Here is a 115,086-nt window from a genome sequence, read left to right as displayed (position 1 = left end):
CGCCCCAAGACGGAAGTCTTCCCGCCGCTGAAAATTCTGGCAACGGTGCTGAAACGCGAGGAAACGCCCTCCAAAAGCCCGTGGTGGCTGACCTTGCTGCGCATCGCGCTCGCCGCCGCCGTGATTTTCGCGCTGGCCGATCCGGTGGTGAACCCGCGCAATAACAGCATCGCCGGCAGCGGCCCGCTGGTGCTGGTGGTCGATAATGGCTGGGCCTCCGCACCCGACTGGGAAAAACGCGTGGCAACGGCGCAGGCCCTGATCGGCGATGCGGAACGGGCCGACCGCCCCGTCTCCATCAGCTTCACCGCCGATGCCGAACATGATGCCGTATCGGGAACGACAGCCGTGGCGCTGGACAAGCTCGCCGCCGCCAAGCCGAAACCGTTGGTGCCAGACCGCGTGCGCACGGCCGAAGCCATCACCGAGGCGCTGAATGGTGCTGCCCCGGGCACGCTCGCTTATATCGCCGACGGCGTTCAAACCGCGCAGGACGAAAACGCGATGAGAACGCTTGCCAGCCTCTCGCCCGCCGAATTCCGCATCGTGAAGGGCGACGGCAAGGCCATCGCCGCCATTACCGGTGCCACCAACAATGCCGATGCCATGAGCGTCACCCTCTCGCGGCTCGACACAGCGGAGGCAGCAAGCCTCACCGTCAATGCGCAGGACAGCCAGGGCCGCATTCTCGCCAGCGGAACCGCCGCTTTCGCCCCCGGCGAAGCGGAAACGACGGCGACGGTAGAAGCGCCCTTCGAACTGCGCAACGATTTCGCCCGCCTCTCCCTCGAAGGCGTGTCGACGGCGGGTGCGGTGCATCTTCTCGATGATGGCTTCCGCCGCCGCCGCGTGGCGTTGCTCGCCGGCGAAACCGGCAATGATTTCCAGCCGCTGCTGCAGCCGCTTTATTACATCAGCCGCGCGCTGCAGCCTTTCGCCGATCTCATCCCGCAGCGGCAGGCCGATCTGGCGCAGGCAATCCCGGAAATCCTGCAATCCAACCCATCCGTCATCGTCATGGCCGATATTGGCCGTCTGCCGCAGGAAACCTATGAGCCGATGCAGCGCTGGCTCGCTGGCGGCGGCACGCTGATCCGTTTCGCCGGACCACGCCTTGCCGCAGCCCCCGCTGATGATCCGCTGGTGCCGGTGACGCTGCGGCAGGGCGAACGCGCGCTCGGCGGCGCTCTCTCCTGGGCCGAGCCGCAACCGCTTGCCGATTTCCCGAATTTCGGCGCTTTCGCCGGCATGCCGAAGGCCGATGGCATCCTCGTCAAACGTCAGGTTCTGGCCGAGCCGACACCGGACCTTGCCGAGCGCACGTGGGCAAGCCTTGCCGATGGCACGCCGCTCGTCACTACCCGCAACGTTCAGGCGGGCCGCATCGTGCTGTTCCATGTCAGCGCCGAGGCAAGCTGGTCCGACCTGCCTATCTCAGGCCATTTCGTCGATATGCTGCGCCGTATCGTGCAATTGTCGAAAGCGGGCGGCGCTTCGGCCTCCGCCAATGCCCCAGCCGCAGCCCTGCCCCCGTTCCGCCTCTTGACGGCCGAAGGCGCTCTGTCCGCCGAAATCGGCACTGCCCGGCCGCTGGAAATGCCAGCCGGCCAGCCCCCCCGCACCGGTTTCGACAATCCCCCCGGCCTTTACGGCACAGAGGATGGTTTCGTGGCTCTCAATCTTTTAGCCGCAGGTGCGACGCTACGTCCACTCGATGCATCGGTCGCCGGCATCAACACGTCAAGCGAAGCGCTGATCGGCGAAACCGCGAAATCGCTGCGACCCGCCCTCTTTATCGCCGCCTTCCTGATGCTGATCGCCGACAGCCTGATCATATTGTTCATGAACGGCGCCTTCGCACGCCTGCCGAAAGCCCGCAGCGCCACAGTCGCCACCGTGCTTCTGGCGCTCGGCGCTTTTGCCGCGATGGCCCCGAGTGACGCCCGCGCCGACGATCCGAAACCCGGCGACGAGCAGATATTCGACCGGCTGGACACCACCCACCTCGCCTATGTCCGCACCGGGGAGGATGATGTCGACCGCATTTCCGAACAGGGTTTGCAGGGATTGAGCGAATTCCTGACCTGGCGCACGACGCTGGAACCCGGTCAACCGGTCGGCCTCGACATCTCCAAGGACGAATTGTCCTTCTACCCCATCATCTACTGGCCGGTTTCGGCCTCCGCGCCCATGCCGTCAAGCGCCGCCATCTCGCGCATCGACGCCTATATGCGCGCCGGCGGCACCGTGCTGTTCGATACGCGCGACCAATTCACCTCGCTCGATACCGGCGCGACCAGCCCCAATGGCGAACGTCTGCAGGCAATCCTCGCCAATATCGATATTCCGCCCTTGGAACCTGTGCCGGAAGACCACGTTCTGACGCGCTCCTTCTACCTGCTCACCAATTTCCCCGGCCGCTACAACGGTTCGCCACTCTGGGTCGAATCCCGGCAGGGAGCCGCCAAGACCACGTCGGGCCTCTCCTCCTCCGGCGATGGCGTGACGCCGATCATGATAACAGGCAATGATTTCGCCGGCGCATGGGCCGTCGATCCGCAGGGCGCACCGGTTCTGCCGACCGTCCCGCCGGACGAGATGCAGCGCGAACATGCCTTTCGCTCCGGCGTCAACATCATGATGTATATGCTGACCGGCAACTACAAGGCCGATCAGGTTCACGTTCCCGCACTTCTCGAACGATTGGGGCAGTGACATGACATTGACATTCGCCCCCTTCCTGCCGTGGATCGTGATTGCCGTTCTAGCCGTCGCCGCCCTTCTGCTTTCCTTCATTGGCCTGTGGCGCGGCGTGCGCGGCGCATGGCTGCGCGGGCTGGCGCTTGCCGCCCTGCTGGCTGCCATCGCCAATCCGCTTCTGACGCAGGAGGAGCGCGAGCCGCTGTCCACCATCGTCCCCGTCATCGTCGATCGCTCGCAAAGCCAGGACGTGCAGGACCGGCCGCAAATGACCGATACGGCCTTGAATACGCTGAAAGACCGGCTGTCGCGTTTCCCGCGCATCGAACCACGCATCGTGGAAGTGCGCGACGATGGCGAGAGTGATTCCCCCTCGACCCAGCTTTTCTCGGCGCTCTCCTCCGCCGTCTCGGATGTCTCGCCGTCGCGCGTCGGTGGCGCAATCTTCCTCAGCGACGGCCAAATTCACGATATCCCGAATGCGCTGCCCAATGCCGAACAGGCGCTCGGTTTCCGCGCCCCCGTTCACGGTCTGATCACCGGCAAGGCCGATGAATTCGACCGCCGTATCGAGATCGTCCGTGCGCCCCGCTTCGGCATCGTCAACGAGGAGCAGCAACTGACGCTGCGCGTCTTCGACGACGGCCGCCCCGCGAGCGGCGGTCCGGCGGAAGTGACGGTGAAGATGAACGGCGAAGAAATCGCCACGCTTCAGGCGACACCCGGCCAGCCGACGCCGTTCAGCTTCAAGGTTCCGCGTGGCGGCAACAATGTCATGGAATTTTCCGTCGCCGAGCTCCCCGGCGAAGTGACGGCAGCGAACAACCGCGCCGTTCACCTGATCGAAGGCATCCGCCAGAACCTGCGCGTGCTGCTGGTCTCCGGCGAGCCGCATGCCGGCGAGCGCGCCTGGCGTAACCTCCTGAAATCCGACGCCTCAGTTGATCTGGTGCACTTCACCATTCTGCGCCCACCGGAAAAACAGGACGGCACGCCGATCAACGAATTGTCGCTGATCGCCTTCCCGACGCGCGAATTGTTCGTGGAAAAGATCGAGGATTTCGACCTCATCATCTTCGACCGCTACCAGCATCGCGGTGTGCTACCGATCCTTTATTACGATTACATCGCCCAATATGTCGAAAAGGGCGGCGCGCTTTTGATCGCCGCCGGCCCGGAACATGCCGGCCAGGATTCGATCGCCATGACGCCGCTTGCCTCCGTGCTGCCGGCCCAGCCGACAGGTCAGGTGCATCAGGCTGCGTTCTATCCCCGCCTTTCGGAAGCGGGCAAGAAGCACCCTGTCACCCGCGGGCTGGAAGGCTCCGGCAACGAGCCGCCGCAATGGGGCCGCTGGTTCCGCACCATCAGTGTTGACCCGCCACAGGGCCAGACCGTGATGCTGGGCGATGGACAGGACCCTCTTCTGGTGCTGAACCGGCAGGGCGAAGGCCGCGTCGCCATGCTGCTGTCCGATCAGGGCTGGCTATGGGCGCGTGGTTTTGAAGGCGGCGGCCCGCATGTGGCGCTTTACCGCCGCATCGCCCACTGGCTGATGAAGGAGCCGGAGCTTGAGGAAGAGGCGCTGACGGCGCGGGCCAATGGCCGCACCTTGGAAATCACCCGCCAGACCATCGGCGACGATCCCGGTCAGGCAAGCGTGCGTTTCCCCTCCGGAAAAACCGAAAACATGGCCTTTACCACCACGGAACCCGGTCTTTACAAGATCGAGCGCCGCATGGATGAAACCGGCCTGTTCGAGATCAAGAACGGCGATTTTACCACCCTCGTGCATGTCGGCGCGGTGGATGCGCCGGAATTCAAGGCGATGATTTCGACGACCGAAACGCTGAAGCCGCTGGCCGACGCCACCAAAGGCAGCGTGCACCGCGTGGCCGATAATTCCGGCCGCATCGCGCTGCCCGATATATTGCCGGTGCGCGGTGACATCAGGGTTGCCGACGAGGATCGCATGCTGATACGCCTGACCGACGAGACGGTGCTGAAAGGCGTCAACACCCTGCCGCTGTTTGCCGGTTTTGCCGGGCTTGCCGCCCTGCTGCTTGCCTTCTCCGCGCTCTGGTGGCGTGAGGGACGATAGAACCTTAGCAGTAGTGGAAGACTTTCCGCGTCTTGAACTGGAAAACGACAAACGGCCGCCGCCCGGCGTCCGGGAAAGAAAATCATGAATTTCGTTTTGAGCGACGTCGCGGATGCAGACGCGGAAAAAGCCATCCGTGATCCGCTGGTGGCCTATAATATCGCCCGTTTCGGCGAAAGCGACAAACGCGAGCTCAATATCACCATCCGCAATGACGAAAACACTGTGACCGGTGGTCTGGTGGGATATACCGGCCGCGGCTGGCTTTATGTGCAGCTTCTTTTCGTACCGGAAACCATGCGCGGTCAGGGCACGGCTGCAAAGCTGCTTGCCATGGCGGAGGAAGAAGCCAGAAAGCGCGGCTGCACCGGTGCCTATATCGACACCATGAACCCGGATGCCCTGAGAACCTACGAACGCTACGGTTTCACCAGGATCGGCTCGCTCGCGCCTCTCTCCAGCGGCCAGTCGATCACATGGCTGGAGAAACGCTTCTAGGCCGCAATCCCCGATATCCCGCACTCAACGGTTCGGCCCATGACCTCGCGGATTTGCTGGCGAAGCCACATGGCGCCGAGATCCGCATCGGTCTGCAAGGTCCAGACCATGGCAACCGGCGGGAAATTCAGCGTCACCGGCACCGGGCTCACTTCAAGCCCGAGCATCGGCGCATAACGCAGCGCAATGCGTGAGGATACGGTGGCCAGCACCGCCGAAGATCGCGCCGTTGCCAGAACCGAGAGAAAATCCGGCGCGGCTGCAACGACATCGATTTCCACGCCGCTCAATTCCAGCGCGTCCTTGATGCAGCCCTGCAAACTGTCCGTCTGCGATATGACCGCATGTTTTGCCGCCATATAGGCATTGAGCCCCACGGGCGTGGCGAGATCGAGCAAATTCGGGTTGAAGCAGCAAAGAACGCTTGAAACATAAAGCGGCTCGCAATGGTGACGCTGCTCCTGCGAATAGGCGCATCCTACGGCCATATCGATCACGCCCGTATCCAGCATCGCGGTGATTTCCTGCTCCTGCCCGCTGCGGGCCAGGATGCGGATGCCCGGCGCGATCTCGCGCAGCCGCGCCGTCAGGTCCGGCAGCAGCAGCAGTTCCACCTCGCTCGACATGCCCAGCCGGAAGGTGCGGCGCTCCGTCGCCGGATCGAACACGTCCGCCGTCATCACCGCCGCCTGCGCCTGCCGGAGCGCCTGCCGCACCGGTCCGGCCAGATTGAGCGCCCGCGCCGTCGGCTTCATCTCCTGTCCCACGCGGATGAAAAGCTCATCCTGAAACAATGTCCGCAGGGTGGAGATGTTGTGGCTCATGGCCGGCTGCTGGATTTTCAGCCGGCGCGCAGCGCGCGTGACGTTCATTTCCTCCATCATCGCATCAAAAGCGATGAGAAGATTGAGGTCGAAGGAACGGAGATTGAAATGATCGATAGTTTGCATAAGTCACATCGATTTGATTGCTGGCCTCTCTACACTTAGCTGGAGTTCGGAAACTTTCAAGACGTTCCCCCAACTCAGGAGCCACCCATGCCCTCACGTCGTTCGCTTCTCAAAGGCGCCGCCAGCGCCATCTTCGCCGCCCCTTTCGTTGCGCCCACCATCGCATTTGCCAAGGCGCCCCTGGCCGCCACGCAGGCACCCGGCTTTTATCGGCTGATGGTCGGCAAGGTGGAAGTTACCGCCCTTTCGGACGGCGTCATTGCGCTGCCGCTCGCCAAAATCTACACCAACACGACGCCGGAACATGCCGCCAAGGTGTTGCGAGATGCCTTCCTGCCGGAAGAGACACCCACTTCGGTCAATGCGTTTCTGGTCAATACCGGAGACAGGCTGGTGCTGATCGATGCCGGCACCGGCACCTATCTCGGCCCGAGCCTCGGCAAGCTCGTCGCCAATATCGAGGCCTCCGGTTACAAGGCCGACGAGATAGACGACATTGTCCTCACCCATATCCACACGGACCATTCCGGCGGGCTATCGGCAGATGGCAAACGCGTCTTTGCCAATGCAACGCTGAGGGTCAATGCGCGCGAAGCCGCCTTCTGGCTTGACGGGGCAAAGGCCAAGGCAGCCCCTGAAGCACTGAAGAAGGGTTATGCTGAAGCGAAGGAAAGCATTCAGCCCTATATCGATGCCGGTAAATTCGAGACCTTCGGCGATAATGCCGCACCGGTCTCCGGTCTTGGCTCGATCCTTTACGCCGGCCACACACCGGGCCACAGCGCTGTTGTTTTGGAAAGCGACGGCCAGAAGATCGTCTTCTGGGGGGATATCACCCATGGCGATATCCTCCAGTTTGATGAGCCAGATGTGGCCATCGAGTTCGATGTCGACCAGAAGGCCGCCGTCGTGGCGCGCGATCTGGCATTCAAACAGGCGGTAGAGGGCAGATATCTGGTGGCCGGCGCCCATATCGCCTTCCCCGGCATCGGCCATGTGCGCACCGACAGCACCAATTACGACTGGCTGCCGGTCAATTACACGCCGCTGTAAGCGAAGAACAGAATGGCCTGATCATGGATCAGATCAGGCCATCACCCTTTGCGGCAACTAAGTCAGCGCCACCTGCCGCGTTTCCGCATTGATCATCGTGGCCGCAATGGCGGCGAGTACAAGTAGCCCGGCAAAGATGCCGATCGCGACCCCAAAGCCCTGCGCAATGGCATAACCCAGCAGAGACGGCGCCAGCAGGCCGCCGAGCCTTGCCATGGCGCCTGCGGCACCCATGCCGGTCGCCCGCGATTCCGTCGGGTAAAGTTCCGGCGTGAAGGCATAAAGCGCACCCCAGGTGCCGAGCAGCGCAAAGCTCATGATGAGAAGCGAGGCGGCAATCATCGCGCCGCCGGAAGCGAGCGTGAAAAGCAGGCAACCAAGTGCGGATAGCAGGCAAAAACCGATCAGCGTCGGCTTGCGGCCCCATTTTTCAACGCCATAGGCGGCAAGCGCATAACCGGGGATTTGTGCCAGCGCCACCAGCACGAGAAAGCCATAACCGCGCACGAAGCCGAAACCATCTCCCGCCAGTTTCGCCGGCATCCAGGTGAAGACACCGTAATAGGAAACCGAGACGAGGAACCAGATGGCGAGGATCATGATGCTGCGCTGCCGGAGCGCCGGGGAAAATATCCCCTGCCCTTTGCCGACGTCAGGCTGGAAAAGCGCGGTCCCGGCATCGAGAGGCGCGCGGCCATTCGTCACCAGCATACGGTTGACGACAGCCTTGGCTTCGTCCAATCGCCCGCTGCGCAGCAGGTAAAGCGGCGATTCCGGCACCAGAAAACGCAGGCCGAGACCGAGAACGGCCGGGAAAGCCGTCACGGCGAAAATATAACGCCAGGCATCGGCCACGCCGGCAAGGCTCGCACCCCAGGCGGCCAGCGCCACGATCAGCGTTCCGATGGCCCAGAAGCCTTCGAGAAAGACCAGCCAACGCCCGCGATTTTTGGCAGGCAGGAACTCGGCCATCATCGCATAATCCACCGGCAGCGTGCCGCCCACGGCCGCACCGGTCAGAAACCGCAGGACGAGCAGAATGGTGAAATCGGGTGAGAATATCGAAAGCACGCCGAACACGGCGTCACAGGCAACGGTGACGATCAGCACCCGGCGACGCCCGTAACGATCCGCCAGCCGCCCGAAACCGGCAGCGCCCAGCAACATGCCGAAGAAGAACGCCGTTCCGGTCTGCAGCGCCTGTGGCACCGTCAGGCCGAATGTCGCGGCAATCGAGGCGGCGGTGAAGCCGACGGCCAGAACCTGCATGGCATCCGCCGCCCAGACGAGGCCGAATATACCCATCAGCCGCCGCTGATAGGCACCTGCACCCGCGCGCTCCAGCGCATCGTTCATGGTAATCGCCGTCATGCCCCGCTCCCTAGCTGAAATCGCCTGTCGATTGCTATCGCATGGGGGAAGGAAACGGAATTGAATTTTCACGTTGTGAGGAGAACTTCATGTCACCTTGCGCCTCGCGAAGATTGGCGGCAGTCTCGATGTTTGTCGGAGTTCGCAAGGTTTCCCTTCCGTCATCCCCGCCTTGAACCGCTGCTGTCCGGTTTAAATGACCGGATACACTGCATTGCATCGAGGTTGGCGGCGAACGGCGCACCTTTTTCTCGGCGTCATCCTTGGGCTTGTCCCAAGGATCTAAGCACGTTGAAAAAATCAATACGTTGGCAGATCCTCGGGTCAAGCCCGAGGATGATGTCTGCGTGTCTGGCGAGGTTCGTCATTCATCTGACGATGCTATGTTTTGCTCGTGCCCAGAGCGGCGATGCAGGCATAAAACAAAGCAGAATCAATATCATAAAGCGCATCCGACCATTTAAATCGGACGGTGGCGGCCTTCAGCCGGGATAACGGGGCAGGTACTTTTGTAAAACATCAGGCCTCCTGAGAAGAAACGCTCTCAGCCATAGACCCGAAGAGGCTCCTCGCAACCATCGTCCTCAGCCGTGGCGGCCGGCATAGCAGCCTCGCATTTGCGCCAGCCGATCTTGCCCTTCAACCGCTGGTGAACGTCGGCGCCAATCGGCACCACCAGCACCCGGTTCGGGTCGACCGGCCCCGGAAAATCGAGCGCCGCATAAGCGACCTTCTCGAACCCAAGCGGCATGTAATAGGGCGGATCGCCGATCAGGATCACAGCCTCGGAACCCTTCCGCCTTGCCGCTGCAATCGCGATCCGGACGAGTTCCCGGCCGATGCCCTTGTTCTTGTGCGAGGGCCGAACCGCAAGCGGGCCAAGCATGTGGCCCTTCACCCCACCGGCCAGAACCGGCGTCATGCGCACCGAGGCAATCGTCTCGCCATCATCGGCGCAGACGAAGGACAGCGACCGGTCATGTGGCCCCTGCTCGCGAATGCGCGCTGCCGCACGGGTGTGCCGGCCGGGACCAAAAGCTTCTTCGTTGATGACTCCGATGATGGCGTCGTGCGACGCGTCCTCGGTGAGGTAGACAAGATCGTGCTTGGACATGAAGAGACCGAAACTTCCAGAATGCGGATGCGACAATAGATGACGGCTGCGCCGGTAAGGGCGTTCAGGAGCGTCAGCGTCGTCGGAGCATCCGTAGTTCGATCATAGTCAGCAATTTCCTCAGATTTGTGAAAATCGCAATTATCAGGAAAATTCAAACCCGTCCAGAACAAATCTCGAAGCCATCTCATTCAGCCTCTGCAAGAGCAGAAACGCATTGTTCAACGCCTTGCGGGTTCGCGAGACGACAGGGAACGGTTAGGATCGCCGTCAAGGAAACAATCAAGGAGATCGTCATGGGCATGTTGGTCGAAGGCGTATGGAAAGACGTCTGGTACGACACCAAGGAAACCAAGGGGCACTTCAAGCGCGGCGCCTCGCAATTCCGCAACTGGGTGACTGTCGATGGCGCCCCCGGCCCTTCCGGAGAGGGCGGTTTCAAGGCGGAGAAGGATCGCTACCACCTTTACGTTTCCTTCGCCTGCCCCTGGGCGCATCGGACCCTGATCTTCCGAAAGCTGAAAAAGCTCGAAGACGTGATTTCCGTCTCCGTTGTCGATCCGCTGATGCTGGAAAACGGCTGGGAATTCAAGCCTGAGGGCGAACGCACGCCGGGCGCGACGGAAGACCACCTGTTCGGCTCCTCTACGCTCTGGCAGGTCTACACCAAAGCGGACCCCAAATATTCCGGGCGTGTGACCGTGCCGGTGCTCTGGGACAAACAGCGCGGCACCATCGTTTCCAATGAATCGGCGGAAATCATCCGCATGTTCAACTCCGCCTTCAACGATCTCACTGGATCGGAAGCGGATTATTATCCCGAAGCGCTGCGCGCCGAGATCGATGCGCTGAACGACGTCATCTATGACACCGTCAATAACGGCGTCTACAAGGCCGGTTTCGCCACCACGCAGGATGCCTATCAGCAGAATGCCGTGAAGGTGTTCGAAACGCTGGACATGCTGGAAGATCGCCTGAAGGATCGGCGCTTCCTGTTCGGTGCGGAGCAGACGGAAGCGGACTGGCGCCTGTTCACGACGCTGGTGCGGTTCGACCCCGTCTATGTCGGCCATTTCAAGTGTAACATCCGCCGCATCCACGACTATCCGCACCTGACGGGTTACCTGCGCGATCTCTACCAGACGCCGGGCGTACCTGACACGGTGGATATACGCCACATCAAGGAGCACTATTACCGCAGCCACCACACCATCAACCCGACCGGCATCGTGCCCGTTGGCCCGGAACTGGACCTGACCATGGCCCATGGCCGCGAGGTGCTTGCCTGACGGAAAAGACGGCCGCTACCAGTAGTCGCCAATGGCCGTTGCTTCGCCGGACAATTCGGCAAGGCGGCGGCGGGTGGCGGGCGTCATGCCTTCCGGCAGGTTGGAGAGATCGAAAAAGCCGCTCTCGACAATTTCATGGTCGGGCTTTTTCGGCTCGGTCTGGGTGACAACCAGCCGGTAAAGCGCCACATGGTCGCGGTTGCTGCCTTCCAGATTGAGATAAACGTGGATCAGCTCAGGCGTCGAGGCGGCCACGAGATTACCCTCTTCGCGGATTTCCTTGTTGAGTGCCATCAGCAGGGTCTCGCCGCGCTCCACCCCGCCGCCGGGCAGGTACCAGCCGGGCAGATAGGTGTGCCGCACCAGAAAAATCCGACCCTGATCGTCGAAGCAGGCAGCCCGCACGCCAAGGGTTGCACCGCGCGTGAACAGAAATACGAAATGCATCAGCCCGATCAGCAGGCGCGTGTGGAACGGACGGCCCTCCCGCCGCATTGTTTCATCACTCACTCTGGTTTCTCCCCGTCGGCAGGCTTTTGTTGGACGTGCGGCGTATCATAGGTTATCTCTGCCGCCATGTTCAAACTTGCGCATATTTCAGACGTCCATTTAGGGCCATTGCCAAAACTCACTTTCCGGGAACTTGCATCCAAGCGCATCACCGGTTTCGTCAACTGGCACCGCAACCGTCGCAAGCACCTGTTCACCGATACGCTGGAAAAGCTGCTCGACGATCTGGAGACCAAATCCCCGGATCATCTGGCTATCACCGGCGATCTCGTCAATCTTGCGACCGGCATTGAAATTCGCGCCGCCGCCGACTGGCTGGAGGAAGTGGGCGAGCCTGAAAAGACCTCCGTCGTTCCCGGCAACCACGACGCCTATGTTTCCGGCGCGCACGACAAGGCCATGCAGGCCTGGTACCCCTATGTGCGCGGTGATGGCGATCCGCCGGAATGGGACGATGACCGCAAGATCTTCCCCTATATGCGCGTGCGCGGCCCCGTGGCGTTGATAGGCTGCTCCACCTCGATTGCGACACCACCCTTTTCGGCCACCGGTTATTTCGGCAACCGCCAGGCGCGCGCCACGGCGGAACTTTTGAAAAAAGCCGGCGAACAGGGGCTGTTCCGCGTGGTGATGATCCATCACCCGCCGATCCGGGGAGCCACTGCCGCCCACAAACGCATGTTCGGCGTTCGCCGTTTTGCCGCAGCACTTGGCGTCGGCGGTGCGGAACTTGTGCTGCATGGGCATACCCATTTGAACACGGTCTACTGGCTAAATACGCATCACGGGGAAGACCACATCCCGGTCGTCGGCATCGCCTCGGCCAGCCAGGGGCCGGGTGGGGAAAAACCGCGCGCGGCCTATAATCTCTTCCACATTTCCGGCGGTCCCGGCACATGGAACGTCACCTGCGAACGGCATAGTCTTGATGAGACGGGGACGGGCGTGGCGCTGGAGGATGTGCGGGTGTTTTATGACAACGGACGGCCGTTGGGGTTTTCGCGGTTGGGGGAATAGCGTTCGCGGAAGCGCGTGGGGCTCTACCCCCCTCTGCCCTGCCGGGCATCTCCCCCACAAGGGGGGGAGATCAGCCAGAAGTCAACGCCCGCTCACTCGCAACGTTGGTGATGGCCGAGAGGCTACCGCCTGCTGATCTCCCTCCTTGTGGGGGAGATGTCCGGCAGGACAGAGGGGGGTGCCTTGCCGCCCCCTCAAAGCCAACTTACTTCGCCCGCTCTTCCAGCACCCTGTTCGCCGCCGAAACAATCGCCTCCAGCGAAGCGCCAACAATATTCGTATTGACCCCCGCCCCGAACAGCTTCCCACCCGGATGCTCCATCTCGACATAAGCGATGGCCGAAGCATTCGAACCGTGCTGCAGCGAATGCTCCGAATAATCATTCACCGACAGATCAACCCCGAGATAAACCGACAGAGCATTGATGAACCCGTCGATTGGCCCGGTGCCCTTACCTTCGATGCGCTTCACCTCGCCATTATCGGTAATTTCGGCGGCAACGATGCGCACGCCCTTGAAATCGCCCGCCGGATAGGTGTGGTGATCGACGAACTTGATGCGCGCATTCGGCTGCGTCACGTAACGCTCCATAAAGCGCTCGTAAATCCGCTTGGCCGGCAGTTCGACACCTTCTTCATCGGTGATGCGCTGGATGTCCTCGCGGAACTCCACCTGCAGGTTACGCGGCAGGTTGATGCCGTAATCCTGCTGCAGAATATAGGCGATGCCGCCCTTGCCGGATTGCGAGTTGATGCGGATGATCGCCTCGTAGGAACGGCCGACATCCTTCGGATCGATCGGCAGATAGGGAACTTCCCAGACCGGATGGTTGGCGACCTTGATCGCCTTCATGCCCTTGTTGATCGCATCCTGATGCGAGCCGGAGAACGCCGTATAGACCAGTTCGCCAACATAAGGATGGCGCTCGGGGATCGTCATTTCGTTGGAATATTCATAGACCGCCTTGATGCGCTCGATATCGCGGCAATCCAGTTCCGGGTCCACGCCCTGCGTATACATGTTCAGCGCCAGCGTCACGACATCGACATTGCCGGTGCGCTCGCCATTGCCGAACAGCGTACCCTCGACGCGGTCAGCGCCGGCCATCAGAGCCAGTTCGGTTGCGGCGATGCCGGTGCCGCGGTCATTATGCGGATGCAGCGAGATGATGACGTTTTCACGGTTGTCGATATTGCGGCACATCCATTCGATCTGGTCGGCATAGATGTTGGGCGTCGCCATCTCCACTGTTGAAGGCAGGTTCAGGATGAGCTTGTTATCCGCCGTCGGCTTCACCACCTCGACCACGGCGTTGCAGATTTCCAGCGCCACTTCCAGCTCGGTGCCGGTAAAGCTCTCAGGCGAATATTCGAAGCGGAAACCACCACCGGCCTTCGCCGCCATGTCGGTGATCATCTTCGCGGCATCAACGGCAATCTGCTTGATACCATGCACATCCTTGCCGAACACCACGCGGCGCTGCAGTTCCGAAGTGGAATTGTAGAAGTGGATGATCGGCTTATTGGCGCCTTGCAGTGCCTCGAAGGTGCGAGTGATCAGCTCCGGACGGCACTGCACCAGCACCTGCAGGGACACGTCATCAGGCACATTGCCTTCTTCCACACACCAGCGGGCGAAATCGAAATCCGTCTGCGAGGCGGAAGGAAAACCGATCTCGATTTCCTTGAAGCCCATTTCGAGCAGCAGCTTGAACATGCGGGCCTTGCGGTCGTGGCCCATGGGATTGACCAGCGACTGGTTCCCGTCGCGCAGATCCACCGAACACCAGATCGGCGCCTTGTCGATGGTCTTGCCCGGCCATGTGCGGTCAGGAATATTGATGGTCGGATAAGGGCGATACTTGACGTTCGCGTCGTTCATGCCCTTGGAAATATTGGTGATCTTGCCGTCCATTTTCGCTTCCTCCTTGCGCAGTCCGCGGGCTTCTTCAAGCCATCGGCGGATGCGCGGCCCTTTGAGGGCCTAAATCCAGTATAAAATGAGATTTCGAGATGAGGAGCGTTTGCGCCAGCGGGCTTTCGGCCGCCGGGCGCTCCTCACTGGACCCGGCAACCGCGTGTAAGGTCGAGGCTAAGAAGCGAGAGTGCACCGCACGGCGAGGCCTTCGCAGAAATCTGCGCGCTCATGCCGAAAATGGTTGCGATGCTGTTGCTCATGGGCACGTGTATAAACAGCGGCTGGCGGTCTGACAAGTGATGTTGTCCATCTTCCGCGCCTATTTTGCTCGCTGATTGTTCTCAAGCTTTTCCGATATCCATTTGACGATAAGCGCCTCGCGCGTCGTTCCAAGACGAGCCGCTTCCGCATCCACCCGACGCAAAATGCCATTGGGAAGATCGAAATGAGTGTGTTCCGTGCCGGGGCGACTGGCTTGCGACCAGTCGACATAGTCGTCGATGTCTTCGCCATCGTCGAATTTCCTGTCGAGATCTTCAGCGCTGATCGTCTTCATAACGCTGCCTTTCCTTGTCTCTGGAACGTCTGACGGAAATAATCCGCAACCGGTCATTTCTGTAGGTATAGACTGTGCTCCAGCACTTTCCGCGCAATTGAGCAATCATAATATACCGCTCTTCCGACGTGGTTTCGAGAGGTGCGACAAGTCTTTTCTCGTCAAGCCAAAGCGCCTTTGCCTCACCGAAATCTATTCCGTGTTTGTCTTTGTTGCTCTGACTTTTGGCAGGATCGAATTCGAAATCCATAAATAGTATTTCTTTAAAACAATAAGCATCCTATCTAACCACGCTTCACCACCCGCTGCAACGCCATCATTAGCCCACCGCCGATCAGGCCCCAGAACGCCCCGGAAACACCGCCGAAGGAAAGTCCCGAGGCCGTGATGAGGAAGGTGATCGCCGCTGCCTCGCGGGTTTCCAGCTCCTTGAAGGCTGCGACGGCGGAGCCGGAAAAGGCGCCGACCAGCGCAAGACCCGCCACCGCCTGAATGAGGATGGGCGGCGCCAGCGCCACAAAGGCCGTGACCACGCCGGCCAACAGGCCGAAGATGATGTAGCCGACACCGCCGATGATCGCTGCCCAATAGCGCCGTTTGGGGTCGGCATGGGCGTCCTCGCCCGCGCACATCGCCGCGGTGATCGCCGCAAGATTGACCGCGTGGCCGCCGAAGGGGGCGGAAATCAGCGAGAAGAAGCCCGTCGCGGCGAAAAGCGGTCCGGGCTGCGGATCGTAATGATTGACCTTCAGCACCGCGATGCCGGGAATGTTCTGCGAGGCCATGGTGACGATGAAGAGCGGCAACGCGATGGAGACGATGGCGTGCAGGCTGAAAACCGGCGTCACCCATTCCATCGGCGGTGTCAGCGATTGCGCCACGCTATCAAGCGCGCCCGCCGGAATGTCGACGCCGAAGATCATGACAAGCACGAAGGCGGCAAGCGCGGCAGGCACGGCGAAAAGCCGCCGGAAAGCCCCCACCACGATCCAGGCGAGAATGATCGGCAAACCAAGCGCCGGGTTAAAGCCGATCGCCTTCACGGGCGCAAAGCACAGGCCGATGATGACACCTGACAGCATGGCATTGGCAAGCGGTGCGGGAATGGAGGCAACGGCACGCCCGAGCGGCTTGAACAGGCCGGCGATGATGATCAGGACGGCGCAGACGATGAACCCGCCGACAGCCGCCGGAAATCCGCCGTCGATCACCCCGGTGGTTGCCAGAAGGGCCGCACCCGGCGTCGACCAGGCAATGCTGATCGGCAGCCGGGTGGCGGCGGAAAGAACGATGGCGCAGAGCCCCATCGCCACCGAAAGCGCCATCAGCCCGGAAGCTGCCTCGAAATCCGTCGCGCCGACGGCTTTCAGGCCCTGCAACACAACGGCAAAGGAGCTGGCAAAACCGACAAAGGCGGTAAGGCACCCCATGAACAGGCTCTGGACGGAAAAATCTTTCAGCATGAAGCACTCTGCGGGCCTGCTGCCAGTCGCAAGAACCGCAGCGGACGGCGGGGCGACAGGCAGGAACAAAATTTGAAGCGTAGGGCGCGAATCCGGACAGCGCGACACGCTTTGGATGAAGCATGACTATATTCAGGATCAAAAAAGACAAGGCTTGGCAAGATGAGTGGCCGGACTTCAGGTACGGAGATCCGGAAAACGTCATCAAAGTTTAGCGGCAGGGCGCTAATCCTCGCGGCATCCATCACAACAAGGCATCCGCCGCAAAAAGGATCGTCTCCATGTTTCGCATCGCCACCGCCGCCGCTTTCTGCCTTGTGGCCCTTCCGGCCGCCGCCCAGACCCCGCCACCGCCGGCCTTTCTCGGCCAGATCGTCGTACCTTCGGGCCTCTCCATCAATGGCGTTGCTTTCGGCGGCATTTCCGATCTGAGCTTTGATAGCGAAGCCGGCCGTTATCTGGCTATTTCCGATGACCGTGTCGAAAAAGGCCCTGCCCGTTATTACGAACTGGAACTGGCCGTGACGGAAGGCGCCGTCACGCTGAACATCGCCGCCACACATGAATTGAAGGACGAGACCGGCGCGGCCTTCGCGTTGAAGGGCATCGACGCCGAAGGCATCGCGCTCGACGGCAAGGCCGGCAAGCTCTATTGGTCCTCGGAACGCGACCTGAAAAACCAGCCGGCGATCTATGTCTCTGACGTCGATGGCGGCAATGTGAAGCGGCTGGAACTGCCCGAGGCCTATCTCGTCAATGATGCAAAGACGAGAGGCGTGCAGAACAATCTCGGCTTTGAGGGGCTAACGCTGACATCCGGCAAGCTCATCGCCGCCACGGAAAACGCGCTGACCCAGGACGGCCAGAAGGCCACCCCGCAGGCCGGCAGCCCGTCCCGCATTCTCGTCATCGACACGGCGACACTGAAGCCGGTTGCCGAACATGTCTATGTCACCGAGGCGATCTCGAAGACCCCGACAGCCGCCGAGCCGAAATATAACGACAATGGCCTCTCCGCCATCGCCGCCATGCCGGATGGCCGCTTCGTCACTGTAGAGCGCAATTTCGCTTCCGGCGTCGGCAACCATATCCGCTTTTTCATTGCCGACCTGTCCGGCGCGGAAAACATCCTCGGCAAGGACAAGATCGAGGCGGCGAATGTGCGCGCCGTATCAAAAACCCCGTGGTTCGAGATCAACGAAGGCGATTTCGGTCTCGACATCGACAATATCGAAAGCTTCGCATTCGGACCGGTGGTGGATGGCAAGCAGCTTTTCTTCATCGCCTCGGACGACAATTTCAATCCCGGCAAGCAGTTCACCCAATTCGCGGCCTTCGCAATTCCGGCCAATCTGGGTCAGTGAAATCCATGACGACATGAGATACCGGCTCCGGACCATGTTCGGAGCCGGCAGAGATGCGCCTTTCACCAGCGCAGAAAACGGGAACCCGCAAAGGCGCCGATCATGCCCATCATGAGAATGCCGAGCGAATACCAGATCAACACGAATGCCATGCCGTTTTCGGTGCAGAACCAGGAATAGACCCAGGCTCCGGCCGCACCCGCCGCAAGGCCACCGACAAAACCGGCAAGCGTGGGATCAGCGGGGGCAGAACGCTTAAGAGCGGTGAAATTCGCCAGAAACACGGGAAGCGCAAAAGCGACGATCAGAAACGGGCAATGCAGCGCCGACGATCCCAGAATAAGGGCGGCGTAACTACTTGGCACGGCAAACCCCAGCTGGACGAGCGCAATCGCCGCCATCGCGATGAAAATCACCGCGAGCCAAACGAAAAAAAGGCCACTGTCGCCATCAGGCCGGGCAAGGCGTCGGACGGCGACAAATGCGGCCACGGCCAGCAGGGCATTATAGGCCGACTTGATCCAGAAACCCAGTTCGCTCAGAGCATCATCCATATCACCGCGCAGCCCGAGAATGACGAGCATCAACAACAGCGAAACGCCGAGCGCGGGCAAGGCCGCGAGCGCGAGCCTGCGTTCCGTTGCAAAAGCTGCGACAGGCTTGAGGTCGCCTGCCAGTTGTTCGATGATGTCTTCCGTCTTTCTCACGTTTCGCCTCGCAATTTTGCCGCCAGGGCTTTCAACGTCCTGTGGATGCCGACCCGCGCCGCAAGTTCGGTCTGGCCGGATTTTTCCGCCGCTTCGGCGATCGACTGACCTTCGAGTTTTACCCTGCGAATAAGGTCGCGTTGCCGCTCCGGCAAATCATTGAGCAACCGTTCCACATCCATGCGCGCCGTGACCGCGTCGACGGACGTTTCCGCCTCCAGCGTCTCATCGAGCTCGACTTCCGCCCGCATCCGCGCGCCCCTGCCGCGGTAGTGGTCGATGAGCTTGTAGCGCGCGATCGAAAAGAACCAGGCCGTGAACGGTCGCCCACGATCATAGGTCTCCCGTTTGGCGTGAAGCGACAACAGGGTTTCCTGCACAAGATCTTCCACATCGCCTCTGGAGGCGGAGGTCATGCGCCGGCCGTAATAGGCAAGCAGCAGCCGGCGCAAGGCATGGAGCAAATGCCTGTAGGCGCTTTCGTCCCCATCGAGGGAACGCAGCATCATTGTTTTTAATGTTTCTTCCGAAAGGCTGCCTGTCATCGTCACTATCGGGTTATACGCACTCCACGGAATATTGTTACATAATCGCTTTTAAAAAATCTCGCTCGAATATGACCTCACAAGCGCGTGAAGCTGTAACGATGAGGCGTTTCCGACCGAATGGACAATCGTGAGCCCCGGCAAGACGCCGGCCGACACTCGAAGACGTCCAGAGGAGACCTTCATGACCCGCATTTTTTCCGCCATCGCCGCCGCTTCCATGCTGTCCGCTCTTTCTTTCGCAGGCATCGCCCATGCTGACAGTATGAAAACCGACACGATGAAGAAGGACACCATGAAGAAGGACACCATGAAGCCTGAAACGATGAAAAAAGACGGCATGTCCATGGCCAGCAAAAAGGACTGCATGCACAAGGCCGGCATGGAAATGGACAAGATGAAAAAGGCCGACATGATGAAGGCCTGTGACACAATGAAATGACGCCAGAGCATTTCCGCTTTTCTCCGAAACGCGAAAACACTCTGTCTCTTTGTTTTTACGCATTGTCCTGACGTAAAAGCGATCCTGCTTTTACCGGAAATGCTCTAGCCTGAATGAAAAAGCCCGCGTTGGTTTGCACCGACGCGGGCTTTTTAAAACGGGAAGTCAGAAACTCAGAGTTCCGACTGGCTCTCGACGATCTTGCCGACGAGGCCGTAATCCTTGGCTTCATCCGCGCCGAGCCAGTAATCGCGATCGATATCCTTGGCGATCTTTTCTTCGCTCTGGCCGGTGGCCTTGGAGAAGATCTTGATCAGGCGCTGATTCATCTTGATGATTTCGCGAGCCTGGATTTCGATGTCGGACGCCATGCCACGCGTACCGCCGGAGGGTTGGTGCAGCAGGAAGCGGGTGTTCGGCAGGCAGAGGCGGCGTTCTTTCGGCACCGAAACATAAATCAGCGCGCCGGCGGAAGCGACCCAGCCCGTACCGATGATATAGACCTTCGGCTTGATGAACTTGATCATGTCATGGATGGAATCACCCGATTCCACATGACCGCCCGGCGAATTGACGTAAACGCGAATATCGTCGTCGCTGGCGGCGGCAAGGGCGACCAGCTGCGTGCAGACCTTCTGCGCCAATTCCTGTGTGATGCCACCATAGATGAAGATCGAACGCGACTTGAAAAGATTCGCTTCCGTTTCCTTGCCGATCGGCAGTTCCTTGCTCTTGTCGTCTTCGTCTTCGTTCATCAACGGCTCTCTCCAGCGTAATTCGTGCCCTTCGGACATAGTGCGACTTGTTACGTAAGGCAATGAGCAAAAAAGACAAGGTTCGCACCTGAACAATAAACAGCACCCCCGGCAGATGACGCATGGACAGCCTCTCGGCCTTCGCGATATCGTCAGCACCTCATTGCAGTGCCGACCGTTGCGGGGAACCCCAAGATACTCAGGCGGGCGGCGACAATCAAAAGAGGGAACCATGCTGAAAAGACTAAGCCTCGCCGCTGCCACGCTCGGCGTTACCACGCTGCCCGCCTTCGCCCATCTGAACCCGGAAGAACACGGCTCCTTCATGGCCGGCGTCTCCCACCCCTTCTTCGGCGCAGACCACATTCTGGCGATGGTGGCCGTCGGCATCTGGGCCTCACAGATCGCAATGGCGCAGAACGATCGCAAGGCGCTGTGGATCGTGCCTTCAGCCTTTGTCGGCACCATGGCCATCGGTTTTCTGATGGCGGTTTACCGTATCGAGCTTCCCTTCGTCGAACCCGCCATTCTCGCCTCCGTCATCGGCCTTGGCCTGCTGGTTGCCGCAGCGGCAAAGCTCCCCACGGCAGCGGCAGCGGCCGTTGTCGGCGCTTTCGCACTGTTCCACGGCCACGCGCATGGCGGCGAACTCGGCAGCGCCGGTGCGCGGCAATTCGGCCTCGGTTTCATGATCGCCACCGCGACCCTGCATCTGGCCGGCATCGCTCTGGGTCTCGGCATTGCCCGTTTTGGCTCAGCCGCCAGCCGCACCGTGGGTGCATTGACGGCGATTGCGGGCCTGTCACTTGCTTTCGGCGGCTGACGATCATTACCGAAATTTAAAATTCCGGCCGCTTTGAAAAGCCTGAATTTGCGCCTACCTCCTTATCGTGGATTTTCGCTTCACGGTAAGGAGGCAGCCTATGTCACCGGAAGAAAGCCAGCTTCTCAAGGGCCTGTTCGACAGGACCAAAACCGCATCCGCCACCCCACGCGACGGCGAGGCGGAAACATTGATCGCGGACGCCGTGCGCGATCAGCCAGCAGCCCCCTATTATCTCGCCCAGGCGGTGATCGTTCAGGAAAAGGGGTTGGAAGCAGCGGCAGCGCACATCAAACAGCTCGAAGACCGCATCCATGCACTGGAAAGCGGTAATGCCGCGCCACAGGCGGCAGCGCAGGGCGGTTTTCTGAGTTCCATCTTCGGCACCGGCCAGCCGCAGCCACCCGCGCCGACGCCTGCCCCTGCCCCACAGACATCCTGGCGCAACGATACCGCCGACCAGACGGCTGGCCCCTGGGGATCGCCGACCGGCCAGCAACAACCCGTTGGCCCGTGGAGCCAGCAGCCCACTGCCGTCGGGCGTTCAGGCGGTGGCTTTCTGCAAGGCGCGCTCGGCACCGCCGCCGGTGTCGCCGGCGGCATGCTGCTTGCCAATTCGTTGAGCGGCATTTTCGGCAGCCATATGTCGTCGCTCGGGCTGGGTTCACCCTTTGGCGGGAGCAGTCCTGCGGGCAACGCCCCCGTCGAGGAAACCGTCGTCAACAATTATTACGGCGACAGCGCCAACCCGCAAAATAACGACGATGACGATATCCAGCAGGCCGACTATGACGACAGCGCTGACGATACGGATTCCGATTCAGGCGACGACGGTTCGTTCGCCTGAGCCTTCAATCATGTAAACAGCCGGATCAGCCGCGACCACGATAGGTCGGGACACCCTGATCCGGCAGCCATACGCCCTCGGGCACCGCTCCGGTCTGCCAGAAGACGTCGATCGGGATGCCGCCGCGCGGATACCAGTAAGCGCCGATCCTCAGCCATTTCGGCTGCAACAGGTCCACCAGCCGCTTTGCGATATAGACCGAGCAATCCTCATGAAAGGCGCCGTGATTGCGGAAGGATTGCAGGAACAGCTTCAGCGACTTCGATTCCACCAGGAAATCGCCGGCGATATAATCGATGACGATATGGGCGAAGTCCGGCTGGCCGGTCATCGGGCAAAGCGAGGTGAATTCCGGCGCGGTGAAGCGCACAACATAATCGGTGCCGGCATTGCCGTTCGGCACCTTTTCGAGAATGGCCTTTTCCGGGCTTTCAGGCGTATCGACCTTCGTGCCCAGCTGCGACAGGCCGGAAACATCCGTCACGGACATGGAAAACTCCTGTTCATTCATAAAATGACTTTGACGCCATGCGCCTTCTCGCCTTCCGGCTCGACGTGAATGGCAAGGCTGGCACCCGGTATGACCTCCCTTATGGCATCTTCAAGGCGATCGCAAATATCATGCGCCTCCCGCACCGTCATCGTGGCGGGAACGACGACGTGGAAATCGATGAAGGCGGCCGAACCGGCGCGGCGGGTCCGGAGATCATGCACGCCGATGACGCCGCCGGAATGTTCGGCAATCGCCTTCTTGATCGCCTCGTCCTCCTCCGGCTCCACCGCCCGGTCCATCAGCCCGCCAAGCGAATGCAGGATGACCTTCGATCCCTGAAACAGGATGTTGATGGCAACCAGTATGGCGAGCAGCGGATCGAGAATGGCGTAACCCGTCAGAAGCGCCAGAATGAGACCGACGAGAACACCCGCCGAGGTCACGACATCGGACATGATGTGATGACCGTCGGCGGTCAGCGCCGGCGAGGCGTATTTTCTGCCGACGCGGATCAGGGTCGTCGCCCAGACGGCGTTTATGACGGCTGCAAAGGCGTTGATGGCAAGACCGAGAACCGGCGCTTCCGGCAGCCTCGGATTGAAGAGGCTGCCCCATGCCTCCTGCACGATCAGGAGCGCAGCAACGACGATCAGCACGCCTTCCACGACAGCCGAGAGATATTCCGCCTTGTGGTGGCCGAACTGATGGTCGTCATCGGCAGGTTTCTGCGCATACCGGATGACGAAATAGGCGATGAAGGCCGCGACAACGTTGACGGTCGATTCCAGACCATCAGACAGAAGTGCGACGGACCCCGTGACCCACCATGCCAGAAGCTTGAGGCCCAGCACGCCGAAAGAAAGTGGAATGCCCCAGAATGCGAGCTTCCTTACCAGTGCATTGCCTTCACTGTTCATTTTTGCCCCCGTGCGGATGCGAACGAATTGCATGACCGACTGCCAAAACGCACGAACCGCGCGCACGGGGTCTCCGTGCGCGCGGTTCGCTATTGGGGTTTCTATCGTTCAAACCGCAGGCAAGGTCAAGAGCCTCAAGGTCACAGCAAGGACCTCAATCCTCGCTTTTCTGTTCGCAGAAACGGATGCGGTTGCCGAAGGGATCAATGACTTCCATCACATCGCCCCAGGGCAGTTCTTCGACGCCCGGCTTCAGGAAGCGATAGTCTTTCGCCACCAGTTCCCGTTGATAGGCGTGAACGCCGTGCATGGTGACGAAGATGTTGGAGCCCGGCGTCGCATCGCCGTGATGGCCGCTGAGGTGCAGCCCCATTCCCGCTCGCGATACCTGCATGTAGAGGGGAAAATTTTCGCCGAAGCGATGCTCCCAGTCGATCTCGAAACCGAGAAAATCGACATAGAATTCCCGCGCCTTGGCTTCGTCGAAAATCCTGACGATCGGGAATGTTCGTTCGAAACCGATTTCTGAAAGGCTGTGCTTTCCGGCGTCGCCCATTCTCACCTGCCCCTTTTTCAGGCCACGAAAGAATACCGGCCGCAACGGGTGCGGCCGGTATCGTCAACTTATTCGGCGGCGACGATCTTGCCGTCCTGCCACTTGAAGAGCGAGAAGGTCTGCGACGTCAGGTCGCCATTCTCGCCATAGGTGACCTTGCCGATTGCTGTCGGGAAAGCATCACCGCTCTTCAGAGCCTTGGTAACCGCTTCAGCATCCTTGGCGCTTCCGGCCTTCTCGATGCCGGCCTTCAGCACTTCTACAGCGGCGTAAGCATTGAGGGTGAAGGCTTCCGCCGGAATGTTGGCGGCCTTCAGCGCTTCGGCTGCGGCCTTGGAGTCGTCGTTCTTCAGTGCGTCGGAAGCGTTGGTGAAGATCGTGCCTTCACCAGCCTGCGAGCCGATGTTCCAGAACTCGCTATTCGACAGGCCGTCACCGCCGATAACGGCAGCCTTGGAGCCGATGTCCTTCAGCTGGCGCACCAGAAGACCGGCTTCAGGGTGGTAACCGCCGAAATAGACGATATCGACATTTTCGGATTTCAGGCGGGCCGTCAGCGCGCCAAGATCTTTTTCACCGGGTGTCAGCGCGTCATAGAGAACTTCGGTAACACCGCCGGCATTCAGCGTCGTCTTGAAGGCATCTGCGAGACCCTTGCCGTAAGCACCCTTGTCATGGATGACGGCGATCTTCTTGTCCTTGAGGTTGGCGAGAACGTATTTCGCCGCAACCTCGGCCTGCTGGTCGTCACGACCGCAGGTGCGGAAGACGTTGGAAAGGCCACGGTTGGTAAGGCCCGGCGCGGTCGCCGTGGGAGTGACCATCAGCACGCCGTTTTCGGCAAATACATCCGACGCCGGAATGGCGACGCCAGACGTCACCGGACCGACGACGAAATGAATGCCTTCGGCAACGAGCTGGTTGGCCGCGGAAACGCCCTGCTTCGGCTCGCCGCCATCGTCGGCCAGCTTCAGCACGACCTGTTCGCCGAGGATGCCGCCCTTTTTGTTGATTTCATTGACTGCCGTCTGGGCGCCGTTCTTGACCTGATCGCCATAGGCGGCGACGGGACCGGTGAGCGGCGCAATCAGGCCGATGACGATTTCGGCATGGGCAAGGGGTGCGAATGCGAAGGACGCTGCAAGCGTCACGCTGGTCAATGTCTTCAGTTTCATCCTGGTGTCTCCTTAAAAGGGGTCGCGGACCCGGTGAGCGCCATGGGCGTTGACCGAATGAAACTTATCGGACGCCTCCCGGCGAAAACTCGTTCCATGTTTGAATTCCGAGCCTTCAATCTCAACTCATACGGAAGGTTTGATCATTTATGCAAGTCACCTTTGTTGGATAAGGTCTATTACCTGTAAATCAATCGCCCCGCCCGTCATGATTGCGCCATCAGAACCGATAATCGACCCGTCGTAAACCCTTGGCGTTTGGCCGCCAGAAGTGGATAATACCGGCATGATCGCAGCAGATGACGCATTTCTGACGGGCCTTCCCGTCTTCCGGCATTTTGAGGACGTGGCAGACCCGGCGCTTTACCGCGCCCTGCCGGCGGGATGGGGGCTGGCCATCGCCGATATCGTCGATTCGACGGCGGCGATCGGCGCCGGCAGATACAAGGCCGTCAACATGGCGGGCGCGGCCGTCATATCAGGCGTCTCGAACAGTCTTGGCCGTCACGACCTGCCCTTCGTCTTCGGCGGCGATGGTGCGGCCGTCGCCGTGCCGGCAAATGGACTGCCGCTTGCAGGCACCGCCCTTTCGAACGTGCAGCGCTGGGTGAAGGACGACCTCGACCTTTCGATGCGCGTTGCCCTGGTCCCCATAGAGGACATCCGCGCAAACGGGTTCGATATTCGCGTAGCCCGCTTTCAGGCAAGTGAGGATGTGTCCTACGCCATGTTTTCAGGCGGCGGCAACAGCTGGGCGGAAGCGCGGATGAAGGATGGGCAATATACCCTGCCAGCAGCCGCAGCGGGCGAGCGGCCGGATCTCACCGGCCTCTCATGCCGCTGGAACCCCATTCCGGCCACCCATGGCAAGGTGGTGTCGATCATCGCCGTGCCGGGACCGTCGCAGGATATGCCCGCCTTCCGGCAACTGGTCGTCGATCTCGTTGATCTTGCCGCGCAGGACGCAAGAAATGGCCACCCTGTGCCGGAGGACGGGCCGAAACTCGGTTTTGTTGGAGAAGGCCTCGGTCTGGAGGCAAAGGCTGGCGCGGCCTATCACGATGGCTGGGGGCAGAAGCGCCGTTCGCTGCGCATCCTCGGCGAAAGCCTGCTTGTCAATCTCCTCGGCCTGACCGGGCTGTCGCTCGGGCGGTTCAATGCGGAGCGTTACCGACGCTCGGTGGCCAGCAATACCGATTTCAGGAAATTCGATGACGGCCTGAAGATGACGGTGGACATAGACAGCGCGCGGCTCGAAAAAATCCAAACGCGGCTGGAACAGGCCCGCTTGTCCGGAACCTGTTATTTTGGCCTGCACGAACAGGAGGCCGCCTTGATGACCTGCATCGTGCCCTCGCCGCTTTCGCGGGATCACATGCATTTCGTGGACGGTGCGGACGGCGGATATGCGGCTGCGTCGAGCCGCCTAAAACGACAGATGCAGGCGGCGCAATCCTTCTGAAACCCGCCCTTGTGAGAGGCGTATCTCTTTAGCCTGAATGGCCCCTTCGATCCATACGCAGGACCTGAAAACGAAAAACCGGCGTCGTGCGCCGGTTTCAACGGATATATTGCCGCGAAGGCCTGAAAATGGCCGTGGGATCAAGCGGCGGTCTTGCTGCTGCTCTTCTGCACCTGGCAATAAATTTCCTCGAGGGAGGCGAGGATTTTTTTGACGGATTCGGAATTGCTGGAATAATAGATGGTCTGCGCATCCCGTCGTGTCTTGACCAGCCGTTGCGCACGCAATTTGGAAAGATGCTGCGAAAGAGCGGACTGGCTGAGACCAACCTGCGAAGCGAGAACACCGACCGGCACTTCCGTATCCACCAGCGTGCATAAGATCATCAGGCGCTTGGGATTCGCCATCGCTGAGAGCAAGTCTGCAGCGGCGATGCTATGTTCCGACAGAGATTGGTTATCCATACGCTCAAGTCTCCTGATGACAGTCGGAAAGACCGTCATGGTGGCTATAATAGGTGTTCCAAAAGAAGTTTTTATAATTCGGCGGATACGTTGTATATACCTAAATCTTGCTTATATCGTGTCCCTTTCAAAGACTATTCTTGATCATTTATTTACTTAAGACATCGCGACTAAATTATAATCTTTTTGCCTGATTTTTATCAATTTAGCAATAACCTTATGTATTAGCAGTAGTATTTATAAGCAGTAAACGATCAAAATTTGAGCGTATAAATCTTGACGACCAGTGCCCGGTTTTGAGGCTTCAATCTTATACCACCTTAAATTTAGCAACGGGCTACAGAATCTAGATTAACTTTGCGCAATTTTCTCGAAATTTGCAATATGATTTTTATTAGTAATTATTTTAATGCATAACTTATGATATCAAAAATATTCTTTGCTACCATGGGAAGGTATAACTTGCGTCACAGGGGTTCCTTTAAAAGCATAAAGGGCCATCCATTGCTGAAGGCCCTTTATGCTTTTCTCGCAGAAAAAAATATTATTTTTTTCGGTGCCGGGTCAGCCCGGTCACGATCTCATCTGCGGAAATCGTGCCTATGATGGCGCCATTGTCGACGACGCCGATCGCGCCCGAATGTTTCGCGAGCGCATCGAGAATATCGATCAACGGCGATGACGGACGGGCAGTAGCCGCCACGGTCAGCCGCCCGTTTCGTTCGTCGACACCCGGTTTCATCACGTCGGCGGCGGTCAGCATCGAGATCGGGTTCATGTTCTGCACAAAGTCAGCGACATATTGCGTCGCCGGCTGCTTGACGATCTGCTGCGGCGTACCGCACTGAATAATGCGCCCGCCTTCCATCATGGCGATGCGGTTGCCGATGCGGAACGCCTCGTCCAGATCGTGACTGACGAAGAGAATGGTCTTCTTCAGCCGGCTCTGGAATTCCAGAAGCTCGTCCTGCAAACGGCTTCTGATGAGGGGATCGAGCGCCGAAAACGGCTCGTCCATCAAGAGAATCGGCGCCCCGGTGGCGAAGGCCCGCGCCAGCCCCACGCGCTGCTGCATGCCGCCGGAAAGTTCCCCCACCTTGCGGTTGGCCCAGGCAGACAGGTTCACCAGCTCCAGCTGCTCGGCCACCATGCGTTTGCGTTCTGCCTCCGGGGTGCCGGAAAGCTCAAGCCCGAAGCCGACATTGTCGGCCACATTGCGCCAGGGCAGAAGACCGAATTGCTGGAACACCATCGAAACCGTATGCGTGCGCAGGTCGCGCAGCGCCTTCGCCGGGCAGCGATAGGGATCGACATAACCGGACTTGGCCTTCACCCCGACATTGCCGCGAACCACGGGCGCAAGCCCGTTGACGGCCCGAAGCAGGGTCGATTTACCGGAACCGGAAAGCCCCATGAGCACGAGGATCTCGCCTTCTTTCACCGAAAGCGAAGCATTGGCGACACCGAGCACCAGCCCGGTCTCGCTATTGATCTCGTCACGGGTACTGCCTTTGTCGATCATCGGCAGGGCGGCATCGGGCCGGTCACCAAAAACGATATCGACATTTCCAAAGATGATGGCGTCGCTCATAGGTCATCCTCCGCACCGGGAAGTCGGAAAAGCCGGTCGAGAACGATCGCCAGTATGACGATGCACAGTCCCGCCTCGAAGCCCATGGAGATGTTGACGGTGTTGAGCGCGCGCACCACCGGAACACCAAGCCCATTGGCGCCGACGAGAGCGGAGATGACCACCATCGACAGCGACAGCATGATCGTCTGGGTCAGACCCGCCATGATCTGCGGCGCGGCGAAGGGAAGCTCCACCTTGCGCAGAACCTGTGACGGCGTCGCACCGAAGGCAACCGCCGCCTCCACCAGCGCCGGCGGCGTCGAGACGATGCCGAGGCGGGTAAGTCGCACCGGAGCCGGAATGGCGAAGATGACGGTGGCGATGAGACCGGGAACCATGCCGAGGCCGAACAGCACCAGCGCCGGGATAAGATAGACGAAGGTCGGGATAGTCTGCATCAGGTCCAGCACCGGGCGCATGCCGGCATAGATCCATTTGCGCCGTGCCGCTAATATGCCGAGCGGTATGCCGATGATCATGCACACGGCGCTCGCGGCCATCACCAGCGCCAGCGTTTCCGTCGTGGCTTTCCAGTAACCGAGATTGATGATGAGCAACAGGCCGAGCGCCGTGAAGAGCGGCATACCAACCGAACGGCGCGTCCAGGCCGAAAGCGCCGTCAATATCGCGACGATGATCAGCGGATGCGGCGCCTGTAAAACATAAAGCAGGGCGTTGATGACGCTTTGGAAGATGAAAGAAAGCCAATCGAAGAAAAAGGCGAGATTGCCGGTCAGCCAATCGATGGCCTCCTTGGCATATCGGCCGACAGGCAGGCGGTTTTCAGGAGCGCTGAGCCATTCCACGGTAAGAAAATACCTTTCGTGAACAAATGCAGAAACGACGGCCGGCATCAAAACTGCCGGACGCGGTGCTGGCGCGCGACCCGCGATGCGACGAAACTCGCGAGCTGGGGTCACGCATGGGCATCGTTATTTCCCGCTGCAATCCAGCCTGTCGCACAGGCCGGATTGCAGTCATGCATAGTCTTGCGTTAGAGGCCCAGTGCCTTCTTGGCGGCGGGCAAGGCGTCGGCACTGCCGTCCTTGGTCTTGACGTTGGCGAGCCAGGGCTCGATCGCTGCCGGATTGGCCTTCAGCCAGGCGGTCGCTGCCGCTTCGCCCTCAAGGCCGTCATTCAGGATCTTGCCCATGATCTCGTTTTCCATGGGCAGGGAAAATTGCAGGTTCTTCAGAAAAGCGCCGACATTCGGGCATTCCTCGACATAACCCTTGCGCACATTGGTATGGATCGTCGCGCCGCCGAGATTGGGGCCGAAGACCTCGTCACCGCCGGTCAGATAGGTCAGCTTGAAATTCGCATTCATCGGATGCGGTTCCCAGCCGAGGAAAACGATCGGCTCGCCGGATTTTTCCGCACGGGCAACCTGCGACAGCATGCCTTGCTCGGAGGACTCCACCACCTCGAAAGATTTCAGGCCGAAACTGTCCTTGGCCACCATGTCGAGGATCAGACGATTACCGTCATTGCCCGGCTCGATGCCGTAGATCTTGCCGCCGAGGTCCTTGCTATGGGTGGCGATGTCCTTGAAGTCCTTGATGCCGAGTTCGGCGCCCTTGGCGTTGGTCGCCAGCGTGTATTTGGCGCCCGTCAGGTTTTCACGCAGCGTCTCAACAGATTTGTCTTCGCGGTAAGGCGCGATATCGCCTTCCATGGTTGGCATCCAGTTACCGAGGAAGACGTCGATGTCCTTGTTTTTTAGGGATGTATAGGTAACGGGTACGGAGAGAAGCTTGACGTCGGTTTCATAACCCAGGCTTTTCAGAAGTACGGTGGCGGTCGCCGTTGTGGCCGTGATGTCGGTCCAGCCAACATCTGAAAAACGCACCGTACCGCAACTTGCCGGCTCGGCGGCATTGGCCGCGCTGAACGTCATGGAGGAGATTGCTGCGGCCAGGGCCAGACAGCGGCTTCTATTTGCAAACATCGTTTGCTCCCTTTTTTTTCGTTCCCTTGCCATTATCAATATCTGCCGGCCACAATCAACTCGCGTGCATTTGCGTGCTTTGGCCCACCGTTTGCGACAAAACCGTGAAAATGTCGGTCTTTAGCCGTGTAATGTCGAGAATGGCAGGCCGCGGAAATCTGTGTTTTTTCCATCTCCGCACTTTTCAACCCGCTTCTTCGCCGTCAAAAGACGCAGATTGCAGCATCGGTTCAGGAATCAGAATCGGTTCCGCGAGGCGCAATGCGCCGATTCAACAAGTTGGAGCATGGTTGCGACGCGTCTGAAGGACGCAAAGGCGCTCCGGGAGTGGATAATGGCAAAACTCTATTTCAATTATGCGGCGATGAATGCCGGTAAATCGACCATGCTGCTGCAGGCGTCCTATAACTATCAGGAACGCGGCATGCGCACGCTGATCTTCACGGCCGCCTTTGACGATCGGGCGGGTGCCGGCCGGGTCGCATCGCGCATCGGCCTTTCTTCCGACGCCCGGACCTTCGACGAAGGCACTGATATCTTCGCCGAAGTGTCGGCCCTCAACGCCGAAGCCCCGGTCGCCTGCGTATTCATCGACGAAGCCAATTTCCTGTCGGAACACCATGTCTGGCAGCTTGCCGGCATTGCCGACCGGCTGAACATCCCGGTCATGACCTATGGTCTGCGCACGGATTTTCAGGGAAAGCTTTTCCCGGCCTCGAAAGAACTGCTCGCCATTGCCGACGAACTTCGCGAAATCCGCACCATCTGCCATTGCGGCCGCAAGGCGACGATGGTTGCCCGTTTCGACAATGAGGGCAATGTCGTCAAGGAAGGCGCGCAGATCGATGTCGGCGGCAACGAAAAATACGTTTCCTTCTGCCGCCGCCACTGGGTGGAAACGGTGAAGGGCGGCTAGAGCAAAATGCGTCTGAACGAAAAGTCAGAGCGTTTTCACGATTCAAAGAAAGCGGAAACGCTCTAACTCTGCGTCCGGTTGCCGCATTTGATTTTTCGCAAAGATGGCTGCCCTGCTCCTGCGCTAAGACGACGGGGACACATTCGCGTGGATGTGCTTTCTCTCAGGAGCAAAATTATGCAGAACAAAACTGCCAAATTCGCCAGCCTCGCCATCATCGCAGGCCTTTTCGCCTTTCCCGCCCTCTCGGCTGAAATCGAAGTGAAGATGCTCAACAAGGGCAGCGACGGCCAGGCGATGGTCTTCGAACCGGCAAGCGTCAAGGCCGCCGTCGGTGACGTCATCACCTTCGTCCCGGTCGACAAGGGCCATGATGCGGCAGCCGTCAAGGAAATGATCCCCGAAGGTGTCGCCGACTTCAAGGGCAAGATGAACGAGACGGTGAAGGTCACGGTCGACAAGGAAGGCGCCTATGTCGTCAAATGCACACCGCATCTCGGCATGGGCATGGTAGCGCTGGTCGTCGTGGGCGATGCGCCGCCGGCCAATCTGGATGCCGTCAAGAATGGCAAGCTGCCGAAAAAAGCCCGCGACCGTCTGAACGCCGAGATCGCCAAGCTCGGCCTGTAACCGCCTATCCCCGCGGCTCCGCGGCGGCTGGTATCCGGTCAGGCGATCTTAGCCTACCGGACAGCCGACGCGGACCGCAGGTTGAGAAAAGTTTCGCAATCATGTTGTATCCCGGTTGACCGGGACATATCTGGAAGACAGTAAATGACCGTGGTTTTTCCGAAGCGCCGAAGGGCGCCCGATTGAACCGCGGATTTTTCTTCCGGCGTCCAGCCCCACGGGCAGAGGAGACTATGACGACATGATCGACCGGATCACCGCATTGATTCAGGCAGCCTTCAACGCCATTGGCAAGGCCGCCGGCATGGTCGTCGCCTGGCTTTTGTGGCCCTTCATGGCCGCCCATGGCTGGTATCGCGACCGCAACTGGATCATCAAGGGACCGATCGCTCTGGTTCTCATCCTGCTTGCCGGCTTTTATGGATATTTCGTCTGGCAAACGCAGGTCTGGAGCAATTTCGACCCGGATTACGTGGCGCGCTACAAGCTGGCGGAGCGAACGGTTTCTCCCGGACTGGAACTACCGGTAGCGACCCCGGCTGCGTCCGCCGGCGCGACTGGCGCTGCCGCAAACACATCCGCACCGGTGTGCCAGCGTTCAGCCATCGTCGATGCCGCCATCGATCTCACCGACTTCAACGTCAATCAGAATGCGTGGATTTCCTCCATGCTGCTCTACCGTCTCGGCCTCTTCGGCATGGACTGGGACAGCACGCCGTTTCTGGACAACAAGGCGTCCTTCCAGCGCGGCGTGAACCAGGCGGTGCGCCGTACCTCGGTGGAACTGGTGGATACGCTTGGCCGCGTGCGCGGGACCTCTGGTATCAACAACAATCTCCAGGAAGCGCGTGGCAACATGCAGTTCAGCGAATATTCCTGGTATTTCGGCCTCGACCCCTTCGGCCCGAAGACGCCAACGCCCAGCTATTACCGCGCCGCCATCCGCAGCTTCCAGGCTTTCAACGGCGAACTGACCGCCTGCAAGGCCGTCTTCGATACCCGCGCCGACAACCTCATCCAGTTCATCGACCGCATTGCCGGCGATATCGGCTCCACATCGGCTATTCTGCGCGAGCGTTCGGAAAACTATAATGGCGGCTGGTTCGACACCCGTGCCGACGACCGTTTCTGGTTCGCCTATGGCCAGCTCTACGGTTATTACGGCATATTGTCTGCCGCCGGATCGGATTTCGCGCAGGTCATTCGCGAACGCAACCTGACCAACCTCTGGAACGACACGCTGACACAGACCCGCGCCGCCCTTCGCATTCAGCCGGCGATCATTTCCAATGGCGACGAAAGCGGCTGGATCATGCCGTCGCATCTTGCCACCATGGGATTTTACGTGCTGCGGGTTCGTTCCAACCTCGTCGAGCTTCGCTCCGTTCTCGACCGCTGACAATGGAGCCGGCTTTTGCGGCCGGCTCAGTCTATCAGGCGCCGACGTATGGTCTTTGCCACCAGCTGCGTGCGGTTGACGCAGTCGAGCTTGCGCATCGCGTTGTTCATATAGGTATTGACGGTGTGCTCCGAGATGGAGAGAAGCTCGGCGATCTCCACGGAAGTCTTGCCCTGCGCGGTCCAGCGCACCACGTCAAGTTCGCGTTTCGTCAAGGGCGACGGGCCTTTCGAGCCGATGCGGCAAAGGCGATCATAGACCTCCAGAGCATGCAGCACGATCATGCCCAGTTCATTCAGCGACGCCTGCGACAGGGCATCGCGATCACCCGCAAAATTCATCAGATGCCGGTTTCCGCTCATGCCGCTGACCGGCACCATGAGCCCGGAGGTGATGCCGATGCTGCCAAGCGATGCCCCCGCTTCCGCCAGCGTTCCGCAGGCAATATCCGCGTCGTCCAGCGACCAGTATTGCGGCATCATCGATGAGGCGCCACGCTTGATAACGGGACACTCGCCAAGTGCACCATTCGCGGTCATCGCATTCACAACCCAGACCGGCAGGCTGCTTTCCACAACCGTTGGCAAGGCATAGGCATTGCTGCCGCCGGGTAATTTCATCAGCGTCACATGCGCATAGCCGAACGCGCGCATTACCTCTAGCAGCGCCATCAGCCATTGCTGCCTGTCGGCGGCGGCCGACAGGTCACGGCAAAGTCTGGCCTGGCGCTCCGTTTTCGACATTCAGCCACCGCCACCCGATGGGCGCAAAATACCCCAATGTGAGAAACAGACAGCTGGGGCGAAGACGGTTGCGACCTTCATGACGGGCAGACCACCTGGATTAAAGCGCTGGGTTTTCGGACTTGTCCTTCGGCTTGGCCATCAGTTTTTCCAGAAAACCGAGCATAACCGCCGAGACGACAAAAGCCAGATGGATGATGGTGAACCACATCAGCTTGCTGTCCGAATATTGGTTGGCGTTAAGAAATATCTGCAACAGGTGGATGGACGAAATCGCCACGATCGACGACGCGACCTTGATCTTCAGACTGCCGGCGTCGAGCTTGCCCAGAAACGAAACCTCGGCATCCGCATTATCAAAGCGGCTGACGAAATTCTCGTAACCGGAAATCATCACCATGACGATCAGGCTGGCGACCAGCGCCGCATCGATCAAGCCGAGCATGGCGAGGATCATATCCGACTCGTCGTAAATAAAGACGTTTTTTGCAACCTTCAGGAACTTGAGCGCGAAGGAAAACGCATAAACCGCCAGCGCCGCGACAAGCCCGAGATAAAAAACGACGAGCAGCCAGCGGCTGGAGAGGATGATCCGCTCGACGAGCAGTTCAAGAGACTTCATTTCCGTATCCGATAAATAATTTGTTTACTGTTGGAGCATGCTTTCTTTCGCCATGTAAACTGGCTGCGAATATCCTAGCAAGCGGCAATGTCGGGACTTTGGCGGCATCGTGGCGTTTTTTGCCGCATTCGGCGTCTGGAAGACGCCACTACAGCCTGTAACATTTCTGCAACATACCGTTATGCTTTAAAACATGATGCAAAAAGTCATATATAATATGTTGACAGTTATCATCATGTTTTCTAGTCCTCGCTTATCGGCTCGCCCGTAACAATTCAGAACATTTTCAGCCGCGCACAAGTGCGGCGCGTTTTTGCGCGCCGTGTCTATTCGCGCGCCTACCGGGGGTAATTAATGTCCATCTCGCGCACGCATTCCGCGCTGCTTCTGTGCACCGCCATGTCTCTTCTGCCGCTTGCCGGCCCCGCACGGGCGCAGGATGCCGCTTCGCAGGCGAACGACACGACGACGCTTGAAAAGATCGTGGTCAAGGGCAAGCGCGTCAAAAGCGTAAACGCCGCCGCCGATACGCCGCTCGCAAGCCAGACGACGGCGGAAGAGATCAGGAAGAAAGACATCGGCAGCATCAAGGATCTCGGAAACTCGACCGAGCCGGGCGTCGATTACGTGGATTCCAAGCCCGGCCGACCCGGCGGATTGTTCATTCGCGGCCTCGGTGGCGCTCGCGTCGTAACGCTGATTGACAATATTCCCGTTCCCTACTTCAACAATTTCGCCCGCCAGGGGCAGGCCACCACCACGCTCAGCGATACGAATTCGAGTTTCGATTTTTCGTCACTCTCCACGGTTGACGTGGTGCGCGGTGCGGATTCCAGCCGTATCGGCTCCGGCGCTCTTGGCGGCGCGCTCGTGCTGCGCACACTCGAGCCGGAAGACCTGATCGGCGAAGGCAAAGATTGGGGCGGCGTTGCCAAAACCACCTATGACAGCGAGGACAGAAGCGTCGGCGGATCGCTCGCCGTGGCCAAGAAGATCGAGAACACCTCTGTTCTGTTCCAGGGCTCCTACAAGCGTGGCAACGAGACGGACAACAAGGGCACCGCCGATATCTACGGAACGCGCCGCACCAAGCCCAACCCGGCCGACACCTATGAAAGCAACCTGATGTTCAAGATCCGTCAGGATCTTGAAGGCGGCCATCGCATCGGCCTGACAGCCGAGCGTTATTCGCTGAGAAACCGCAGCGACATGAAGACCCTGCAGGGTGTCAGCGTTTCGGGATCGACCTACCGCATCGGCGACTATAGGGGCTACGAGGACACCGAGCGCGACCGCGTATCGCTGGATTACGAATACGACGCGCCTTCGACCGACGGCCTGATCGATGCCGCCAATCTGTCGCTTTACTGGACGCGTCTTTCCAAGGAATCCGGCGCTGGCGACCGACTGACCAATAATTCGCTCTATATCCGCGAAGACAGCATGCGCAACAGCGCATTTGGCATCGTCGGCGGCCTTGAATCCGGTTTCGAACTCGGCGGTGTGCAGCACACGGTCCGTTTCGGCGGCAACGCCATGACGACCGATTTCAGCCAGGAGCTTTTCGCCAACACGGCCGGTTCGACCTCCTCGTCGCAGTCCGACATGCCTGACGTGAGCGGCAAGAGCCTCGGTCTTTATCTCGATGACGAAATCGCGTTTGGCAACGGCTTCCGCCTTACCCCCGGTTTGCGCTTCGATTCCTATGATTACGATCCGGATGGTTCAGTATCCAGCAACAGCGGTTACAACACGTTCGGCCTGCCAAGCGGCAACAGCGGCTCGCGCTTCTCGCCAAAACTGCTTGCCACCTATGACGTGACGCCGGAACTGCAGCTCTTCGCACAATGGTCGATGGCCTATCGTGCGCCGACAATCAATGAATTGTACCTGAACTTCTCGAATATCAGTTCCGGTTACGCGGTGGTGGGTAACTCCGCCCTCAACCCTGAAACCAGCAATGGCTTTGAGATCGGCGCAAACTATGCCTCCGGCGACCTGACAGGCGGCCTGACGCTGTTCCACAACAAATACAAGAACTTCATCGAGCAATACACGACATCGACCACCCTCTTCCCCGGTTTCGGCGGCAGGGGCAACGGCTCGCTCTTCACCTATCGCAACCGTAACAATGTCGAAATCTCCGGCGTGGAAGCCAAGGTCCGCAAGGAACTGGCAAACGGCTTCTTCGCCCATGCCTCGCTCGCTTATGCCTATGGCAAGGACACCGACACGAATGAGTTCATTCGCACGGTCGCGCCGTTCAAATCCGTCGTCGGCGTCGGCTACGCGCAGGAAACCTGGGGCACGGAATTCACCGGCATCTTCTCCTCCGGAATGCGTGACGACAAGGTGGCGACCACCTTTGACGCACCCGGTTACGGTATCTTCAACCTGACCGGATGGTGGGAGCCTGAACAGACGAAGGGCCTGCGCATTCAGGCCGGCGTCTACAACCTGTTCGACAGGCAATACTGGAATGCGGTCGGCGTTCGCGACGTTAATCCCAACGCCGTCAGCTCCGTGAACCAGCCGGTCGACTTCTATACGGAAGCCGGACGCACCTTCAAAATCTCCCTGACCCAGAAATTCTAAAACCGGGCAGAAACATCATCTCCAGAACATCATCTCCAGTCGGGGCGGCCTACGGGTCGCCCCTTTTTTGTCAGCGGCAATAGAGATAACCACCCTTTCGCTCCAGTACGTCGAGATGCAGGTGGTCCTGATGGGTGGCATCGCTGCCGGGGGAAAGAACGGTGCGGAAGAACAGGCAGGCGGCGGCCGTAATCGTGCGCTGGAAGGCGCCTTCCGGCGTTCCATCCTCGCCGCGCGGTTTCATCACCAGCGGCTTGCCCTTATCGAAAGCGATGGTGGAAATATCCACCGCATTGCCCTTGGCATGTTCGGAAATTTTGCCCGTTTCGGCACTGTTGCGGTTGCGGCAGATATAGGTGGAGGCATTGGCGATCGCCGTGACCTTTCTCTCCGGCAGAGCGAGCGCCGCCGCCGGCAGCATCATTTCCTCTGTCCAGCGCGATAGAGCAAGCGCGGTTTCGCAGCGCATGGTGCCTGAAGGTTCGAGCTTGATGCCGGGCAGAACCACGGAAAGCTCAATCGGCGCTTCAATACCACAGCCCTGTTCCTCGTCCCGGATCGGTTCAAGCTTCTTGAATTCCGCGCCGATTTCCTTCAGCGCGCCAAGGCAGGCCTCAAGTGCCGCCGGGTCTTCCGGCTTTACCGGCTCCGGCGGTTTTTCCTCCGGTTTTGCCGCTTCGTCAGCCGGTTTCTGTTGTTCTCCGCCGTTCTTGCCCTCACTTTTCCCCTTTGCATCATCGGAACCCTTATCAGCGGGTGTCTTTTCACCATCCGGTTTCTGCTCTTCCGGAACCTGCGGCTTCGGGACCGGTTTCGGCGCTTCCACCGGATCTTTCGCCTTTTCGTCGGCGGGTTTTTCCGAGGGGGTGGAGGATTGCGCCTCACCCGGTTTAGGCTGTGGCACCGGCACCTGCGCCGGGGGTTCCGAGGCGGAAATCAATGCGAAGCTGGTTACCAGAAGACACAGGCGATGAAGCATTTTATGGGGCACTCCTGACCGTTTCGGCAGGAGAGCAACGCAGCAGCGGCCGGTAAGGTTCAGTGCCTCACCGAAATCCGCTTGCCAAGGCGGATTGCGCAGGCTAACAATTTTGCCATGAACATCGTGTCTATGAACATTGCTAACTGGTGGTGGAGCAGCTTTACGCGGCCTTGACCAGTCATGTCTTCAGACAAAGTCCAAGCCGCCCGAATTTTCAGGCGGCTTTTTTGTTATTTTGCCGCCTGTCATCGGGCCTGAACAACAGGAAGTACGAAAGAAATGGTAACGATCATTCAGGATGACGGGGCGGAAACCTACGAGACGAAAGGCGACATAAAAGTCAGCCGCAAGCGTCGGCCCGCCGATTACGCCAGCGCCATCGATAATTACATCGAAAGGCTCGATTCCCATCGCGGCGCGGTTTTTTCGTCCAACTATGAATATCCGGGCCGTTATACCCGCTGGGACACGGCCATTATCGACCCACCGCTCGGCATTTCCTGTTTTGGCCGCAAGATGTGGATCGAGGCCTATAATGGCCGCGGCGAAGTGCTGCTCGGCTTCATCACCGAAAAGCTGAAGGCGACGCCCGATCTTACCCTCGGTGCATCCTCCACCCGCCGTCTCGACCTGACCGTCAACGAACCGGACCGCGTCTTCACGGAAGAAGAACGCTCGAAAATCCCGACCGTCTTCACCGCGCTCAGAGCTATCGTCGATCTCTTCTATTCGAATGCGGATTCTGCCATCGGCCTGTTCGGCGCTTTCGGTTACGATCTCGCTTTCCAGTTCGATGCCATCAAGCTGTCGCTTTCACGCCCGGAAGACCAGCGCGACATGGTGCTCTACCTGCCCGACGAAATCCTCGTCGTTGACCACTATTCCGCCAAGGCCTGGATCGACCGTTACGATTTCGAAAAGGCCGGCGTGACGACTGACGGCAAGTCCTCCGACATCACACCCGATCCCTTCAAGACCACCGATACGATCCCGCCCAAGGGCGATCACCGCCCCGGCGAATATTCCGAGCTGGTGGTGAAGGCCAAGGAAAGCTTCCGCCGCGGCGACCTGTTCGAAGTCGTTCCCGGCCAGAAATTCATGGAGCGTTGCGAAAGCAATCCGTCGGCGATTTCGCGCCGCCTGAAGGCGATCAACCCTTCGCCCTATTCCTTCTTCATCAATCTCGGCCATCAGGAATATCTGGTCGGTGCCTCGCCGGAAATGTTCGTGCGCGTCTCCGGCCGCCGCATCGAGACCTGCCCTATCTCAGGCACCATCAAGCGCGGCGACGACCCGATTGCCGATAGCGAGCAGATCCTCAAGCTGCTCAACTCGAAGAAGGATGAGTCCGAACTCACCATGTGTTCGGATGTGGACCGCAACGACAAAAGCCGCGTCTGCGAGCCGGGCTCGGTGAAGGTCATCGGCCGCCGCCAGATCGAGATGTATTCGCGCCTCATCCACACGGTTGACCACATCGAAGGCCGCCTGCGCGACGACATGGATGCCTTTGACGGTTTCCTCAGCCACGCCTGGGCCGTCACCGTCACCGGTGCGCCGAAACTCTGGGCCATGCGTTTCATCGAAGGTCATGAAAAGAGCCCGCGCGCCTGGTATGGCGGCGCCATCGGCATGGTCGGTTTCAATGGCGACATGAACACCGGGCTGACGCTGCGCACCATCCGCATCAAGGACGGCATTGCCGAGGTTCGCGCCGGTGCGACGCTGCTTAACGATTCCAATCCGCAGGAAGAAGAAGCAGAAACCGAACTGAAGGCTTCCGCTATGATATCAGCCATTCGTGATGCCAAGGGCACCAACTCTGCCGCCACCAAACGCGATGCCGCCAAGGTGGGCACCGGCGTCAAAATCCTGCTCGTCGACCACGAGGACAGCTTCGTGCACACGCTGGCGAATTATTTCCGCCAGACGGGTGCAACGGTCTCCACCGTCAGATCGCCGGTTGCGGCAGACGTGTTCGATCGCTTCCAGCCCGATCTCGTCGTGCTTTCGCCCGGACCCGGCAGCCCGACAGATTTCGACTGCAAGGCGACGATCAAGGCCGCCCGCGCCCGTGATCTGCCGATCTTCGGCGTCTGCCTCGGTCTTCAGGCCCTGGCGGAAGCCTATGGCGGAGAGTTGCGTCAGCTTGCGGTGCCGATGCACGGCAAACCTTCGCGCATCCGTGTACTGGAGCCCGGCCTCGTCTTCTCCGGCCTCGGCAAGGAAGTGACCGTTGGCCGTTACCATTCGATCTTCGCCGACCCCGCCACCCTGCCGCGTGATTTCATCATCACCGCGGAAAGCGAGGACGGCACGATCATGGGTATCGAACACGCCAAGGAACCGGTGGCCGCCGTGCAGTTCCACCCGGAATCGATCATGACGCTCGGCCAGGACGCCGGCATGCGGATGATCGAAAACGTGGTGGTGCATCTGACCCGCAAGGCGAAGACGAAAGCCGCTTGATGACGCTTGACGACACCGTATCCATCGAGCCGATCCGGGCGGAGCACGTTGAAAGCTTTCATCGTGCTCTTGATGCGGTGTCGCGCGAGCAGAAATATCTGAGCTTTCTGGAGGCGCCGCCGCTCGAAGCGGTGCGCGCCTTCGTTCTCGACATGATCGAAAACGACCATCCGCAATTCGTGGCGATTATGGACGATGAAGTTATTGGCTGGTGCGATATTCGCCGCGTGAGCAGAGAAACCCGCGCCCATTGCGGCACGCTCGGCATGGGCATCCTGCCAGCCTATCGTGACAAGGGACTGGGTGCGCGGCTGATGCAGCGGACGCTCGATGCCGCCCGTCAATGCGGGCTGCATCGTATTGAATTAAGCGTGCATGGGGACAATGCCAGAGCCATCGCGCTCTATGAAAAGATCGGCTTCGTACATGAAGGCCGGGCACGCGACGCTGTTCTGATCGACGGACGTTACATTGACAGCCTGAACATGGCGATCATCTTCGGCAACTAAGCCCTCGGCAGCGAGGCGGAGATGCACAGCGCGAACTTCTTCAGCAGCTGCATGTCGAAATGGCCTTCCCGGCGCAGCATCCATGTCAGTGCTTCATTCGCCGTCCACGGCTTCTTGTAGGGCCTGACCGAGGTGACGGCATCATAGACGTCGCAGATCGCCGCAATGCGGGCGTAAAGGCTGATCTCGGCACCTGAGCGGCCGCTCGGATAACCGCCTCCATCCATCCGCTCGTGGTGGTTGAAGCAGACATCGAGAACCATCTCCGGCATCTGCGCGTTGCGCGACAGGATATCGCGTCCGAAGGCGGGATGGAGATTGATGATCTCCCGCTCACTGGAGTTCAGCCCATCCGCCTTGTTGAGGATCGACGAGGGAATTTCCACCTTGCCGATATCATGCAGCAGGCCGCTGATGCCGAGCAGATCAACCGTTGCCTTATCCAGCCCGAGATAGCAGCCGAAATGCATCATCAAACCGCTGACGGATACCGAATGCACGAAAGTTGTTTCGTCTTTCGATTTCAGGCGGGTAACGCCGATGAAGATCGCCGGGTTTGACTGCACCGCTTCGGAAATCTTGCCCGTTGCGACCGCCATGCCTTTCAGCGAAACACCACCACCGGCTTCTGCGACCGCAAAGGTCTCCGCAACCGCATCAGCTGCCGAACGAACGGCATGGCTGACGGCTACCGTGATTTCAGAGCAACTGCCCGGTTGTACGAGGGCAGGTACGCCGGCCCCCGACCTGCCTTCGATATCATTTCCCCTCGCCGTATTGATGACGATGCTTTCCGCGCCGCTCGATTTCAGCTGGCGCACCACATCCTCATGCCGCAGGAGAAACCGATGTCGTTGCATAATCTGCCGGTTCGACAGCGTTCCCTCGACCGCCTCGATAAACATGCCAACAGTTAATTGCCGGGTGGAAATTCGCTTAAGCATCAGACGCTTTTATTTTCCTTCCCGGGAATGATAACGTGACCCGCTATTGATAAAAACTAACGTAAAACCAGCCTTCAGACGGATAAATATAAGCCCGCCGAACTATTTAACTCTGCAACACAGAACATAAGATAGCACGAATATGAAAATTATTTACTCAGGATATATTTAAAAAACGAAGAATCAATCTGAATACAGCAAGAAACAACCTGAGAATGTAAATATTGATAATTCTCGCATACGACGTAAACCAGGAACCGAAGAAGAACCGCATGAATTCGAAACTTGAAACGCGCATCGATCAGGGTACGGGCCGTGAACCGGCAGATATGGTTCTTAAAGGCGGACGCTTCTTCGACCTCGTGACCGGGGAACTTGTTGCTTCGGATATTGCCGTCTGCGGCGATACCATCATCGGCACCTGCGAGAACTATCGCGGCCGCCGGGAAATCGATATTACCGGCAAGATTGTCGTTCCGGGTTTCATCGATACGCATCTTCATATCGAATCATCGCTCGTCACCCCGCATGAGTTCGACCGCTGCGTTTTGCCCTATGGCGTCACAACGGCCATTTGCGACCCGCATGAGATTGCCAATGTTCTGGGAGTGGAAGGACTTCAATTCTTCCTCGACAGCGCCATGGAAACCATCATGGACGTCCGCGTGCAGCTCTCCTCCTGCGTGCCCGCAACCCATCTGGAAACCTCGGGCGCCGATCTGCCGATCGAGAAGCTTTTGCCGTTCCGCAATCACCCGAAGGTCATCGGGCTTGCCGAATTCATGAATTTTCCGGGCGTCATCCACAAGGACCCGGTATGCATGGCAAAACTGGAGGCCTTTCAGGGCCAGCATATCGACGGGCACGCGCCGCTTCTCTCCGGAACGGCACTGAACGGTTATCTCGCAGCCGGCATCCGCACCGAACATGAATGCACGAGTGCACCGGAAGCATTGGAAAAAATCCGCAAGGGCATGCATATTCTCGTACGCGAAGGCTCTGTGTCAAAAGACCTGCATGCCCTGATGCCGATCATCACCGAACGACTGTCGCCCTATCTGGCGCTGTGCACGGATGATCGCAATCCGCTCGATATCGCCGAACAGGGCCATCTCGACTATATGATCCGCACCGCCATCGCCAGCGGCGTTGAACCGCTCGCCATCTACCGCGCCGCCTCGATTTCCGCCGCGAAAGCCTTCGGCCTGCGCGACCGCGGCCTCATCGCACCCGGCTGGCGCGCCGATCTCGTGGTCATCGATAGTCTGCAGAACTGCAAGGCCAGCATGGTGCTTTCCGGCGGACGGATCGTCGATGATGCCCTGTTTGCCACCCGCAAGCCGGTCGCCCCTGTCGGTCTCGACAGCGTCAAGGCAAGGCCGGTGCTCGCTTCCCATTTTGGCGTGCCCGTCACCGAAGGCGAAAGCCCTGTCATGGGCGTGCTTCCCGGCAAGATCATTACCGAACATCGCCGCTATAAACTACCGACGGACGGTAACCAGACGACGGTCGATCTCGAGAACGATATCATCAAGGTCGCCGTCATCGAACGCCATGGCAAGAACGGCAACCACGCCAACGGTTTCGTGCAGGGCTTCGGCCTGACGAAAGGCGCCATCGCCTCCACCGTCGGCCATGACAGCCACAATATCTGCGTCGTCGGCGTCAGTGAGGACGACATGGCGCTCGCCGCCAATCGCCTTGGTGAAATCAAGGGCGGTTTCGTGGTGGTCGAAGACGGCAAGGTGACCGGCGAAATCCCGCTCCCCGTTGCCGGGCTGATGAGCCTCGAACCCTATGAGACGGTGCGCGATACGCTGCATACGTTGAGAAAAGCCGCCTATGCGCTCGGCACGACGCTGGAGGAACCCTTCCTGCAGGTGGCCTTCCTGCCGCTGCCCGTCATTCCGCATTTGAAGATTTCGGATATGGGCATGGTGGATGTGGACCGGTTTGCGCTGATCTGATTGACGGGAAAGGCCGTTCAGACGCGATCATCTAGTCTCTTATTCCTGCTTTTGTTGCGGGGATAAGGGAATGAAGACGGCGCCCTAAGCGCTTACGAAACGCAACTCAAAGATAGATTCGGACAAGTTTACGATTCTACTTATGATCGCGTTTGTAGATGTCTCACGCACCTGATCGCCGAGACATAATATTTAGGGGACCACCATGCAGATTCCCGGAAGCAATTACTCATTTTATACCACGTCAACTAGAAACGTAACCTCCGCAACTACGGGTGCCGCAACGGCCAAACCCGACTATACAAAGCTGGCTGATTATAACAGTCGCGACAATATCATCTTTCAGAACTTACTGAAAAATCCCACCGTTCAGGACAACGTCGTCCTCAATGAAGACGGCACATATTCCTTTATTCCCGGCAAGGGTGCGCAGAGCGAAGAGGAAGGCGTCATGCGTGCACTGATAGAAGAGCAGAACGGCGATTTCTTCCAGCCGGGACAGCAGGCACCTTATTCCAAAACTGAAGTTTCAATGTTCAGGCAGACAACCGGTTATAACCTCCTGCAAGCCGGGGGCGGATACATGATCGTTGACGACTTTGGGTATCCAGCTCCATCAGATGACCGTAAAATTGCGGAAGCCGGATGGAAGATGTTCGACCTTGCGAAAGGCATACAGGAGACTGAGATGCCAGGCGGCGAGATCTCCAGTGAGGGCCTGAAAGCTGTCGGCGTGATGCTTCGGGATCGTCTCGGGGCCGACGCCGAACTCTATCAGCACCTCATCGATATGCTGACAAAGATGGACAAAACAGAAGCGTGGACACAAACGGATCAACCTATCTCGCAGTCCAAACTAGGTTGATCATAACTCGTTCACCGGGCTCGAAATTGGCAGAGCACTGAATTTGCCAATCTCGCAGTCTCAACAGCTTCAAGGCTCCGGGGACAACAACTTCCGAAAATAAACCACCCGCTCCGTTTCCTCAAACCCCAGCGCCGCATGCATGCGGTGGGAATCCACGTTGGAAATATCGGCATCGGAAGCAAGCTCGCTCACGCCTTGGCGAACTGCCCAGCGGGTCACCTCAGCCACCAGCGCGGCGGCAATGCCTTGGCCGCGAAACGCCTCCTCGACATAAATCCCCTCCAGAAACGCCACGGGCGACGTGTCGCAGCCGTTGACGTAATCATGCCGCAGGCTGACATCGGCAAAACCGACGGCCATTCCGGCTGGATCATAGGCAATAAATCCGGCCTCGTTGTCGGAAAGGTCCTGCAATTCCGCTTTATGTTCGGCAGGCGTCGCATCGGGCCATAAACGGTGGCGCAGAAGCGCCCAATCATCCAGAGACGCGGCGGCATCCCTGATGATAAATTGCCCCGTCACGCCACGACCCCGCAAAACGCATCCAGCCCGTCGAGCTTCACGATGTCAGCGTCGAACAGCGGCGCAAAGCCCGGCATCGGCAGGATATCCGTCACATGCATGGCCTTCGACAGCGGAAACTCCACCGCCTCGCGGGTGAGATTGAAAATGAACAGCAGTTTTTCGTCACCCTTCTGGCGGGTGAACGCCAGCACATCGAGATTGGTCTTGAGAAAGTGCATGTCGCCATCACGCAACGCGCCATGGCCTTTGCGGAACGACAAAACGGCACGGTAATGGTTCAGCACCGAATCCGGCTTGCGCTCCTGCCCATCCACGGCCTGCATGGCATGGACATAGGGCACCGGCAGCCACGGCTTTTCAGCGTCAGAGAAGCCGGAATTCGGCTTGCCCGTTTCCCACACCATCGGCGTGCGGCATCCGTCACGGCCCTTGAAGGCGGGCCAGAAACGAATGCCATAGGGGTCGCGCAGATCCTCGAAGGCGAGTTCCGCCTCGGTCAGCCCCAGTTCCTCGCCCTGATAAAGACATATCGAGCCGCGCAGGCTGGCGAGAACACAGATGGCGAGCTTCGCCACCCGTGTCTGCTCCTCCACGCTTTCGGAAAAGCGGGTGAGATGGCGCACCACATCATGGTTGGAAAAGGCCCAGCACACCCAGCCATCCGTGACCACCTTTCCGAAGGTTTCCACCGAGCCGCGCAGATGTTTCGCGCTGAAATCCGGCCCCAGCAGGTCGAACGTGTAGCACATGTTGAGCTTGTCATTACCGGATGTATAGGATGCCACCGTCTTCAGTGAACGCGCCCCGTCCCCTACTTCGCCAACGGTGGCACGTCCCTCATATTCGTTGAGAAGCGCACGGAAGCGCTTGAGGAAGGCAACGTTTTCCGGCCGCGTCTTGTCGTAGAGATGGTCCTGCATACCGTAGGGATTGACGTCGGAGGCATCGAGACCAAAACTTTCGTCATCGAAAAGCGGCGGGTTGTCGCGCAACAGCTTGTCGTGGAAATAGTGATTGACGGTATCGAGCCGGAAACCATCCACGCCGCGATCGAGCCAGAACCGCACGGTTTCCAGGAGCGCATCCTGAACCTCGGCATTGTGGAAATTGAGATCCGGCTGCGAGGCGAGGAAGCTGTGCATGTAATATTGCTTGCGCACGCCGTCCCATTCCCATGCCGGCCCGCCGAACACGGAAAGCCAGTTGGTGGGCGCAGTGCCATCCGGCTTGGGATTGGCCCAGACATACCAGTCGGCCTTGCTGTTGATGCGGCTGGCACGGCTGTCCACGAACCAGGGATGTTTGTCGGATGTGTGCGAAATCACCTGATCGATAATGACCTTCAGCCCCAGCCGGTGCGCCTCGGCCATCAGAACATCGAAATCGGCAAGCGTGCCGAACATCGGATCGACATTGCAATAATCGGAAACATCGTAGCCCATATCGGCCATGGGCGAGGTGAAAAACGGCGAAAGCCAGATGGCGTCGACGCCCAGCGACGCGATATAGGGCAGCCGTTTCGTCACCCCGGCAAGATCGCCATATCCGTCGCCGGTCGTATCCTGAAACGAGCGCGGATAGACCTGATAGATCACCGCTCCCTTCCACCAGTCCGATTGCGCTTGAGATTTATGGACCGGGGCATGGGGTAGCGTCATCGGCGATCTCCTAATGGTGTCTGGCCGGGAGAATATAAAGCTGTCGCGGCCACGTAAACCGGAACTTCGCACACGCACAATCGACCAGAACCGCACTTGTCAGCGGCGTTCGCCCGTCGTAAGCCGCATGGCTGGAAAAAACGGGAGGATGACGGCGTGGGTGGACGGTTTCTGTCGATTGGCGAATGCATGGTGGAACTGTCGCAGGCCGGCAACGGGCTGCTGCGCAAGGGTTTCGCCGGGGATACGTTCAACACCGCCTGGTATGCACGTGCCTGCCTGCCGGAGGACTGGTCCGTCGATTATTTCACCGCACTCGGCGATGATCCGCTTTCGGAAGATATGCTCACCTTCATCGCGGAAGCCGGCATCGGCACGGAAAAAATCCGTCGCATCAAGGGCGGCACACCCGGCCTTTACCTCATCAACCTGAAAGACGGCGAGCGCACCTTCAGCTACTGGCGCAACGCCGCCGCCGCAAGACAGCTGGCGGCCGATGCGGACCACCTGCGCCAGACGGTGGAAAGCGCCGACGTCATCTATTTCTCCGGCATCACCCTCGCCATTCTCGCCTCCGCGCATGATGTCGATACGTTTCTGGCGGAACTTCGCCGCGCGAAAGCGGCAGGCAAGCCCGTGATTTTCGATCCAAACATCCGCCCGCGTCTCTGGGCGGACAAGGACACGATGCTGGAAACGATCACCAATGGCGCACGCGCCGCAACGCTTGTCATGCCGAGTTTCGATGACGAAACCAGCCATTTCGGCGATAGTTCCGTGGAAGCGACCATCGACCGTTATCGTTCGCTGGGCGTCGAAAACATCGTCGTGAAAGACGGCGTAAAGGGTGCCACGCTCGATTTCGGCGGCAACCGCAGCCACGCGCCAGCGGTGGAAGCCGTGGACGTGGTGGACACGACGAGCGCGGGCGATAGTTTCAACGGCGCGTTCCTCGCCCGTTACGTGACCGGCAGTTCACCCGAAGAAGCCGCCACTTTCGCCGCAAGGGCAGCGGCAACCGTCATCGGCCATCACGGCGCGCTGATCAGCCCCGAGCTTCTGCCGCTGGTCGGATAGGCGGTGAGGCTGCCCTGAACAGGGACGATATTGACCGTCATACGGCCTGACATGATCCTGTAACACGCACGCCGCATATACGGGCGGAAGCCGGGCAATGGGGAATCGCCTGCGCGCAGATGAGCAGGATCAGTGTTTCATGACGAGAATCACGATTGTCACAGATGCCTGGCACCCGCAGGTCAACGGCGTGGTTCGCTCGATCGAAAACACCAATACCGAGCTGGCGCGGCTTGGTGTGGATGTGAACATGGTCACGCCACAGAGTTTCTACAGCATCCCCTGCCCCACCTATCCGGAAATCCGCCTCTCGGTCGCCGGTTATCGCCGTGTGGCGGCGGAGATCGAAAAAAGCCAGCCCTCCTTCGTACACATCGCCACCGAAGGTCCGCTGGGTTTCATGGCACGGCGCTGGTGCGTGAAAAACCACATACGTTTTTCCACCAGCTATCACACCCGCTTCCCCGAATATGTCGCGGCGCGTTTTCCAATCCCGGAAAGCTGGCTTTATGCGTTCGTGCGCTGGTTCCACAATGGCGGTAACACCTGCATGGTGGCGACGCCAAGCCTTGAGACCGAGCTGGAAGCGCGCGGCGTCAAGAACCTGAAGCGCTGGAGCCGCGGCATCGATGCCGAACTGTTCCACCCGCGCCCGAAAACGACGCTGCCTTTCGATCTGCCGAGACCGATCTTCATGACCGTCGGTCGTGTGGCGGTGGAAAAGAACCTGCCGGAATTCCTCGACCTCGACCTGCCCGGATCGAAGGTCGTCATCGGCGACGGCCCGGCCCGCCACGAATTGCAGGAAAAATATCCCGGCGTGCTGTTTACCGGCGTCAAGACCGGCGAAGAGCTTGCCGACGCCTATGCGCAGGCCGATGTCTTTGTTTTCCCTTCCAAGACCGACACTTTCGGCAACACCATTCTGGAAGCGCTGGCAAGCGGCGTGCCCGTGGCCGCCTTCCCCGTTACCGGGCCGATCGATATTCTCGGTGGCAATCCCGGTGCGGGGGCACTGGACGACAATCTTCGCAATGCCTGTCTGGCGGCGCTTCATTGTTCGCCGCAGGAGGCGCTGGCGCTTTCCAGAAGCTACAGCTGGGAAAAGGCCTCGCGGCAATTCCTCGACAATGTCATCCACGCGGCGGGAAAATCCCTGCCGCTCCTGTCGCGTTCACAGCTTGCCTGAAGGCAGGCACATCCCCGGTTTTTTTTGCGCGGGGACAGTGGACGAAACATGGCGGGAATGTCACAAGGCAATCAGGACGCGACCGCCGTTATCTTTAGAACGGGGTCGGGCTGCTGATTGACGTCAGGCGGTTGCCGCGAGATTACGCTGGCCGTCCTATTTCCCGATGATACGCCGCCAGCCCCCTTGAGATGCCGCTTCAGGATAAGGCAAGCAGCTCTTTTTGCTGGGCTGCTGACCATTGATTGATCTTCTCGATAATCTCCATTGGCGCCATCGGCAGGGCGCTGTTGGGGATGACAGCCACCGTCCCGTGAAAAACCAGCACCAGACTATCCTGCGGCGTGAGTGCGAGATGGTAGCGCGCCCAGCTCAGCTGCACGGTGTCCAGTCTTGTGACCTGCTTGTAACCCTCGGGTCCTATCTCCACCTGTGTGTGAGGCGAATACATCCGATCATTGGCAATATTCCAATGTGCCAGGACCTCGTAATAGGATTTCATCTCCCTTCTCGAGCCCCGCGAGACAATGAACCATATGGCGAGGGCCACAAACGGTGCGGGTGCAAACACCCAATAACCGACCACCGGCCAGACGCCGGGAAACCACGGCAGACTTATGGAATAGATGGCAGCGGCAGCCAGTCCCGCAAACGAGGATAGATGCGCTCTTGCCGAGGCAAAATGGCGCTTCCAGGACTTGTCACAAATCATACTGTAATTTTCATAGGCCTGATTTTGATAGCCGTAGACATAATAAGGCACATGTTTCGGGTCGGGCGTGAAGCTGATTGAAATGGTGTCATCGGCCATAGGAGCACATCAATCCCGTCCCTGATGCAGTTTAATCTGCGTAACAGGGTTGCCCTTATAAATCAAAAGACCTTTCGCTGCCGAAACCTTTAGGGATCAGCGCCGTGCGGCAAAACCCGCCTTCACCATGCTCCGGAAAGCATTTGCCCGGAGAGCGGCACAGTCTGTGCCTTGCCATCCCGATCCGTCACCGACAATGATGCCGACATCTGTTTCGGCGACTTGCGGAACCAGTTGGCGGCGACGCTTGCCATATCGCCGAGCATCGCGTGGCGGTGCCAGTCGGCAAAGCGTTTTGCCGTCGCTTCAGGTTCTGAACGGTAGAAGAAATCGCCGGATTGCCCGAGATCGTTGATGGACGCTGCCATCGCCGACAGCGGGCGCTGAAACATCTTCGGCGGCACTGACAGGCCCCGCGCACTATCCGAAAAAGCCGGCGTCATGAAATCGATCGCCCATCCATCCGCCTCGACCCAGCAATGGAAATTGTCGCCCGCGCCCGTCACGTAACCATCCTCGCGATGATCCGCGAACAACAGAACCTTGCCTCCGAGATTATAGGCGGCAAGCCCGCCCTTCGGCACAGCTTTCACCTTGTAGTGCTGCTGGAGAATGAACGCACCGAATGTGCTGAAATACATGGAAGCCGAAGCGGGATCGGCATTCTGGCTGAGAAGCAGGCTGTTGATGACCCGGTAAATCCGGTGATAGTCGGTCTGCTTGATCAACATGGTTTTTTACTCTTCTAAGGCAGGACGTTGGACGAGCGTCCGCCGCTTGTTTCTTCTCCCCGAGGGGGAGAAGGTCGCGGCAGCGGGATGAAGGGGCGAGGCCGTCGATATGCGGAGAGGTTGCCCCTCATCCGACCCTTCGGGCCACCTTCTCCCCGGCGAGGAGAAGAAATACGCAGCAACCCCTCACGTCAAAATCAACGCCGCTTCTTCGCCTTGCTCTCAAACGGATTATCGGACCCGCGATAATGCACGCGGATCGGCACGCCCGGCATGTCGAAATCCTTGCGCAGGCCGTTCACCAGATAACGCGTATAGCTCTCCGGAATAGCTTCCGGGCGCGTGCAGGAAATCATGAAGGCCGGCGGGCGGGCTTTTACCTGCGTCATATATTTCAGCTTCAGGCGACGGCCGGAAACGGCCGGCGGCGGATGCTGCGTGGTCTGTCCATCCAGCCAGCGGTTCAGCTTGGCGGTCGAGATACGGCGGTTCCAGACCTTGTCCGTATCGATGATGCTTTGCATCAGCCGGTCGAGACCATAACCCGTCTGGCCGGACATCGGCACGGCGCGAATGCCGCGCGCCTGCGGCAGAAGCCGCTCGGTCTTCTCACGCAGATCGGCAAGATAGGCCTGCGGGTCTTCAACCAGATCCCATTTGTTGAAAGCGAGCACGGCGGCTCGGCCTTCACGGATGACGAGATCGACCAGCTGCAGATCCTGCTTTTCGAACGGGATGGTGCTGTCGAACACGATCACCACCGTTTCGGCAAAACGGATGGAGCGCAGCGAATCCGCAACCGAGAGCTTCTCCAGCTTCTCCGTCACCTTGGCCTTGCGGCGCATGCCGGCCGTATCGAACATCTTGATGGTACGGCCGCGCCAGTCCCATTCAACGGAAATGCTGTCGCGGGTAATGCCGGCCTCCGGGCCGGTCAGCAAGCGGTCTTCACCGAGGAACCGGTTGATGAGCGTCGACTTGCCCGCATTCGGCCGGCCGATGATGGCGACGCGCAGCGGCTTGGTCTCGTCATAGACGGGCTCTTCGTCTTCTTCTTCCTCGCTGCCCGGCTCAGTGCGCGGAAGCACGATGTCGGTCTCCGCCTCGTCCACTTCAGGCGGGAAAGCGACGTCTTCGCCAATCGCCTCGACAATGGCGTCGCGCAGGTCGATCATGCCCTGGCCATGTTCGGCCGAGACAGGGCAAGGCTCGCCAAGACCGAGGGTGAAGGCGTCATAGAAGCCGGCATCGGAACCGCGCGCTTCGGACTTGTTGGCCACCAGCACCACCGGCTTGCCGCGACGGCGCAGCATTTCGCCCAGCGTCTCGTCGGCGGGCGTCAGGCCCGCCTTGGCGTCGATGACGAACAGCGTCACATCGGCCTCATCGATCGCCGCTTCGGTCTGCGCCCACATGCGGCCCTGAAGCGTTTCCGGCCCGGATTGCTCCAGACCGGCGGTATCGATGATGGTGAAGCGCAGGTCGATGAGCTTCGCATCGCCGGGACGGCGGTCGCGGGTCACACCCGGCGTGTCGTCCACCAGCGCCAGCTTCTTTCCGACCAGACGGTTGAAAAGGGTGGACTTGCCGACATTGGGGCGCCCGACTATGGCGACGGTGAAGCTCATTGTTGTCTGTTCCTTAGAGCAAGTCTGCCCAAAACGTTACCTGTTTTGGGCAAAAGACATGCGTAAAATAAAGAGTTGGATCGCTTTGGCAATGCGAAGATATGCCGGGGCGATCTGGCTCGGAGAAGCGGCTTTAAGCAGCTTTGCCCGAAGCGGTGATATTGTCGAGCATGATCTGCGCGCGGTTCGTCACATTGCGCGGCGCCTGCGTGTCGCTGATGATCTGCTCGAACCATTGTTTGGCCTTGGCAAAATCGCCAGCCTTGTAGGCGGCAAGACCCAGCGCCTCGCGGGCGGAGGCGCGCATGGTCTGGCCTTCGGCGCTCAAAGGCTCGGCCAGCGCAACCACCTGATCATAGGTGCCGTTATCGACCAAAAGCCATGCAGCGCGCACCTTGGCCGTGTCACGAAACACCTGCGGTGCCGAAGTATCGTTGCCAATGGCGGTGAAGGCGGCGATGGCGCCAGCCGCATCACCCTTCTGCGACAGCAGCGTGGCCGAGCGGAACTTCGCCAGAACCGGATAATTGCCGTGGCCGGAGGTTTCGAGATCGGAGAAAGCCTTCAGCGCTTCATCCGTCTTGTTTTCAGAAGCAAGCGTCAGCGCCGCCAGAAACTGGTCGCCGGAATTGGAAGCGCGGCTGGTGTTCCAGTATTCGTAGATACCGGCGCCAGCGGCACCGACAACCACGAGAATGGCGGCGCCGACGACCACGATACCGTAACGGCCCCAGAAGCGCGACAGCTGCTCGGAGCGGATCTGCTCGTTCACTTCGCGGATAAAGGTATCATTTTCGTTTGCCATCAAATTCTCCGTTACCCGCGCGGAGATCGTTCCCGATCCATCCGTCTGCGGACATACCAAGCCGCTTACCCGGACAGGCACAAGCATGGCCGACCGGGTCATGGTCGGCCTTCTAGCCTATTTTGCCTGATATGTAAGGGGGAAACGTCGATTTCCTACATCGCGATGGGCTGAACGCCGATCAACCATTCGTGCAGTTTCAGGATGAAAGCCCCCCAGAGAACGATGCCGCCGACAATGGCCACCAGATCGTAGCGGCCCGAGACGAACGAACGAACCACTTTTTCGCCCGCTCTCTCGCGACGCTTCAGCGAAATCCGCATCACCACACCCCAGGCGAGGAACGAGGCAAAGAGCAGGATCGAAGAGGTTTCGCCATTCGCCAGAAGATGGGCGAGCGCCCAGATCTTGACGGCGAGGATGAGCGGATGTTTCGTCTTCGTCGCAATGTAGCCAGCCGGTATGAGGCTGGCGATAAGACAGATCATCGCCGGCAGCATCAGGGTCACGGCGAGATGGCTCGTCCAGACCGGCGGATACCACAACATGCCCGTCTCCTGCCGGGCTTCCCCGAAGGCGTAGATGACGAGACCGAGCGTGATGAGGCTGGCGAGGGAATAGACGCCCTTGAAAGGACCTTCACCCATTTTCGCGATCAGCCGCGCGCGAAACTGCGGCGCAAACACTTTTAAAAGATGCGTCAGGAAAAACAAGGCAAGACAGAGTACGAGAAAAAGCATGAAACACAGTCCCCGGTGGATCGGAACGCGGCCAAAATAACCGCGAGGCAGAACAGGAATTAGGCTTAAAGACGTTTAAAAGCCAGACTATTCAAAGCTTCGCCTTATTCCACCCGCAAAAGGCCACGATGTTTCATATGACGGATGACTGATGTTTCGCGAATTTGCCGCTTTTTCCCTGTCGCTTCTCACCGCCCTGCCCGCTTTTGCCGAAAATACGGAAAAGCCGAAGCAGCTCGTCATCGTGTCTTTTGATGGCGCAGGCGACAATACGCTATGGGAAAGAAGTCGGGCGACAGCGAAGGAAGTCGGCGCGCATTTCACCTATTTTCTCGCCTGCACACTGGTGCTGGATCGCAAGACCAGCGCCAAGACCTATCAGGGACCCGGCCAGAAGGCCGGTCGCTCCAATGTCGGTTTCGGCCAGTCGCCGGAAGAGGTGGAGGCAAGGCTCAGAAACATCTGGGCCGCCTATCGCGAAGGTAACGAGATCGGCAACCACACCTGCGGCCATTTCGATGGCGGGCAGTGGACAGCGGAACAATGGGACGGCGAATTCACCACCTTCACCAGCATGCTGGAAAACGCCTGGCAGATGATCGGCAAGAAGGGCGAGGAACCGGAAGGCTGGCGCGACATGGTGAAGAACATCAACGGTTTCCGCGCCCCTTATCTGTCGCAGGGACCGGCTTTGACCGCCGCGCAGAAGAAGCACGGCTTCGTTTATGACGCCACCAGCGTCACCAAGGGCCCGGAATGGCCGGTGGAGCGTGACGGTATTCAACATTTCGGCCTGCCGCTCATTCCCGAAGGACCAGGCAACCGCCCCATCATCGCCATGGACTACAATCTCTTCATCCGCCATTCCATCGGCGTCGAGACACCGGATCGTTCGAAGGAATTCGAGGAACGCGCCTACACGGCCTTCCGCAACGCTTTCGACAGGCAATATAATGGCGAGCGCATTCCGCTACAGATGGGCTTTCATTTCGTGAAGATGAATGGCGGCGCCTATTGGAACGCCTATGAGCGGCTGCTGCGCGAAGTCTGCCGGAAAGACGATGTCGCCTGTGTGAGTTATGCGCAGGCTATGCCGATGATCGAGGCCCGCAAGAAGCAGAAGACCGAGGGCTGAAATTATCAGTTCGCGCAAAAAAGGCGGCCGGTTGGCCGCCTTTTTTGTTTTCGTCAGGGCTTGTTAGCCGCCAGTTCTCCGGCTTCCGCTTCCCGCTGAAGATAACGCTCGTCGATGTCAGGCAGGGGTTTGTCGTCGATCGCGGCTTCGAAGGCCACGAGACGTTTATGGATGGAAAGCAGTTCGATGATCGTCGTCCAGGAATTGACCAGATACTGGAACGAATTGCTGACCTGACCGAAGGCCGTGGCGATCTGCTGGTAGATACCATAGGTAATCTTGCCGGCGACGATGGTGGGAACAAGCATCAGGAGCAGGAACACCGCATCTGCCTGAATGTAGAAATACCGCGCCACGTTGAAATAGAGATAGTGCCAGTACATGCGGAAATAATTCTTCCGCACATTGGAATAGAGCTCCTTGACTGTCGGCGGCTGGGCGCGGTCGGCGTGATCCTCGCCATAGACCAGTTCCTTACGATAGGCAGCTTCCACACGCTGGTTGCGGAAGTTCAAGCCGGGCAGCTTGATGCCGACCGTCGCCAGGAGCACCGTGCCGAATATGGACCAGACGATAGCCAGCCAGAACAGCGCATGCGGCACTTCGCCGATGATCGGCAATTCAGAGACATAGGACGACAGCGCAAACAGGATCGGCAGGAAGACGACGAGCGTCATCACCGAGTTGATCAGGGTGATGCCCAATGCCTCCAGCGTCGAGGAGAACCGCATCGTATCTTCCTGAACACGCTGGGACGCACCTTCGATGTGGCGCAGCTTTTCCCACTTGGACATGTAGAAGTCGTTCATCGCGGTTCGCCAGCGGAAGATGTAATGGCTGGTGAAGAAATCCGTCAGGATCGAAACCGCCATGCTGAGAAAGGCGATCTTGGCGAAGACGATCTGGAGGCTGTAGAAATCCCAGACTTCGATACCCGGTTGTTTGGAAAGGGCATTCTGCAGCAGATCGCCGAAAGGCCGGCGGAAATTGTTGATGACGACGGAAATCTGAACGCCGAAATAGGTCACCGCGATAATCAGCAGCGATCCCCATATGGACCAGAGCTTCCAGGGGTGATCCTTGGCGATGACGGTCCAGACAACGCCGAATAACGCCAGGCACGATGCGAGATAGCCGTAAAAGAACAGATTTGCGGGAACCAGAAAATAGCTGAGATCGTAGGGTTCCTGCTCGGGCATCACATAACCCCAAGACCTGCCTACGCTATCAACGATGAAGTACCAGGCAAGGATGGCGACGAAGGCCCAGACAATCGCGGAGATGAAGAACAATTTGGGCTTGGGAAAGAAAGAATGAAACACGTTTAGAACTCACGCGCGTTTGAAATCAGCCATTATTGGCGAAGCACTAGATGGCCCGAACCTAGGGCAGAAATTTGTGCACAGCAACGGCGAAGCGCGGACCTTAACAAGATGTAAGGCGCGAACGGCGGATCGATCCCGGCGAAAAGCCTCGCAAAAGGTCTGGATTGGTGCCGGGGACCCCGTGCAGGCTCAACGCAGCCGCTCGGCGGCAAGAACCGGCAGCATCAGCACGATACTGACGACCAGCACGGCGGAGGCGAGAATGCTGGGCGCGGTAAAACTTCCCGTCACCTCGGCGATCCACCCGGCGGCCAGCGGCCCGACGATCTGCCCCGTTCCGAAGGCCGCCGTCATCAGTGCGAAGGCGCGGCGCGGGCTTGGCCCGGCAAATTCCCGGCCGAGCTGCAGGCCATAGGCGGTGATGACCATGAAGGTCAGCCCCAGAAGCAGACCGCCCGCCAGGACGCCAGGCACCGGCGGCAGCATCACGGAGGCGAAGACGCCGATGGCTTCGACGGCAAGAACGATCACGAAGGCCCGTTTCAGCCCCTTCGCCTTCAGCAGCGGTTTCCACAGGAACAACGAAACGGCGGCGGCGCAGCCGGTGATGAACCAGGCCAGAAACTCCACGAAGGCACCGGCAGCAGCCATGCGCGCAATCGCCACGATGAAGGTGGCGGTGATGACATAACCGAAACCGAACAGCCCATAGGCGAGCGTCGTCAGAAACAGCGGTCGCGTCCATTCAAGCGGCGGCTCGGCCATTGAGGACGCATGCCGCGGCGGGCCGGCGGGCAGCACCCGCCAGACAAGAAGGAACGTCAGGAAGGAAAAGACGGCACCGGCGATCCACTCCTCCCGCCAGGAGGCGCCGCCACCATCAAAAACAACACCGATCAGATAGACCGCAAGCGAGGAGATCGCGATACCCGCGCCAACCCCGCCATAATGCAGCGCCTGAATATGATCTTTGCCGGCCTTCATGGCGTGGCCGATGACGATTTGCGACGTGAAGATCATGGTCAGCGCGCTGGCGACACCGGCGAGAAAGCGGATGACGGTGAAGGCCGCGACTGAATTGAACGCGGCCATGGCAAGCAGCAGCGCAGCTGTGGAAAACAGCCCGCCAAGCGCCACCAGCCGCTCCCGTCCAGAACCCCAAGAATAGGCCGAAAGCACCGCACCCGCCAGATAACCGGCAAAGTTGCCCGCCGCCACGATCCCCGCATCGCCCGCCGACAGAGGCACATCCGCCATCATGCCGGGCAGGATGGGGGTGAAGGAAAAGCGGCCGAAACCCATGGCGGACGCCATCATGAGAGCCCCGGCGAAACCGAGTGCGGTCAGATGTCTGGCGGAAAGTGGCTTGTCGGTGGTCATGCATGGCTTATCGCAACCGGGCGGATAAGCGACAAGCGAGTTATTTTGATCGGCGTCATAAGCCGGATTTATCGGTCACGCGGCGAGCAGCGATGCGTTCCGAGTGTGCCGCGTATTTCTTCTCCCCGAGGGGGAGAAGGTGGTCCGAAGGGTCGGATGAGGGGGCAACGTTGCCGGATTTTCGGAGAGCTTGCCCCCTCAACCCGCTGCCGCGACCTTCTCCCCGGCGGGGAGAAGAAACAAGCGGCACGCACTCCCCTTAAAAGCGAGGATGACGGAGAGGAGGTTTAGCTGTCACTCAACCAGCGTCAGCACCAGCGGCCCGTTCTTCGTCGCCACTACGGTATGCTCATACTGCACCGTCGGCGCGCTCGGATCGCTGTAGAGCGTCCACGGATCGTCATCACCATCTTCGGCCCAATAAGCCCCTGTCGAAAGAAACGGCTCGACGGTAAACACCATGCCTTCCTGCATGATGCGCCGCTCGTCCTTGTCCGGCCAGGTCGCCAGCTCCTTCGGCTCCTCATGCAGGGAGCGGCCGATGCCGTGGCTCGCCAGATTGGTGATCAGCGTATAGCGGTTCTTTTTCGCGAAAGCGCCGATGGCATTGCCGATATCGGCGAAGGGCCGCCCGGTTTTCACCTGCTGCAGGCCTGTCCACATGGCGCGTTTGCCATCACGGCACAGCCGCTCGATATCCTTCTTCACCGGCGGCACGGCAAAAGACGAACCCGTATCGCCGAAAAAGCCGTTCTTCACCGCTGAGACATCGATATTGACGAGGTCGCCCGCCTTGATGATGCGTGGCCCCGGAATGCCGTGGGCTACCTCCTCGTTGACGCTGATGCAGGTCGCGCCGGGAAACTTGTAGCAGAATTCCGGCGCGGATTGCGCGCCGTTATCCTCCAGCACCTTGCGGCCGATAGCATCCAGCTCGGCCGTGGTGATGCCGGGTTCCAGCGCGTCCGCCATGGTCTGCATGGCAACGGCGCACAAACGGCCGATATCCTTCAGCAGATCAAGTTCTTCTTCGGTGGAAATGACCATGGTTCTGTCCGTCGTTCTATATGGCGGGTCTGAAAACGCCCGCCTTGGTAATCTTCAGGCCGTGGCTTTCACCGGATCGGCACTCCCCGTCAATTCTTTTCTGACAACAGGGGCGACTTTCGTACCATAAAGCTCGATGCCGCGCATGATCTGGTCGTGCGGCATCAGGCCGATGGCCATCTGCAGCAGGAAGCGATCATTCTTGAACACGCCATGTGCCTTGATGATCTTTTCGGCCACCAGCTCGGGCTCGCCGAGGAAGAGATTGCCCTCCGGCCCGCGCGCTGCATCGAAATGGGCGCGGTTCGTCGGCCCCCAGCCGCGCTCGCGGCCGATGCGGTTCATCACCTCCGCCTGCGGCCCGTAAAACTGGTCCGCCGCCTTGTCGGTGGTATCGGCAATGAAGCCGTGCACATTGATGCTGGTGCGCAGCTTCGTCTTCTCCTGCCCCGCCCGGCGTGCTGCCTCGTGGTAGAGGTCGAACAACGGCGCAAAACGGCGATATTCGCCGCCGATGATGGCGAGCGCTACCGGCAAGCCCATGGCGCCTGCCCGCGCCACCGATTGCGGCGTGCCGCCCACGGCGATCCACACGGGCAGACGTTCCTGCAACGGACGCGGATAAACGCCGCGCCCATTGATGGCCGGATGTTTGGTGCCGGACCAGGTGACGATTTCCTGTTCGCGCAACGCCAGAAGCAGATCGAGCTTCTCGGCGAAAAGCACATCGTAATCTTCAAGGTCGTAACCGAACAGCGGGTAGGATTCGATAAAAGAACCACGCCCGGCCATGATTTCAGCGCGACCGTTCGACAGGAGATCGACGGTCGAAAATTGCTGGAACACCCGCACCGGGTCATCCGAACTCAACACCGAGACGGCGCTTGTGAGACGGATGTTCTTCGTCTTCACCGCCGCAGCCGCAAGCACGGTGGAGGGTGAGGAAGCGACATAATCCGGGCGATGGTGCTCGCCCAGCCCGAAAACATCGAGCCCGACCTGATCGGCAAGCTCGATTTCCTCAAGAAGATCCTTCAGCCGGCGCGCGCCTTCCGGCCCGCGGCCATCGGCGGGGTTGGGATTGACATCCGCGAATGTGTAAAGACCGAGTTCCATAAACGATACCTCTGTTTGCTTGCCTCAGAGATAGGGACGCACAGCCCCCCAGACAAACGCAAAATCTGGAAGCTTAGCTTCGAAAAAATGGATAGGCGCAGCCGGATTCGCCATCGCGCCACCCTTGCCTGAAATGGCCCGCGAAATGACGCCCGAAATGGCGATTGCCAGCCCGCCCCCTTTGGGCATAACCTGCTGAAACATGTGCGAAGTAATGCAAAAAGGGGAAAGCATGCATCGGACAGTTATCGTGACAGGCTCCACCAGCGGTATCGGCCTTGGCATCGCCCAGCGATTTGCGCGGGAAGGCGCCAATATCGTGCTGAACGGCTTTGGCGACGAGGATGAGATTGAAAAACTCCGCCTTTTGCTGGAAGCCGAAAGCGGCGGGCGCGTGCTTTACCACCCGGCCGATATGACGAAGCCGCACGAGATCGCCGACCTCATCAATTCCTCCCACGAAAAGCTCGGCTCGGTGGATGTGCTCATCAACAATGCCGGCATCCAGCATATCGCGCCCATCGAGGACTTCCCGACGGAAAAATGGGACTGGATCATCGCCATTAATCTGACCAGTTCTTTCCATACCATGCGCGCCGCGATACCGTTGATGAAAAAGGCCGGTAAAGGCCGCATCATTAACATTTCCTCGGCCCATGGCCTCGTCGCCTCGCCGTTCAAATCGGCCTATGTGGCGGCCAAACACGGCATCATGGGCCTGACGAAGACGGCGGCGCTTGAACTCGCGCAGACGGGCGTCACCGTCAACGCCATCTGTCCCGGTTATGTGCTGACACCGCTTGTCGAAAAGCAGATACCGGAGATGGCCAAGGTGCGTGGCATCAGCGAAGAGGCGGTGAAGAACGACGTGATGCTGGAATTGCAGGCAACCAAACAATTCGTCACCGTCGACGATGTGGCGGCTGCCGCGCTGTTTCTGGCCAGCGACGCGGCCAGCAACATCACCGGCACGCATATTTCCGTCGATGGCGGCTGGACGGCGCAATAATTACCGGATTTTCTTTCCGTTATGGAAACAATGAATTGCCAAAACGGAAATCGATATGCACGCGCGGTCGTGCATAGATGTATCGGGATAATGACAAGAAACCGGCTCGGCAGCCGGACAAAAAGCAGGGCATTGCATGAAAGACGCGATCAGCTTCATCCTCAACAGCGAAACCATCTCGCTTAGGGATTTCGGACCGACGGACACGCTTCTCGATTACCTCCGCATCAGCAAGCGGTTGACCGGGACCAAGGAAGGCTGCGCGGAAGGCGACTGCGGCGCCTGCACGGTGCTGGTCGGGCGGCTGCTGGATGGTTCGCTGCGGTATGAAAGCGTCAATGCCTGCATCCGTTTTCTAGGCTCGCTGCACGGCACCCACATCGTCACGGTGGAGCATCTGGCCGCCCGCGACGGCACGCTGCACCCCGTTCAGCAGGCGATGGTGGATTTCCACGGGTCGCAATGCGGTTTCTGCACGCCGGGCTTCATCATGTCGCTTTATGGCCTCTGGCTTACCAGCGAAAAACCCGGTCGCGCCGATATCGAGAAGGCGCTGCAAGGCAATCTCTGTCGATGCACGGGTTATGAGCCGATCGTGAAGGCCGCCGAAAAAATCGCCGCGGCCCGCCCTAGTGCGCTCTTCGACCCGCTGCAACGTGACCGCACCGACATCATGGCACGGCTCTGGGCAATCCGCGAAAACGAGACGATCACCGTCATCAGAGGCGAGGATCGCACCATCATTCCGGCAACGCTTTCCGATTTGACCGAGATTTACGCCGCTGAACCGAAGGCCACCATCGTCGCCGGTTCCACCGATGTCGGCCTGTGGGTGACGAAGCAGATGCGGGCGCTGAACCCCATCATCTTCATCAACAATCTCGGGGATTTGCAGACGATTACGGTGGATGAGGATGGCGTGACACTGGGTGCCGGCGTTACCTACAGCCAGTCCTTCAAGACCATCTCGCAGCATTTCCCGCCGCTCGCCCGGCTGTTCGATCGCCTTGGCGGCGAGCAGGTGCGCAATATGGGAACCATCGGCGGCAACATCGCCAACGGCTCACCCATCGGCGACACACCGCCGGCGCTGATCGCACTCGGCGCGACACTGACGCTGCGCTCCTCCTCCGGCAACCGCAGCCTGCCGTTGGAGAGTTATTTCATCGACTATGGCAAACAGGACCGACTGAGCGGCGAATTCGTCGAAAAGCTTTTCATTCCATTCCAGAGGCAGGAAAGCCACTACGCCGTCTACAAGATTTCCAAACGCCGCGACGAGGATATCTCCGCCCTCTGCGCCGCCTTCCATCTGATGCTCGATGCCGATGGCGCGGTGGAAGACATCCGCATCGCCTTCGGCGGCATGGCCGGCACGCCGAAACGGGCCGCGCATCTGGAGGCAGCCCTTCTCGGCAAGGCGTGGTCGCAGGATACTATCGACGCGGCGCGCGATGTGCTGGACGAGGATTTTACACCGCTAACCGACTGGCGCGCGACTGCCGAATATCGCCAATTGACGGCCAAGAACCTGCTGACGCGGTTCTTCCTTGAGACTTCGGGCGAAAAGCAGGAACTTGCGCGCTTCACACTGGAGGAGGCTTGAACCATGGACACCACAAGCTTCGAAAAAACCAAGACCGAAATCGACGGCCCTATCCATACGTCACTCCGGCACGATTCCGCCCACAAACATGTCACCGGCAGCGCCGAATATATCGATGATATCCCCGAACCCGCCGGCCTCGTCCACGGCGCACTCGGCCTTTCCGACCGGGCACACGCCGAAATCGTCTCGATGGACCTTTCCGAAGTGGAAGCCACATCGGGTGTGCTATGGGTCATGACCGGCAAGGATGTGCCCGGCGAAAACGATGTCTCGTCAGGCGGCCGTCACGACGAGCCGTTGCTGGCCGAGACAAAGGTCGAATTTCACGGCCAGCCGATCTTCGCGGTCTTTGCCGAAACCCGCGATATCGCCAGAAAGGCGGCCCGCAAGGCAAAGATCACCTATAAGGACCTGCCGCATTTCACCGATATCGATACGGCAATTGAGAATGGCGGCGCGCTCGTCATCGATCCGATGACACTGAAGCGTGGCGATGCCAAGCTGGAAATGGATGTCGCGCCGCGGCGCCTCACCGGCACGATGCGGATCGGCGGACAGGAGCATTTTTATCTCGAAAGCCACATCGCCATGGCCGTGCCGGGTGAGGATGACGAGGTGACGCTGTGGAGTTCCACCCAGCATCCAAGCGAAATCCAGCATATCGTCAGCCACATCCTGCAGGTGCCGTCCAATGCCGTCACGGTGCAGGTGCGCCGCATGGGCGGCGGTTTCGGCGGCAAGGAAACGCAGGGCAACCAGTTTGCCGCCCTCTGCGCCATTGCCGCCAAGAAACTGAACCGGGCTGTGAAAATTCGCCCGGACCGCGACGAGGATATGAGTGCCACCGGCAAACGCCATGATTTCCGCGTCGATTACGAGCTGGGCTTCGATGACGAAGGCCGCATCCACGCCGTCGATGCCACCTATGCGGCGCGCTGCGGCTTTTCCTCCGACCTCTCCGGTCCGGTCACGGATCGCGCGCTGTTTCATGCGGATTCCAGCTATTTCTACCCGCATGTGCACCTCACCTCGCGGCCGCTGAAAACCCACACCGTCTCAAACACCGCCTTTCGCGGTTTCGGCGGCCCGCAGGGCATGCTGGGGGCCGAACGTTTCATCGAGGAAATCGCCTATGCGGTCGGCAAGGATCCGCTCGATATCCGCAAGCTGAATTTCTACGGCGAGACCGGCTCGGGCCGCACCACGACCCCCTATCATCAGGAAGTCGAGGACAACATCATTGCCCGTGTCGTCGAGGAGTTGGAGACCTCCAGCGACTATCGCACCCGACGCGATGCCATCATCGAGTTCAACAGGACAAGCCCGATCATCCGCAAGGGCATCGCGCTCACCCCGGTAAAATTCGGCATTTCCTTCACCATGACCGCCTTCAATCAGGCCGGCGCTCTGGTGCATATCTATAATGATGGCTCCATCCACCTGAACCATGGCGGCACCGAAATGGGCCAGGGCCTTTACACCAAGGTGGCGCAGGTGGTGGCCGATGCCTTCCAGGTGGATATCAACAGGGTGAAGATCACGGCCACGACCACGGGTAAGGTGCCGAACACGTCAGCCACCGCCGCCTCCTCCGGCACCGATCTCAACGGCATGGCCGCCTATGACGCCGCCCGCCAGATTCGCGAGCGGCTCATCAAATTCGCCGCTGAAAACTGGAATGTGCCGGAAGAAGAAGTCGTCTTCCTGCCGAACCGGGTGCGGATCGGGCTTGAGGAGATCGCCTTCAACGATTTCATCAAAAAGGCCTATTTCGCCCGCGTGCAGCTTTCCGCCGCCGGTTTTTACAAGACGCCGAAAATCCACTGGGACCGCGCCGCCGGCCGTGGCACGCCGTTTTATTATTTCGCCTATGGCGCGGCCTGCTCGGAAGTGTCGATCGATACGCTGACCGGCGAATACCTGATGGAACGCACCGATATCCTCCACGATGTCGGCAAGTCGCTCAACCCGGCCATCGATATCGGCCAGATCGAGGGCGCCTTCGTGCAGGGCATGGGCTGGCTGACGACGGAGGAACTATGGTGGGACGGCAAGGGGCGGCTGCGCACTCACGCGCCCTCCACCTACAAGATCCCGCTCGCCTCCGACCGGCCAAAAATCTTCAACGTTCAGCTGGCGGAATGGGCGGAAAATGCGGAACCCACCATCGGCCGCTCCAAGGCCGTGGGCGAGCCGCCCTTCATGCTGGCGATCTCGGTTCTCGAAGCCCTCTCCATGGCCGTCGCCTCCGTCGCCGACTACAAGGTCTGCCCGCGCCTCGATGCACCGGCAACGCCGGAGCGGGTTCTGATGGCAGTGGAACGGTTGAAGAAGGTGTGAGGGAGGACGTACCCATGCGGCCGAGCCCCCTCATCCGTCGCTTCGCGCCACCTTCTCCCCGGCGGGGAGAAGAAATCTGCCGCGCCGACTCGCCTTTTCTGAAAGCATATAAGGTGGGCGGAGCCAGTGCTCCGGGTTTCTTCTCCCCGCCGGGGAGAAGGTGGCGCAAAGCGCCGGATGAGGGGGCCAGCCCCAATGCCTGACACCTCCTTATCCACTTTCCTCGCCCGCCCTACCCCCGCAATCCTCGTGGAAATCGAGTCCGTCAAAGGCTCATCCCCACGCGAAGCCGGCACCTTCATGCTGGTCTCACAGGAAGCCCTCTGGGAAACCATCGGCGGCGGGCAGTTCGAATATATGGCGATAGACCACGCCCGCGCCATGCTGCGAACGGGTGCCGCCGAAGACCGCATGGACATTCCGCTAGGCCCGGAAATAGGCCAATGCTGCGGCGGTCGCACCCTCATCCGCTTCCGGCGCATAACGGCGGAAATCGCCGCCGCGCTGGAGGCGAGGCTGAAGGGCGAGGCCGAGCAGCAGCCCGCCGTCGTCATTTTCGGAGCAGGCCATGTCGGCAAAGCGCTGGCTGAGGCGCTGTCGCTGTTGCCTTTGACCCTGACCATGGTGGAAACGCGGGAAGCCGAGCTGCGCGATCTTCCGGCCGGCATCGCATCCGTACTGACCCCCATGCCGGAGGCGTTCGTTGCGAAAATCCCGGCAAACGGGGCGGCCATCATCGTCACCCACGATCACGCACTCGATTTCCTGATTGCGAAGGAAGCGCTTGCCCGCGACGATCTCGCTTATGTCGGCATGATCGGTTCGAAAACCAAACGCGCCACCTTCGCCCATTGGCTGGAGCGGGAAGGAGAGCCCCCTTCCCGCCTTGCGAAACTCATCCTGCCCATCGGCGGCACCAGCGTCCGGGACAAGCGCCCCGCCGTCATAGCGGCCCTTGTGGCAGCCGAGTTGCTGCAAGCATTTTCCTCTGCCGAAACCCGTCACAACGAAAATCAACGCGCCCATCCTCAAGACCAAGATCACGCCTGAGCCCATCGGGCAGGCTTTCATCGGCCAGATTGTCCGGCTGAAGGCTTTCAAGGGTAAACCGTTCCGCTGTCCGTAGACCCGCGCGCAGGCGGGACCACGCGCGCAAAAGTGCTGTGCGCATGTTCGTCTCCATTCAGAAATGTCAGAAGTCCAGTTGATGAATTGAGCTAAAAATGCTCTGGTTTCCGGAGAAAAACCAATGAAACCTTTGGCCTTTGGCATAAAGAGAACTTATCCATGAAAATGTCTCGCCAGTTCCCCCTGAATGCCCTGCGCGTCTTCGATGCCGCCGCAAGACATCTGAGCTTCACCAAGGCTGGTGAGGAGCTGGGCATGACGCAGACGGCGGTGAGTTATCAGGTGAAGCTGCTGGAGGAAAATATCGGCGAGCCGCTTTTCCTGCGCACGGCGCGGCAGGTATCACTGACGGAAGCGGGGCAGAAACTGGCGCCGAAGGTTGCGGAAGCCTTCAATATTCTGACGGAAGCCGTCGATAGTGTACGCGACACGCCCGACGCAACCTTGACCATCCATTCCACCGCCACCTTCGCATCGCGGTGGCTATCGCGACATCTGGGCGCTTTCCAACTCGAGCATCCCTCCATCGCCGTCAGACTGGAAACATCGGGAACACTGATCGATTTCAATCAGTCGGACTGCGATGTCGCCATTCGCTGGAGCAAAGATGACGTGAGGGGATTGACCTATCACCAGCTGCTTCCCGGCGTATACACGCCGATGCTGCATCCCGATCTTGCGCAGAGCATCGGCGGATTGAAGCAACCGGAAGACCTGCTACGGCTGCGCATCATCGATCCCGGTGACGTATGGTGGAGCCAATGGTTCCGGGAAGTCGGCATCGAAAACCCAAATTTGGAGCGTTATCCGCGCAGCCGCCTCAGCGTTCAGGCTTTCGAAGCGGCAGCCGCGATCGCGGGTCAGGGTGTGGCCATGCTCACCCCTGAACTTTACGCCGACGAGATCGCGCTCGGCCGTCTTTACCAACCCTTCGGGCATCTCAGCAACGAGGGAAAGAACTACTGGCTGGTCTATCCGGAAAACCGCCGGAACATTCGCAAGATAAAGCTGTTTCGCGACTGGATACTGAAGCGGATCGAGGAAAGCCGGCCCCTGCCGCCACATCAAAATCCCATATCCGGCGCATAAAAACAGCGCGGCGTATCCTCATCCGGAAACAGACAGAGATGATATTCGCCGTCCTCGGACCGTCTTGCCTCGCTCTGCGACCAGTTGAAGATATGCCGCCGCGTGACCATGCGGTGATCGCCGGGGGCGAGCGAAACCTCATAACCGTCGGGCGTGACACGAACGCTTCGCGTGGGGATCATCTGGCAGTCGCCGGTTTCGGCATCGCCATTGCAGCAATAGCTCTCATATTTGAACCCCTTGTGGGATTCATGGGCAAGTGCTGTGGCGTTGAACGCGAGCAGCAGAAACAGGACCGTCAGAACAAGGCGCATCGGCATGGTCTCCGTTGAAAACAACGGCGGTGCCGGAAGGTCATTGCGTCACTTCATTCAAAATCCAAGCATTCATGCACACCCGGACGCAACAGCACCGGGAACTGCGACATCCGCCCTCGATCTGCCCCGCCCCGGGGTTCGCAGCGCCCGCTTTCGGAATGAACCGCCAGCGAAAACATGTCATCGAAGCCTTCAGGCCCCGCAGCCCGATAGTCTAGCACATCGGCAGACCGCACGAAGGATAATAGCTGAGTCGCATTAGCCAGCTAAGCACAAACGACAGGGCGACAGCGTTTGGCGCAGCTTTACCGGGCTTGCCATCGCGCAATCCACATGCCGAAAGGGTTGTGCACACAAGCGAACCAGATTGTGAACAATCATCGCGTGGCGTTTGCTTTTCACTTTCCTAACGGTCAAATTTCTCGCAAGGTGCGCTGCACAAGGATCAGGGGAACCGCATGTACGAATATGCCATTGCGTGGGAATGGATGGCCTTTGCCGTCCGCTGGCTCCACGTCATCACCGCCATCGCCTGGATCGGCTCATCCTTTTATTTCATCGCGCTCGATCTCGGGCTGGTCAAACGGGCGCATCTGCCGCCGGGGGCCTATGGCGAGGAATGGCAGGTGCATGGCGGCGGTTTTTACCACATCCAGAAATATCTGGTCGCCCCCGCCCAGATGCCCGAGCACCTGACTTGGTTCAAATGGGAAAGCTACGTCACCTGGCTTTCCGGTTTCGCCATGCTCTGCATCGTTTATTATGGCGGCGCGGATCTTTTCCTCATTGACCATTCGGTGCTGGCGCTCACCCAGTTTCAGGCCATCTGTCTGTCGCTTGCATCGCTGGCCATCGGCTGGCTGTTTTACGATTTCCTCTGCAAATCGCCGCTCGGTAATAATACCTGGGGCCTGATGGTGGTGCTCTATGTCGCGCTGGTGGCGATGGCATGGGGTTATACGCAGGTGTTTACCGGCCGCGCCGCCTTCCTGCATCTGGGTGCATTTACCGCCACAATCATGTCGGCGAATGTGTTTTTCATCATCATTCCGAACCAGAAGATCGTCGTCGCAGACCTAATTGCCGGGCGCACGCCGGACCCGAAATATGGCCGCATCGCCAAGCAGCGCTCGCTGCACAACAACTATCTGACGCTGCCTGTCATCTTCTTCATGCTGTCGAACCACTATCCGCTGGCCTTTGCGACTGAGTTCAACTGGATCATCGCAGCGCTGGTCTTCCTGATGGGCGTCACCATCCGCCACTGGTTCAACACCACCCATGCCCGCAAGGGCAAGCCGACATGGACCTGGCTTGCGACCGCCCTCATCTTCATCGTCATCATGTGGCTTTCCACCGTGCCGAAAGTGCTGACCGGCGAGGAAGAGCAGAAGGCGGCGACGCTTTCGCCGATGCAGCAGCAATTCGTCAGCGACGCTCATTTTACCAAGGCGCGGGATGTGGTTCAGGGCCGCTGTTCCATGTGCCACGCCGCCGAGCCGGTGTGGGAAGGCGTGCCCTTCACGCCGAAATCGGTGAAGCTCGAAACCGACGCGCAGATCGCGGCCCACGCCCGCGAAATCTATTTGCAAGCCGGCCGCAGCCATGCCATGCCACCCGGCAACATCACCGCCATCACCCCGGATGAGCGCAAAGTGCTGACCGCATGGTATGAAAGCGCGGTCTCCGGGGCTGGGAAAGCCGAAGGAAAGACCGAATGAGCATGGTTCTGCTGCGTGGCCGCCTGCTGAGCTTCCGCCGCGCGCCGCTCACAATCGACGATACGCAAAGCTATCTCTATATCGAAGATGGCGGCCTGCTTCTCGAAAATGGCAAGATCGCCGCCATTGGCGAATACGTCGACATCCGTGCGAAAGCCCCCGAAGACGTCGAGGAAAAGGACCACCGCCCGCACCTCATCGTGCCCGGCCTTATCGACATGCACCTGCATTTCCCGCAGATGCAGGTCATCGGCTCCTATGCCGCCAACCTGCTGGAATGGCTGAACACCTATACCTTCCCGGAAGAATGCCGTTTCGTCGAAACCGCCCATGCCCAGCGCATCGCCACGCATTTTTACGACGAGCTTCTGCGCCACGGCACCACCACGGCCGCTGCCTATTGCTCCGTGCACAAGACCTCCGCCGATGCCTTTTTCACTGAGGCCATGAAGCGCAACATGCTGATGGTGGGCGGCAAGGTGATGATGGACCGCAATGCCCCGCAGGGCCTGCTGGACACGCCCGAAACCTCCTATGACGAGACCCGGCAGGTGATCGCCGACTGGCACGGAAAGGGCCGCAACCACGTCGCCATCACCCCCCGCTTCGCCATCACTTCCACGCCGAAACAGATGGAAGCCGCGCAAGCGCTGGCGCAGGAGTTTCCCGATCTCTTCATCCAGACGCATCTTTCCGAAAATCTGGACGAGATCAAATACACCTGCGAGCTTTACCCGGAAGCGACCGATTACACCGACATCTATGTGCGCTATGGCCTGATGGGCAACAAGACCCTGCTCGGCCACGCCATCCACCTCTCCGAACGCGAAGCGGATGTGCTGTCGGAAACCGGCGCAGTCGCCGTACATTGCCCCACCTCCAACCTCTTCATCGGTTCCGGCCTGTTCCCGATGAAGAAGCTGCAACGGCGCGAAAAGCCTGTTCGTATCGCGGTTGCGACCGATATTGGCGGCGGATCGAGCTATTCCATGCTGCGCACCATGGATGAGGCCTACAAGATCCAGCAATTGCTGGGCGAGCGCCTCAACCCGCTGGAAAGCTGGTATCTGATGACGCGCGGCAATGCCGAAGCGCTTTCCATGGTCGACCGCATCGGCACGTTGGAAACCGGTACGGACGCCGACATCACGGTGCTGAACGCCTCCTCCACGCCGGCCATGGCGCTGAAAATGGAAGTGGTGAAAAGCCTCACCGAAGAACTGTTCCTGATGCTGACAATGGGTGATGACCGCACGGTGGTCGAGACCTATGTGGCCGGCAGGGTAATGAAGAGCGTGCTGGCATAGTTCGGCTTGGGCCGAAACATAAAGCCGCTCACTCAATTATATCAGTCACATATTGGAGCGAACGGATGCCGCTTGTTTCTTCTCCCCGCCGGGGAGAAGTCCGCGGCAGCGGGCAAGCGTGCGGTCAATCGCTGGCGTTGCCCCCTCATCCGACCCTTCGGGCCACCTTCTCCCCGCCGGGGAGAAGAACCGTGTCGCACTCGCTCGCTATACATGATTGCCTGACGCCATCTCGGCCGAATGCGAAAACGCTCTGGAGCACCCCGTGGCCAACTTCGACACAACCACCCTGCTCATGGTTATCGCAACCTTCATCGTTGCCGGCATCGTCAAGGGCGTGACCGGCATGGGACTGCCAACAGTCGCCATGGGCGTGCTCGGCCTCTTCATGCCGCCGATCGCCGCCGCCGGCCTGCTCATCCTGCCCTCCTTCATCACCAATATCTGGCAATTGCTGGTCGGACCGGATTTCCGGGCCATCGTCAAGCGGCTGTGGCCGATGATGATCGCCATCGCTCTCGGCACCCTCATCGGCATCCGGTTGATGACATCAGGCACCGGCGTCTGGACCACCTCGGCGCTCGGCCTGTGCCTTGCGGCTTACGCGGCCTATAGTCTGCTTGCCAGACCCGTCTCGATACCGGCCGGACTGGAACCAAAACTCTCCCCCGTCATGGGGCTGGCAACCGGCCTGCTGACCGGCGGCACCGGCATTTTCGTCGTGCCCGCCGTGCCCTATATCCAGTCGCTCGGTTTCAACCGCGATGATCTCGTGCAGGCGCTTGGCCTTTCCTTCACCGTCTCCACCGTTGCGCTCGCCGCCGGCCTTGCCTCCCAGAATGCCTTTCACGTTGAGCATCTGTCGCTTTCCGCGCTGGCCGTGCTGCCCGCGCTCGCCGGCATGTGGCTTGGCCAGAAGATCCGCTATATCGTCAGCCCGGCGACGTTCCGGCGCTGGTTTCTCATCTGCCTGCTTTTACTGGGAGCCGAACTGTTTTTGCGGGCGTTCTGGTGATGAAAATCCGTCGATTTTGATGTTGCAGCCGCCACATTCATGTTATGTGAAGCCATCATTCAAATGTGAAGGCTTTATCCATGGGCAAAATCCTCACCATAGCGGACCTGAAGCAGCAGGCTCAGCGCCGTGTGCCAAAAATGTTTTTCGACTATGCCGATAGCGGCGCTTGGACGGAAAGCACCTACCGCGCCAATGAGGATGATTTCGCGAAGATAAAGCTGCGCCAGCGCGTGCTGGTGGATATGACCGACCGCTCGCTGGCCACAGAAATGGTCGGTGAGAAGGTTTCGATGCCGGTGGCGCTCTCCCCCACCGGGCTGACCGGCATGCAACATGCCGATGGCGAAATGCTGGCCGCAAAAGCGGCTGAGGAATTCGGCGTGCCCTTCACGCTGTCCACCATGAGCATCTGCTCCATAGAGGATGTCGCCTCCGTCACCTCGAAACCCTTCTGGTTTCAGCTTTACGTGATGAAGGACCGGGACTTCGTCAATAATCTGATCGACCGCGCCAAGGCCGCCGGATGCTCGGCACTGGTGCTGACGCTCGACCTGCAAATCCTCGGCCAGCGCCACAAGGATTTGCGCAACGGCCTGTCGGCGCCACCGAAATTCACCCCGAAACATATCTGGCAGATGGCGACCCGGCCGAAATGGTGCCTCGACATGGCTCGCACCAAGCGCCGCAGCTTCGGCAACATCGTCGGCCACGCCAAGAATGTCTCCGACCTGTCGTCGCTCTCTTCATGGACGGCGGAGCAGTTCGATCCGCGCCTGTCCTGGAAGGATGTCGAATGGATCAAGGAACGCTGGGGCGGCAAGCTGATCCTCAAGGGCATTCTTGACGAGGAAGATGCGCGCGCCTCGCTCGACACAGGCGCCGACGCCATCATCGTCTCCAACCATGGCGGCCGCCAGCTCGATGGCGCGCATTCCTCCATCGCCATGCTGCCGAAGATCGTCGATGCTGTCGGCGACAGGGTCGAGGTGCACATAGATGGCGGCATTCGTTCCGGTCAGGACGTACTGAAGGCAGTAGCGCTCGGTGCCAAGGGCACCTATATCGGCCGCCCCTTCCTCTACGGCCTCGGCGCTGATGGCAAACAGGGCGTGACGACGGCGCTGGAGATCATCCGCAAGGAAATGGATATCAGCATGGCGCTTTGCGGCAAAAGGCTGATAACGGATGTGGACCGCAGTATTCTGGCGTGATGGTGACGTAGAGTAGATGGGGCAGCGCCTCACAGCCGATGCGTCATTAAGTCCCGCCCTACGCCGCCTCCCTCATCCCTGTGCTTGTCACAGGGATCCAGCCAGCCCAAGTCCTTGGGCTGAAAGGAGTCTTTCCGTCGCGCAGACGCGCGCCGGCTGGATTCCTGTGACAAGCACAGGAATGAGGGTGGAGGGACGCCGTCAATGCCCCACCGTCTTCGAAAACACATTCACGATCACCACGCCGGTGATGATGAAACCGAGACCGATAACGGCGGCAATATCCAGCGTCTGGCGAAACACGAAATAGCCGATGCCGGAAATCAGCACGATGCCGAGCCCGCTCCAGATCGCATAGGCAACGCCGACAGGGATCACGCGCAGCGTGAACGACAGCAGATAAAAGGCCGCGCCGTAAAACACCGCCATCAGCACCGTTGGCAGCAGCCTGGTGAATTGCTGCGACTGCTGCAGGAAAGAGGTCGCGATGACCTCGCAGATAATGGCCGCGACAAGCGCCCCATAGGTAAAAACAGCCGCGTTCATCGTTCCGTTTCCTTTGTCGTCTGGGCGATCATCCGGGCCTTGAGAGCCACCCTGTCGCCACCTGCCCTGCCATCATCGGCCAGCAGATCGGCAAACCAGATACCATCAGCCGCAAGCCGCACCATCTCCAGTACCACCCCGTCATCCGTATCTTTATGACGGGCAAGACGCCCCTCGACCCAGCTGGTCCACATGCGCCTGAGCGACGGTTCGCCGACCATGGAAACCGAGATCGCCGCCCACTGCCTGCCCGAATCCCGGTCGCGATCATCGAAAACCGCGTTGACATAGGCCCGCGTGAAGCTCCCATAAGCTTCACAATCCTGTGAGATGAGGGCGTCGATTTCCGCATCCAGCGCGCCCAGAAGGTCCGCCATCACCGCCTCCAGCAAGACCTGCTTGGAGGCGAAATGGTGGAATAACCCGCCCTTCGTCACCCCGGCGGCATCGGCCACCGCCTGCACGGAAAGCGCGGCAACGCCCTGATCAGCAGCAAGTTTCGCCGCGCAATCGAGAAGATTGCGGCGCACGATTTCCGGCTGTTTTTTACGTTCGTGAGCATTTGTCATGTTTGCAAACATACCGGACGGTAGGTTTCTTTTCAAGGAAATTGTGAGGGCAGCGGATGGGTTGAAATTCATACTTAATTAAGCATGAAAGCGATCTCTAAAGTTTTAGCGGTTTTGTTGCCTGAAAGTGTCAGTAAAACTTGAAATCAACAGCGGTGGTCAAACAAAAGGGGCGGATTATGTCGGGAACGGTCAAACGGGGAATGGCGGGAACATGGGTCTTCGCACTCGCCTTCTTTTGCGCGATCCTCTCATTGCAGGCATCGCCTGCGCAGGCCGGTTATGCCCATTTCATCATGGATGCCAATACCGGCAAGGTTCTGGCGTCCCGCAATGCCGATGTGCTGAACCACCCCGCTTCGCTCACCAAGATGATGACGCTTTACCTGACCTTCGAGGCGCTGCATGCCGGCCGGATTCGCTGGGACCAGAAGATAAAGATGTCCAAAAATGGTGCAGCCGTCATCCCCTCCAAGCTTTATGTGCGTCAGGGCCAGACCTTTACCGTGCGCGAAGCCGTTTATGGCATGATCGTCAAATCTGCCAACGACATGGCGGAAGGCATGGGCGATCACCTCGGCGGCTCCGAGGCAAGGTTTGCCGAAATGATGACCCGCAAGGCCCGCCAGCTCGGCATGTCGAAGACGGTGTTCCGCAACGCTTCCGGCCTGCCCAGCAAATCGCAGGTGACGACTGCGCGTGACATGGCGAAGCTCGGCCTTGCGCTGCAGCGCGACTTTCCCAAGGAATATGACCTTTTCGCCATGGAATCCTTCAGCTTCCGGGGAAAACGCATCCGCGGCCACAACAATCTGATGTATCGCTATCAGGGCATGGATGGCATCAAGACCGGTTACACCAATGCCTCCGGCTTCAACCTCGTCAGCGCCATCAACCACAATGGCCGCCGCGTCGTCGGCGTCGTGCTGGGCGGCAAGACCGCCCGCAGCCGCGATGCCCAGATGGCCGCCCTTCTCGACAAGGCCGTGCCGCAGGCATCGAGAAGCCGCAATACCGAACAGCTCGTCGCCAGCGCCAATGTCAGCCGCACCTTCGATGTCCCGCCCGCAGCCGTGCCTCCGGCAGCCGTGCCATTGCCGATGTTTGCCGAACGCCGCTCCGACCCGGTCGCCATGCAGATCGCCACGGCCAACGACCAGATGGCCGACATGATTCAGGTCTCCGCCATTCCGAAACCCGCCCCCGCTACCGCCATTGGCCAGAGAAGCCGCTGGGAAGTGCAGATCGCCGCAGCCGATAGTGAAGCCGCCGCCCGCTCCCTGCTTGCCAATGCGCGCTCGAACATCGGAAGCTATGCCGGGATCGCCCCCTATACCGAAGCGGTGCAAAGCGGATCGGCAACCCTCTACCGCGCCCGCTTCACCGGCTTCGAAGACCAGTCTTCGGCGGTTTCCGCCTGCAAGGAACTGAAGGCGCAGTCTTACGCCTGCGTGGTGATGAATAGCGAGGGGTGAGTTTTACCGCTTGATCCAGCCGCTCGCTAGAGCATCCGCCAGATACGGAATGCCGTTGACCCGCGCCATCTCGGCCATGGCCAAATTGTCGTAGCGGATATTCCGGAAATAGACCTGCCAGCCGCGCCCGGTCTCTTCCAGCACGGCATAGCTGGCAAGCGGATGACCGGCCTCGACGTGATGGTCGAAGGGTGTATCGTCCTTCCAGCCGGGGCAGCCGACGCTGCCGGGATTGACGATCAGGCGGCCATCGGAAAGCTGCACCGCGCGGGGAATATGGGTATGGCCGCACAGCATCAGCGGCTGCGCTATACCTTCCGCCCTCGCCTCGATTTCGGCGAGCGGCCGCAGTTTCAGCACACCTTCCGGCGAAAGCGTTTCCAGCCAATAGTCGAGATCGTCGCGCGGTGAGCCGTGGCAGCAATAGGCAACGTCTTTAAACACCATGCTGAACGGCAAAGTCTGCAGCCAGTCCAGATGCGCGGCGGTCATCTGCGCATGGGCCGGCCTTTCCCAGCTGCCCATATCCTCCGGTGCGCGCTCGATCAGTTCCCGGTCGTGATTGCCGCGAATGCTGGGTATCCAGTTGCCAACCAATACGTCACCGGTAAAACCCGCCTCCAGCGGCCCGCTGAAACAATCGCCGAGGTTGACGATGTCCTTGATGCCGAGCCTGGCGATATCCTCAAGCACGGCCTCCAGCGCAGCGCAGTTTCCGTGAATATCGGCAATGGCGGCAAAGATCATGGCGGTCAGCTTCCTCGATAGGTGGAATAGCTAAAGGGCGAAAGCAGCAGCGGCACATGGTAGTGGCCGCTCTCATCGGCAATGCCGAAACGGATCGGGATAATATCGAGAAAGGCCGGTTCCGGCAGCACAACGCCCTTGCCGCGCAGATAATCGCCGGCATAGAAAACCAGCTCATATTCACCCGCCTTAAAACTATCGCCGACAAGCAACGGCCCACCATCCACACGGCCATCGCTATTTGTCTCGACTGTCTTGATCTTCTCGCGGCGATCACCCGACAGCCGATAAAGCTCGATCGTCAGCCCCTCGGCGGGCGTGCCATGGGCGGCGTCGAGAACATGGGTGGTCAGACCGGTCATAGCTCTGGCTCCGCGATCATGAAGGGCTCATCGAAAAAATATTCTTCCAGATTGTTGCCAGGCCCTTCGCGGTCGGCAACCAGAAAATCAGAGACCGCCTGCAACGGCATCAGGGGATAGTGCCAGACGTTGCGGCGGTAATTCACACCCTGATCACCACGCGCCAGAAACACCTGCGGCCGCGTGGGTCTGCCACCGTCGTCTTCCGCAACGACGACGAGGAAAGGCCGGCCGGACAGCGGCGAAATACTCTGGCTGCCGAGCGGATGCCGCTCCATCATCTCGATGACATGGGGGAACACCCGCGGCTGCCCGCGGAAAATATTGAGGATGATACGCGCACTCTCGCCCGCTGCCTCGGGTGCGGCAAGTGCATGGTGCCTCTCGGTCTGGCCGCCATTGATGTGGCGCATGGAAGAGGGCGTAATTTCGATCACATCGCCGAAGGATGCGAATGCTTGCTTGGTAAGGGGTTTTATGTCGAGATAATCAGTCAAATGTCATTCACCTTGGGCATGCCAGTTTCGGAGAAGGGAGAGACGCGCCTGCAAATCCGGAATGCTCTGCGTTATCGTTTTCCAGACGACCGAGAGCTCCGCCCGGAAATAATCATGCACGATCAGATTGCGCATACCCTTCATCTTGATCCAGGGAATTTCCGGGTGCTGCTGTAAAAACGCGGGGTAATGCTTGTCGAGTTTGGCAACCGCCTCGCCAATCAGGGCAAGACCCATCATGACCGCCATCTGCGTCCGTGTGTCAGAAGAAAAATCCGCCTCATCCATATCCTGAATGAAATCCCTTATTCTGGAGGCGGCAACATCCATTTCCTTCAGATAGAGCAGAAGCCGATCCGTACTCATACCGCTTTGGCTTCCTTCAGAACACGCGCTCTTATATCCGAATGCAGGCCACCTGTGGTGACAACGTCGACCTCGACACCAAGCAACGACTTCAATTCCTCCAGTAAACCACCCAGATCAAACAAAGTCGTGCCCGGCAGCGCATCCACCAGAATATCGAGATCGCTGTCCGGCCGGTCCTCACCGCGGGCGACGGAGCCGAACACGCGCGGGTTCGCCGCATTGAAGCGCTTTGTCGCTTCGCGGATCGCCTCCCTGTTCTTCTCCAGCACCTCGGACGGTCTCATGGTTCAATCTCCAGACAGCACGATCCTAGCAGAACGGCCACCGCTCGCCAATTCAGCCCTCCGGCAGCATCGCGGAAAGGCGCAGCCAGGCGATCTTTTCCACCTGCGCCGTCGCAGTCGCGAACTCTTGCGCCGCATCATTGCCGATGCGGGTTTCGAAGGCGGAAAGAATGTCGTGCCTGTTCAGCCCCTTGACCGCGATGATGAAGGGAAAGCCGAATTTTTGGGTATAGGCGTTGTTCAACTCGGTAAAGCGCGCATGTTCCGCCGGCGAAAGCCGATCGAGCCCCGCACCTGCCTGTTCGTTGCGGCTATCCGCCGTCAGCTCGCCCGCAATCGCCAGCTTGCCGGCAAGATCCGGATGCGCCCGCAACACGCCAAGCCTTTCAGCCTCGGAAGCGGCACGGAACTGCGCGGTGAGTGCGGCGTGGACCACCTTCGCCGTCAAATCCCCCTCGAACGCGCCGGCATCATAGGCCCGCTCGGCGAGGAAGGGCGAATGTTCGAACACACCGCCGAAACGGTCGACAAATTCCTGTCGAATCACCATCAAAGCGTCTCCGGCTTATGATGATCATGCCAGTGCCGGGCGATCTCGATCCGCTGCGGGATCCACACCTTGTCATGGCTGAGCACATATTCGATGAAACGGCGTAGTGCCGCCGCGCGGCCGGGGCGGCCGACAAGGCGGCAATGCAGGCCGATGCTCATCATCTTCGGCGCGCCGTCAATGCCTTCCTGATAGAGCACGTCGAAAGCGTCCTTCAGATACGCGAAGAACTGGTCGCCGGAATTGAAACCCTGCGGCGTGGCGAAACGCATGTCGTTGGTGTCAAGCGTATAGGGAATGATCAGGAACGGCTCGTCCTTCGCGTCCTTCACCCAATAGGGCAGATCGTCAGCATAGGAATCAGACGAGTAGAGAAAACCGCCCTCTTCCATGACAAGCCGCAGCGTATTGTCCGAAGGTTTGCCCTGATACATGCCGTAGGGACGTTCCCCCGTCACTTCAGTGTGCAGGCGCACGGCTTCGGTTATATGCTTGCGCTCTTCCTCTTCGGAAAAATCCTTATATTCCAGCCAGCGATACCCGTGGCTGGCAATTTCCCAGCCCGCTTCCTTCATGGCCGCGACCGCTTCCGGGTTACGGGCCATGGCCGCCGTCACGCCATAAACGGTGGTGGTGACGCCAAGACTGGTGAACATGCGCCACAGCCGCCAGAAGCCGGCGCGCGAGCCATATTCATAGATCGATTCCATATTCAGATTGCGCTGGCCGGGCCAGGGTTGGGCGCCAACGATTTCCGACAGCAGCGATTCCGACGCCTTGTCATTGTCGAGAATGCAGCTTTCACCGCCCTCCTCGTAATTGATGACGAATTGCACGGCGATGCGTGCGCCGCCCGGCCATTTCGGATCGGGAACATCACGGCCATAGCCCACCAGATTGCGGGAGTAATTGTCGGAAATCATTCAGCCACCCAAGACATCTCTCCCCTGGCGGAAACCGATTTCGGGAGACATAAACAAATCTCCAAAGCGCGCCGGCCCGGAATGGGAAACGGCGCAAACTTTGGATATGCGATGCCGAACGGTATCATCCGCATCCGGAATGTCGAGATCAATTTTGCCGACATTCCGATGCTTTTTTGTATACGATTATGGGCGGCTGTTTCTCAGGCAATCTTGCGCGCGGAAACGCGGCCCATGGGATGCAGAGAGTGCACCCGGAAAGGCGCACCCGGCTCGTCCTCGATGAAGAGAGCAAGACTGGAAAATTGTAGCTCCCGGGTCAGCAGCGGCTCGAAAACCTTGCGCACAGCGCGCTCAACTCTCTGGCTGCTGGCAGGCTCAACACCACCAGTCAGCGACATCTGGAACCGGAACTCATCCATCACATGCGGGCTGCCCCAGCGATGCAGGTTGGTGAGCTGCGAGGCCGAAAGCCGGTCCGGATCGGCACGCTCAATCTCCGCCTCGGAAAGCGGCGCGCGATATCGGTCAAATTCCTGCACCACGCGGGCGGCAAAAAAATGCAGCACTTCGCAGGGACGCTCTGGAACGAGGCTGAAGACATTCCCATGCCTTGCTATCACAAGTTGCGGAAGCGTGAAAGGGTCCTGCTTGCCGGAAAAATACATCAGGTCGCGCAACAGCGCGGCCTCGGAGTGGCCCTCAGCAAGCCGGAAAGGCGCCTTGATCGTGCCATGGAAACCGTAACGGCGCGGCAGCGCCGTGTGGTACGAAATCTCCTGCATGCCGAGATCGATCATGCCCGGCGGCTCCACCGCCTGACCGGAATAGGCATCGCGCCCCAACCACGCGGCGGCTGCCTGCGTCAGGGGGTCATTGGGGGTAGGCGTGAAATGAATGGCGTATCGCATGCGCTGTCACCTCGCCGCAAAAGCGGCCAAACCGGCCTCGTTGCAGGCCAGCAAATAGGTGATTTGCGTGACAGATTAACGACGTGGACGGCCTGATCAGCACTTTCTAAAGTCCGTGACGGCAATATTCACGTGTTGTTGAAGGCGAAACCCGACGGGTACGTCAGGTGTCTCCCCGCACACGGTTTGCAACGCCGCATCGGCAAGAAAATGGGCAAGACCGAAGCTGACCTTGAAGCCACCCGAAAGCGCGACAAGCTTCGGATAGCCGGCAACCGACCCCACCATCGGGTCTCTCCCGACCGCCTTTGGCCGCAGGCCGGCCCACCGTTCCAGAACCGGTGCGTGGGCAAGCGATGGTACCACCGAGCACGCCTCGGCGAGCAGCTTTTCTAGCTTTTCGTCAGTGCTGAACGGCTCAGAAAAACAATCTTCGCTGGTACTGCCGATGGCGACAGTGCCATCCTCATGCGGCACGATGTAAAGGCCATTGAGGAAGACGACCGGCATGGACGGGTCGGCCGCCGCATCAAGAAGCGCTGCCTGCCCTTTCACCGCCTGCCCGAGCGAGACGCCCGCCGCAAGACCGAGTGCATCGCGGATCAAGGGGAAGGAACCGTGCCCATTGGCGACAATGGCATGGCCGAAGACAATCTCCTCCCCCGAAGACAGCATTGCCCGCCCGGCCTGCGGGTCGAGCGAAACCACGGAGCACCGTTCAACCGCCCGCACATGCCGGGCCGTGCGGAGAAAAGCCGACAGCAGGGCGATCATCGCGCGCGGCGAGACCTTCGCCGCCAGCGTATCCAGCACAAAGCCCGCCTGCCCTGCCGCATCATCCACCCATTCCAGGACAGAAGGGCTGTCGCCGACATGCCAATGGAATTGGCGCTCACCCGACACCCAGTTTTCCCCGGCATCCCGTTCGTGCCGCTCCGCGATGCCGCGCAGATGCGGCTTGGGCAGAGGAATGATCCGGCCGCAACGGCGATAACCGGCGGAAAGCCCGGTTTCGGCCTCCAGCCCGGCGATCTCAGTTTCCAGCGCCACAAGGGCATCGAACTGGAACTGCTTCTTGTCCGACCAGCGGTCCGGCATATGCGGCATCAAGGCACCAAGCAGCCCGCCGCTCGCCCCACTGCCAAGCTGCTCCGCCTCCACCAGCAGGGTGTCTATTCCGAGCCGTTCCGCCTTGACGGCGGCCCATAGCCCCATAATGCCGCCACCAACGATGAGGAGCGGCACGGAGCCCGGCAATCTTGGAGATTGACCCTGTTCGAAAGCAGGACTATCGGCATTAGTCATGAAAAATTCCAACGACTTTATCCCAGAGGCTGGCACGGAGACCGGTTCCGCAACCGGAGAAACCCATACCGCACTCGACTGGCGTGACGGGGATATGCCCTATTCGCTGGCCTTTGACGATCATTTTTATTGCCAGACGGATGGCAGGCTGGAATGCGGCCATGTCTTCCTGTCCGGAAACGGCCTGCCAGAGCGTTGGCTTGAACGGGAGGGCGTATTCCGCATCGGTGAGCTGGGCTTCGGCACCGGCCTTAATCTCTGCGAGACATGGCGCCAATGGAAAGAAGCCCGCAACGGCCGCTCCAGGCTGCATTTCATCTCCTTCGAGCTTTACCCGATGAAGGCGGGCGAGATCGACCGGGCGCTTTCCCGCTGGCCGGAGATAGATACTGAGCGCAAGGCGCTTGTCGCCCTCTGGCCGGAAGAGCCGCAAGGCAGGGTCGACATCGCACTGGATGACGAGACGCGTCTGACGGTGGTCTGCGGCGAGGCCTTTGCCGGAATCTCCAGCAGCAATGAGAGTTTCGACGCGTGGTTTCTGGATGGCTTCGCGCCGGCGCGTAATCCGGACATGTGGTCGCTGGAAATCATGCAGGCGCTCTTTGCCAAAACGGCGTCGGAGGGCACATTCGCCACATATGCCGCCGCCGGTTTCGTTCGCCGCAACCTTATCGCCGCCGGTTTTGACCTGGAGCGGCGCAAGGGCTTTGCCGGAAAGCGGGAAATGCTCTGCGGCACCAAACGTCCCGCCTGAGGCAATTCCGAAAACCCTCGCCGCGCCGGATGATCAGACGCCCGGCGCGTCACGGCGGGGCATGGCATCCCCCAGCCATTGCGCGATCTTGTCTTCGAGGATTTCAGGACTGATCGGCTTCGACAGATAATCATCCATGCCTGCCTGCAGGCAAAGTTCCCGGTCAGCGTCCTGGGTATGGGCGGTAACACCGATGATCGGCACATGCCGGCCGTCGGCGGCGACCTGTTCGGCGGCGCGGATGGCGAGCGTGGCCTGATGGCCGTTCATGACAGGCATCGAAACATCCATAAGGATGATGGCGGGATTGTTCTCCTCCCACGCCTGAACCGCCTTCTTGCCGTTGCCGACGATCACGAACCGCAAACCCGCCTGCTGCAAAATCTGAGTGAAGACGATCTGGTTGACGTCATTGTCCTCGGCCACCAGCACGTCGATCAGGCTCGGCCGGCGACGTTCGGAAACAGCCGGTACCGCTGGCAGAATGCGCGGTTTCTTTTCAGCCAGACGCCTTTCCGGGCGTACGGTTCCGCCGTCTACCTCCAGCGCCAGCGGCTGCGACCTAGCGCGCTTCAGCCGCACATCCCGCACCACATCGAACAGGGTGGAGCGCAAAAGCCTCGCCCGCGCCGGTTTCATCAGATGCGCCTGCACGTTGAGATCGGTAAACAGCGTCTCGTCGCCCACCACATCCATGGAGGTCAGAAACACGATGGCAATCTCATCGAAACGTCGGTCCGCACGAATACGCTCGACCACATCCAGCCCGTTCATGAAAGGCATATGATAATCGAGGATGATGGCATCGATGGCAAAGCCAAGCGACACGGCCTCCTGCAGTACGGCGATGCCGGACGGACCGTCCTCCACCGCATGCCCGTCGATGCCCCATGTCCGCAGTTGCTCCGTCAATATGCGGCGATTGACATCGTTGTCGTCGATGACGAGCACCCGGATATCGTCGATCGCCATGGCGGAAAGCGGAACGTCGCGCCGTTTTTCGGTGACCTGAAATGGAATATTGACCTCGAAGGTCGAACCCTTGCCGACTTCGCTGACGACATTGATCGAACCATCGAAGAGACCGACAAGGCCGACCGTGATCGCCAGTCCAAGCCCTGTTCCCTCGTGCCGGCGCGTCGCCGAACCGTCCACCTGGCTGAACTTGTCGAAGATGGTCTCCAGCTTGTCAGGCGGAATGCCGATGCCGCTGTCTTCAACGCGCAGCGAGAGCATGGTTTCGGACGCCTCAGCCGATTGCGCGGCAAGCTCGATCAGCACATGCCCCGTTTCGGTGAACTTCACGGCGTTGCCGACGAGGTTGGTGACGATCTGGCGGAACCGCCCGGCATCACCCATGACCTTGCCGAAAACCGACGGATCGATCCGGATGACCAGTTCGATGTCCTTTTCCAGCGCCGCCGAGGACAGAAGCGAAACCACATCCTCCACCGCTTCGGCCGGATCGAAAGGCACGCTGCGCAGCTTCATCTGCCCGGCCTCGATTTTGGAAAAATCGAGAATGTCGTTGATGATCGTCAGGAGCGCATTGCCTGACTTGACGATGATATCGGTAAAAGTCTTCTGGCGCGTGTCCAGATTGGACTTGGCCAGAAGCTCCGCCATGCCGAGCACACCGTTCATCGGCGTGCGGATTTCATGGCTCATATTGGCCAGGAATTCCGATTTGGCGCGATCCGCCGCTTCCGCCCGCGAAAGCAGCCGCTGCAACTCCTCTTCACGCAGCTTCATCTCGGTCACATCGGTGACGATGACGAGCCAGTAATTGCCGGAACTGTTGGTGGCTTCCAGATTGAGCCAGGTTTTGCCGGCCACATGGATGAGCCAGGAAAACGGCTGGTTGGCGGCGATATTGTCCTTCCAGGCGGCAAGCGTTGCCGCCGCCTCCTCTGCCGTGCCGAAATCTCCGCGCTTGGCGCAATGGGCAAAGAAGCCCGACCAGTTGTGGCCTTTTTCCAGCAGATGCGGCGGCACGTCGAACATCCGCGCCATCGCTTCGTTGGACATGATGATGGTGCCCTGCTCGACCAGCACCAGCCCCTGCGCCATGGCGCGCGTGGCGCCCTGCATATATTCGCCGACGCGCTCCAGCTCGGCCTTGGCCTTCATGATCTCGGCGTCGCGCATGCGCACATCGGTCACGTCGGCATAGGTGCTGAGGATTTTCCCGCCATCGAGGCGGGTTTTCGAGATGACGGTGACCTTGCCGCTTTTGCTGCGCACTTCGCGGGCGGCAGAGGCTTCCTTGCTGAGAAGCCGCTCCGTTCGCTGGTTATAGAGATCGTCGAACGACATGTCGCCATAGTCGTAAAGGCCGCTTTCGAAATTCAGCTCCATGAATTCGCGATAGCTTTTGCCGACCAGCGATTTCTCGCCGCCGATTTCGCCCCAGACCTCGTAAAAGAACGGATTGACATATTCGATGACGAGATCGGCGTTGATGAGCAGCACGCCAACCGGCAGGGCATGAAGAATCTTCTCCAGCTGGCGGTGCAGCGCCTCTGCCCGGGCCTGTGCCGCGATCACCGCATTTTCACGGTCCTGCAGCAGGCTGACATCGGTGACCGAGCCAACCAGATAATATTCGTCGTCAGGCGTCGCCACCCGGCCGAGGCGGGTGATGACGGGAACGGAGCTGCCATCCGGCAGCGGCAGGGTTTCCGCCTTCTCGATTGCTTCGCCCGTTTCAAGCAGCCGCTCGTTTTCAAGCCGGGACTGCTCGCCGGTCGCCGGAAACATCTCGTTTTCGGTCTTGCCGATAAAATGGGCGAGATCGCCTCCGACAAATTTTTCATAGGCCGCATTGGCAAAGGTCAGCCGCCTGTCATGATCCCGCAGAAACACCGCCACCGGCAATTGCTCCAACGCGGCACGCAGCAGCCAGGTCTCGCGGATCTGTGTGCTGAGCAGGGTCTCATGCGCCTTGAACTCCGTCACGTCGATGCGCAGACCGACCAGCATGCCGTTCTCCAGCCGCTTGTTGACCATGCGCACCCAGCGGCCATCGGCAAACTGCGATACCCTTTCCAGATAGGGCAGGGAAAAATCCCGCAATTGCTCCTGCATCCACGTGTCGAAAGCCGGATCGCCTGGTTTTGCGTCGCTGTAACCACTCGAAAAATACACCGCCTCCATCAGCGTCTCGAGCCGCACACCCGGTTTCAGCTCCACACCAAAGGCGCTGTAAAAGTCCACGAAGCGGTTATTACAATAGATCAGCCGGTTTTCACGGTCATAAATCACGATGCCGGCATCGATGAGATCGATCACGCCGCTGCCGAAAAGGAGGTTGGAGGCGCTGTCGCCGCCCACGAAATTCTCCACCGCAACCGGTGGCATATCCTCAAACACTTCGAACAGGAACAGATTGCCGTCATCGCCGGTGAAGCGTTCGCAGCGAAGCGTATATGGCCCGGAAGAAGCTGCACCATGGCAGGCGAGTACCTCATCCGTGGCGAAAACCAGCGAGCGACGTTCCCTGTCTTCGCGCTCGGCATCACGAACATCTGCGGACAGGGAAAGGCTGGTGTGTCCCACGAAAGCTTCAGGCGGGCGCCCCATGACCCGGCCATAGGCGGCATTGACCATGAGATAGCGCAGCTCGCTGTCCTTGATGCACGCGGGCAGGTCCAGGGCGGTGACGGCCCTGTAAGCTTTTTCCAGCAACCCGCTGCCTTCGGTCAATCGATACTCCACACCGTGCAGTTCCATTTCTGTCGAATCAAATATTTCCGGATATCGTCGTAAAAACGTTATGTGATAAAATCGCCGTTTGCTATGTACCGAGCGGCACCGCTACCCTTTTTTAACCATAATTGTTCGCCCCGACGCGCCATTCCAACCATAACCGGCCGACCTTGCGCATGGCTGCCATGCGTCGCCGGACAGCGGCGTTACAAAACTATCGCTTGACTTTAACGCGCAAAACGCCCACATGCCGGTCAAGCTTTCACCTTCGGCAGCCGCGTGAGCTGCAGCGTATGTCCAGAACGATCTGGCCCGCATGAAGGAAAAGCGCAACGAATACAGAAGACGGCATTTGCCGCACTGATGCGCAGAAAGTTATTCCAACCCACAAGTTCCCAATTCACGCGGGGTTCTTGACGCCGAAACCACCGGACAGCAGCCCTGTTCCGGCTGAGTTTGTTTTGGCGCCCCGAAAGGCAATATATTGACCAGTTTTAGCGAACTCGGCCTCTCTGAAAAGATTGTGGCCAGCGTTACCCAGCTTGGCTACACCACCCCTACCCCCATTCAGGCAAAAGCCATTCCGCTGCTGCTTGAAGGCCGTGACCTCATCGGCCTCGCACAGACCGGCACCGGCAAGACCGCAGCCTTCGGCCTGCCGATCATCGAAATGCTGATGAAGCAGGCAGACCGCCCGGCAAACCGCACCACCCGCACCCTCATCCTCGCCCCAACCCGCGAGCTGGTGAACCAGATCGGCGAAAACCTGCGCTCCTTCGTGAAGAAGACGCCGCTGCGCATCAACCAGGTTGTCGGCGGCGCGTCGATCAACAAGCAGCAGCTTCAGCTCGAAAAAGGCACCGACATCCTCGTCGCCACCCCCGGCCGTCTGCTGGACCTCATCGCCCGCAACGCCATCTCGCTCTCGAAAGTCACCTATCTGGTGCTGGACGAGGCCGACCAGATGCTCGATCTCGGCTTCATCCACGATCTGCGCAAGATTTCCCGCATGGTTCCGCCCAAGCGCCAGACGCTGCTCTTCTCGGCAACCATGCCGAAGGCAATTTCCGAACTTGCCAGCAACTTCCTGACCGACCCGATCAAGGTCGAGGTCACGCCTCCGGGCAAGGCTGCCGACAAGGTCGAGCAGTATGTGCATTTCGTCGCCGGCAAGAACGACAAGACCGACCTCTTGAAGAAGTCGCTCAACGAGAACCCGGACGGTCGCTCGATCGTGTTCCTGCGCACCAAGCACGGCGCTGAAAAGCTTTACAAGCACCTCGAACATATCGGCTTCAAGGTCGCCTCCATTCACGGCAACAAGAGCCAGGGCCAGCGCGAGCGGGCACTGAAGGGCTTCAAGGACGGCGAGATCAAGGTTCTGGTCGCAACCGACGTTGCCGCCCGCGGCATCGACATCCCGGCCGTGACGCACGTCTTCAATTACGACCTGCCGGAAGTGCCGGATGCCTATGTCCACCGCATCGGCCGTACCGCCCGCGCCGGTCGCGACGGCATCGCCATCGCTTTCTGCGCACCAGACGAAACCCGCCTGCTGCACGACATCGAAAAGCTGATGAAGATCGATATCCCGGTCGCATCAGGTGAACGTCCGGCCGGTCTCGCCAGCCCGACGCGCCCCAACAACAACCGTGGCGGCCGCAACAATAATGGCGGCCAGCCGCGTGCTCCCCGCGAAGGCGGACGCCACAATGGCGATCCCCGTCCTTCCCGTCACCGCGACCACGCTCCGCGCGATGCCGACAACGATCTGGAAAACACGTCCGACTTCAAGCGCGTCAAGACCGCTGAAGGCGACGCAGGTCGTCCGTCCGGCCCCCGCAAGCAGCGCCGCCCGGCCCGCAAGCCCGGCGGCAGCGGCAGCAACCGCCATGCACCTGCTGGCGGCAACGGCCAGGAAAAGCGCGCCTCCGGCAATGGCAACGGCAATCGCGGCCGTAGCCGCTAAGGCATAGTTCGTAAGCAGAGGACGCTCGGCATTGCCGCGCGTTTCTTCTCCCCTAGGGGGAGAAGGTGGCCCGAAGGGTCGGATGAGGGGGCAACGTTGCCGTATCTCACCACCCTTGCCCCCTCATCCCGCTGCCGCGGACTTCTCCCCCTCGGGGAGAAGAAACAAGCGGAAGCCGCTCGCCAATCAAGCCCCGCAAGCCACCAGCCTGCGGGGTTTTTCTTTGCCGTCACCCGCCCTGCACAACCGGCCGACGCCGGGACGGCAAGGTCATGGCCAGCACGCCGGCGATCACACAGACGAGACCCACCCACATGGCTGGTGTCGGCACCTCCCCCAGAAATGCCATGCCGATGGCGACACCGACCGGGACCCTCAGATAGGCCTGCGAGGTGGTGCCGACCGAGCCGAGCGTCTGCATCAGCCGGAAATAGATCATGAAGGCGAGCGCGGTTGAGAAGACGCTGAGGCACACGAGCGCCGTCAGCGATGCGGATGAAGGTGACAATGTCCACGGCCGGTCAACGATCAGGCTGACGGGCAATAGCAGGACCGCACCGCAGATCAGCGAACCGGCAGCGGGCATGATCGGATCAAGCCCCCTAAAGTTCTTCCCGAATATCGCCGCACAGGCATAAGAAAACGCCGCTGTCAGCACGGCAAGCTGGCTCCATATCGCCTCGCCCGCACCGCCCAGCGCCTCCATGCCGATGATGAGGCATACGCCCGTCATGCCGGCAATGGTGCCGAACAGCTTGCGCCCGCTCACCGCCTCGTGCCGGATAACCAGCGCGGTCAGAAGAAACGTGAAGATCGGCGTCGTTGCATTGAGAATGACGGCAAGACCGGCATCGATGCTTTGCTCCGCCCAGGCGATCAGCGTGAAGGGCAGGACGCTGTTGATGCAGGCCTGAATGAAGAACAACCGCCAGGTCGCAAAATCCTTCGGCAATCGCAATCCACGCAGCCGGATCACCGCATAGAGCAGCAGACCGGCAATCAGGGTTCTCGCGGCAATGAAGGTGATGGGCGGAATGGTCTCCACCCCGATCTTGATGAATGTATAGGACGCGGCCCAGAGCGTGGACAGCAGGACGAGCAGCAACAATTCGCGGGCAATGGGATTTTGAATGGTCACGGAGCGATTTTCCAACTGTGTAGAAGATGAACCGTTCTTACCCCGAAAACAAGCATCAATGCTTCGGCGACGGCCGAAGTTTCATCCTCTTCAAAACACGAAGCCCCGCATGGGCAAAACCATGCGGGGCTTCACGAAATATAGTCCTGAAACCGGATTGATCAGGCCCGGCGCTCATCTGCCGAGAAAGCACCCGGACCGGCAAACACCAGATAGAGGAAGACGAAGCAGAACAGGATGGCGGCATCGCCGCCGTTCAGGGCCGGGAAAGGGCTGCTTGGCGCATGCGCCATGAAATAGGCGACGGCCATCTGACCGGAAAGGATGAAGGCGACCGGTCGCGTGAACAGGCCGATGAGCACGAGAATGCCGCCGACGAGTTCCAGAAGCGCCGCCACCAGCATCAGGGTCGGCAGTGAGCCTTGCATCTGCGATGCCGGAAAGCCGAACAGCTTCTGCGTTCCGTGTTCGATGAAAAGCAGCGCCGCGATGATGCGCAGTGCCGCGAGAGCATAAGGCCGATAGCGAGAAAGATTGTCGAAAATTGCCATGTTCATGTGTCCCCGTTGAAGTGGTGCCGCGCTCGATACAGTGCATTTTATCCTTTATGGATACACGTCTCGAACACCGGAAATCACGTTTCCGATATTGCAGAACTCCCTTAAATACAAAAAGGGAGGCATTCTACACATGGTTGATTTTCCAGCATAAAATTGGCCATCTGCTGGAAAAATCAACTCAAGGGTACAGGCATTTTTTCGCGCGGCAAAGGCGGAAAAATCCGCCTCTCCATCACGCCTGCAGCACAACCACCTTGGAGCCAACAGGCACGCGGCTGTAAAGATCGATGATATCGTGGTTGAGCATGCGGATGCAGCCGCTCGACATGGCGTGGCCGATGGATTGCGGCTGGTTGGTGCCGTGCAGGCGGAACATGGTATCGCCGCCGCCGCGATAGAGATAAAGCGCGCGTGCGCCGAGCGGATTGTTCGGGCCGCCCGGCATGCCGCCGGCGAACTTGAGATTGCGCGGATCGCGGCGCATCATGTTTGCGGTCGGCGTCCAGGAAGGCCATTCGGATTTGCGGCCGATATAGGCATCGCCCTTCAGAGCAAGGCCCTGCCGGCCGACGCCGACGCCGTAACGCATCGCCCGCCCGTCGCCCATCACGTAATAGAGCCGCCGTGCCGGCGTATCCACCACCACCGTTCCGGCCGGATGCGCCGTATCATAAGTGACTTCCTGCCGGCGCAGCTCAGGCTTGACCTTGTCGAGATGCATGGCGGGAAGCGGGAATTTCTCCTCCGGCTTCGCCCCGTAATTGAGCCTCTGCTGGCCGATGCCGGTATTCGCGCAGCCAGCCAGAAACAGCGGCAATCCGAACAGAACACCACGACGTGAAATAGACATGTAACCCCCGCCAAATCATGTGATTAACGAGAGGTATAATTTTATGGTTAACAAATCTCTAATATGAGGTTGCAGTAATTAACGTGCCGCAACCGCTGCTGCAGGCCTGCGGTTGGCGAGATAAACGCCCGTGACCGCCAGAACCGTGCCGGCAATCATGGCGGGCGTCAGCGTTTCACCGAAAAGCAGGGCGGCCTCCACGGCGGCAAGCGGCGGCACCAGATAGATCAGCGAGGCCGCACGCGACACCTGCCCGCGCCGGATGAGGTAAAGAAGCAGCGCCACGGCGCCGATGGAGATCGCGCCCACGGACCAGGCGAGTGTGGCCGCAAGCCCGAGGCTCCAGTCCACATGCCCGTCTTCCAGCAAAAGCGCAAAGGGAACGGTGACCAGCAGCGCGCCGACATATTGCAGCGTGGCCACCGCCATGATGTTCCCTCCATGGACATATTTCTTCTGGTAAAGCGTGCCATAGGTCACCGACACCATGCCCAGCACATTCACCGCCACGGCATAAAGCGGCACGGACATGCCAAGCGCGCCGGTCGCCATCACCTTGGGTAGCACGGCGATGGAAATGCCGGCAAAACCGAGCAGCAACCCGGCACGCTGCATAGGTGAAATCCTCTCGCCGATCATGAAACGGGCGGCCACTGCCGTCATCAGCGGCTGCAGACCGGCAATGATGCCACCGATCGCCGCCGGCACACCCTGACCGATCGCCCACCAGATCATGCCGAGATAAATGCCGTGCAGGAACACGCCGGAGAGGATCGCCCTCAGAACATCGGCGCGCTGCTTCGGCCAGGAAATGGCGGATAGCCGGCAGATCGCCCATAATATCAGGCCGGCCAGCAGATAACGCAGACAGAGGAAGGTCAACGGCCCGGTATAATAGACGGCATATTTGGCCGTGACCCAGCCGGTCGACCAGAGAAAGACGAAGATGGCCGGAGCCAGACGGTCAAGCGACATGGGAACATCCCCTGTGCGGTATGATCCCGCCTCTCGGACATTGCCGGGAGGCGCAAGGTCATGCAGCGAATTGATATTTCGGCCAAAACACACCGGCGAAAGAGCAGGCCGGCTTGGCACAGGCCTGCGGCGGCATCCGGGCCGTTTCCCAAGGCGGTATCGTCATCCCCGCCAAAGGTCAAAGGCGTTTTCATCATCGCATCTTTCAGTTTTTCTGATGCGGCATCCGCGATCCATCAACCGAAAACGAACGAACAAATTTTGTGCATTCGCCCACGGCGCACACAGCACCATCATGCCCTTCCACCCTGCCGCGCCGCGCAACCATTTTGACGATGCCGCATTTATAGGCTGAAACCGAAAAAACGCTTCTTTTTTAAAACTCTAGGGCGACAAAAAATCTTCATCGGGAGCTCCGCATAGTTCTTGCATTGCATTTAGCCTTGTATTCATATGGTAAAAAAGGGGACATCGAAGTTGGCATTTGACGAAATGATAAATGCGGACGACACGCCGCGAAGCCCATATGAAAACTATAACGAGTGGTACAGCCGACAGGACAGGTCGCACCTGATCCAGAAATCAAAAGACGCGGAAAACATCTTTCGAAAAACCGGTATTACTTTCGCAGTCTATGGCCATGCCGACAGTTCAGAAAAACTGATCCCCTTCGATATTATCCCGCGCATCATCTCCGGCCGTGAGTGGCGCAAACTGGCTCAAGGCATCGAACAGCGCGTTCTCGCCCTCAATGCTTTCCTCGACGATATCTACCACAAGCAGGAAATCATCCGCGCCGGTCGCATTCCCCGCGAAATCATTGAAAAGAATGTCGCATTCCTGCCGGAAATGATCGGTTTCACCCCGCCCGGCGGCGTTTATACCCACATTGTCGGCACCGATATCGTCCGCACCGGCGAAGACCAGTTCTATGTTCTGGAAGACAACGCCCGCACGCCCTCCGGTGTCAGCTACATGCTGGAAAACCGCGAGACGATGATGCAGATGTTCCCGGAGCTCTTCCACGAAAACAAGGTGCGCCGGGTCGAAGACTATCCCTATCTGCTGCGCCAGTCGCTCGCCTCGCTCGCACCCCCCGGCTGCACCGGCAAGCCGCGTGTGGCCGTGCTCACCCCGGGCATCTATAATTCCGCCTACTACGAACATTCCTTCCTCGCCGACATGATGGGCGTGGAGCTGGTGGAAGGGTCAGACCTGCGTGTCATGGACGGCAAGGTCAAGATGCGCACCACCCGCGGTTATGAGGCCATCGACGTGCTCTATCGCCGCGTCGATGACGACTACCTCGATCCGCTGACGTTCCGGCCGGATTCAGCGCTCGGCGTGCCCGGCATCATGGATGTCTATCGCGCCGGCAACATCACCATCGCCAATGCCCCCGGTACCGGCATTTCCGACGACAAGGCGGTTTATTCCTACATGCCCGAGATCGTCGAATTCTACACCGGCCGCAAGCCGCTGTTGGAAAACGTGCCGACCTGGCGCTGTTCGGAGCCGGACAGCCTGAAATACGTTCTCGACAACCTTGCCGAACTGGTCGTCAAGGAAGTCCACGGTTCGGGCGGTTACGGCATGCTGGTCGGCCCCACCTCGACGAAAAAGGAACGGGCGCTGTTTGCGGAAAAGCTGAAAGCCCGCCCCTCCAATTACATCGCGCAGCCGACGCTGTCGCTTTCCACCGTGCCGATCATGGTGAAAAACGGCATCGCCCCGCGCCATGTGGATCTGCGTCCCTATGTGCTGGTGTCGGACAAGGTGAAGATCATTCCCGGCGGACTGACCCGCGTTGCCCTCAAGGAGGGCTCGCTGGTGGTCAATTCCAGCCAGGGCGGCGGCACCAAGGATACATGGGTACTGGAGGATTAAGCCATGCTGGGCAGAACGGCAAACGGGCTCTACTGGATGTTCCGGTATATCGAGCGCGCTGAAAACATCGCCCGGCTGATCGATGCGGGCCTGCGCGTTTCGCTGACGCGCTCCGGCAGCGGCGACGAGGACTGGGACGGCGTGTTGCAGAGCGCCGGCGTGCGCGAGGCCTTTCTCGAAACGCACGACAAGGTAACGACGGCGGATGCAATCGATTATCTCCTGCGGGACAAGGCGAACCCTTCGAGCGTGCTCTCCTGCATCGAGGCGGGCCGCAACAATGCCCGCATGGTGCGCACGGCGCTGACGCGCGAGACATGGGAAGCGACCAATGAATTCTGGATCGAGCTTAAGAGCAGTCTTGCTCGCCGGGTGAAGGCGGCGGACATGCCGCAGACCATCGACGGCATCAAACACCGCGCCGGTCTCGTGCGCGGCGCTTTTCATGGCTCGATGCTGCGCAACGATCTCTATAATTTCTCGCGCATCGGCACCTTCATCGAGCGCGCCGACAACACCGCCCGCATTCTGGACGTTAAATATTACGTACTGCTACCGGCGGTCGCGCATGTCGGCTCCTCGCTCGACAATGCCCAATGGGAATCCATCCTGCGTTCGGTCTCGGCGCATCGGTCTTATGGCTGGGTCTATGATGCGGAATACAAGCCGGCCAATATTGCCGACTTCCTCATTCTCAATGGCCGCATGCCGCGCTCGCTCGCCTATTGTTACGAGAAGATCGCCAGCAACCTCAATTACATCGCCGAGGATTACAGCGAAAGGCACAAGGCGCACGAGACGGCCGAGAGCATCCGCGACAGCCTGCGCAAGACGACGATCGACCGCGTCATGGATGAAGGTCTGCACGAATTTCTGGAGAGATTTGTCAACCGCAATGGACAATTGGGACAGGAAATCACGGAAGGCTACCGCTTTTATCTGTAAGCGCGTGGACGGGAACAGCTTATGCGTCTGAAAATCACCCATACGACGGAATATGTCTATGACGAGCCGATGCCCTATGCGTTGCAGCGGCTGCGGCTGACACCGCAGACCGGCCCCTGCCAGACGGTGGAGAACTGGGACGTCTCGGTCGACGGCGCCACCGTCGAAGTGACCTATGACGACCATTTCGGCAACCGGGTCGCGCTGGTGGAAACGGAAGGTCCGCAACGCAAGGTCAAGGTGGTGGCAAGCGGCCTCGTCAATACTGAAGACAAGGCCGGCGTGTTCGGCACCCACACCGGCAATGCGCCGCTGTGGCTTTTCCTGCGCGAAACCCCGCTCACCAAGCCCGGAAAACTGGTGCGCGAACTGGCGAAGGCCAGCACGGGCGACAGCGAACTCTCCCACCTGCACGACCTCATGGAGAAGATCCATGAAAAGGTCGAATACGTTCCCGGTTCGACCGACATCGAAACCACGGCGGAAGCGGCCTTGGAGGCTGGCAAGGGTGTCTGCCAGGACCATGCCCATATCCTGATTTCCGTAGCCAGGCTGATGGGCCTGCCGGCCCGTTATATTTCCGGTTATCTGATGATGGAGGACGTGGCGGAACAGACGGCAACCCACGCCTGGGCCGAGGTGCATCTGCAAGGGCTTGGCTGGGTCGGTTTCGACGCCGCCAACAATATCTGCCCTGACGACCGCTACGTGCGCATCGCATCCGGCCTCTGCTACCGCGACTGCGCACCGATATCAGGCATGCGCATCGGTCCGGCCGGCGAAACGCTGAACGTCTCCGTCACCGTGCAGCAGTCACAGAGCCAATCGCAGAGCTGAGACCATGGCCGGCAAGGACGACGAAACCATCGGTTTTTATACCGACAATGCTGGCGCCTATACCTCGAGAGGACAGGCGGCGGACCGCCCGCATCTGGAAAAATTTTTGTCGCGCCTTCCCGATGGCGCAAGCATCCTCGAACTTGGGTGTGGCGGCGGGCAGGACAGCGAATTCATGCTGGCGGTCGGTTTCGATGTTCAACCCACGGATGGAACGCCCGAAATCGCCAGGGCGGCGGAAACCCGGCTCGGCATTCCCGTCGCGACATTGTTGTTCGAAGATATTGACGACAGGCAACGGTATGACGGCATCTGGGCCAATGCCTGCCTGCTGCATGTGCCACGCCCCGCCCTGCCCGCCATTATCGGCCGCATCCACACGGCGCTGAAGCGGGGCGGCGTTTTTTACGCCAGCTTCAAGGCAGGAGAAGCCGAAGGCCGCGACACGTTGGGCCGTTATTACAACTATCCTTCCAAAGCCTGGCTCGACGATCTCTACCGGCAATTTGAATGGACGAGCGTCGAGATCGAATCCCGGCACGGCAGCGGTTATGACAAGCTGCCGACCGACTGGCTGCATGTGACGGCAACTAAGTCCTGATCCTTTCCGAAGAACTTGCAGGTTGCGAAAGCACGCCTCGACCGTTTAAATCGCCGCATCGATTTGCAAGCATGATCCGGCTTCAGCCTGCGGGAAGAAAGCCGGCCGGGAGACGTCCTTGTACAGCATTTCCGACTATCGCGACTGCCAGTCCCATGGCCCCACAATCGCCAACCGCGTCTGGACGGCATGGTGGCAGGATAGCGGCCTTCAGGTCGGCGACGTTGAGGAACACCTGAAGGACATGACCACCCCCCATGCTCTGCCGACCGGCTTCGTCGCCCATGACGGCGACGCCTATGTCGGCTCCGCCTTCCTCATCCATTCCGATCTGGAGGAACGCCCGCAATATCTGCCATGGGTTGCCGCCCTCTGGGTGGAAGAAGGCCGCCGACGCTCAGGTGTCGCAAAAGCCTTGATGCAGGCCGCGACACAAAGGGCCGCCGACCTTGGTCACGAGACCAGCTATCTCTGCTGCAAGCGCAATCTTGAAACCTATTACATCAATTGCGGCTGGACCGTTCTGGAACGCGGCGTCGGCAAACACGATCTGACGGTGCTGACCTATAGCACCAAAACATAAGCCGCCTGACACCACACGGCCAGCCCATGAAGTACCGGAGGAAACCATGCAACCACCAGCCGCCATTATGGAAACCGCGATCTACGCGGATGATCTCGACGCAGCTGAGGCTTTCTACCGCGATGTTTTCGGGCTGGAGGTGGTGCGCAGGCTGCCCGGTCAATTCGTCTTCTTCAGATGCGGCCGGCAGGTGCTGCTGATCTTCGATCCGGAGCAATCGCGCCGGGCCGATCCCGACAATCCGATCCCGCGCCATGGCGTGGTCGGGCAAGGCCATTTCTGCTTTTATGCGAAAGACAAGTCGGAAGTAGACGGCTGGAAGGCCCGCTTCGAAGAACTCGGAATTGCAGTCGAACACTATCACCGCTGGCCGAATGACAGCTATTCCGTCTACATCCGCGACCCGGCGGGCAATTCCGTGGAGGTGGGGGAAGGCAGGCTTTGGGGGCTCGCCTGAACCGAAAGCCCAAGTTGCCCGTCATACAACAGAAGAGGAAAGGACGGCAGCTCCTCCCTCGACGTCATCCTCGGGCTTGTCCCGAGGATCTAACCACGTCGTGCAAAATCAATCGGTTACAGATCCTCGGGACAAGCCCGAGGATGACGTCGAGGGGGAAGCAATGCAGGTAACCCACCCTCAACCAATTTAACGTCTAGAGCATTTCCGTTTTTACTGGAAATGCTCTAACCCGCAGATCAAATCTGCCGAATAGCAATCTCTTCTTCCGCGTCCACCGCCAGCGGGTTCCGCAGGGGCAGGCCGAAACCGGCGGCCTCGATTTCGAACACGTCGCCCGCTTCCGGCTTGATGCCCTCGGCGAAGGACAGCGTCGCGGTGCCGAACATGTGCACATGCACGTCGCCGGGGGCGCGGAACAGGCCGTATTTGAAGTGGTGATATTCGAGGTTCGCGAAGGTGTGGGACATATTGTCCTCACCCGAAACGAACGGCTTTTCGAAAATGACCTTGTCGCCACGACGGATACGCGAGGTGCCGCGAATATCGGAGGGGGCAACGCCGACGCGGATTTCCGGGCCGAAGCTTGCCGGGCGCAGCTTGGAATGGGCGAGATAGAGATAGTTGACCCGCTCGGTAACGTGATCGGAGAACTCATTCGAGACGGCAAAGCCGATACGCACCGCTTCACCCTTGTCGGAGATCACATAGATACCGGCCATCTCAGGCTCTTCGCCGCCATCGAGCGCGAAGGACGGCGATGTGAGTGCTGCACCGGGTGCCGCTGCCACATGGCCGTTGCCCTTGTAGAACCACTCGGGCTGCACGCCCTTTTCGCCGGCCTTGGGCTTGCCGTTTTCCAGACCCATGCGGAACATCTTCATGGAATCCGTGAGGCTTTCCTCGGCGGCTTCCGAAGTCTTCTTGTGCATGCTGTCGCGGGTCGCGGCAGAGCCGAGATGGGTGAGGCCCGTGCCGGTCAGATGCAGATGCGCGGGATCGGGATGGGTGATCGGCGGCAGGAAGCGACCTTCGGCATAGGCCTTTTCGAGATCAACGGCATCGCCCAGACCATGGGCGGACACGACATCGGCAAGGCTCTTGCCGCCATTCGCGGCTTCCATGGCGAGCGCGTAAACCGACACGGCGCCCTTGACCGCCTGCGCCTGTCCGCCATCTTCGCGAACCGCTACGATGATTTTGCCACTGGCATCTTTGATCTGTGAAATAAGCACGGGATTTCCTTCCTCCGGCGCAACGCGCCTTATCTTCTGTGGCGCATCGCGCCTGCATCTTATGAAAGTGGCCGGAAACCGGCCACTTTTTTGACTTGCGATTTGGGTGGGCCGATCAGCCCTTGTTCTTGTTGTAAACGTCGAAGAACACGGCGGCGAGCAGCACGAGGCCCTTGACCATCTGCTGGAAATCGATGCCGAGACCAACGATCGACATGCCGTTGTTCATGACGCCCATGATGAACGCGCCGATGACCGCGCCGGTGATCTTGCCAACGCCGCCGGATGCCGAAGCGCCGCCGATGAAGCAGGCCGCGATCACATCAAGCTCGAAGCCCACGCCGGCCTTCGGCGTTGCCGAGTTGAGGCGGGTCGCGATGATCATGCCGGCAAGACCGGCCAGCACGCCCATATTGACGAAGGTGAGGAAGCTCAAACGTTCGGTGTTGATACCGGAAAGCTTGGTCGCCTTCTCGTTGCCGCCCATGGCGTAGACACGGCGGCCGATGGTCGTGCGACGGGTCACGAAGCTGTAAAGCGCAATCAGCACCAGCATCACGATCAAGACGTTCGGCAGACCGCGATAGGTGGACAGCTGATAGCCGAGGAACAGGATAGCGCCGGAGATCAGCAGATTCTGCACGATGAAGAAACCGAACGGCTCCACGTCGATACCATGCTTCACGTTCACCACGCGACGACGCCACGCCAGATAAAACAGCGCTACCGTAATCAGTACGGTCAGGATCATCGAGGTGGTGTTGAGACCTTCGATACCGCCGATATCAGGCAGGAAGCCGGTGCTGATGATCTGGAAATCGGTCGGGAAAGGACCGATATTCTTGCCGCCAAGCACGAACAGCGTCAGGCCGCGGAACACCAGCATGCCCGCCAGCGTCACGATGAACGACGGAATGCGGTGATAGGCGATCCAGTAACCCTGGGCCGCACCGATGATGCCGCCGATGACAAGACAAATCAGCGCCGCCAGAAACGGGTTCATGCCCCATTGCACGGTCAATATGGCCGCAATCGCGCCGACGAAGGCGACGATGGAGCCGACCGAAAGGTCGATATGCCCGGCAACGATGACCAGCAGCATGCCCAGCGCCATGATGACGATGAACGAGTTCTGCAGGATGAGGTTGGTGAGGTTGACCGGTCGGAACAGGATGCCGCCGGTGTAGAACTGGAAGAAAACCATGATGGCGACGAGCGCGATCAACATGCCGTATTCGCGGATATTGGAGCGAATATAGGATGCGACCGAGATGACGTTACTTTCTTCGCTTGTTGTGTTTGCCGAACTCATGAGTTCTTCTCCCCTGAGCGCATGATAGCGCGCATGATGCTTTCCTGGCTCGCCTCTCCCTTCGGCAATTCAGCGACGATGCGGCCTTCGTTCATGACGTAGATGCGGTCGCAATTGCCGAGCAGTTCGGGCATTTCCGATGATATCATCAGAACGCCTTTGCCGTCGGCAGCGAGCTGGTTGATGATGGTGTAAATTTCATATTTCGCGCCGACATCGATACCGCGGGTCGGTTCGTCGAGGATCAGCACATCAGGATTGGAGAACAGCCACTTGGACAGCACAACCTTCTGCTGGTTGCCGCCTGAAAGATTGACCGTTTCCTGAAAGATGCCCGAAGACCGGATGCGCAGGCGCGTGCGGAAATCGCTCGCCACCTTCATTTCCTTGATGTCGTCGATGACGCTGGCACTCGACACACCGGCCAGATTGGCAAGCGTGGTGTTGTGCATGATGTTGTCGTTGAGCACCAGGCCGAGATGTTTGCGGTCTTCCGTGACATAGGCAAGACCGGCATCGATCGCCTTGCGCACGGTGCTGACATCCACGGACTTGCCGTCGATCAGCACGTCGCCGGTGATCTTGTGGCCGTAGGACTTGCCGAAAACGCTCATCGCGAATTCCGTGCGCCCTGCCCCCATCAGCCCGGCGATGCCGACGACTTCGCCCTTGCGAACGGTGACGTTGATATCGTGCAGCACCTTCCGGTCGCGATGCTGCTGGTGGTAGGCGTTCCAGTTCTTTACTTCGAGAATGGTCTCGCCGATCGGCACATCGCGCGGCGGATAACGATCTTCCAGATCGCGTCCCACCATGTTGCGGATGATGACATCCTCGCTGATTTCTTCCTGATGACAGTCGAGCGTCTTCACCGTCATGCCGTCGCGCAGCACGGTGATCTGGTCGGCCACCTTGCGCACTTCGTTGAGCTTGTGGGTGATGATGATCGAGGTCATGCCCTGCTTGCGGAATTCGATCAGCAGGTTGAGCAGCGCCTCGGAATCGCTTTCGTTCAGCGAAGCGGTCGGCTCATCGAGAATGAGCAGCTTCACGCTCTTCGACAATGCCTTGGCAATTTCAACCAGCTGCTGCTTGCCCACACCGATATCGGTGATCAGCGTCTCCGGCGATTCCTTCAGGCCCACTTTCTTGAGAAGTTCGCGGGTCCGGTTGAAGGTCTGCTGCCAGCTGATGACGCCGTTCGTGGCGACCTCGTTGCCAAGGAAGATGTTTTCGGCAATCGACAGGAGCGGCACCAGCGCCAGCTCCTGGTGAATGATGATGATACCAATATCTTCGCTGTCGTTGATGGCGCGAAAGTTTCGCACAGCGCCTTCGTAGTGAATTTCGCCCTCATAGGTGCCGGCGGGATAAACACCGGAAAGGACCTTCATCAAGGTCGACTTTCCCGCGCCGTTCTCACCGACGAGTGCGTGGATCTCACCCTCTTTTACCTTGAGGTTGACGTTCTCCAGCGCTTTCACGCCCGGAAACGTCTTGGTGATGTTCCGCATTTCGAGAATGGTATTGGCCATATCGCAATCCAGCGCCCGATTAATTTCGGCGTTTTTATTTTTATGGAAAAACGGGGATGACGCCAAGTCATCCCCGCATGTGTCTTCAGGCTTATTTCAGCTGGTCTTCTTTGTAATAACCGCCATCAACGAGAACCTGCTTGTAGTTCTCCTTGGTGACTGCAACCGGCTTCAGCAGGTAGGACGGAACGACCTTGACGCCATTTTCATAGGTCTTGGTGTCGTTTACCTCAGGCTCCTTGCCCTGCAGAACGGCATTCACCATGTCAACGGTAACCTTCGCGAGTTCGCGGGTGTCCTTGAAGATGGTGGAATACTGTTCGCCTGCAATGATCGACTTGACCGACGGCACTTCAGCGTCCTGACCGGAAACGATCGGCAGCGGCTGGTCCTTCGAACCATAACCAACGCCCTTCAGCGAGGAGATGATGCCGATGGACAGACCGTCGTAAGGCGACAGAACGGCGTCAACCTTGGCGTCGGTGTAATAAGCCGACAGCAGGTTGTCCATGCGAGCCTGGGCCGTTGCCGGATCCCAACGCAGCGTACCGACCTTGTCCATGCCCATCTGGCCGGACTTTACGACCAGCTTGCCGCTGTCGATGTAAGGCTTCAGAACCGACATCGCGCCATCGTAGAAGAAGAAGGCGTTGTTGTCGTCAGGCGAACCGCCGAACAGCTCGATGTTGAACGGACCCTTGCCGTCCTTCAGGCCAAGCTTGTCGGTGATCGAAGTCGCCTGCAGAACGCCAACCTGGAAGTTGTCGAAGGTTGCGTAGTAGCTGACGTCGCCGCTGTTGCGGATAAGGCGGTCATAAGCGATGACCTTGATGCCCTGCTCGCCAGCCTGCTTCAGAACGTCCGACAGCGTGGTACCGTCGATCGAAGCGATCACGAGGACCTTGACGCCCTTGGTGACCATGTTTTCGATCTGGGACAGCTGGTTCGGAATGTCGTCGTCGGCATATTGCAGGTCGGTCTTGTAACCGGCTTCCTGCAGCTGCTTGACGATGTTGTTGCCGTCATCGATCCAGCGAGCGGAAGACTTGGTCGGCATGGCAATGCCGACGGAACCCTTGTCCTGCGCAAAAGCCGGCGCTGCGAAGGAAGCAGCACCGATGGCACAAGCCGCCATCAGCGAAATAATGGACTTCATAACTCTCTCCCTTGAACCCTTCTCTGGTGTCCGCATGCTGCGCCGCACCATGAAATTCATGCCGTCAGAGGAAGAAGCCGCACTAAGCCCCATCCCAATCTCGCAACTGCGAAACGGAACAGATGCCGCTCCTCCCCGGCATCCCGCAAACTGTTCTGAATCCATATAACTGTCAAATAGAATATATCGGCTTACCTATATCAATTCTGCTATATTAAATCGATACAATAATCGTTGAGGGGTATAAAACAGCGCATGAGCAACCAGAAAGTGTATGAGCAGACGCAAACAACGGACGCGCTTTTCGTCTTTGAAGACAACCCGCTTCTGCGCGCCGGATTAAAGATGAGCCATCTGCGCATGCTGGTCATGATCGAGGAGCACGGCCAGGTCAGCGCCGCCGCAGCCGCCATGAACATAACACAGCCGGCGGCATCACGCATGCTTTCGGAAATGGAAGCAATCGTCAAAAGCCCGCTCTGTCAACGGGCTTCCCGCGGCGTGGTGCTGACGAAGTTCGGCGAGGCGCTGGCGCGTCGGGCGCGCACCATATTGCTGGAACTGCGTGAAGCGAGCCGCGAGCTTAACCAGATGAAATCCGGCAGCGGTGGCTCGGTCTATATCGGCGCCGTTACAGCACCCGCCATCAGCCTTGTGGTTCCCGCCATCAAACGGGCGACGGACACCTATCCCGGCATCGAAATCAATGTGCAGGTGGAAAGCAGCAACGTGCTGGCCCGGGAGCTGCTGGCAGCGCGTCACGACTTCATCATCGGCCGTATTCCGGATGATTTCGACCCGGGCCTGTTTTCCATCCATGAAATCGGCATCGAGCGCGCCTGTCTGGTGGTTCGCGACGGGCATCCCCTGCTTGGCGGCGAACCGGTAACGCTGAGCGATCTTTCCGCCTATGACTGGGTTTTCCAGCCGCCCGGCGCCCTGTTGCGCAGAACGATGGAGGACGTGTTCCTGACCCACGGCGTTGGCATGCCACGCAACATCATCAACACGCCATCCATGCTTCTGACGCTTGCGCTGATCTGCAACACCAATGCGATTGCGCCGATCGCGCAGGATATGGCCGAGTTCGTGGCCGGTCAGCAGGCCGATATCGGCCGCACCCGCATCCTGCCGACGGATTTCGAACTTGTCGTCAAGCCCTACAGCATCATCACCACCAAGGGCCGCGTTTTGCCGCCCAGCGCCCGGCTGCTCTACGATCTGGTTCTGGATGAAAGCCGAAAGCTGACTGGCCCGTGATGGACATGGCAATGACAGGAGGCAAGCCAGACACCACCTTCATCCTGTAAACAGGCCGGATTTATCAGGGTCGGCGCAGGGGAAACAGCCGCATGCTTTTCGGACAATCCGTCTTCCAGTCAGTCGTCGAAAGACTGAAGCAGGAAAGAGAAGAGGAAGCCGCGGAACCGCCGCCGCCTGCCCGCCATCGCATCGCCGGTTTCAATTCCAGCTTCGTCGTCGGCACGCCTTCTGCTGCACCGCAACCGGGAAACGGCGGCCTCGACGCCTATCTCGCCTTCTTGGCCGACCCCGCGCCCCCGCCTGAACCCCAACCAGAGCCAGAGCCGGAACCCATGCCGGCGCATCTCGAAAAGACATCTCTTGCAGATGTGTCAGTGGAACTGGCGATCCATGAAACCGACACCGCCGCAACGCTTGCGGAAAAACGCCGCGCTTTCGCCCGCCTCAACCACCCCGACGGGGTGAAACCGGAATTCCGGCACAATGCGACCCTGCGCATGACCGCGGCAAACCTGCTGATCGACCAAGCGATCCGGATGCTGAGAACTTAAATCATGGAATGCAAGGCGAAACGCACCTGCCGGGGGAAATGCAGCTTTCAGCCAGCGTCGTTTTTATCGACGGGCGCGCTATCGGCGGGTTCTTCTGAAACGGTCTTGTCCGCACCAGCCTTGGCCGCATCATCGGCACTCACAGGCTTGAACTTCACCAAAAGTTCATAGGCCGCATAGGCGGCGATGCCGCCGACGATCGTTCCCCAGAAGAACTCGCGATTGACGAATTCGATTACAGCCCAGGCCGCGCAGAAGCCGACGATCAGCAACCTGACCCATAAAGGGCGATAAAGCGGATGGCTGGTATCGATGTTCAGCATGGCGTTCCCGTTTCCGGCCTTTTTCGGCACACCGCGCGCTTACGGCATCGAGTGACCAAAGGCATATGCAGGTCGTCTTGGCCGTTTCACAGGAAAATTGCAACGCAAATCGAGCCGTCACCAATCAGGCTGTCGTGAAAGGGCAAATCCCCAAGCACAGCCAACCGGCCGGGAAACCGGCACGACCCGCATTTCCGGGTCGCGCGGCCCCAGAGCCTTCTCCATCGGCGATAGCGGCGTTCAGCCTCGCAGACGTCCGAGCAGCGATAGCAGCTGGTCACGGGCTTTCTTGCCGCCGATCCTGTCGATCAGCTTTTCCTCACGGTCGCGCCATGAATCGGAAAGGCTGTCGAGAAGGCGGCTGCCCTCCTCGGTCATGTCGAGAAAATGAACGCGCCTGTCCTCTTCCGACCGGCGGCGGACAAGCAGACCCTTCTCTTCCATGTTGTCGACAATCGCGACGAAATTGGCGCGCTGGATGCCCAGCGCTTCCGCCACATCGCTCTGTTTCAGGCCCGGATTGCCGCCGACAATGACGAGAACTGAGAAATCGGCCGGTCGCAACCCCCGTTCCGCCAGCACATCTGAAAACCCGTTTGCCACGGCAAGTTGCGAGTGCCGCAAATGATAGCCTATCGCCGTCGCCAACAATCCATAGTCAATTGCCGTAAGATGCACCGGTTCCACTCCGTCGCTTTCGGCCTTTTCCGCCCGCGGCCCGTTGCTATGTGCCAATCGCAAAGCCATCCGATCCCCCGCTTGATTCGTCCCTTTACCCTGCCGAAATCATAACCGACAACGTTCCAAAACTGTATCCTAAATAAATGTAGATGATACTAATATTGTATAATAATTTGACAGTTAATCCGCAAAAATCCAAATCCCGCTTCCAGGCCGCCATCCGGAGGCCGGGAAAAGTATCACTATTTACCCGCCGATTTTGAGGGTATGACGCCGCCCGCCGCGCCGTGTTTGAAAGGCTTTGCGCCCGTCCGGCCACCTGCCCATGGTGGCGGCGAAACAGCCGCCGCATCAGACGATAACATACTACTTATAGGGGAAACCCGATTTCAATAAAAAAAGCAATACGCCAAACGACGCATTGTTTCCCCAACCAGCAGAAAGGCATCAACACCCCACAATAAATCGCACCCCACCCCGGCGGAAAAACAGGTGATGTTTCGCAAATCTCTGATTTTTAGACATTGATGCGGAAAGAAAGCTGGGGTATGAACCAACCGCTGCACGCGATTCAAGCGTGACCGCTGCACCCGTAGCTCAGCTGGATAGAGTGTTGGATTCCGATTCCAAAGGTCACAGGTTCGAATCCTGTCGGGTGCGCCATTTCCTCAAAGTTCAACATTTCGCCACGCGTAAAACTGCCCGTTCCAAAGTGACCCGCAGTGAAGCTGAATGCTCGCCTTTATTCTCGACGAGACGCGAAGTTTTCGGCGATCTTGGCAAGGATGTCCGCGCGATTCTGTGGAGAATTGAGAAAAGCCGCGAGGTTTCCCTGCCGTTCGGGCATCATCTCGTTCGCAAGCAAGGTTACGGACATATCATTGTAATAACCGGAATATACCTTCCAGTATTGATGGTGAACCGAAGCCACATTCGGCATATCAAAACTGTAATTTTTCAAAATATATGATGATTCTGCATGTATTATCCCACAAGAAAATAGGGAAATTTATTTTATGAAAGCCAAAGCAAAAATTGCCATGCTCGTTTCCGTATTCATTCTTTCAGGATGCATGACCGAAGCCGAGTTCAATCGGGGGCAGGAAATCATCAGCGGAAGTCCCGCCGCCAAGCGTGATGTCATGAACACTTGTTACGAAGGCGTTAGAAAACACCCTCAAGGCGTTAGGACCGTGGTGGCGAAAAACATGAATGTCAGCCCGAAAAGCAATGTCGATCTGACCTTTTGCACACGATTGATCAACGCCATAGCAAGCAAGAAAATCACCTACAGCGATTTTACAAACACAAGCCCGGCCTTTATCCGCGCCATGCAGGGCAGGTAATTTTCAACACTGCGCCCGGCCGGCCCAGGGTAGTGGCTGCGAAAAAGGCGAGACAATCTCCCTCCGTATCTTCAGCCATGCCGCGCAAGAGATCAGGCCTGCGCGGCATGTTTGGGTCACGGCCCGGATGTCTGGCCCGACCAGCCATCATCTCCGGTGGGAACCCGTTGGGGCGCGGTCAACCCTCGCTTAAAACTCCTGCCAGTCGTCCTTTGACGTATCCACGGCCGCATTGCCCGCGAAGGCGGATGCGATCTTGCGGCCGAGCGCGCGCACGGGGGATGCTACCGGCCTGTCGTTGCCGCCGGCATTGCGAACCGGCGCGGGCTGGCTCTTCTGCTGATAGGCAACGTCGGCAAGCCTGAACTGCGAGAGCAGCTGGTTGAGCGACGCGACCTCCTTGGCGAGGTTGTGGCTTGCGGCATTGGTTTCTTCCACCATCGCCGCATTTTTCTGCGTGTCCTGATCCATCTGGTTGACCGCCGTATTGATCTGCTGGAGGCCGGAGGACTGCTCCTGTGCGGATTCCACGATGGAGACGACGTGCCGGTTGATCTCCTGCACTTCCGAGACGATGGTCGCCAGCGCCTTGCCGGTGTCACCCACCAGCTGAACACCCTGCTGCACCTGATCGTTCGAGGTGTTGATCAGCGCCTTGATTTCCTTGGCGGCACTGGCTGAGCGCTGCGCAAGCTCGCGCACTTCCTGCGCCACCACGGCAAAGCCCTTGCCCGCTTCACCCGCACGCGCCGCTTCCACACCGGCATTCAAGGCCAGAAGGTTGGTCTGGAAGGCGATCTCGTCGATCACACCGATGATATTGCTGATCTCATTGGCGGATTTGGCGATCTGTTCCATGGCGACCACGGCGCGGCGCACCACTTCGCCGGATTGTTCGGCGCCCGCCTTGGCGCGGCTGACGATCTGGCCGGCCTCCTGGGCGCGCCGGGTGGAATCGCGCACCGTGGTGGTGATCTCTTCCAGGGCGGCGGCGGTTTCTTCCACGGCGGCGGCCTGCTGTTCCGTGCGCTTGGCCAGATCGTCAGCGGCCGATTTGATCTCGTTTGCGCCGGCACCGATGCCGCCGGCATTCTGTGCAACCTTGGTCAGCGCCCCCTGCAGCTTTTCAGCCGACATGTTGAAGTCGTTGCGAACGCCATCCAGCGTCGCCGTGAACGGCTGGCCGATGCGGTAGGAAACATCGCCTTCGGACAGTTTCGAGAGGCCGGCTGCGAGATTGTCGACGGCGAATTTGACGTCGGCCGCTTCATTTGCCTTCTGCCGCTCACGCTCGATGCGGTCTTTTTCCGACAGGCTGCGATTGGCTTCCGTCTCCTGCTCGAGGCGAATGCGCTCGATCGCATTTTCGCGGAACACCTGAACGGCTTGGGCCATCTGGCCGACTTCGTCTCCGCGTCCCGTACCGTCGATTTCCGCCGCCGTCTCGCCGCCGGCAAGCGATACCATGCGCTCGCGCAAACGGGCGATCGGCGTGGTGATACCACGCGACGCCACGAAAATCGCCAGAATGACGCCGATGGAGAAAACAAATCCAATCACGGCAAGTGATGTCAGGATCGTCGAATTGGTCTCCGCCGTCAGCTCGCCACTTCCCTTCGCAACGCCCTTGACCAGCTTTTCCAGCAGCGCCGCCAAATTGTCAGCGGTCGGGCGAATGGAGGCGTCGGCCCTCAGCATCTGAGCTGCCGCGTCCTCGTTGCGATTGGCCAGGCCTAGTTCGACCGCCTTGTCCGTGATTGCGGTAATCTCCTGCGACTTTGCAAGAAACCCGTCAATGGCAGTCGTCTCCTCCGGAAATGCCGCCTTCACATTGTTAAGGCGCATCACCAGCAGCCGCTTGCTTTCGGTGTAGAAATCCCGTGCGACCTTGATATCCGGCCCGGCCGCGTCATAGGCCATGACCTGATAGGCGCCATAAGCGACTGCGGCGAGATTTCGGTTGGCGCGCGCAAGTTCCACCAGAGCGGCGTTGTCGTTGGCGATGAAGAACGAATAGGCCGTATCCGCTTCCTTGTAGCGGTTGGACATGAATGCGGTTGCGCCAAGGCCAACGACGCAGAGCGGCAGAATAAGCGACAGGATTTTGGTGCGGATGCTGGTATTTTGAAGAAAGGACACGGTGAAACCTCACGTCAACGAAAGCCGCTCCTTCCCCGTGCCGGAGGTGTTCGGCAAGACTGACATTGCACGTCGAACGCCTTGATCATCAAGGCTTCACGAGACGCATCATCGGCTCGGGCCGCAATTTGCATCATGCCTGCATCCGCGAAGGGTGATGCCTGTTCCTCAGATATCGACAGGTTACCATTCGTGAGACGCGGGCGGCCCGCCAGCGAGCGGGCGCGCCGGACCACATTTCGAGAAAAATGGAAAGGGGCTGATTTTCGGATGCCGGCTGCCATTTCTTGTCTGGTAAAATGATTATAGTCAAAAACTTTACAATTCCTTCAAGTCCGTGCGGTCAGCAAAATATAAGATAGGAAAGCAGTAACAGAGCTTTTGCAGCCTGCCTCGCCAAACAAAGTCGGTGCCTGCAGCACGCATCCCCTGCCGTCCGGCACCTCATGCGCTTCGGGCAAAAGACCGTGCTTTCGCATCACCGCCCAGCGCCGAAAGACGGCGGCCAATGCCGCAAGACCAGCCACAACGGAACCGCGGATTGTGGGCGCTGCCAAATATGAGCCGTATGGCGCATATTCCAACGAATATCAGCTGTGACGAACAGCCTGCGAAGGTTGCTGCGAAAGAGGTTTCGTCACCATTGCCTCGTCCCCGCCGCTTCGCGCCGGTGCCGGCCCCGTCTCATCCTCGACAAGGCTGGCATTGGCCTGCAAATGCAGGCCCATCACGGCAACGATGAGGAAAAACCAGACGAAGCCGATGCTGAGGAAGAACAGCGTTTCCAGCGCTTCGCCCACCAGCGAGGTGAAAACAAACCAGCCGAAAATCGCCGCCATCAGCAGGCGCGGCATGAAGAGAATGGAGAACGACCGTTCCTTCGCCATGAACGCCAGGAAACTGAAAAACAGAATGATCGCGGTCAGCTGGTTCAGCAGGCTGGACCCGGCCGCCATGGCGGAGCCCAGATAGGTGGAGGAAAGTGAGATATAGGGCGAAAAACCGACCGTGAAAAAAAGGAAGGTCACATAAAACAATGCGTCCTGCCAATAGCCACGCCCCTGTCCGTCGTCCGCTGCATCCATAAGGGGTTTTTCTCTTCCTTTTTCCACGTCAGCACACATCGTATCCGATGCTTCATCCCCGTCACAGGAATATCCAGCAAAAATCCTATTTTTTAGTTATGCATAATGCACGGAAGAATAGTAATTCCGTCTTTTTCTTCTGTGATGAAGAGATAGACCCGCTGACAGAGAAATGGAGCCCAATTCTGGAGGTTAGTTTGGGAAGTGATGGGATTTTCGCCGGGAAAAAAATTTGCGAATTCATATCAAATATTTGATTTTATTAATATCATAACGAAATATACCCTCGAATAAACTACTTCCATCTGCGCAACATACGAGCCATTTCGGAGTATTGAGGGTATGGCCCAAGGCTCTCTTTAGCGTATATTAACAACTCAAGATGTACCCTTGAGTTGATTTCATAATTGCGCATAAGGCTGGAGACATAAGGTGGACGTTCCGAGACACACCAACATGGACGATGGCGATAGCGGTCAATCGACACGGTACCCGGCAAAGCCCGGAACGGCCGGCATTCGCCCCATGCGCAAGGACGATGTCGAGGCGGTCGAGGCAGTGCTCAACAGCGCTTTCAAGAAGACCGGGCGTGTGAGAAACTTCGATTTCCGCTCCTATGTCGAGACATTGTTTTTCAGCAGCCCCGCCTTTGATCCGGAATACGGCAGTGTCGTCTACGATGCGGGGGGGAACAGGGTCACAAGCGTCATCCTCGCGGTCCCCATGCGGTTCATCGCGAATGGAAAAGCCATTACCGCCAGATTATTATGCGCTTTCGCATCGGATGGGAAACTCGGCTCGCTTGGGGCTGCCCGCCTGTCTCGCAGCATGCGCGCAACGAAACACGACATGCTGTTTTCGGACACGGCCTCCCCCGTCAGCGCCGATCACTGGGTCACGACCGGCGGCACCATGATGCCGATCGAAAGCCTGCAATGGCACAAGGCTCTCAAGCCCTTCTGCACGATTGCGCTGCGTATGCCGCGACGCTCGAAACTGGCCAAGACCACCCTTGCCCTGTCGGCGCTTGGATTTATCGACGGCATCCTGCGATCATGGAAAAAAGGCCTGAGGCCGCATCGGGTCGCCGGCGCCAGGGTAAGAACCGTGGATTTCGAGACATTCCGCCGCAAGGCGCTGACGATGATCGAGCGGTTTTCCATTCGTCCGGAATGGTCTCACGAGGAGTTCCACTGGCTGATAGAGATGAGCAGGGCCAATGAGAGCCTCGGTGAGCTGAAAAGCCTGACGATCGAGACCGCCGAAGGCCATGTCATGGGCGCCGCCCTGTTTTTTGGCCAGCCGGGACGAACCGCCTATGTGCTCAACCTCGTCTGCGATGCCGGTCGTGAAAACGATGTGCTCAACACCCTGTTCCACCATTTCGACGACGAGAATTACGCCCACGTCACCGGCATGTCGCAGCCGTTTCTCATAAACGCGCTATACCGCCAGAACCATATGAGCTTTCGCCATGACGGATATTTCTGCATGGCAACCCGGGATGAAGCGCTGCGCGACCGGGCGATTGCCGGCGACATCTATATTGGCGGGCTGTGCTCGGAAAGCTGGAGCAAGCTGATAACCGACTATTGAGCCGCCCCTTCGCCATTGACGCAGAAGGCAGGCCGCAGCGTTTTACGCTTTGGTGAAACGCTGGACATTCGCCGAAATCAGGTGGCGCAGAGCCTTCGCATAACGTTTGGAGCGCGTCTTGGCCGCCAGCGCGCTGGTCCAGTCCACCATCGAGCCGTTGATATCGAAGTCTCCCAGCTGTCCTTCGGGAACGTCGCCCTTTTCGATACGCTCGACGATCGACCCCAGCGCCGCGTAAAATTCCGGCGAGCGATAGGGCGGATGCAACGAATACATGCCCTTTCCCGTCCCGAGAAAATCCAGCCGGTGCACGCCCACGCGCATCATGTTGGTGCTCAGCACCTCTTCGGCGGGCATCGACACCGGCTGCTGATTATAGGCATAGGAGCGGATACGCCGCTTGGCATCGGGCCGCAGCAGTTCCAGCGAGCCGATCCGTTTAGCGAAGCGGTCCATGTCGATCATGAAAAGCCGCGTAGAGACAGTGGCGAAACGCCATGTGGGAATGCGCGATGGCAGCTTGCGCGGCTCTGGAATATTCCTCACCCCCGGCATGCCGACATGGCGGGAAATATCGAGATCGCCGCGCACCGTCGGCGGTCCGGAAAACGGCGTGATGCAAAGCGCATCCGGGTTGGCCTTCTGCAGGGCAACGGCCTCTTCGAACCAGTTCTGGCTGCCGCCGCCAAACATCATGTCACTGTCCATATGCAGCACATAGCGGGCGTTGGCGCGTTTCAGCCCATAGAAATAAACATGAAACGGCCCCCCATCGAAGGCCTTGGCCGGATAGGGGATCGGCGAGCACGAAAAGAAGGTCTTTGCCACCAGGTTGCGCGCCGCATCGCTGTAATCAACCACATCCACATGCAGATGCGGATAATTGGTCTGCATTTCCTCCAGCATGTCAAAAAGGCGTTTGCTGGCCGCATCAAAGCCATTGCCCTTGTAACGGCCTGCCCCGACCTGCCCGGTATCAACAGTCAGAAGAATGCGGTCCACCTGACCGCCCCAGACCCGCAGCTGATGCGGCAGGGTAAGGGCCGCATGCGGCGCATCGAAGGGATGCAGGTTGATCTGCAGCGCTTTCCGTACGGGAGGAAGCGACGTTTCAGCACTCATGCTCATGCACCACGGTTCCGGAATTCGTTGATGACGGCCATCATCGGTTTTTCGTTGAAGCTCCAGTCCAGCGGCAGCGGCCGGTTGGCCGTACCGTCCCGGCGCGGATAGGCCCAGCGGATCCAGCTATATTGGTCCGAAATACCCCATGTCGTGATCGAGGAAAGCCCGCCACCCGCCGAGGCCGCTTCAAGAAAATCGCGGACCTGGCCGTTGATCAGCATATCGCGCTCGGCCTCCGGGCCGGGCAGCGTCTGGTCCATCACATCCAGCTCCGTCACCAGAACGGCAAGGCCGTAGCTGCGCATTTCCGTGGCAAAGGCGGCAAGCTCATCCTTGGCGATCGGCCAGCCGCCACGCAGATGCCCCTGCAGGCCGATGGCGTTGATCGGCGCGCCCTTCTCAAGCAGTTCGAGAATGAGGTTGCGGAAGGCCGCGCGTTTGGCCGGTGATTTTTCGACGGCGAATTCCACATCATATTCGTTGAGAACAAGCTGCGCCTTCGGATCGACTGCGTGGGCAATATCGAAGGCCTTCTTGATGGCGTCCGACCCTGCGCCATAATACCAGGCATCACGCCGCGCGCGCACATTGCCCGGCACATCGGGGATAGGCTCGTTGACCACGTCCCAGCTGTGGATCACGTCCTTATAACGCTCCATCACCTTGACGATGTCGGTCTCCATCAGCTTCTCGACCTTGCCGCTGCCACCGACACTCGCAAGCCAGGGCGCGTTGGAGGCATACCAGATCAGCGGATGTCCGTGCATGGAAAGCTTGTGCTGACGCGCAAAGTTGGCGATTGCATCCGCGGCGGCGAAATCGAACACATCAGCGGAAGGCCGCATGACCTCCCATTTCATTTCGGTAACCGGGGTGATGCGCGAGCAATATTTGACAACAGCCTCGCCAATGCGGCTATCGGCATTAAGATCCGGCAGGTAAACCGCCGCACCATAAGGGGCGGTCTTGACCGGCGTCTTCTTCTGCGCGGCAAGGGCCGGGCCGGCCATGGCATGCAACAGGCCGGCACTCGCCGCACCGCCCAGAAAATTCCGCCGCCCGATCCGCATTCACCCGCCTCCGCAACCCACACATTAACGTCCGAAAGGACGCAACCGCGCTCTAATTCTCAAAACATAACATCTCGATCATGCCAAAAGGATATTAAAGATTTGCAAGGTTAACCGACGCTATACCACGTCATAATTGGCGAGGCCCGCTTAATCCGGTAGTAACTTCGCTGTGCGAATTCTTGGCCCACCCTTATGGAGTTGAAAACCTTGGTTTCCGTTTCGATTGTCATTCCCGTTCGCAACGGCGAGCGTTACATCGTGGAAGCGATCGAAAGCGTCCTGCTTCAGGGCGAGACCATCCGCGAGGTGCTGGTGGTCGATGACGGCTCCACCGATGCCACCGCGCAAAAGGTGGAAGGTTTTTCCGATCCACGTGTCAAACTGCTCGCCCGGCCGCAGGGAAGGCAGGGCGTTTCCGCCGTGCGCAATTTCGGCCTGTCGCAGGCGCGCGGCGAATGGACGATGTTTCTCGATGCCGACGACCGGCTGAAGCCGGGCGCCATCGCCGCCCTTTGCGCCGGTATCTCCGGCCCTGACGTCGTTGCCGTCTATGGCGACTACGAGCGCATCGACGAAAACGGCGTCAAGATCGGCCGGCGCAATCTCATCCGCCGCCGTGAAAAGCCTGACGGTTTCATCCTCCAGCAGCTGCTGGGTGGAAACTTCATCGTCAATGGCGGCATCATGCTGGTCGGGACCCGGATCTTTCAGGATTTCGGCGGTTTCGACGAGACGTTGCGTTATGCGGAAGACTGGTATGGCTGGTGCAGGCTCGCCGCCGCCGGCCGCTTTGTCTATCTGCCCGGCTGCCATGTGCTCGATTACCGGGTGCACCGGACGAGCGTGATGATGAACCGGCTTTTGACCTTCCGGGACTGCGAGCCGGCCATCAAGGCAGTGTTTTCCGACCCCGCCATCGTCGCCGCCATTTCCCCGCAGGAACTGCGGCGGCTTCGCCACAAATCCGAAAACCACATGAATGCCTATACCGTGGCGCAGGCTTTTCGCGCCCGCCGCTACCGTGAGGCTTTCTCCGCGCTTGCCGATACGTTTCTCAATCGCCCACGCCAGAGCCTCCGGGCCATCGTTTTTTCCGCCGCAGCGCTTGCCGGTATTTAGGAGTTTCCATGCCCGAGATCATGCCGGAAGCGGTGGTGTGCATTCCCAGTTTCCGCCGGCCCGAAGGCCTGCGAAAGACGCTTTTGTCGCTCGCAGCCCAGAAGGTCGATTTTCCCTTCGCAGTCGTCGTGGTCGACAATGATGGCGCAGGCCAGCAGGGCCTTGCCGTCGCACGCGCATTTTTTGGCGAAAGCGGCATGGCCGGGCAGGCTCTGGTGGAGCCGACGCAGGGCAATTGTTACGCCATCAATACCGCCTTCCGCACCGCCCGGCAGAGCTACCCTTCCGCTCAGTGGTTCCTGATGATCGATGACGACGAGGCCGCCTCCCCCGTCTGGCTCGCCGAGATGGTGTCGGCGGCCAAGTCCTTCAGCGTCGATATCGTCGGCGGACCGGTCAACCGTGAATTCGACGCGCCCGCGCCAAAGGCGGTTCTGTCGCATCCGCTGTTCGGCTCCATCGAAGCGCCGACCGGCCCCGTCGAGCAGATCCACGGATCGGGTAACTGCCTGAT

106 protein-coding genes, 1 tRNA gene and 1 pseudogene (2 of these 108 only partly in view) are annotated in these 115,086 nt (G+C 59.2%); 47 read left to right on the top strand and 61 right to left on the bottom strand.

Translation table 11 applies throughout. The features are described 5' to 3' along the window. The 3 genes from JZX89_RS08630 to JZX89_RS08620 all read left to right on the top strand — a co-directional run. Positions 1-2,715 carry the 3' portion of a DUF4159 domain-containing protein gene (locus JZX89_RS08630; protein ID WP_207133807.1) on the top strand. The gene continues 96 nt to the left of window position 1, outside the view, so 2,715 of the gene's 2,811 nt are visible here — the last part of the coding sequence; its start codon lies off the left edge, out of view; it ends in the stop codon at positions 2,713-2,715. 1 nt (position 2,716) lies between these two features. Then, a complete protein-coding gene (locus JZX89_RS08625) occupies positions 2,717-4,801 on the top strand; it encodes a hypothetical protein (protein WP_207133806.1) in 2,085 nt (694 codons plus the stop codon). A gap of 84 nt (positions 4,802-4,885) precedes the next feature. Next, positions 4,886-5,299 carry a GNAT family N-acetyltransferase gene (locus JZX89_RS08620; protein ID WP_153514957.1) on the top strand — a complete coding sequence of 138 codons (414 nt, stop codon included), beginning with the start codon at positions 4,886-4,888 and terminating at the stop codon, positions 5,297-5,299. Here JZX89_RS08620 and JZX89_RS08615 read toward each other — a convergent pair. Next, positions 5,296-6,249 carry a LysR family transcriptional regulator gene (locus JZX89_RS08615; protein ID WP_153514956.1) on the bottom strand — a complete coding sequence of 318 codons (954 nt, stop codon included), beginning with the start codon at positions 6,247-6,249 and terminating at the stop codon, positions 5,296-5,298. The two genes, JZX89_RS08620 and JZX89_RS08615, sit on opposite strands and share 4 nt — an antisense overlap. An 87-nt stretch (positions 6,250-6,336) precedes the next feature. Here JZX89_RS08615 and JZX89_RS08610 point away from each other — a divergent pair, with 87 nt between their 5' ends. Further along, a complete protein-coding gene (locus tag JZX89_RS08610) occupies positions 6,337-7,302 on the top strand; it encodes an MBL fold metallo-hydrolase (protein WP_207133805.1) in 966 nt (321 codons plus the stop codon). A gap of 57 nt (positions 7,303-7,359) precedes the next feature. On the opposite strand, the gene JZX89_RS08605 is transcribed toward JZX89_RS08610, so the two are convergent. Both JZX89_RS08605 and JZX89_RS08600 read right to left on the bottom strand, forming a co-directional pair. Continuing rightward, positions 7,360-8,673, bottom strand: a complete 1,314-nt coding sequence (locus tag JZX89_RS08605) for an MFS transporter (RefSeq protein ID WP_149900020.1) — start codon at positions 8,671-8,673, stop codon at positions 7,360-7,362. 544 nt (positions 8,674-9,217) lie between these two features. After that, entirely contained in the window at positions 9,218-9,787 is a 570-nt protein-coding gene (locus JZX89_RS08600; protein WP_207133804.1) for a GNAT family N-acetyltransferase, read from the bottom strand. Positions 9,788-10,083: 296 nt separating this feature from the next. Here JZX89_RS08600 and JZX89_RS08595 point away from each other — a divergent pair, with 296 nt between their 5' ends. Next, on the top strand, positions 10,084-11,076 hold the full coding sequence (locus JZX89_RS08595; protein ID WP_207133803.1) for a glutathione S-transferase family protein: 993 nt from the start codon (positions 10,084-10,086) through the stop codon (positions 11,074-11,076). Between the two features lie 15 nt (positions 11,077-11,091). On the opposite strand, the gene JZX89_RS08590 is transcribed toward JZX89_RS08595, so the two are convergent. Beyond that, positions 11,092-11,571: an NUDIX domain-containing protein gene (locus JZX89_RS08590; protein WP_210348413.1), complete on the bottom strand. Its 480-nt coding sequence runs from the start codon at positions 11,569-11,571 to the stop codon at positions 11,092-11,094. Positions 11,572-11,652: 81 nt separating this feature from the next. On the opposite strand from JZX89_RS08590, the gene JZX89_RS08585 reads away from it, so the two are divergent. Continuing rightward, positions 11,653-12,603, top strand: coding sequence for a metallophosphoesterase family protein (locus tag JZX89_RS08585; RefSeq protein WP_153514950.1), 951 nt, complete (start codon positions 11,653-11,655; stop codon positions 12,601-12,603). A 205-nt stretch (positions 12,604-12,808) separates the two neighbouring features. Here the strand turns inward: JZX89_RS08585 and leuA are convergent, their stop codons facing one another. From leuA to JZX89_RS08565, 4 genes are all read right to left on the bottom strand, one after another. After that, complete coding sequence (leuA, locus tag JZX89_RS08580; protein WP_149900015.1) at positions 12,809-14,518, bottom strand: 2-isopropylmalate synthase; 1,710 nt, start codon at positions 14,516-14,518, stop codon at positions 12,809-12,811. A 322-nt stretch (positions 14,519-14,840) separates the two neighbouring features. Further along, positions 14,841-15,077 (bottom strand): type II toxin-antitoxin system BrnA family antitoxin, encoded by a 237-nt coding sequence (gene brnA, locus JZX89_RS08575; RefSeq protein WP_174373378.1) that lies wholly within the window; start codon positions 15,075-15,077, stop codon positions 14,841-14,843. After that, entirely contained in the window at positions 15,058-15,327 is a 270-nt protein-coding gene (locus tag JZX89_RS08570; RefSeq protein ID WP_153514948.1) for a BrnT family toxin, read from the bottom strand. The genes brnA and JZX89_RS08570 overlap by 20 nt, the downstream gene beginning before the upstream one ends. A gap of 34 nt (positions 15,328-15,361) precedes the next feature. Continuing rightward, on the bottom strand, positions 15,362-16,540 hold the full coding sequence (locus JZX89_RS08565) for a benzoate/H(+) symporter BenE family transporter (protein ID WP_207133801.1): 1,179 nt from the start codon (positions 16,538-16,540) through the stop codon (positions 15,362-15,364). A gap of 281 nt (positions 16,541-16,821) precedes the next feature. On the opposite strand from JZX89_RS08565, the gene JZX89_RS08560 reads away from it, so the two are divergent. Beyond that, on the top strand, positions 16,822-17,904 hold the full coding sequence (locus tag JZX89_RS08560; RefSeq protein ID WP_207133800.1) for an esterase-like activity of phytase family protein: 1,083 nt from the start codon (positions 16,822-16,824) through the stop codon (positions 17,902-17,904). 62 nt (positions 17,905-17,966) lie between these two features. Here the strand turns inward: JZX89_RS08560 and JZX89_RS08555 are convergent, their stop codons facing one another. Together JZX89_RS08555 and JZX89_RS08550 are read right to left on the bottom strand one after the other, a co-directional pair. Then, positions 17,967-18,611, bottom strand: a complete 645-nt coding sequence (locus tag JZX89_RS08555) for an NrsF family protein (RefSeq protein WP_207133799.1) — start codon at positions 18,609-18,611, stop codon at positions 17,967-17,969. Continuing rightward, entirely contained in the window at positions 18,608-19,156 is a 549-nt protein-coding gene (locus JZX89_RS08550) for a sigma-70 family RNA polymerase sigma factor (RefSeq protein ID WP_149900011.1), read from the bottom strand. The genes JZX89_RS08555 and JZX89_RS08550 overlap by 4 nt, the downstream gene beginning before the upstream one ends. Before the next feature lie 184 nt (positions 19,157-19,340). Between JZX89_RS08550 and JZX89_RS08545 the strand changes: the two genes are divergently transcribed. Continuing rightward, positions 19,341-19,598, top strand: coding sequence for a pentapeptide MXKDX repeat protein (locus JZX89_RS08545; RefSeq protein ID WP_207133798.1), 258 nt, complete (start codon positions 19,341-19,343; stop codon positions 19,596-19,598). A gap of 173 nt (positions 19,599-19,771) precedes the next feature. Here the strand turns inward: JZX89_RS08545 and JZX89_RS08540 are convergent, their stop codons facing one another. After that, positions 19,772-20,353: an ATP-dependent Clp protease proteolytic subunit gene (locus JZX89_RS08540; protein ID WP_046797919.1), complete on the bottom strand. Its 582-nt coding sequence runs from the start codon at positions 20,351-20,353 to the stop codon at positions 19,772-19,774. 232 nt (positions 20,354-20,585) lie between these two features. On the opposite strand from JZX89_RS08540, the gene JZX89_RS08535 reads away from it, so the two are divergent. After that, entirely contained in the window at positions 20,586-21,176 is a 591-nt protein-coding gene (locus JZX89_RS08535; protein WP_207133797.1) for a HupE/UreJ family protein, read from the top strand. A gap of 100 nt (positions 21,177-21,276) precedes the next feature. Next, positions 21,277-22,023: a DUF2076 domain-containing protein gene (locus tag JZX89_RS08530; protein WP_207133796.1), complete on the top strand. Its 747-nt coding sequence runs from the start codon at positions 21,277-21,279 to the stop codon at positions 22,021-22,023. Positions 22,024-22,048: 25 nt separating this feature from the next. Here the strand turns inward: JZX89_RS08530 and queF are convergent, their stop codons facing one another. From queF to JZX89_RS08510, 4 genes are all read right to left on the bottom strand, one after another. Next, positions 22,049-22,513, bottom strand: coding sequence for a preQ(1) synthase (queF, locus tag JZX89_RS08525; RefSeq protein WP_207133795.1), 465 nt, complete (start codon positions 22,511-22,513; stop codon positions 22,049-22,051). Positions 22,514-22,530: 17 nt separating this feature from the next. Then, positions 22,531-23,433 (bottom strand): cation diffusion facilitator family transporter, encoded by a 903-nt coding sequence (locus tag JZX89_RS08520; RefSeq protein ID WP_149900294.1) that lies wholly within the window; start codon positions 23,431-23,433, stop codon positions 22,531-22,533. A gap of 154 nt (positions 23,434-23,587) precedes the next feature. Continuing rightward, positions 23,588-23,989, bottom strand: a complete 402-nt coding sequence (locus JZX89_RS08515; protein ID WP_207133794.1) for a glyoxalase superfamily protein — start codon at positions 23,987-23,989, stop codon at positions 23,588-23,590. A 68-nt stretch (positions 23,990-24,057) separates the two neighbouring features. Next, a complete protein-coding gene (locus JZX89_RS08510) occupies positions 24,058-25,164 on the bottom strand; it encodes a branched-chain amino acid ABC transporter substrate-binding protein (RefSeq protein WP_149900005.1) in 1,107 nt (368 codons plus the stop codon). Positions 25,165-25,450: 286 nt separating this feature from the next. On the opposite strand from JZX89_RS08510, the gene JZX89_RS08505 reads away from it, so the two are divergent. Next, a complete protein-coding gene (locus JZX89_RS08505; RefSeq protein WP_207133793.1) occupies positions 25,451-26,626 on the top strand; it encodes a DUF3095 domain-containing protein in 1,176 nt (391 codons plus the stop codon). A gap of 140 nt (positions 26,627-26,766) precedes the next feature. On the opposite strand, the gene JZX89_RS08500 is transcribed toward JZX89_RS08505, so the two are convergent. From JZX89_RS08500 to JZX89_RS08485, 4 genes are all read right to left on the bottom strand, one after another. Next, positions 26,767-27,090: an ArsR/SmtB family transcription factor gene (locus JZX89_RS08500; protein ID WP_046797913.1), complete on the bottom strand. Its 324-nt coding sequence runs from the start codon at positions 27,088-27,090 to the stop codon at positions 26,767-26,769. A 544-nt stretch (positions 27,091-27,634) separates the two neighbouring features. Beyond that, the gene (gene choV / locus JZX89_RS08495) at positions 27,635-28,681 is read right to left on the bottom strand and encodes a choline ABC transporter ATP-binding protein (RefSeq protein ID WP_207133792.1); all 1,047 of its coding nucleotides are present in this window, start codon (positions 28,679-28,681) and stop codon (positions 27,635-27,637) included. Then, positions 28,678-29,529 carry a choline ABC transporter permease subunit gene (gene choW, locus JZX89_RS08490; protein ID WP_149900002.1) on the bottom strand — a complete coding sequence of 284 codons (852 nt, stop codon included), beginning with the start codon at positions 29,527-29,529 and terminating at the stop codon, positions 28,678-28,680. The genes choV and choW overlap by 4 nt, the downstream gene beginning before the upstream one ends. 188 nt (positions 29,530-29,717) lie before the next feature. Further along, on the bottom strand, positions 29,718-30,620 hold the full coding sequence (locus tag JZX89_RS08485) for a choline ABC transporter substrate-binding protein (protein ID WP_369809539.1): 903 nt from the start codon (positions 30,618-30,620) through the stop codon (positions 29,718-29,720). Positions 30,621-31,005: 385 nt separating this feature from the next. Between JZX89_RS08485 and JZX89_RS08480 the strand changes: the two genes are divergently transcribed. The 3 genes from JZX89_RS08480 (at position 31,006) to JZX89_RS08470 (ending at position 33,616) form a co-directional block, all read left to right on the top strand. Continuing rightward, positions 31,006-31,587, top strand: a complete 582-nt coding sequence (locus JZX89_RS08480; RefSeq protein ID WP_149900000.1) for a thymidine kinase — start codon at positions 31,006-31,008, stop codon at positions 31,585-31,587. Between the two features lie 177 nt (positions 31,588-31,764). Then, entirely contained in the window at positions 31,765-32,217 is a 453-nt protein-coding gene (locus JZX89_RS08475) for a pseudoazurin (RefSeq protein ID WP_207133791.1), read from the top strand. Between the two features lie 241 nt (positions 32,218-32,458). Next, positions 32,459-33,616 (top strand): DUF2333 family protein, encoded by a 1,158-nt coding sequence (locus JZX89_RS08470; RefSeq protein WP_153514932.1) that lies wholly within the window; start codon positions 32,459-32,461, stop codon positions 33,614-33,616. A gap of 26 nt (positions 33,617-33,642) precedes the next feature. Here the strand turns inward: JZX89_RS08470 and JZX89_RS08465 are convergent, their stop codons facing one another. Both JZX89_RS08465 and JZX89_RS08460 read right to left on the bottom strand, forming a co-directional pair. Then, positions 33,643-34,359 (bottom strand): helix-turn-helix transcriptional regulator, encoded by a 717-nt coding sequence (locus tag JZX89_RS08465; RefSeq protein WP_149899997.1) that lies wholly within the window; start codon positions 34,357-34,359, stop codon positions 33,643-33,645. Between the two features lie 100 nt (positions 34,360-34,459). Next, on the bottom strand, positions 34,460-34,981 hold the full coding sequence (locus JZX89_RS08460) for a TIGR00645 family protein (RefSeq protein WP_149899996.1): 522 nt from the start codon (positions 34,979-34,981) through the stop codon (positions 34,460-34,462). A 354-nt stretch (positions 34,982-35,335) separates the two neighbouring features. Here JZX89_RS08460 and JZX89_RS08455 point away from each other — a divergent pair, with 354 nt between their 5' ends. After that, the gene (locus tag JZX89_RS08455; protein WP_207133790.1) at positions 35,336-37,576 is read left to right on the top strand and encodes a TonB-dependent hemoglobin/transferrin/lactoferrin family receptor; all 2,241 of its coding nucleotides are present in this window, start codon (positions 35,336-35,338) and stop codon (positions 37,574-37,576) included. A 70-nt stretch (positions 37,577-37,646) separates the two neighbouring features. Here the strand turns inward: JZX89_RS08455 and JZX89_RS08450 are convergent, their stop codons facing one another. Then, positions 37,647-38,555, bottom strand: coding sequence for an extensin-like domain-containing protein (locus JZX89_RS08450; protein WP_207133789.1), 909 nt, complete (start codon positions 38,553-38,555; stop codon positions 37,647-37,649). Positions 38,556-38,837: 282 nt separating this feature from the next. On the opposite strand from JZX89_RS08450, the gene JZX89_RS08445 reads away from it, so the two are divergent. Further along, a complete protein-coding gene (locus tag JZX89_RS08445; protein ID WP_207133788.1) occupies positions 38,838-41,027 on the top strand; it encodes an anthranilate synthase in 2,190 nt (729 codons plus the stop codon). Beyond that, the gene (locus tag JZX89_RS08440; protein ID WP_207133787.1) at positions 41,027-41,536 is read left to right on the top strand and encodes a GNAT family N-acetyltransferase; all 510 of its coding nucleotides are present in this window, start codon (positions 41,027-41,029) and stop codon (positions 41,534-41,536) included. The genes JZX89_RS08445 and JZX89_RS08440 overlap by 1 nt, the downstream gene beginning before the upstream one ends. Here the strand turns inward: JZX89_RS08440 and JZX89_RS08435 are convergent. Continuing rightward, a complete protein-coding gene (locus JZX89_RS08435; protein WP_207133786.1) occupies positions 41,533-42,480 on the bottom strand; it encodes an HD-GYP domain-containing protein in 948 nt (315 codons plus the stop codon). The genes JZX89_RS08440 and JZX89_RS08435 overlap by 4 nt on opposite strands. A gap of 272 nt (positions 42,481-42,752) precedes the next feature. Between JZX89_RS08435 and ade the strand changes: the two genes are divergently transcribed. Then, positions 42,753-44,447 carry an adenine deaminase gene (ade, locus tag JZX89_RS08430; RefSeq protein ID WP_207133785.1) on the top strand — a complete coding sequence of 565 codons (1,695 nt, stop codon included), beginning with the start codon at positions 42,753-42,755 and terminating at the stop codon, positions 44,445-44,447. Between the two features lie 205 nt (positions 44,448-44,652). Continuing rightward, a complete protein-coding gene (locus JZX89_RS08425; RefSeq protein ID WP_207133784.1) occupies positions 44,653-45,312 on the top strand; it encodes a hypothetical protein in 660 nt (219 codons plus the stop codon). A gap of 69 nt (positions 45,313-45,381) precedes the next feature. Here the strand turns inward: JZX89_RS08425 and aac(6') are convergent, their stop codons facing one another. Then, complete coding sequence (aac(6'), locus tag JZX89_RS08420; protein WP_207133783.1) at positions 45,382-45,837, bottom strand: aminoglycoside 6'-N-acetyltransferase; 456 nt, start codon at positions 45,835-45,837, stop codon at positions 45,382-45,384. Further along, positions 45,834-47,498, bottom strand: coding sequence for a beta-galactosidase BglA (bglA, locus tag JZX89_RS08415; RefSeq protein ID WP_207133782.1), 1,665 nt, complete (start codon positions 47,496-47,498; stop codon positions 45,834-45,836). Before bglA ends, aac(6') begins: the two co-directional genes overlap by 4 nt. Positions 47,499-47,654: 156 nt before the next feature. Here bglA and JZX89_RS08410 point away from each other — a divergent pair, with 156 nt between their 5' ends. Together JZX89_RS08410 and JZX89_RS08405 are read left to right on the top strand one after the other, a co-directional pair. Beyond that, on the top strand, positions 47,655-48,575 hold the full coding sequence (locus JZX89_RS08410; protein WP_207133781.1) for a sugar kinase: 921 nt from the start codon (positions 47,655-47,657) through the stop codon (positions 48,573-48,575). A 139-nt stretch (positions 48,576-48,714) separates the two neighbouring features. Further along, on the top strand, positions 48,715-49,764 hold the full coding sequence (locus JZX89_RS08405; RefSeq protein ID WP_207133780.1) for a glycosyltransferase family 4 protein: 1,050 nt from the start codon (positions 48,715-48,717) through the stop codon (positions 49,762-49,764). 199 nt (positions 49,765-49,963) lie between these two features. On the opposite strand, the gene JZX89_RS08400 is transcribed toward JZX89_RS08405, so the two are convergent. The 5 genes from JZX89_RS08400 to JZX89_RS08380 all read right to left on the bottom strand — a co-directional run bounded on the left by JZX89_RS08400 (position 49,964) and on the right by JZX89_RS08380 (position 54,479). Further along, a complete protein-coding gene (locus tag JZX89_RS08400) occupies positions 49,964-50,575 on the bottom strand; it encodes a hypothetical protein (RefSeq protein WP_174373361.1) in 612 nt (203 codons plus the stop codon). 122 nt (positions 50,576-50,697) lie between these two features. Next, entirely contained in the window at positions 50,698-51,306 is a 609-nt protein-coding gene (locus JZX89_RS08395; protein WP_207133779.1) for a DUF2026 family protein, read from the bottom strand. 197 nt (positions 51,307-51,503) lie between these two features. Continuing rightward, the gene (der, locus tag JZX89_RS08390; protein WP_149899984.1) at positions 51,504-52,934 is read right to left on the bottom strand and encodes a ribosome biogenesis GTPase Der; all 1,431 of its coding nucleotides are present in this window, start codon (positions 52,932-52,934) and stop codon (positions 51,504-51,506) included. 133 nt (positions 52,935-53,067) lie between these two features. Beyond that, complete coding sequence (locus tag JZX89_RS08385) at positions 53,068-53,739, bottom strand: tetratricopeptide repeat protein (protein WP_149899983.1); 672 nt, start codon at positions 53,737-53,739, stop codon at positions 53,068-53,070. A 155-nt stretch (positions 53,740-53,894) separates the two neighbouring features. Continuing rightward, the gene (locus JZX89_RS08380; protein ID WP_207133778.1) at positions 53,895-54,479 is read right to left on the bottom strand and encodes an NnrU family protein; all 585 of its coding nucleotides are present in this window, start codon (positions 54,477-54,479) and stop codon (positions 53,895-53,897) included. Positions 54,480-54,630: 151 nt separating this feature from the next. Here JZX89_RS08380 and JZX89_RS08375 point away from each other — a divergent pair, with 151 nt between their 5' ends. Further along, positions 54,631-55,614: a polysaccharide deacetylase family protein gene (locus JZX89_RS08375; protein WP_207133777.1), complete on the top strand. Its 984-nt coding sequence runs from the start codon at positions 54,631-54,633 to the stop codon at positions 55,612-55,614. A gap of 53 nt (positions 55,615-55,667) precedes the next feature. On the opposite strand, the gene sbmA is transcribed toward JZX89_RS08375, so the two are convergent. The 4 genes from sbmA to JZX89_RS08355 all read right to left on the bottom strand — a co-directional run bounded on the left by sbmA (position 55,668) and on the right by JZX89_RS08355 (position 60,482). Next, entirely contained in the window at positions 55,668-56,936 is a 1,269-nt protein-coding gene (sbmA, locus tag JZX89_RS08370) for a peptide antibiotic transporter SbmA (RefSeq protein WP_174009012.1), read from the bottom strand. 192 nt (positions 56,937-57,128) lie between these two features. Next, a complete protein-coding gene (locus tag JZX89_RS08365) occupies positions 57,129-58,319 on the bottom strand; it encodes an MFS transporter (protein WP_207133776.1) in 1,191 nt (396 codons plus the stop codon). Between the two features lie 294 nt (positions 58,320-58,613). Next, a complete protein-coding gene (map, locus tag JZX89_RS08360; RefSeq protein WP_153514915.1) occupies positions 58,614-59,366 on the bottom strand; it encodes a type I methionyl aminopeptidase in 753 nt (250 codons plus the stop codon). Between the two features lie 54 nt (positions 59,367-59,420). Continuing rightward, positions 59,421-60,482, bottom strand: coding sequence for an LLM class flavin-dependent oxidoreductase (locus tag JZX89_RS08355; RefSeq protein ID WP_149900291.1), 1,062 nt, complete (start codon positions 60,480-60,482; stop codon positions 59,421-59,423). Between the two features lie 232 nt (positions 60,483-60,714). On the opposite strand from JZX89_RS08355, the gene JZX89_RS08350 reads away from it, so the two are divergent. From JZX89_RS08350 to JZX89_RS08330, 5 genes are all read left to right on the top strand, one after another. Continuing rightward, a complete protein-coding gene (locus tag JZX89_RS08350; protein ID WP_153514913.1) occupies positions 60,715-61,491 on the top strand; it encodes a 3-hydroxybutyrate dehydrogenase in 777 nt (258 codons plus the stop codon). A gap of 136 nt (positions 61,492-61,627) precedes the next feature. Then, entirely contained in the window at positions 61,628-63,097 is a 1,470-nt protein-coding gene (gene xdhA, locus JZX89_RS08345) for a xanthine dehydrogenase small subunit (protein WP_207133775.1), read from the top strand. Between the two features lie 3 nt (positions 63,098-63,100). Continuing rightward, positions 63,101-65,440 (top strand): xanthine dehydrogenase molybdopterin binding subunit, encoded by a 2,340-nt coding sequence (xdhB, locus tag JZX89_RS08340; RefSeq protein WP_207133774.1) that lies wholly within the window; start codon positions 63,101-63,103, stop codon positions 65,438-65,440. A 195-nt stretch (positions 65,441-65,635) separates the two neighbouring features. Next, positions 65,636-66,490 (top strand): xanthine dehydrogenase accessory protein XdhC, encoded by an 855-nt coding sequence (gene xdhC / locus JZX89_RS08335; protein WP_207133773.1) that lies wholly within the window; start codon positions 65,636-65,638, stop codon positions 66,488-66,490. Positions 66,491-66,727: 237 nt separating this feature from the next. Further along, positions 66,728-67,657 (top strand): LysR substrate-binding domain-containing protein, encoded by a 930-nt coding sequence (locus JZX89_RS08330; protein WP_207133772.1) that lies wholly within the window; start codon positions 66,728-66,730, stop codon positions 67,655-67,657. Here JZX89_RS08330 and JZX89_RS08325 read toward each other — a convergent pair. Continuing rightward, positions 67,633-67,971 carry a hypothetical protein gene (locus tag JZX89_RS08325; protein ID WP_174373352.1) on the bottom strand — a complete coding sequence of 113 codons (339 nt, stop codon included), beginning with the start codon at positions 67,969-67,971 and terminating at the stop codon, positions 67,633-67,635. The two genes, JZX89_RS08330 and JZX89_RS08325, sit on opposite strands and share 25 nt — an antisense overlap. A 461-nt stretch (positions 67,972-68,432) precedes the next feature. Between JZX89_RS08325 and puuD the strand changes: the two genes are divergently transcribed. The 4 genes from puuD to JZX89_RS08305 all read left to right on the top strand — a co-directional run bounded on the left by puuD (position 68,433) and on the right by JZX89_RS08305 (position 73,231). Further along, positions 68,433-69,695, top strand: coding sequence for a urate hydroxylase PuuD (gene puuD / locus JZX89_RS08320; protein WP_207133771.1), 1,263 nt, complete (start codon positions 68,433-68,435; stop codon positions 69,693-69,695). Then, on the top strand, positions 69,692-71,002 hold the full coding sequence (guaD, locus tag JZX89_RS08315; RefSeq protein ID WP_207133770.1) for a guanine deaminase: 1,311 nt from the start codon (positions 69,692-69,694) through the stop codon (positions 71,000-71,002). Before puuD ends, guaD begins: the two co-directional genes overlap by 4 nt. A 295-nt stretch (positions 71,003-71,297) precedes the next feature. Continuing rightward, positions 71,298-72,017: a sulfite exporter TauE/SafE family protein gene (locus tag JZX89_RS08310; RefSeq protein ID WP_207133856.1), complete on the top strand. Its 720-nt coding sequence runs from the start codon at positions 71,298-71,300 to the stop codon at positions 72,015-72,017. A gap of 80 nt (positions 72,018-72,097) precedes the next feature. Next, entirely contained in the window at positions 72,098-73,231 is a 1,134-nt protein-coding gene (locus JZX89_RS08305; protein WP_207133769.1) for an alpha-hydroxy acid oxidase, read from the top strand. Positions 73,232-73,432: 201 nt separating this feature from the next. Here JZX89_RS08305 and JZX89_RS08300 read toward each other — a convergent pair whose 3' ends face one another. After that, positions 73,433-73,777 (bottom strand): DMT family transporter, encoded by a 345-nt coding sequence (locus JZX89_RS08300; protein ID WP_153514904.1) that lies wholly within the window; start codon positions 73,775-73,777, stop codon positions 73,433-73,435. Beyond that, complete coding sequence (locus JZX89_RS08295) at positions 73,774-74,358, bottom strand: TetR/AcrR family transcriptional regulator (RefSeq protein WP_153514903.1); 585 nt, start codon at positions 74,356-74,358, stop codon at positions 73,774-73,776. Before JZX89_RS08295 ends, JZX89_RS08300 begins: the two co-directional genes overlap by 4 nt. Before the next feature lie 191 nt (positions 74,359-74,549). On the opposite strand from JZX89_RS08295, the gene JZX89_RS08290 reads away from it, so the two are divergent. Then, positions 74,550-75,821, top strand: a complete 1,272-nt coding sequence (locus JZX89_RS08290; protein ID WP_207133855.1) for a D-alanyl-D-alanine carboxypeptidase — start codon at positions 74,550-74,552, stop codon at positions 75,819-75,821. Between the two features lie 3 nt (positions 75,822-75,824). Here JZX89_RS08290 and JZX89_RS08285 read toward each other — a convergent pair whose 3' ends face one another. The 9 genes from JZX89_RS08285 to JZX89_RS08245 form a co-directional block, all read right to left on the bottom strand. Further along, entirely contained in the window at positions 75,825-76,568 is a 744-nt protein-coding gene (locus JZX89_RS08285; RefSeq protein ID WP_207133768.1) for a metallophosphoesterase family protein, read from the bottom strand. 5 nt (positions 76,569-76,573) lie between these two features. Further along, entirely contained in the window at positions 76,574-76,930 is a 357-nt protein-coding gene (uraH, locus tag JZX89_RS08280) for a hydroxyisourate hydrolase (RefSeq protein ID WP_207133767.1), read from the bottom strand. Then, complete coding sequence (locus tag JZX89_RS08275) at positions 76,927-77,427, bottom strand: ureidoglycolate lyase (RefSeq protein ID WP_207133766.1); 501 nt, start codon at positions 77,425-77,427, stop codon at positions 76,927-76,929. Before JZX89_RS08275 ends, uraH begins: the two co-directional genes overlap by 4 nt. Before the next feature lie 3 nt (positions 77,428-77,430). After that, positions 77,431-77,793, bottom strand: coding sequence for a HepT-like ribonuclease domain-containing protein (locus JZX89_RS08270; RefSeq protein WP_174373345.1), 363 nt, complete (start codon positions 77,791-77,793; stop codon positions 77,431-77,433). After that, entirely contained in the window at positions 77,790-78,080 is a 291-nt protein-coding gene (locus JZX89_RS08265; RefSeq protein ID WP_149899961.1) for a nucleotidyltransferase family protein, read from the bottom strand. Before JZX89_RS08265 ends, JZX89_RS08270 begins: the two co-directional genes overlap by 4 nt. 52 nt (positions 78,081-78,132) lie before the next feature. After that, complete coding sequence (gene uraD / locus JZX89_RS08260; RefSeq protein ID WP_207133765.1) at positions 78,133-78,630, bottom strand: 2-oxo-4-hydroxy-4-carboxy-5-ureidoimidazoline decarboxylase; 498 nt, start codon at positions 78,628-78,630, stop codon at positions 78,133-78,135. Next, entirely contained in the window at positions 78,630-79,553 is a 924-nt protein-coding gene (gene puuE, locus JZX89_RS08255) for an allantoinase PuuE (protein ID WP_207133764.1), read from the bottom strand. Before puuE ends, uraD begins: the two co-directional genes overlap by 1 nt. Before the next feature lie 203 nt (positions 79,554-79,756). Continuing rightward, positions 79,757-80,464: a DUF1045 domain-containing protein gene (locus tag JZX89_RS08250; RefSeq protein WP_153514894.1), complete on the bottom strand. Its 708-nt coding sequence runs from the start codon at positions 80,462-80,464 to the stop codon at positions 79,757-79,759. Positions 80,465-80,560: 96 nt separating this feature from the next. After that, positions 80,561-81,769, bottom strand: coding sequence for an NAD(P)/FAD-dependent oxidoreductase (locus JZX89_RS08245; RefSeq protein WP_207133763.1), 1,209 nt, complete (start codon positions 81,767-81,769; stop codon positions 80,561-80,563). Here JZX89_RS08245 and mnmC2 point away from each other — a divergent pair. Then, the gene (gene mnmC2 / locus JZX89_RS08240; protein WP_207133762.1) at positions 81,768-82,523 is read left to right on the top strand and encodes a tRNA (5-methylaminomethyl-2-thiouridine)(34)-methyltransferase MnmC2; all 756 of its coding nucleotides are present in this window, start codon (positions 81,768-81,770) and stop codon (positions 82,521-82,523) included. The genes JZX89_RS08245 and mnmC2 overlap by 2 nt on opposite strands. Before the next feature lie 33 nt (positions 82,524-82,556). On the opposite strand, the gene JZX89_RS08235 is transcribed toward mnmC2, so the two are convergent. Then, positions 82,557-86,255 carry a response regulator gene (locus JZX89_RS08235; protein ID WP_207133761.1) on the bottom strand — a complete coding sequence of 1,233 codons (3,699 nt, stop codon included), beginning with the start codon at positions 86,253-86,255 and terminating at the stop codon, positions 82,557-82,559. 460 nt (positions 86,256-86,715) lie between these two features. Here JZX89_RS08235 and JZX89_RS08230 point away from each other — a divergent pair, with 460 nt between their 5' ends. Further along, complete coding sequence (locus JZX89_RS08230; RefSeq protein ID WP_149899954.1) at positions 86,716-88,200, top strand: DEAD/DEAH box helicase; 1,485 nt, start codon at positions 86,716-86,718, stop codon at positions 88,198-88,200. A 229-nt stretch (positions 88,201-88,429) separates the two neighbouring features. Here the strand turns inward: JZX89_RS08230 and JZX89_RS08225 are convergent, their stop codons facing one another. The 4 genes from JZX89_RS08225 to JZX89_RS08210 form a co-directional block, all read right to left on the bottom strand. After that, entirely contained in the window at positions 88,430-89,338 is a 909-nt protein-coding gene (locus JZX89_RS08225) for a DMT family transporter (protein ID WP_149899953.1), read from the bottom strand. 161 nt (positions 89,339-89,499) lie between these two features. Then, positions 89,500-89,889 (bottom strand): DoxX family protein, encoded by a 390-nt coding sequence (locus tag JZX89_RS08220; RefSeq protein ID WP_174373338.1) that lies wholly within the window; start codon positions 89,887-89,889, stop codon positions 89,500-89,502. A 241-nt stretch (positions 89,890-90,130) separates the two neighbouring features. Further along, the gene (locus JZX89_RS08215; RefSeq protein ID WP_153514885.1) at positions 90,131-90,748 is read right to left on the bottom strand and encodes a L,D-transpeptidase; all 618 of its coding nucleotides are present in this window, start codon (positions 90,746-90,748) and stop codon (positions 90,131-90,133) included. 78 nt (positions 90,749-90,826) lie between these two features. Beyond that, positions 90,827-91,723 carry a DMT family transporter gene (locus JZX89_RS08210; protein ID WP_174373337.1) on the bottom strand — a complete coding sequence of 299 codons (897 nt, stop codon included), beginning with the start codon at positions 91,721-91,723 and terminating at the stop codon, positions 90,827-90,829. Between the two features lie 477 nt (positions 91,724-92,200). On the opposite strand from JZX89_RS08210, the gene JZX89_RS08205 reads away from it, so the two are divergent. From JZX89_RS08205 to JZX89_RS08180, 6 genes are all read left to right on the top strand, one after another. Continuing rightward, positions 92,201-93,610 (top strand): circularly permuted type 2 ATP-grasp protein, encoded by a 1,410-nt coding sequence (locus tag JZX89_RS08205; RefSeq protein ID WP_174373336.1) that lies wholly within the window; start codon positions 92,201-92,203, stop codon positions 93,608-93,610. Between the two features lie 3 nt (positions 93,611-93,613). Further along, positions 93,614-94,555: an alpha-E domain-containing protein gene (locus JZX89_RS08200; RefSeq protein ID WP_149899949.1), complete on the top strand. Its 942-nt coding sequence runs from the start codon at positions 93,614-93,616 to the stop codon at positions 94,553-94,555. Positions 94,556-94,576: 21 nt separating this feature from the next. Continuing rightward, positions 94,577-95,392 carry a transglutaminase family protein gene (locus tag JZX89_RS08195; protein ID WP_153514880.1) on the top strand — a complete coding sequence of 272 codons (816 nt, stop codon included), beginning with the start codon at positions 94,577-94,579 and terminating at the stop codon, positions 95,390-95,392. Between the two features lie 4 nt (positions 95,393-95,396). Next, positions 95,397-95,993: a class I SAM-dependent methyltransferase gene (locus tag JZX89_RS08190; RefSeq protein WP_207133760.1), complete on the top strand. Its 597-nt coding sequence runs from the start codon at positions 95,397-95,399 to the stop codon at positions 95,991-95,993. Positions 95,994-96,111: 118 nt separating this feature from the next. Next, positions 96,112-96,576 carry a GNAT family N-acetyltransferase gene (locus tag JZX89_RS08185; protein ID WP_207133759.1) on the top strand — a complete coding sequence of 155 codons (465 nt, stop codon included), beginning with the start codon at positions 96,112-96,114 and terminating at the stop codon, positions 96,574-96,576. Between the two features lie 46 nt (positions 96,577-96,622). Next, entirely contained in the window at positions 96,623-97,033 is a 411-nt protein-coding gene (locus JZX89_RS08180) for a VOC family protein (RefSeq protein ID WP_207133758.1), read from the top strand. A 239-nt stretch (positions 97,034-97,272) separates the two neighbouring features. Here the strand turns inward: JZX89_RS08180 and araD1 are convergent, their stop codons facing one another. From araD1 to chvE, 4 genes are all read right to left on the bottom strand, one after another. Next, complete coding sequence (gene araD1, locus JZX89_RS08175) at positions 97,273-98,268, bottom strand: 2-keto-3-deoxy-L-arabinonate dehydratase AraD1 (protein WP_207133757.1); 996 nt, start codon at positions 98,266-98,268, stop codon at positions 97,273-97,275. Positions 98,269-98,383: 115 nt separating this feature from the next. Then, on the bottom strand, positions 98,384-99,580 hold the full coding sequence (gene gguB, locus JZX89_RS08170; protein ID WP_153514874.1) for a sugar ABC transporter permease GguB: 1,197 nt from the start codon (positions 99,578-99,580) through the stop codon (positions 98,384-98,386). Then, on the bottom strand, positions 99,577-101,115 hold the full coding sequence (gene gguA / locus JZX89_RS08165; protein WP_149899942.1) for a sugar ABC transporter ATP-binding protein GguA: 1,539 nt from the start codon (positions 101,113-101,115) through the stop codon (positions 99,577-99,579). The genes gguB and gguA overlap by 4 nt, the downstream gene beginning before the upstream one ends. Positions 101,116-101,206: 91 nt before the next feature. Continuing rightward, positions 101,207-102,271, bottom strand: a complete 1,065-nt coding sequence (chvE, locus tag JZX89_RS08160; RefSeq protein ID WP_149899941.1) for a sugar ABC transporter substrate-binding protein ChvE — start codon at positions 102,269-102,271, stop codon at positions 101,207-101,209. Positions 102,272-102,526: 255 nt separating this feature from the next. On the opposite strand from chvE, the gene JZX89_RS08155 reads away from it, so the two are divergent. Both JZX89_RS08155 and JZX89_RS08150 read left to right on the top strand, forming a co-directional pair. Next, positions 102,527-103,531, top strand: coding sequence for a LysR family transcriptional regulator (locus JZX89_RS08155; RefSeq protein WP_153514870.1), 1,005 nt, complete (start codon positions 102,527-102,529; stop codon positions 103,529-103,531). 92 nt (positions 103,532-103,623) lie between these two features. Next, the gene (locus JZX89_RS08150) at positions 103,624-104,085 is read left to right on the top strand and encodes a hypothetical protein (RefSeq protein ID WP_149899939.1); all 462 of its coding nucleotides are present in this window, start codon (positions 103,624-103,626) and stop codon (positions 104,083-104,085) included. A gap of 47 nt (positions 104,086-104,132) precedes the next feature. Here JZX89_RS08150 and JZX89_RS08145 read toward each other — a convergent pair whose 3' ends face one another. Both JZX89_RS08145 and JZX89_RS08140 read right to left on the bottom strand, forming a co-directional pair. After that, positions 104,133-104,408: a hypothetical protein gene (locus JZX89_RS08145; RefSeq protein WP_153514868.1), complete on the bottom strand. Its 276-nt coding sequence runs from the start codon at positions 104,406-104,408 to the stop codon at positions 104,133-104,135. Positions 104,409-104,648: 240 nt separating this feature from the next. Continuing rightward, positions 104,649-105,155: a MarR family winged helix-turn-helix transcriptional regulator gene (locus JZX89_RS08140; protein WP_149899937.1), complete on the bottom strand. Its 507-nt coding sequence runs from the start codon at positions 105,153-105,155 to the stop codon at positions 104,649-104,651. A gap of 520 nt (positions 105,156-105,675) precedes the next feature. Here JZX89_RS08140 and JZX89_RS08135 point away from each other — a divergent pair. Both JZX89_RS08135 and JZX89_RS08130 read left to right on the top strand, forming a co-directional pair. Next, positions 105,676-105,752: transfer RNA gene (locus JZX89_RS08135), tRNA-Arg, on the top strand. Positions 105,753-106,105: 353 nt separating this feature from the next. Beyond that, the gene (locus JZX89_RS08130) at positions 106,106-106,435 is read left to right on the top strand and encodes a hypothetical protein (RefSeq protein WP_153514866.1); all 330 of its coding nucleotides are present in this window, start codon (positions 106,106-106,108) and stop codon (positions 106,433-106,435) included. A gap of 189 nt (positions 106,436-106,624) precedes the next feature. Here JZX89_RS08130 and JZX89_RS08125 read toward each other — a convergent pair whose 3' ends face one another. Beyond that, positions 106,625-108,574, bottom strand: coding sequence for a methyl-accepting chemotaxis protein (locus JZX89_RS08125; RefSeq protein WP_207133756.1), 1,950 nt, complete (start codon positions 108,572-108,574; stop codon positions 106,625-106,627). A 788-nt stretch (positions 108,575-109,362) separates the two neighbouring features. Continuing rightward, positions 109,363-109,659, bottom strand: a pseudogene (locus tag JZX89_RS08120) (Wzy-type polysaccharide biosynthesis protein UppW); the annotation flags it as partial. Positions 109,660-110,184: 525 nt separating this feature from the next. Between JZX89_RS08120 and JZX89_RS08115 the strand changes: the two are divergent. Beyond that, positions 110,185-111,255 carry a GNAT family N-acetyltransferase gene (locus tag JZX89_RS08115; RefSeq protein ID WP_207133854.1) on the top strand — a complete coding sequence of 357 codons (1,071 nt, stop codon included), beginning with the start codon at positions 110,185-110,187 and terminating at the stop codon, positions 111,253-111,255. A 42-nt stretch (positions 111,256-111,297) separates the two neighbouring features. Here the strand turns inward: JZX89_RS08115 and uppG are convergent, their stop codons facing one another. Together uppG and uppI are read right to left on the bottom strand one after the other, a co-directional pair. Continuing rightward, positions 111,298-112,377, bottom strand: a complete 1,080-nt coding sequence (uppG, locus tag JZX89_RS08110; protein ID WP_207133853.1) for a polysaccharide biosynthesis glycosyltransferase UppG — start codon at positions 112,375-112,377, stop codon at positions 111,298-111,300. A 2-nt stretch (positions 112,378-112,379) separates the two neighbouring features. After that, positions 112,380-113,450 carry a polysaccharide biosynthesis UDP-hexose transferase UppI gene (gene uppI, locus JZX89_RS08105; RefSeq protein WP_207133755.1) on the bottom strand — a complete coding sequence of 357 codons (1,071 nt, stop codon included), beginning with the start codon at positions 113,448-113,450 and terminating at the stop codon, positions 112,380-112,382. Positions 113,451-113,660: 210 nt separating this feature from the next. Here uppI and uppH point away from each other — a divergent pair, with 210 nt between their 5' ends. Continuing rightward, entirely contained in the window at positions 113,661-114,572 is a 912-nt protein-coding gene (gene uppH / locus JZX89_RS08100; protein ID WP_246746679.1) for a polysaccharide biosynthesis endo-1,4-beta-xylanase UppH, read from the top strand. Positions 114,573-114,580: 8 nt separating this feature from the next. Further along, on the top strand, positions 114,581-115,086 hold the 5' portion of the coding sequence (gene uppJ, locus JZX89_RS08095) for a polysaccharide biosynthesis UDP-hexose transferase UppJ (RefSeq protein ID WP_207133753.1). The gene runs 439 nt beyond the window's last position; only the first 506 of its 945 coding nucleotides appear in the window; the start codon lies at positions 114,581-114,583; its stop codon lies beyond the right edge, outside the window.

This window comes from Agrobacterium burrii (assembly GCF_017313405.1).
GTDB classification, from domain to species: domain Bacteria; phylum Pseudomonadota; class Alphaproteobacteria; order Rhizobiales; family Rhizobiaceae; genus Agrobacterium; species Agrobacterium burrii.
Note: the sequence above shows the minus strand (reverse complement) of the source record. Positions and strands in the feature narration are given on the sequence as shown.

Bases quoted from the DNA above. Each gene is read 5' to 3' on its own strand.
- JZX89_RS08625 (WP_207133806.1), top strand. From the start codon at position 2,717: ATGACATTGACATTCGCCCCCTTCCTGCCGTGGATCGTGATTGCCGTT.
- JZX89_RS08620 (WP_153514957.1), top strand. From the start codon at position 4,886: ATGAATTTCGTTTTGAGCGACGTCGCGGATGCAGACGCGGAAAAAGCC.
- JZX89_RS08615 (WP_153514956.1), bottom strand. From the start codon at position 6,249: ATGCAAACTATCGATCATTTCAATCTCCGTTCCTTCGACCTCAATCTT.
- JZX89_RS08610 (WP_207133805.1), top strand. From the start codon at position 6,337: ATGCCCTCACGTCGTTCGCTTCTCAAAGGCGCCGCCAGCGCCATCTTC.
- JZX89_RS08605 (WP_149900020.1), bottom strand. From the start codon at position 8,673: ATGACGGCGATTACCATGAACGATGCGCTGGAGCGCGCGGGTGCAGGT.
- JZX89_RS08600 (WP_207133804.1), bottom strand. From the start codon at position 9,787: ATGTCCAAGCACGATCTTGTCTACCTCACCGAGGACGCGTCGCACGAC.
- JZX89_RS08595 (WP_207133803.1), top strand. From the start codon at position 10,084: ATGGGCATGTTGGTCGAAGGCGTATGGAAAGACGTCTGGTACGACACC.
- JZX89_RS08590 (WP_210348413.1), bottom strand. From the start codon at position 11,571: ATGCGGCGGGAGGGCCGTCCGTTCCACACGCGCCTGCTGATCGGGCTG.
- JZX89_RS08585 (WP_153514950.1), top strand. From the start codon at position 11,653: ATGTTCAAACTTGCGCATATTTCAGACGTCCATTTAGGGCCATTGCCA.
- leuA (WP_149900015.1), bottom strand. From the start codon at position 14,518: ATGGACGGCAAGATCACCAATATTTCCAAGGGCATGAACGACGCGAAC.
- brnA (WP_174373378.1), bottom strand. From the start codon at position 15,077: ATGAAGACGATCAGCGCTGAAGATCTCGACAGGAAATTCGACGATGGC.
- JZX89_RS08570 (WP_153514948.1), bottom strand. From the start codon at position 15,327: ATGGATTTCGAATTCGATCCTGCCAAAAGTCAGAGCAACAAAGACAAA.
- JZX89_RS08565 (WP_207133801.1), bottom strand. From the start codon at position 16,540: ATGCTGAAAGATTTTTCCGTCCAGAGCCTGTTCATGGGGTGCCTTACC.
- JZX89_RS08560 (WP_207133800.1), top strand. From the start codon at position 16,822: ATGTTTCGCATCGCCACCGCCGCCGCTTTCTGCCTTGTGGCCCTTCCG.
- JZX89_RS08550 (WP_149900011.1), bottom strand. From the start codon at position 19,156: ATGACAGGCAGCCTTTCGGAAGAAACATTAAAAACAATGATGCTGCGT.
- JZX89_RS08545 (WP_207133798.1), top strand. From the start codon at position 19,341: ATGACCCGCATTTTTTCCGCCATCGCCGCCGCTTCCATGCTGTCCGCT.
- JZX89_RS08540 (WP_046797919.1), bottom strand. From the start codon at position 20,353: ATGAACGAAGACGAAGACGACAAGAGCAAGGAACTGCCGATCGGCAAG.
- JZX89_RS08535 (WP_207133797.1), top strand. From the start codon at position 20,586: ATGCTGAAAAGACTAAGCCTCGCCGCTGCCACGCTCGGCGTTACCACG.
- JZX89_RS08530 (WP_207133796.1), top strand. From the start codon at position 21,277: ATGTCACCGGAAGAAAGCCAGCTTCTCAAGGGCCTGTTCGACAGGACC.
- queF (WP_207133795.1), bottom strand. From the start codon at position 22,513: ATGTCCGTGACGGATGTTTCCGGCCTGTCGCAGCTGGGCACGAAGGTC.
- JZX89_RS08520 (WP_149900294.1), bottom strand. From the start codon at position 23,433: ATGAACAGTGAAGGCAATGCACTGGTAAGGAAGCTCGCATTCTGGGGC.
- JZX89_RS08515 (WP_207133794.1), bottom strand. From the start codon at position 23,989: ATGGGCGACGCCGGAAAGCACAGCCTTTCAGAAATCGGTTTCGAACGA.
- JZX89_RS08510 (WP_149900005.1), bottom strand. From the start codon at position 25,164: ATGAAACTGAAGACATTGACCAGCGTGACGCTTGCAGCGTCCTTCGCA.
- JZX89_RS08505 (WP_207133793.1), top strand. From the start codon at position 25,451: ATGATCGCAGCAGATGACGCATTTCTGACGGGCCTTCCCGTCTTCCGG.
- JZX89_RS08500 (WP_046797913.1), bottom strand. From the start codon at position 27,090: ATGGATAACCAATCTCTGTCGGAACATAGCATCGCCGCTGCAGACTTG.
- choV (WP_207133792.1), bottom strand. From the start codon at position 28,681: ATGAGCGACGCCATCATCTTTGGAAATGTCGATATCGTTTTTGGTGAC.
- JZX89_RS08485 (WP_369809539.1), bottom strand. From the start codon at position 30,620: ATGACGTTCAGCGCGGCCAATGCCGCCGAGCCGGCAAGTTGCGGTACG.
- JZX89_RS08480 (WP_149900000.1), top strand. From the start codon at position 31,006: ATGGCAAAACTCTATTTCAATTATGCGGCGATGAATGCCGGTAAATCG.
- JZX89_RS08475 (WP_207133791.1), top strand. From the start codon at position 31,765: ATGCAGAACAAAACTGCCAAATTCGCCAGCCTCGCCATCATCGCAGGC.
- JZX89_RS08470 (WP_153514932.1), top strand. From the start codon at position 32,459: ATGATCGACCGGATCACCGCATTGATTCAGGCAGCCTTCAACGCCATT.
- JZX89_RS08465 (WP_149899997.1), bottom strand. From the start codon at position 34,359: ATGTCGAAAACGGAGCGCCAGGCCAGACTTTGCCGTGACCTGTCGGCC.
- JZX89_RS08460 (WP_149899996.1), bottom strand. From the start codon at position 34,981: ATGAAGTCTCTTGAACTGCTCGTCGAGCGGATCATCCTCTCCAGCCGC.
- JZX89_RS08455 (WP_207133790.1), top strand. From the start codon at position 35,336: ATGTCCATCTCGCGCACGCATTCCGCGCTGCTTCTGTGCACCGCCATG.
- JZX89_RS08450 (WP_207133789.1), bottom strand. From the start codon at position 38,555: ATGCTTCATCGCCTGTGTCTTCTGGTAACCAGCTTCGCATTGATTTCC.
- JZX89_RS08445 (WP_207133788.1), top strand. From the start codon at position 38,838: ATGGTAACGATCATTCAGGATGACGGGGCGGAAACCTACGAGACGAAA.
- JZX89_RS08440 (WP_207133787.1), top strand. From the start codon at position 41,027: ATGACGCTTGACGACACCGTATCCATCGAGCCGATCCGGGCGGAGCAC.
- JZX89_RS08435 (WP_207133786.1), bottom strand. From the start codon at position 42,480: ATGCTTAAGCGAATTTCCACCCGGCAATTAACTGTTGGCATGTTTATC.
- ade (WP_207133785.1), top strand. From the start codon at position 42,753: ATGAATTCGAAACTTGAAACGCGCATCGATCAGGGTACGGGCCGTGAA.
- JZX89_RS08425 (WP_207133784.1), top strand. From the start codon at position 44,653: ATGCAGATTCCCGGAAGCAATTACTCATTTTATACCACGTCAACTAGA.
- bglA (WP_207133782.1), bottom strand. From the start codon at position 47,498: ATGACGCTACCCCATGCCCCGGTCCATAAATCTCAAGCGCAATCGGAC.
- JZX89_RS08405 (WP_207133780.1), top strand. From the start codon at position 48,715: ATGACGAGAATCACGATTGTCACAGATGCCTGGCACCCGCAGGTCAAC.
- JZX89_RS08400 (WP_174373361.1), bottom strand. From the start codon at position 50,575: ATGGCCGATGACACCATTTCAATCAGCTTCACGCCCGACCCGAAACAT.
- JZX89_RS08395 (WP_207133779.1), bottom strand. From the start codon at position 51,306: ATGTTGATCAAGCAGACCGACTATCACCGGATTTACCGGGTCATCAAC.
- der (WP_149899984.1), bottom strand. From the start codon at position 52,934: ATGAGCTTCACCGTCGCCATAGTCGGGCGCCCCAATGTCGGCAAGTCC.
- JZX89_RS08385 (WP_149899983.1), bottom strand. From the start codon at position 53,739: ATGGCAAACGAAAATGATACCTTTATCCGCGAAGTGAACGAGCAGATC.
- JZX89_RS08380 (WP_207133778.1), bottom strand. From the start codon at position 54,479: ATGCTTTTTCTCGTACTCTGTCTTGCCTTGTTTTTCCTGACGCATCTT.
- JZX89_RS08375 (WP_207133777.1), top strand. From the start codon at position 54,631: ATGTTTCGCGAATTTGCCGCTTTTTCCCTGTCGCTTCTCACCGCCCTG.
- JZX89_RS08365 (WP_207133776.1), bottom strand. From the start codon at position 58,319: ATGACCACCGACAAGCCACTTTCCGCCAGACATCTGACCGCACTCGGT.
- map (WP_153514915.1), bottom strand. From the start codon at position 59,366: ATGGTCATTTCCACCGAAGAAGAACTTGATCTGCTGAAGGATATCGGC.
- JZX89_RS08355 (WP_149900291.1), bottom strand. From the start codon at position 60,482: ATGGAACTCGGTCTTTACACATTCGCGGATGTCAATCCCAACCCCGCC.
- JZX89_RS08350 (WP_153514913.1), top strand. From the start codon at position 60,715: ATGCATCGGACAGTTATCGTGACAGGCTCCACCAGCGGTATCGGCCTT.
- xdhA (WP_207133775.1), top strand. From the start codon at position 61,628: ATGAAAGACGCGATCAGCTTCATCCTCAACAGCGAAACCATCTCGCTT.
- xdhB (WP_207133774.1), top strand. From the start codon at position 63,101: ATGGACACCACAAGCTTCGAAAAAACCAAGACCGAAATCGACGGCCCT.
- xdhC (WP_207133773.1), top strand. From the start codon at position 65,636: ATGCCTGACACCTCCTTATCCACTTTCCTCGCCCGCCCTACCCCCGCA.
- JZX89_RS08330 (WP_207133772.1), top strand. From the start codon at position 66,728: ATGAAAATGTCTCGCCAGTTCCCCCTGAATGCCCTGCGCGTCTTCGAT.
- JZX89_RS08325 (WP_174373352.1), bottom strand. From the start codon at position 67,971: ATGCGCCTTGTTCTGACGGTCCTGTTTCTGCTGCTCGCGTTCAACGCC.
- puuD (WP_207133771.1), top strand. From the start codon at position 68,433: ATGTACGAATATGCCATTGCGTGGGAATGGATGGCCTTTGCCGTCCGC.
- guaD (WP_207133770.1), top strand. From the start codon at position 69,692: ATGAGCATGGTTCTGCTGCGTGGCCGCCTGCTGAGCTTCCGCCGCGCG.
- JZX89_RS08310 (WP_207133856.1), top strand. From the start codon at position 71,298: ATGGTTATCGCAACCTTCATCGTTGCCGGCATCGTCAAGGGCGTGACC.
- JZX89_RS08305 (WP_207133769.1), top strand. From the start codon at position 72,098: ATGGGCAAAATCCTCACCATAGCGGACCTGAAGCAGCAGGCTCAGCGC.
- JZX89_RS08300 (WP_153514904.1), bottom strand. From the start codon at position 73,777: ATGAACGCGGCTGTTTTTACCTATGGGGCGCTTGTCGCGGCCATTATC.
- JZX89_RS08295 (WP_153514903.1), bottom strand. From the start codon at position 74,358: ATGTTTGCAAACATGACAAATGCTCACGAACGTAAAAAACAGCCGGAA.
- JZX89_RS08290 (WP_207133855.1), top strand. From the start codon at position 74,550: ATGGCGGGAACATGGGTCTTCGCACTCGCCTTCTTTTGCGCGATCCTC.
- JZX89_RS08285 (WP_207133768.1), bottom strand. From the start codon at position 76,568: ATGATCTTTGCCGCCATTGCCGATATTCACGGAAACTGCGCTGCGCTG.
- uraH (WP_207133767.1), bottom strand. From the start codon at position 76,930: ATGACCGGTCTGACCACCCATGTTCTCGACGCCGCCCATGGCACGCCC.
- JZX89_RS08270 (WP_174373345.1), bottom strand. From the start codon at position 77,793: ATGAGTACGGATCGGCTTCTGCTCTATCTGAAGGAAATGGATGTTGCC.
- JZX89_RS08265 (WP_149899961.1), bottom strand. From the start codon at position 78,080: ATGAGACCGTCCGAGGTGCTGGAGAAGAACAGGGAGGCGATCCGCGAA.
- uraD (WP_207133765.1), bottom strand. From the start codon at position 78,630: ATGGTGATTCGACAGGAATTTGTCGACCGTTTCGGCGGTGTGTTCGAA.
- puuE (WP_207133764.1), bottom strand. From the start codon at position 79,553: ATGATTTCCGACAATTACTCCCGCAATCTGGTGGGCTATGGCCGTGAT.
- JZX89_RS08250 (WP_153514894.1), bottom strand. From the start codon at position 80,464: ATGCGATACGCCATTCATTTCACGCCTACCCCCAATGACCCCCTGACG.
- mnmC2 (WP_207133762.1), top strand. From the start codon at position 81,768: ATGAAAAATTCCAACGACTTTATCCCAGAGGCTGGCACGGAGACCGGT.
- JZX89_RS08245 (WP_207133763.1), bottom strand. From the start codon at position 81,769: ATGACTAATGCCGATAGTCCTGCTTTCGAACAGGGTCAATCTCCAAGA.
- JZX89_RS08235 (WP_207133761.1), bottom strand. From the start codon at position 86,255: ATGGAACTGCACGGTGTGGAGTATCGATTGACCGAAGGCAGCGGGTTG.
- JZX89_RS08220 (WP_174373338.1), bottom strand. From the start codon at position 89,889: ATGGCAATTTTCGACAATCTTTCTCGCTATCGGCCTTATGCTCTCGCG.
- JZX89_RS08215 (WP_153514885.1), bottom strand. From the start codon at position 90,748: ATGTCTATTTCACGTCGTGGTGTTCTGTTCGGATTGCCGCTGTTTCTG.
- JZX89_RS08210 (WP_174373337.1), bottom strand. From the start codon at position 91,723: ATGTCGCTTGACCGTCTGGCTCCGGCCATCTTCGTCTTTCTCTGGTCG.
- JZX89_RS08200 (WP_149899949.1), top strand. From the start codon at position 93,614: ATGCTGGGCAGAACGGCAAACGGGCTCTACTGGATGTTCCGGTATATC.
- JZX89_RS08195 (WP_153514880.1), top strand. From the start codon at position 94,577: ATGCGTCTGAAAATCACCCATACGACGGAATATGTCTATGACGAGCCG.
- JZX89_RS08190 (WP_207133760.1), top strand. From the start codon at position 95,397: ATGGCCGGCAAGGACGACGAAACCATCGGTTTTTATACCGACAATGCT.
- JZX89_RS08180 (WP_207133758.1), top strand. From the start codon at position 96,623: ATGCAACCACCAGCCGCCATTATGGAAACCGCGATCTACGCGGATGAT.
- gguB (WP_153514874.1), bottom strand. From the start codon at position 99,580: ATGAGTTCGGCAAACACAACAAGCGAAGAAAGTAACGTCATCTCGGTC.
- gguA (WP_149899942.1), bottom strand. From the start codon at position 101,115: ATGGCCAATACCATTCTCGAAATGCGGAACATCACCAAGACGTTTCCG.
- chvE (WP_149899941.1), bottom strand. From the start codon at position 102,271: ATGAAGTCCATTATTTCGCTGATGGCGGCTTGTGCCATCGGTGCTGCT.
- JZX89_RS08155 (WP_153514870.1), top strand. From the start codon at position 102,527: ATGAGCAACCAGAAAGTGTATGAGCAGACGCAAACAACGGACGCGCTT.
- JZX89_RS08150 (WP_149899939.1), top strand. From the start codon at position 103,624: ATGCTTTTCGGACAATCCGTCTTCCAGTCAGTCGTCGAAAGACTGAAG.
- JZX89_RS08145 (WP_153514868.1), bottom strand. From the start codon at position 104,408: ATGCTGAACATCGATACCAGCCATCCGCTTTATCGCCCTTTATGGGTC.
- JZX89_RS08140 (WP_149899937.1), bottom strand. From the start codon at position 105,155: ATGGCTTTGCGATTGGCACATAGCAACGGGCCGCGGGCGGAAAAGGCC.
- JZX89_RS08130 (WP_153514866.1), top strand. From the start codon at position 106,106: ATGAAAGCCAAAGCAAAAATTGCCATGCTCGTTTCCGTATTCATTCTT.
- JZX89_RS08115 (WP_207133854.1), top strand. From the start codon at position 110,185: ATGCGCAAGGACGATGTCGAGGCGGTCGAGGCAGTGCTCAACAGCGCT.
- uppG (WP_207133853.1), bottom strand. From the start codon at position 112,377: ATGAGTGCTGAAACGTCGCTTCCTCCCGTACGGAAAGCGCTGCAGATC.
- uppI (WP_207133755.1), bottom strand. From the start codon at position 113,450: ATGCGGATCGGGCGGCGGAATTTTCTGGGCGGTGCGGCGAGTGCCGGC.